Origin of the sequence: Pseudonocardia spirodelae (genome assembly GCF_037727765.1) — a bacterium.
Taxonomy (GTDB): Bacteria; Actinomycetota; Actinomycetes; order Mycobacteriales; family Pseudonocardiaceae; genus Pseudonocardia; species Pseudonocardia spirodelae.
On the sequence record NZ_JBBJUP010000017.1, the window covers coordinates 1 to 114,421 of the forward strand.

At 74.9% G+C, this 114,421-nt stretch carries 104 protein-coding genes and 3 tRNA genes (1 of these 107 cut by a window edge); 53 read left to right on the top strand and 54 right to left on the bottom strand.

The window, feature by feature from the left end:
- Positions 1-136: 136 nt before the first annotated feature.
- From WJX68_RS19315 to WJX68_RS19325, 3 genes are read right to left on the bottom strand one after another with little or no spacing between them, the layout of a single operon-like run.
- Positions 137-1,240, bottom strand: coding sequence for a quinone-dependent dihydroorotate dehydrogenase (locus WJX68_RS19315; RefSeq protein WP_340292994.1), 1,104 nt, complete (start codon positions 1,238-1,240; stop codon positions 137-139).
- 20 nt (positions 1,241-1,260) lie between these two features.
- A complete protein-coding gene (locus WJX68_RS19320; protein WP_340292996.1) occupies positions 1,261-1,635 on the bottom strand; it encodes an RNA-binding S4 domain-containing protein in 375 nt (124 codons plus the stop codon).
- Positions 1,636-1,671: 36 nt separating this feature from the next.
- Complete coding sequence (locus WJX68_RS19325) at positions 1,672-2,472, bottom strand: SDR family NAD(P)-dependent oxidoreductase (protein WP_340292998.1); 801 nt, start codon at positions 2,470-2,472, stop codon at positions 1,672-1,674.
- A 53-nt stretch (positions 2,473-2,525) separates the two neighbouring features.
- On the opposite strand from WJX68_RS19325, the gene WJX68_RS19330 reads away from it, so the two are divergent.
- Positions 2,526-3,404 (top strand): diacylglycerol/lipid kinase family protein, encoded by an 879-nt coding sequence (locus WJX68_RS19330; protein ID WP_340293000.1) that lies wholly within the window; start codon positions 2,526-2,528, stop codon positions 3,402-3,404.
- A gap of 8 nt (positions 3,405-3,412) precedes the next feature.
- Here the strand turns inward: WJX68_RS19330 and WJX68_RS19335 are convergent, their stop codons facing one another.
- Positions 3,413-4,228 carry a 2-keto-4-pentenoate hydratase gene (locus WJX68_RS19335; RefSeq protein ID WP_340293002.1) on the bottom strand — a complete coding sequence of 272 codons (816 nt, stop codon included), beginning with the start codon at positions 4,226-4,228 and terminating at the stop codon, positions 3,413-3,415.
- 26 nt (positions 4,229-4,254) lie between these two features.
- Complete coding sequence (gene malQ / locus WJX68_RS19340) at positions 4,255-6,255, bottom strand: 4-alpha-glucanotransferase (protein WP_340293004.1); 2,001 nt, start codon at positions 6,253-6,255, stop codon at positions 4,255-4,257.
- 214 nt (positions 6,256-6,469) lie between these two features.
- Between malQ and WJX68_RS19345 the strand changes: the two genes are divergently transcribed.
- The 5 genes from WJX68_RS19345 (at position 6,470) to WJX68_RS19365 (ending at position 16,604) form a co-directional block, all read left to right on the top strand.
- Complete coding sequence (locus tag WJX68_RS19345) at positions 6,470-8,701, top strand: carboxypeptidase regulatory-like domain-containing protein (protein WP_340293006.1); 2,232 nt, start codon at positions 6,470-6,472, stop codon at positions 8,699-8,701.
- Positions 8,702-8,874: 173 nt separating this feature from the next.
- Positions 8,875-9,735 (top strand): alpha/beta hydrolase, encoded by an 861-nt coding sequence (locus WJX68_RS19350; protein ID WP_340293008.1) that lies wholly within the window; start codon positions 8,875-8,877, stop codon positions 9,733-9,735.
- A gap of 87 nt (positions 9,736-9,822) precedes the next feature.
- A complete protein-coding gene (locus WJX68_RS19355; RefSeq protein ID WP_340293010.1) occupies positions 9,823-15,405 on the top strand; it encodes a SpoIIE family protein phosphatase in 5,583 nt (1,860 codons plus the stop codon).
- A gap of 210 nt (positions 15,406-15,615) precedes the next feature.
- Positions 15,616-16,173: a cysteine dioxygenase gene (locus WJX68_RS19360; protein WP_340293012.1), complete on the top strand. Its 558-nt coding sequence runs from the start codon at positions 15,616-15,618 to the stop codon at positions 16,171-16,173.
- Entirely contained in the window at positions 16,170-16,604 is a 435-nt protein-coding gene (locus WJX68_RS19365) for a rhodanese-like domain-containing protein (RefSeq protein ID WP_340293014.1), read from the top strand. Before WJX68_RS19360 ends, WJX68_RS19365 begins: the two co-directional genes overlap by 4 nt.
- Here the strand turns inward: WJX68_RS19365 and WJX68_RS19370 are convergent.
- Complete coding sequence (locus WJX68_RS19370) at positions 16,550-17,203, bottom strand: TetR/AcrR family transcriptional regulator (protein WP_340293016.1); 654 nt, start codon at positions 17,201-17,203, stop codon at positions 16,550-16,552. The two genes, WJX68_RS19365 and WJX68_RS19370, sit on opposite strands and share 55 nt — an antisense overlap.
- A gap of 56 nt (positions 17,204-17,259) precedes the next feature.
- Here WJX68_RS19370 and WJX68_RS19375 point away from each other — a divergent pair, with 56 nt between their 5' ends.
- On the top strand, positions 17,260-18,483 hold the full coding sequence (locus tag WJX68_RS19375; protein ID WP_340293018.1) for an oxygenase MpaB family protein: 1,224 nt from the start codon (positions 17,260-17,262) through the stop codon (positions 18,481-18,483).
- Positions 18,484-18,499: 16 nt separating this feature from the next.
- On the opposite strand, the gene WJX68_RS19380 is transcribed toward WJX68_RS19375, so the two are convergent.
- From WJX68_RS19380 to WJX68_RS19400, 5 genes are all read right to left on the bottom strand, one after another.
- On the bottom strand, positions 18,500-19,225 hold the full coding sequence (locus WJX68_RS19380; protein ID WP_340293020.1) for a dienelactone hydrolase family protein: 726 nt from the start codon (positions 19,223-19,225) through the stop codon (positions 18,500-18,502).
- Between the two features lie 189 nt (positions 19,226-19,414).
- On the bottom strand, positions 19,415-20,626 hold the full coding sequence (locus WJX68_RS19385) for an acyl-CoA dehydrogenase family protein (RefSeq protein WP_340293022.1): 1,212 nt from the start codon (positions 20,624-20,626) through the stop codon (positions 19,415-19,417).
- Positions 20,627-20,741: 115 nt separating this feature from the next.
- A complete protein-coding gene (locus WJX68_RS19390) occupies positions 20,742-21,125 on the bottom strand; it encodes a VOC family protein (protein ID WP_340293024.1) in 384 nt (127 codons plus the stop codon).
- 31 nt (positions 21,126-21,156) lie between these two features.
- Entirely contained in the window at positions 21,157-25,488 is a 4,332-nt protein-coding gene (hrpA, locus tag WJX68_RS19395; RefSeq protein WP_340293026.1) for an ATP-dependent RNA helicase HrpA, read from the bottom strand.
- A gap of 296 nt (positions 25,489-25,784) precedes the next feature.
- Complete coding sequence (locus tag WJX68_RS19400; RefSeq protein ID WP_340293028.1) at positions 25,785-26,615, bottom strand: serine hydrolase domain-containing protein; 831 nt, start codon at positions 26,613-26,615, stop codon at positions 25,785-25,787.
- A gap of 77 nt (positions 26,616-26,692) precedes the next feature.
- Here WJX68_RS19400 and WJX68_RS19405 point away from each other — a divergent pair, with 77 nt between their 5' ends.
- Both WJX68_RS19405 and WJX68_RS19410 read left to right on the top strand, forming a co-directional pair.
- Complete coding sequence (locus WJX68_RS19405; protein ID WP_340293030.1) at positions 26,693-27,478, top strand: alpha/beta fold hydrolase; 786 nt, start codon at positions 26,693-26,695, stop codon at positions 27,476-27,478.
- Between the two features lie 105 nt (positions 27,479-27,583).
- Entirely contained in the window at positions 27,584-28,588 is a 1,005-nt protein-coding gene (locus WJX68_RS19410) for an MmpS family transport accessory protein (protein ID WP_340293032.1), read from the top strand.
- A gap of 140 nt (positions 28,589-28,728) precedes the next feature.
- Here WJX68_RS19410 and WJX68_RS19415 read toward each other — a convergent pair whose 3' ends face one another.
- The 7 genes from WJX68_RS19415 to WJX68_RS19445 all read right to left on the bottom strand — a co-directional run bounded on the left by WJX68_RS19415 (position 28,729) and on the right by WJX68_RS19445 (position 36,138).
- Positions 28,729-29,547 (bottom strand): ABC transporter permease, encoded by an 819-nt coding sequence (locus WJX68_RS19415; protein ID WP_422785735.1) that lies wholly within the window; start codon positions 29,545-29,547, stop codon positions 28,729-28,731.
- Entirely contained in the window at positions 29,544-30,503 is a 960-nt protein-coding gene (locus WJX68_RS19420; RefSeq protein WP_340293034.1) for an ATP-binding cassette domain-containing protein, read from the bottom strand. The genes WJX68_RS19415 and WJX68_RS19420 overlap by 4 nt, the downstream gene beginning before the upstream one ends.
- Before the next feature lie 73 nt (positions 30,504-30,576).
- Positions 30,577-31,761 (bottom strand): MFS transporter, encoded by a 1,185-nt coding sequence (locus tag WJX68_RS19425; protein WP_340293036.1) that lies wholly within the window; start codon positions 31,759-31,761, stop codon positions 30,577-30,579.
- A 25-nt stretch (positions 31,762-31,786) separates the two neighbouring features.
- Positions 31,787-33,412 (bottom strand): acyl--CoA ligase family protein, encoded by a 1,626-nt coding sequence (locus tag WJX68_RS19430; protein WP_340293038.1) that lies wholly within the window; start codon positions 33,410-33,412, stop codon positions 31,787-31,789.
- Positions 33,413-33,522: 110 nt separating this feature from the next.
- The gene (locus WJX68_RS19435; protein WP_340293040.1) at positions 33,523-33,714 is read right to left on the bottom strand and encodes a ferredoxin; all 192 of its coding nucleotides are present in this window, start codon (positions 33,712-33,714) and stop codon (positions 33,523-33,525) included.
- 94 nt (positions 33,715-33,808) lie between these two features.
- A complete protein-coding gene (locus tag WJX68_RS19440) occupies positions 33,809-34,063 on the bottom strand; it encodes a hypothetical protein (protein ID WP_340293042.1) in 255 nt (84 codons plus the stop codon).
- A 185-nt stretch (positions 34,064-34,248) separates the two neighbouring features.
- A complete protein-coding gene (locus WJX68_RS19445) occupies positions 34,249-36,138 on the bottom strand; it encodes a propionyl-CoA synthetase (protein WP_340293044.1) in 1,890 nt (629 codons plus the stop codon).
- A gap of 253 nt (positions 36,139-36,391) precedes the next feature.
- Here WJX68_RS19445 and WJX68_RS19450 point away from each other — a divergent pair, with 253 nt between their 5' ends.
- From WJX68_RS19450 to WJX68_RS19470, 5 genes are all read left to right on the top strand, one after another.
- On the top strand, positions 36,392-37,663 hold the full coding sequence (locus WJX68_RS19450; protein ID WP_340293046.1) for a GDSL-type esterase/lipase family protein: 1,272 nt from the start codon (positions 36,392-36,394) through the stop codon (positions 37,661-37,663).
- A 206-nt stretch (positions 37,664-37,869) separates the two neighbouring features.
- Positions 37,870-38,088, top strand: coding sequence for a hypothetical protein (locus WJX68_RS19455; RefSeq protein WP_340293048.1), 219 nt, complete (start codon positions 37,870-37,872; stop codon positions 38,086-38,088).
- A gap of 120 nt (positions 38,089-38,208) precedes the next feature.
- A tRNA-Glu gene (locus WJX68_RS19460) sits at positions 38,209-38,281 on the top strand.
- 40 nt (positions 38,282-38,321) lie between these two features.
- A tRNA-Asp gene (locus tag WJX68_RS19465) sits at positions 38,322-38,395 on the top strand.
- 36 nt (positions 38,396-38,431) lie between these two features.
- Positions 38,432-38,505, top strand: a tRNA-Phe gene (locus WJX68_RS19470).
- A gap of 7 nt (positions 38,506-38,512) precedes the next feature.
- On the opposite strand, the gene WJX68_RS19475 is transcribed toward WJX68_RS19470, so the two are convergent.
- Complete coding sequence (locus WJX68_RS19475; protein WP_340293050.1) at positions 38,513-38,872, bottom strand: winged helix-turn-helix transcriptional regulator; 360 nt, start codon at positions 38,870-38,872, stop codon at positions 38,513-38,515.
- A 66-nt stretch (positions 38,873-38,938) separates the two neighbouring features.
- On the opposite strand from WJX68_RS19475, the gene WJX68_RS19480 reads away from it, so the two are divergent.
- Together WJX68_RS19480 and WJX68_RS19485 are read left to right on the top strand one after the other, a co-directional pair.
- Positions 38,939-39,715, top strand: coding sequence for an NAD(P)H-dependent oxidoreductase (locus tag WJX68_RS19480; protein ID WP_340293052.1), 777 nt, complete (start codon positions 38,939-38,941; stop codon positions 39,713-39,715).
- Positions 39,716-39,769: 54 nt separating this feature from the next.
- Positions 39,770-40,714: an MBL fold metallo-hydrolase gene (locus tag WJX68_RS19485; RefSeq protein WP_340293053.1), complete on the top strand. Its 945-nt coding sequence runs from the start codon at positions 39,770-39,772 to the stop codon at positions 40,712-40,714.
- On the opposite strand, the gene WJX68_RS19490 is transcribed toward WJX68_RS19485, so the two are convergent.
- Positions 40,698-41,642, bottom strand: a complete 945-nt coding sequence (locus WJX68_RS19490) for a hypothetical protein (RefSeq protein ID WP_340293055.1) — start codon at positions 41,640-41,642, stop codon at positions 40,698-40,700. The two genes, WJX68_RS19485 and WJX68_RS19490, sit on opposite strands and share 17 nt — an antisense overlap.
- Positions 41,643-41,721: 79 nt before the next feature.
- On the opposite strand from WJX68_RS19490, the gene WJX68_RS19495 reads away from it, so the two are divergent.
- Positions 41,722-42,657 carry an endonuclease/exonuclease/phosphatase family protein gene (locus WJX68_RS19495; RefSeq protein WP_340293057.1) on the top strand — a complete coding sequence of 312 codons (936 nt, stop codon included), beginning with the start codon at positions 41,722-41,724 and terminating at the stop codon, positions 42,655-42,657.
- On the opposite strand, the gene WJX68_RS19500 is transcribed toward WJX68_RS19495, so the two are convergent.
- The 3 genes from WJX68_RS19500 to WJX68_RS19510 all read right to left on the bottom strand — a co-directional run bounded on the left by WJX68_RS19500 (position 42,645) and on the right by WJX68_RS19510 (position 44,957).
- Positions 42,645-43,271, bottom strand: a complete 627-nt coding sequence (locus WJX68_RS19500; RefSeq protein ID WP_340293059.1) for a MerR family transcriptional regulator — start codon at positions 43,269-43,271, stop codon at positions 42,645-42,647. The two genes, WJX68_RS19495 and WJX68_RS19500, sit on opposite strands and share 13 nt — an antisense overlap.
- Before the next feature lie 14 nt (positions 43,272-43,285).
- Positions 43,286-43,816, bottom strand: coding sequence for an ATP-dependent Clp protease proteolytic subunit (locus WJX68_RS19505; protein WP_340293061.1), 531 nt, complete (start codon positions 43,814-43,816; stop codon positions 43,286-43,288).
- A gap of 100 nt (positions 43,817-43,916) precedes the next feature.
- Positions 43,917-44,957, bottom strand: a complete 1,041-nt coding sequence (locus WJX68_RS19510) for a sigma-70 family RNA polymerase sigma factor (RefSeq protein ID WP_340293063.1) — start codon at positions 44,955-44,957, stop codon at positions 43,917-43,919.
- A gap of 235 nt (positions 44,958-45,192) precedes the next feature.
- On the opposite strand from WJX68_RS19510, the gene mftR reads away from it, so the two are divergent.
- Positions 45,193-45,831, top strand: coding sequence for a mycofactocin system transcriptional regulator (mftR, locus tag WJX68_RS19515; protein WP_422785736.1), 639 nt, complete (start codon positions 45,193-45,195; stop codon positions 45,829-45,831).
- Positions 45,832-45,908: 77 nt separating this feature from the next.
- Here mftR and WJX68_RS19520 read toward each other — a convergent pair whose 3' ends face one another.
- Positions 45,909-46,934, bottom strand: coding sequence for a hypothetical protein (locus WJX68_RS19520; protein ID WP_340293067.1), 1,026 nt, complete (start codon positions 46,932-46,934; stop codon positions 45,909-45,911).
- A gap of 617 nt (positions 46,935-47,551) precedes the next feature.
- Between WJX68_RS19520 and WJX68_RS19525 the strand changes: the two genes are divergently transcribed.
- On the top strand, positions 47,552-47,755 hold the full coding sequence (locus WJX68_RS19525; RefSeq protein WP_340293069.1) for a cold-shock protein: 204 nt from the start codon (positions 47,552-47,554) through the stop codon (positions 47,753-47,755).
- Positions 47,756-47,832: 77 nt separating this feature from the next.
- Here WJX68_RS19525 and WJX68_RS19530 read toward each other — a convergent pair whose 3' ends face one another.
- Positions 47,833-48,633, bottom strand: a complete 801-nt coding sequence (locus tag WJX68_RS19530) for a tryptophan-rich sensory protein (RefSeq protein ID WP_340293071.1) — start codon at positions 48,631-48,633, stop codon at positions 47,833-47,835.
- Positions 48,634-48,950: 317 nt separating this feature from the next.
- On the opposite strand from WJX68_RS19530, the gene WJX68_RS19535 reads away from it, so the two are divergent.
- The 7 genes from WJX68_RS19535 (at position 48,951) to lon (ending at position 55,818) form a co-directional block, all read left to right on the top strand.
- Positions 48,951-49,466 (top strand): bifunctional DNA primase/polymerase, encoded by a 516-nt coding sequence (locus WJX68_RS19535; protein WP_340293073.1) that lies wholly within the window; start codon positions 48,951-48,953, stop codon positions 49,464-49,466.
- A gap of 276 nt (positions 49,467-49,742) precedes the next feature.
- A complete protein-coding gene (locus WJX68_RS19540; protein ID WP_422785737.1) occupies positions 49,743-51,086 on the top strand; it encodes a DUF445 domain-containing protein in 1,344 nt (447 codons plus the stop codon).
- Between the two features lie 149 nt (positions 51,087-51,235).
- On the top strand, positions 51,236-51,700 hold the full coding sequence (locus WJX68_RS19545) for a helix-turn-helix domain-containing protein (RefSeq protein ID WP_340293075.1): 465 nt from the start codon (positions 51,236-51,238) through the stop codon (positions 51,698-51,700).
- A gap of 5 nt (positions 51,701-51,705) precedes the next feature.
- Positions 51,706-52,431, top strand: a complete 726-nt coding sequence (locus WJX68_RS19550) for a hypothetical protein (protein WP_340293077.1) — start codon at positions 51,706-51,708, stop codon at positions 52,429-52,431.
- Positions 52,432-52,561: 130 nt separating this feature from the next.
- Complete coding sequence (locus tag WJX68_RS19555) at positions 52,562-52,873, top strand: DUF2516 family protein (RefSeq protein WP_422785738.1); 312 nt, start codon at positions 52,562-52,564, stop codon at positions 52,871-52,873.
- A complete protein-coding gene (locus WJX68_RS19560) occupies positions 52,867-53,409 on the top strand; it encodes a YbaK/EbsC family protein (RefSeq protein WP_340293225.1) in 543 nt (180 codons plus the stop codon). Before WJX68_RS19555 ends, WJX68_RS19560 begins: the two co-directional genes overlap by 7 nt.
- Positions 53,410-53,481: 72 nt before the next feature.
- Positions 53,482-55,818 (top strand): endopeptidase La, encoded by a 2,337-nt coding sequence (gene lon / locus WJX68_RS19565; protein WP_340293079.1) that lies wholly within the window; start codon positions 53,482-53,484, stop codon positions 55,816-55,818.
- Positions 55,819-55,874: 56 nt separating this feature from the next.
- Here lon and purU read toward each other — a convergent pair whose 3' ends face one another.
- Positions 55,875-56,747 (bottom strand): formyltetrahydrofolate deformylase, encoded by an 873-nt coding sequence (gene purU / locus WJX68_RS19570; RefSeq protein ID WP_340293081.1) that lies wholly within the window; start codon positions 56,745-56,747, stop codon positions 55,875-55,877.
- Position 56,748: 1 nt separating this feature from the next.
- Entirely contained in the window at positions 56,749-57,246 is a 498-nt protein-coding gene (locus WJX68_RS19575; protein WP_340293083.1) for a DUF2505 domain-containing protein, read from the bottom strand.
- A gap of 56 nt (positions 57,247-57,302) precedes the next feature.
- Between WJX68_RS19575 and WJX68_RS19580 the strand changes: the two genes are divergently transcribed.
- The 3 genes from WJX68_RS19580 (at position 57,303) to WJX68_RS19590 (ending at position 59,805) form a co-directional block, all read left to right on the top strand.
- Positions 57,303-58,319, top strand: a complete 1,017-nt coding sequence (locus WJX68_RS19580) for a UDP-N-acetylmuramate dehydrogenase (protein WP_422785741.1) — start codon at positions 57,303-57,305, stop codon at positions 58,317-58,319.
- Positions 58,320-58,439: 120 nt separating this feature from the next.
- On the top strand, positions 58,440-59,609 hold the full coding sequence (locus tag WJX68_RS19585; RefSeq protein ID WP_340293087.1) for a L,D-transpeptidase: 1,170 nt from the start codon (positions 58,440-58,442) through the stop codon (positions 59,607-59,609).
- 16 nt (positions 59,610-59,625) lie between these two features.
- Complete coding sequence (locus WJX68_RS19590) at positions 59,626-59,805, top strand: hypothetical protein (RefSeq protein ID WP_340293089.1); 180 nt, start codon at positions 59,626-59,628, stop codon at positions 59,803-59,805.
- On the opposite strand, the gene WJX68_RS19595 is transcribed toward WJX68_RS19590, so the two are convergent.
- Positions 59,802-60,548, bottom strand: a complete 747-nt coding sequence (locus WJX68_RS19595; protein ID WP_340293091.1) for an SDR family NAD(P)-dependent oxidoreductase — start codon at positions 60,546-60,548, stop codon at positions 59,802-59,804. The two genes, WJX68_RS19590 and WJX68_RS19595, sit on opposite strands and share 4 nt — an antisense overlap.
- Positions 60,549-60,565: 17 nt before the next feature.
- Complete coding sequence (locus tag WJX68_RS19600; RefSeq protein ID WP_340293093.1) at positions 60,566-60,874, bottom strand: DUF2530 domain-containing protein; 309 nt, start codon at positions 60,872-60,874, stop codon at positions 60,566-60,568.
- 65 nt (positions 60,875-60,939) lie between these two features.
- On the opposite strand from WJX68_RS19600, the gene WJX68_RS19605 reads away from it, so the two are divergent.
- On the top strand, positions 60,940-62,373 hold the full coding sequence (locus WJX68_RS19605) for an NCS2 family permease (protein ID WP_340293095.1): 1,434 nt from the start codon (positions 60,940-60,942) through the stop codon (positions 62,371-62,373).
- Between the two features lie 143 nt (positions 62,374-62,516).
- Here WJX68_RS19605 and WJX68_RS19610 read toward each other — a convergent pair whose 3' ends face one another.
- From WJX68_RS19610 to WJX68_RS19640, 7 genes are all read right to left on the bottom strand, one after another.
- Entirely contained in the window at positions 62,517-63,428 is a 912-nt protein-coding gene (locus WJX68_RS19610; RefSeq protein WP_340293097.1) for a glycoside hydrolase family 16 protein, read from the bottom strand.
- Between the two features lie 146 nt (positions 63,429-63,574).
- Positions 63,575-65,014, bottom strand: coding sequence for a glycoside hydrolase family 16 protein (locus tag WJX68_RS19615; RefSeq protein WP_340293099.1), 1,440 nt, complete (start codon positions 65,012-65,014; stop codon positions 63,575-63,577).
- Between the two features lie 24 nt (positions 65,015-65,038).
- Complete coding sequence (locus WJX68_RS19620) at positions 65,039-65,599, bottom strand: hypothetical protein (RefSeq protein ID WP_340293101.1); 561 nt, start codon at positions 65,597-65,599, stop codon at positions 65,039-65,041.
- A 4-nt stretch (positions 65,600-65,603) separates the two neighbouring features.
- The gene (locus WJX68_RS19625) at positions 65,604-66,728 is read right to left on the bottom strand and encodes a VldE C-terminal domain-containing protein (protein ID WP_340293103.1); all 1,125 of its coding nucleotides are present in this window, start codon (positions 66,726-66,728) and stop codon (positions 65,604-65,606) included.
- Positions 66,729-66,731: 3 nt separating this feature from the next.
- Entirely contained in the window at positions 66,732-67,244 is a 513-nt protein-coding gene (locus WJX68_RS19630; RefSeq protein ID WP_340293105.1) for a hypothetical protein, read from the bottom strand.
- Positions 67,241-68,116 carry a hypothetical protein gene (locus WJX68_RS19635; RefSeq protein ID WP_340293107.1) on the bottom strand — a complete coding sequence of 292 codons (876 nt, stop codon included), beginning with the start codon at positions 68,114-68,116 and terminating at the stop codon, positions 67,241-67,243. Before WJX68_RS19635 ends, WJX68_RS19630 begins: the two co-directional genes overlap by 4 nt.
- A gap of 422 nt (positions 68,117-68,538) precedes the next feature.
- Positions 68,539-70,026 carry a glutamate-cysteine ligase family protein gene (locus tag WJX68_RS19640; RefSeq protein ID WP_340293109.1) on the bottom strand — a complete coding sequence of 496 codons (1,488 nt, stop codon included), beginning with the start codon at positions 70,024-70,026 and terminating at the stop codon, positions 68,539-68,541.
- 167 nt (positions 70,027-70,193) lie between these two features.
- On the opposite strand from WJX68_RS19640, the gene WJX68_RS19645 reads away from it, so the two are divergent.
- Entirely contained in the window at positions 70,194-71,003 is an 810-nt protein-coding gene (locus tag WJX68_RS19645; RefSeq protein ID WP_340293111.1) for a TrmH family RNA methyltransferase, read from the top strand.
- A gap of 27 nt (positions 71,004-71,030) precedes the next feature.
- On the opposite strand, the gene sepH is transcribed toward WJX68_RS19645, so the two are convergent.
- From sepH to WJX68_RS19665, 4 genes are all read right to left on the bottom strand, one after another.
- Positions 71,031-72,662 (bottom strand): septation protein SepH, encoded by a 1,632-nt coding sequence (gene sepH, locus WJX68_RS19650; protein WP_340293113.1) that lies wholly within the window; start codon positions 72,660-72,662, stop codon positions 71,031-71,033.
- A gap of 221 nt (positions 72,663-72,883) precedes the next feature.
- The gene (locus WJX68_RS19655; RefSeq protein WP_340293115.1) at positions 72,884-73,315 is read right to left on the bottom strand and encodes a hypothetical protein; all 432 of its coding nucleotides are present in this window, start codon (positions 73,313-73,315) and stop codon (positions 72,884-72,886) included.
- 43 nt (positions 73,316-73,358) lie between these two features.
- Positions 73,359-74,492 (bottom strand): phosphoserine transaminase, encoded by a 1,134-nt coding sequence (serC, locus tag WJX68_RS19660; protein ID WP_340293117.1) that lies wholly within the window; start codon positions 74,490-74,492, stop codon positions 73,359-73,361.
- A complete protein-coding gene (locus WJX68_RS19665; RefSeq protein ID WP_340293119.1) occupies positions 74,489-75,538 on the bottom strand; it encodes a GlxA family transcriptional regulator in 1,050 nt (349 codons plus the stop codon). Before WJX68_RS19665 ends, serC begins: the two co-directional genes overlap by 4 nt.
- A 71-nt stretch (positions 75,539-75,609) precedes the next feature.
- Here WJX68_RS19665 and WJX68_RS19670 point away from each other — a divergent pair, with 71 nt between their 5' ends.
- Positions 75,610-76,890, top strand: coding sequence for an MFS transporter (locus tag WJX68_RS19670; protein ID WP_340293121.1), 1,281 nt, complete (start codon positions 75,610-75,612; stop codon positions 76,888-76,890).
- 89 nt (positions 76,891-76,979) lie between these two features.
- Here the strand turns inward: WJX68_RS19670 and WJX68_RS19675 are convergent, their stop codons facing one another.
- Positions 76,980-78,119, bottom strand: a complete 1,140-nt coding sequence (locus WJX68_RS19675) for a citrate synthase 2 (RefSeq protein ID WP_340293123.1) — start codon at positions 78,117-78,119, stop codon at positions 76,980-76,982.
- 205 nt (positions 78,120-78,324) lie between these two features.
- Between WJX68_RS19675 and pdxH the strand changes: the two genes are divergently transcribed.
- The 4 genes from pdxH to WJX68_RS19695 all read left to right on the top strand — a co-directional run bounded on the left by pdxH (position 78,325) and on the right by WJX68_RS19695 (position 83,387).
- Positions 78,325-78,978, top strand: coding sequence for a pyridoxamine 5'-phosphate oxidase (gene pdxH / locus WJX68_RS19680; RefSeq protein ID WP_422785739.1), 654 nt, complete (start codon positions 78,325-78,327; stop codon positions 78,976-78,978).
- Between the two features lie 162 nt (positions 78,979-79,140).
- Positions 79,141-80,400 (top strand): MFS transporter, encoded by a 1,260-nt coding sequence (locus WJX68_RS19685; protein ID WP_340293229.1) that lies wholly within the window; start codon positions 79,141-79,143, stop codon positions 80,398-80,400.
- A 90-nt stretch (positions 80,401-80,490) separates the two neighbouring features.
- The gene (locus WJX68_RS19690; protein ID WP_340293125.1) at positions 80,491-81,801 is read left to right on the top strand and encodes a citrate synthase; all 1,311 of its coding nucleotides are present in this window, start codon (positions 80,491-80,493) and stop codon (positions 81,799-81,801) included.
- A 194-nt stretch (positions 81,802-81,995) separates the two neighbouring features.
- Entirely contained in the window at positions 81,996-83,387 is a 1,392-nt protein-coding gene (locus tag WJX68_RS19695; protein WP_340293127.1) for a cryptochrome/photolyase family protein, read from the top strand.
- On the opposite strand, the gene WJX68_RS19700 is transcribed toward WJX68_RS19695, so the two are convergent.
- Entirely contained in the window at positions 83,368-84,549 is a 1,182-nt protein-coding gene (locus tag WJX68_RS19700; RefSeq protein ID WP_340293129.1) for an ABC transporter permease, read from the bottom strand. The genes WJX68_RS19695 and WJX68_RS19700 overlap by 20 nt on opposite strands.
- Complete coding sequence (locus tag WJX68_RS19705; protein WP_340293131.1) at positions 84,546-85,460, bottom strand: ABC transporter ATP-binding protein; 915 nt, start codon at positions 85,458-85,460, stop codon at positions 84,546-84,548. Before WJX68_RS19705 ends, WJX68_RS19700 begins: the two co-directional genes overlap by 4 nt.
- Positions 85,461-85,637: 177 nt before the next feature.
- Here WJX68_RS19705 and WJX68_RS19710 point away from each other — a divergent pair, with 177 nt between their 5' ends.
- A complete protein-coding gene (locus tag WJX68_RS19710; protein WP_340293133.1) occupies positions 85,638-87,011 on the top strand; it encodes an MFS transporter in 1,374 nt (457 codons plus the stop codon).
- A gap of 61 nt (positions 87,012-87,072) precedes the next feature.
- On the opposite strand, the gene WJX68_RS19715 is transcribed toward WJX68_RS19710, so the two are convergent.
- From WJX68_RS19715 to WJX68_RS19725, 3 genes are read right to left on the bottom strand one after another with little or no spacing between them, the layout of a single operon-like run.
- Entirely contained in the window at positions 87,073-88,170 is a 1,098-nt protein-coding gene (locus tag WJX68_RS19715) for a gamma-glutamylcyclotransferase family protein (protein WP_340293135.1), read from the bottom strand.
- A gap of 43 nt (positions 88,171-88,213) precedes the next feature.
- Positions 88,214-88,462, bottom strand: a complete 249-nt coding sequence (locus tag WJX68_RS19720; RefSeq protein WP_340293137.1) for a hypothetical protein — start codon at positions 88,460-88,462, stop codon at positions 88,214-88,216.
- A 10-nt stretch (positions 88,463-88,472) separates the two neighbouring features.
- Positions 88,473-90,335 (bottom strand): sigma-54-dependent Fis family transcriptional regulator, encoded by a 1,863-nt coding sequence (locus WJX68_RS19725; RefSeq protein ID WP_340293139.1) that lies wholly within the window; start codon positions 90,333-90,335, stop codon positions 88,473-88,475.
- A 347-nt stretch (positions 90,336-90,682) separates the two neighbouring features.
- On the opposite strand from WJX68_RS19725, the gene WJX68_RS19730 reads away from it, so the two are divergent.
- From WJX68_RS19730 to WJX68_RS19765, 8 genes are all read left to right on the top strand, one after another.
- Complete coding sequence (locus tag WJX68_RS19730; RefSeq protein ID WP_340293231.1) at positions 90,683-92,320, top strand: ferritin family protein; 1,638 nt, start codon at positions 90,683-90,685, stop codon at positions 92,318-92,320.
- Positions 92,321-92,527: 207 nt separating this feature from the next.
- Positions 92,528-93,583 carry an FAD-binding oxidoreductase gene (locus WJX68_RS19735; protein WP_340293141.1) on the top strand — a complete coding sequence of 352 codons (1,056 nt, stop codon included), beginning with the start codon at positions 92,528-92,530 and terminating at the stop codon, positions 93,581-93,583.
- Positions 93,580-94,779 carry a ferritin family protein gene (locus WJX68_RS19740; RefSeq protein ID WP_340293143.1) on the top strand — a complete coding sequence of 400 codons (1,200 nt, stop codon included), beginning with the start codon at positions 93,580-93,582 and terminating at the stop codon, positions 94,777-94,779. The genes WJX68_RS19735 and WJX68_RS19740 overlap by 4 nt, the downstream gene beginning before the upstream one ends.
- The gene (gene mimD, locus WJX68_RS19745; RefSeq protein WP_422785740.1) at positions 94,776-95,138 is read left to right on the top strand and encodes a propane 2-monooxygenase effector subunit MimD; all 363 of its coding nucleotides are present in this window, start codon (positions 94,776-94,778) and stop codon (positions 95,136-95,138) included. The genes WJX68_RS19740 and mimD overlap by 4 nt, the downstream gene beginning before the upstream one ends.
- A 145-nt stretch (positions 95,139-95,283) precedes the next feature.
- Entirely contained in the window at positions 95,284-96,972 is a 1,689-nt protein-coding gene (gene groL, locus WJX68_RS19750; protein ID WP_340293145.1) for a chaperonin GroEL, read from the top strand.
- Positions 96,973-97,057: 85 nt separating this feature from the next.
- Positions 97,058-98,209: an amidohydrolase family protein gene (locus WJX68_RS19755; RefSeq protein WP_340293147.1), complete on the top strand. Its 1,152-nt coding sequence runs from the start codon at positions 97,058-97,060 to the stop codon at positions 98,207-98,209.
- Between the two features lie 65 nt (positions 98,210-98,274).
- A complete protein-coding gene (locus WJX68_RS19760) occupies positions 98,275-99,291 on the top strand; it encodes an iron-siderophore ABC transporter substrate-binding protein (protein WP_340293149.1) in 1,017 nt (338 codons plus the stop codon).
- Positions 99,292-99,325: 34 nt separating this feature from the next.
- Positions 99,326-100,471 (top strand): MFS transporter, encoded by a 1,146-nt coding sequence (locus WJX68_RS19765; protein ID WP_340293151.1) that lies wholly within the window; start codon positions 99,326-99,328, stop codon positions 100,469-100,471.
- A gap of 18 nt (positions 100,472-100,489) precedes the next feature.
- Here WJX68_RS19765 and WJX68_RS19770 read toward each other — a convergent pair whose 3' ends face one another.
- The 3 genes from WJX68_RS19770 to WJX68_RS19780 form a co-directional block, all read right to left on the bottom strand.
- Positions 100,490-101,131 (bottom strand): MBL fold metallo-hydrolase, encoded by a 642-nt coding sequence (locus tag WJX68_RS19770; protein ID WP_340293153.1) that lies wholly within the window; start codon positions 101,129-101,131, stop codon positions 100,490-100,492.
- Positions 101,131-102,219: an S-(hydroxymethyl)mycothiol dehydrogenase gene (locus tag WJX68_RS19775; protein WP_340293155.1), complete on the bottom strand. Its 1,089-nt coding sequence runs from the start codon at positions 102,217-102,219 to the stop codon at positions 101,131-101,133. The genes WJX68_RS19770 and WJX68_RS19775 overlap by 1 nt, the downstream gene beginning before the upstream one ends.
- A 191-nt stretch (positions 102,220-102,410) precedes the next feature.
- Positions 102,411-102,995, bottom strand: coding sequence for a hypothetical protein (locus tag WJX68_RS19780; protein ID WP_340293157.1), 585 nt, complete (start codon positions 102,993-102,995; stop codon positions 102,411-102,413).
- 135 nt (positions 102,996-103,130) lie between these two features.
- Between WJX68_RS19780 and WJX68_RS19785 the strand changes: the two genes are divergently transcribed.
- Positions 103,131-104,306 (top strand): fumarylacetoacetate hydrolase family protein, encoded by a 1,176-nt coding sequence (locus tag WJX68_RS19785; protein ID WP_340293159.1) that lies wholly within the window; start codon positions 103,131-103,133, stop codon positions 104,304-104,306.
- Between the two features lies 1 nt (position 104,307).
- Here WJX68_RS19785 and WJX68_RS19790 read toward each other — a convergent pair whose 3' ends face one another.
- Positions 104,308-104,742 carry an acyl-CoA thioesterase gene (locus WJX68_RS19790; protein WP_340293161.1) on the bottom strand — a complete coding sequence of 145 codons (435 nt, stop codon included), beginning with the start codon at positions 104,740-104,742 and terminating at the stop codon, positions 104,308-104,310.
- Between the two features lie 29 nt (positions 104,743-104,771).
- Positions 104,772-105,548: a MerR family transcriptional regulator gene (locus WJX68_RS19795; RefSeq protein ID WP_340293163.1), complete on the bottom strand. Its 777-nt coding sequence runs from the start codon at positions 105,546-105,548 to the stop codon at positions 104,772-104,774.
- A 178-nt stretch (positions 105,549-105,726) separates the two neighbouring features.
- Here WJX68_RS19795 and WJX68_RS19800 point away from each other — a divergent pair, with 178 nt between their 5' ends.
- Positions 105,727-106,947 (top strand): acetyl-CoA C-acetyltransferase, encoded by a 1,221-nt coding sequence (locus WJX68_RS19800; RefSeq protein WP_340293165.1) that lies wholly within the window; start codon positions 105,727-105,729, stop codon positions 106,945-106,947.
- A gap of 14 nt (positions 106,948-106,961) precedes the next feature.
- Positions 106,962-109,139, top strand: coding sequence for a 3-hydroxyacyl-CoA dehydrogenase NAD-binding domain-containing protein (locus tag WJX68_RS19805; RefSeq protein ID WP_340293167.1), 2,178 nt, complete (start codon positions 106,962-106,964; stop codon positions 109,137-109,139).
- Between the two features lie 69 nt (positions 109,140-109,208).
- On the opposite strand, the gene WJX68_RS19810 is transcribed toward WJX68_RS19805, so the two are convergent.
- On the bottom strand, positions 109,209-109,568 hold the full coding sequence (locus WJX68_RS19810; protein WP_340293169.1) for a DUF1330 domain-containing protein: 360 nt from the start codon (positions 109,566-109,568) through the stop codon (positions 109,209-109,211).
- Positions 109,569-109,624: 56 nt separating this feature from the next.
- On the opposite strand from WJX68_RS19810, the gene WJX68_RS19815 reads away from it, so the two are divergent.
- From WJX68_RS19815 to WJX68_RS19830, 4 genes are all read left to right on the top strand, one after another.
- Positions 109,625-109,918, top strand: coding sequence for an antibiotic biosynthesis monooxygenase family protein (locus tag WJX68_RS19815; RefSeq protein WP_340293171.1), 294 nt, complete (start codon positions 109,625-109,627; stop codon positions 109,916-109,918).
- Between the two features lie 58 nt (positions 109,919-109,976).
- A complete protein-coding gene (locus WJX68_RS19820; RefSeq protein WP_340293173.1) occupies positions 109,977-110,618 on the top strand; it encodes a DedA family protein in 642 nt (213 codons plus the stop codon).
- A 164-nt stretch (positions 110,619-110,782) separates the two neighbouring features.
- Entirely contained in the window at positions 110,783-111,643 is an 861-nt protein-coding gene (locus WJX68_RS19825; protein ID WP_340293175.1) for an ATP-binding cassette domain-containing protein, read from the top strand.
- On the top strand, positions 111,640-112,353 hold the full coding sequence (locus tag WJX68_RS19830) for a hypothetical protein (RefSeq protein WP_340293177.1): 714 nt from the start codon (positions 111,640-111,642) through the stop codon (positions 112,351-112,353). Before WJX68_RS19825 ends, WJX68_RS19830 begins: the two co-directional genes overlap by 4 nt.
- Positions 112,354-112,377: 24 nt before the next feature.
- Here WJX68_RS19830 and WJX68_RS19835 read toward each other — a convergent pair whose 3' ends face one another.
- The gene (locus WJX68_RS19835; protein ID WP_340293179.1) at positions 112,378-113,070 is read right to left on the bottom strand and encodes a TetR/AcrR family transcriptional regulator; all 693 of its coding nucleotides are present in this window, start codon (positions 113,068-113,070) and stop codon (positions 112,378-112,380) included.
- A 165-nt stretch (positions 113,071-113,235) separates the two neighbouring features.
- On the opposite strand from WJX68_RS19835, the gene WJX68_RS19840 reads away from it, so the two are divergent.
- Positions 113,236-113,817, top strand: a complete 582-nt coding sequence (locus tag WJX68_RS19840) for a hypothetical protein (protein WP_340293181.1) — start codon at positions 113,236-113,238, stop codon at positions 113,815-113,817.
- A 10-nt stretch (positions 113,818-113,827) separates the two neighbouring features.
- Here WJX68_RS19840 and WJX68_RS19845 read toward each other — a convergent pair whose 3' ends face one another.
- A protein-coding gene (locus tag WJX68_RS19845) for an ArsR/SmtB family transcription factor (RefSeq protein WP_340293183.1) crosses the window boundary here: on the bottom strand, positions 113,828-114,421 show its 3' portion. Its footprint extends 105 nt past the window's final position; the window shows 594 of its 699 coding nt (coding positions 106-699); the start codon falls outside the window, past its right edge; the stop codon is at positions 113,828-113,830.

Here is a 114,421-nt window from a genome sequence, read left to right on the forward strand (position 1 = left end):
GATGATCGGCAGGACGCTCCGCAGATCACCGATCATGGTCCCCTCGCTGCGAGGGGGTCGTGCCGTCGTCGCCCGGAGCCCCCGAGGTCCCTGACGGCATCCGGGTGCGGGCGGCGGGTACCGGTGGGAGCGGCGCTCAGAGATCGGCGCCGACGGCGTCGTCGACGCTCGTGAAGCCGTCGGCGCGCAGGAGCGCCGCGAGCTCGCGGTGGAGGCGCGCGGGCCAGAGCAGCCCGCCGTACACGAATCCGGTGTAGGCCTGTACGAGCGCGGCACCGGCGCGGATGCGGCGGTAGGCCTCGGCGGCGTCCTCGATCCCGCCGACGGAGACGACGACCTGGTCGTCGTCCAGGCGGGTCCGCAGCTGCCCGACGACGGCGCGGGCGCGCTCGGTCAGCGGCCGTCCGGACAGGCCACCGGCGCCCGCGGCGGCCACGACGTCGTCGGGGGTGCGCAGGCCGTCGCGGGAGACCGTCGTGTTCGTGGCGACGACGCCGTCGAGGTGCAGGCGGCGTGCGAGGTCGGCGACGGCGTCGACGTCCTCCGGCGCCAGGTCCACGGTGATCTTCACCAGCAGCGGCACCCGGCGGTCCCCGGTGACGCGGTCGAGCTCCTCGCGGACGGCGACGAGCAGCGGCTCCAGGACGTCGGCCTGCTGCAGGTCACGCAACCCCGGGGTGTTCGGCGAGCTGACGTTGACCACCACGTAGTCGGCGTAGGGACCCAGGGCCGCGGCGCTCGCGCGGTAGTCCGACACGGCGTCGTCGGCGGGCACGGCCTTGCTCTTGCCGATGTTCACCCCCAGCACCGGCATCCCCGCGCCCGGCCGGGCCCGCAGCGCCGCGAGCCGGGGGGCGACGGCCCCCGCGCCGGAGTTGTTGAACCCCATGCGGTTGACCAGGGCGCCGTCGTCGACGAAGCGGAACAGCCGCGGCCTCGGGTTGCCGGGCTGGGCCCGCCCGGTCACGGTGCCGATCTCGACCGCGCCGAAGCCGAGCCGGCCCAGCGCGAGCACGCCCTCGGCGTCCTTGTCGAACCCCGCCGCGAGACCGAGCGGGCCGGCGAACTCCAGCCCCAGCGCACGGGTGCGCAGCACCGGGTCGTCCGCGACGAACCGGCCCGCGACCCGGTCCCCGACGACGGGGGCACCGCCGAGCGCGCGGACCACCCCGAAGCCCATCCGGTGCGCGGGCTCGGACGGGACGTGGCGCAGCACGTGGCGCATGAGGGCGTCGTACATGCCCCCATCCTCACACCGGCTCAGGAGGTGCGGCGGGACAGCCCCAGCTGGTCGAGCATCCGGCGGTCGCGCTTCGTCGGCCGCCCCGCCCCGCGGTCACGCCGCGCGAACACCGGCTGACCCGCCGCGCTCGGCTCGGGCGGTGTGTGGTCGATGTAGCACTCCTGCGCGATCGGTGCCCCGACCCGCTTCTCGATCACCCGCACGACCTCGACGATCCGGTTCCGGTCGTACACCCGCGCGCGGACCCGGTCGCCGACGTGCACGGACGCGGCCGGCTTGGCGGGGCGGTCGTTGATCCGGACGTGCCCGCCGCGGCAGGCCGTCGCGGCGTCCGCCCGGGTCTTCGCCAGGCGCACCGACCACAGCCACCGGTCCACGCGGGTGCCCTCCATCCCGTCATCGTGCCATCGACGGCGCCGCGGGGGCGGTCAGTAGTGCACGACCCCCGGGGTCCCGCCACCCGCGGCGACCGCGTCGCCGGTGATCGCGACCGACCGCGGCGAGCACAGGAAGGTGATGACGTCGGCGACCTCGGCGGCCGTGGTGATGCGGCCGATCGTCGTCGTCGCGTCCAGCTCGGCGCGGGCCCTGGCCTCGGAGATCCCGGCGGACTCCGCGCGGGCCGCGAGCACGCCGGGCGTCCGCTCGGTCTCGGTGACGCCCGGGTGGACCACGGTCACGTTGATCCCGTGCGGTCCCAGCTCCTGCGCGAGCGCCGCCGTCATCGACGCCACCGCCACGTTGCGCACCGACCCGACCAGCGACGACGACCGGCGCGCATTCAGCCCGCTGACGTTGACGATCCGGCCCCACCCCTGCGCGCGCATGTACGGCGCCACCGCCCGCGCGCAGCGCAGGTAGCCCAGCAGCTTCGTCTCCAGCTCGACCCGCACCGCGTCGTCGGTGATCGAGGCCAGGTCGCTCGGCGGGCCCGCGCTCGCGGGCCGTGCGGCCGCGTTCACCAGCACGTCCACCCCGCCGAACCGCTCGGCGACCGCGGCGACCCCGGCGCGGACCGCGTCGTCGTCGGTGGTGTCGACGGCGACCGGCAGCACCTCGGCCGCGCCGCCGTCGCGCAGGCCGGCCGCCGCGGACTCCAACGCCCCGGCGTCACGGGCGAACAGGGCGACCCGCGCGCCCTCCGCCGCCAGCGCCCGCGCCGTCGCGAAGCCGATGCCGCGGCTGCCCCCGGTGACGATCGCGCGCCGCCCGTCCAGTTCCAGATCCATGACGACCACCGTGCCGCAACGGGATCCGGCGCGCCCACGTCTACGGTGTGCGCGTGGCCGAGCCGATCGACTCCGTACTGGTGGTCTACAACCCGGGCAGCACCGGTGACGCCGACGTGCTCGCGGAAGGGCTGCGCGACGAGCTCGCCGCCGCCCGACCCGAGCTGGCGGTCACGCTGCGCCCGACCGAGTACGCCGGGCACGCCCGCGACATCGCGCGCGAGGCCGCGTCCGGGCCGGGGCGCACGCTGATCGTGTCCGCGTCCGGCGACGGCGGCTACAACGAGGTCGTCAACGGGATCATGGACGTCCCCGGCACCGACGCCGCGGCCGCCGTGCTGGCCGCGGGCAACGCCAACGACCACGAGCGCGTCACCGCCCGCCGCCCGCTGGCCGAGGCGATCCTCGACGGCCGCCCCGAGCCGATGGACCTGCTCGAGATGCACCGCGGCGACGGGCCGCCGCACTACGCGCACTCCTACATCGGGTTCGGGCTGACCCCGGTCGTCGCGCTGCAGCTGGAGAAGGGCGGCAAGGGCAGCATCCGCGAGGTCGTCACGACCGTGCGGGCGTTCTGGCGGTTCACCCCGTTCGAGGTCGAGTTCTCCCGCGGGGACCGGCGACGCATCGACAACCTGGTGTTCGCCAACATCGGCGAGATGGCCAAGATCGCGGACCTGTCGGAGACCAGCCGCCCCGACGACGGCCGGTTCGAGGTCGTGCTGCTCGAGCACCGGGCGAAGTGGCGGCAGCTCCGGACCGCGGTCCGGGCGGCCCTGTACGGGCTGGGCCGCCAGCCCGCGACCGCGGAGTTCCGGTTCACCGCGTGCGGGCCGATGCCGGTGCAGATCGACGGCGAGGTCGACGACGTCGCCGCCGGCACCGCGGTCCGGGTGCGGTGCGCCGCGGGGGCGCTGCGCGTCGTCCGCTGACCGGGCCCTCAGGGCGCGAGGGAGAACTCCACCGCGCCCAGGGCGCCGCCGTCGCCGAACGAGGCCCGGACCCGCGCGCCGCGGTGCACCGGGGCCGGGACGGTCGTCGTGCCCGTCGTGACCAGCGCGCCCGCCTCGAGCCGCAACCCGTACTGCGGCAGGACGTCGGCGAGCCACGCCAGCGCCGTCCACGGGTCGCCCAGCACGGCGGCGCCGGACCCGGTGCGGGTCTCGTCGTCCACCGTCAGCGCGGTCGGGGTGGCGGCGAGGTCCAGGTCGAGCGCCCCCGGGATCTCGGGGCCGAGCACGAACCGGCCGGCACAGGCCGCGTCGGCCATGAGCGACGGGGCGCCCGCGGCGACGAAGTCGTCGAACCGCGACTCCGGCAGCTCCACCGCGCAGTGCACGGCCGCGACGGCGTCGCGCAGCTGCGCGCGGGTCGCGTCCGCCCCGACCGGTGCGCCCATCACGAACGCGAACTCGGCCTCCGCGACCGCCATGTGCAGCCCGTCCGAGGGGACGACGTCGCCGGGGGCGTGCCGGAACCGCTCGAACAGCGCGCCGGGCAGCGGCGCGTCCACGCCGATGTGGGCCTGCCCGGCGGGGGCGGTCGCGGCGAGCTTCCAACCGTAGGACGCGCCGGCCCGCTCCGACAGGCGGCACTGCGCGGCGAAGCCCTCGGCCAGGCTGCGCGGGCGCAGCAGCTCGGGCAGCGCGGCGATGCGTCCCCCGGTGGTCCACGCCTGCCACAGCGCGCCGGCGGTGCCGTCGGCGCGGACGAGGTCGACGGCGGTCGGGTCCATCGCGGAACGATCGGTCGTCATCGTGGCGATCCTGCCAAACGTGCGGGTCAGCCGCCGTCGCCGGTACGGGCGGCCAGCACGGCGGCGACCCGGCGGACACGCTCGTCGGCGAGCGCGTCCTCCAGCGGCACCGGCAGCGGGATACGCCAGTTCGGGTACTCGTCGACGGTGCCGGGCAGGTTCGGCTGTCGCGTCTCGCCCAGCACGTCGTAGAGCGAGGCCAGGACCAGCCGCGACGGCGCCGACGCCAGCAGCGCGTGCAGCGCGACGACGATCTCGTCGGTGTCGGTGACGTCCGGGGAGTCGAGCAGGCCCTCCGCGGTCAGCAGCGCGAGCAGTTCGTCGCGCTCCGCACCGGCCTTCGCCTGTTCGGTCACCGGGTCGTCGAGCAGCCCCAGCTCGGCGCGGACGCGTACCTGCTCGCCGGCCAGGAAGCCGGGCGCGGTCGGCAGGTCGTGGGTGGAGATCGTCGCGACGGCGCGCTCGGGCCAGCGGCGCGGCGGGCGCAGCGGGCCGTCGTCGCCGCCGGTGACGGGGTCGGGGTCACGGGAGAACCAGAGCACCGTGGAACCGAGCAGGTTGCGCTCGGCCATGTCCTCGCGGATGCGCGGGATCACCGTCCCCAGGTCCTCGCCGACGACCAGCGCCCGCGCCCGGTGCGCCTCCAGCAGCAGGACGGCGAGCATCGCGTCGGCGTCGTAGTGGACGTAGGTGCCGCGGTCGGCGCTGCACCCCGACGGCACCCACCACAGCCGCCACAGCCCCATGACGTGGTCGATGCGCAGCCCGTCGGCGTGGGCGAGCAGGGCGCGGACCATGTCGCCGAACGCCGCGTAGCCGGTGTCGGCGAGGCGGTCCGGGCGCCACGGCGGCAGGCCCCACGTCTGGCCGCGCTGGTTGAACGCGTCCGGCGGGGCACCGACGGTCGCCCCGAGCGCGAGGACGTCCTGCAGCATCCACGCGTCGGCGCCCTCGGGGTCGCAGCCGACGGCCAGGTCGTGGACGACCCCGACCGGCATGCCCGCGTCCCGCGCGGCGGCCCGGACCGCGGCGAGCTGGGACTCGGCCTGGCGCTGCACCCACGCGTGGAACGCGATCCGGGGTGCCAGCGCGTCGCGGGCCGCGGCGATGCCGGCGCCGTCGGGGCGGCGCAGGTCCTGCGGCCACAGCGACCACCGGCCGCCGTACCGCTCGGCGAGCGCGCAGTAGGTGGCGAAGGCGGTGAGGTCGGCGTCGGGCGCGCCGTCGGGCCGTCCGGCGCCGCGCCACAGCGCCTCCAGGGCCGCGCGCTTCGCCGCCCAGACGCGGTCGTGCGCGAGGCGGTCGCCGGTCGTCTCCGGGCGCAGCGCGTCGACCTCGGCGCGGGTGGCCGCGTCGGCGTCGGCGTAGGCGGGCAGGTCGGCGATCCGCAGCGCCAGCGGGGTGGCGTAGCGCCGCGACGACGGCGTGTACGGCGACGGCTGCACCGGGGGCACCGGGGTGATCGCGTGCAGCGGGTTGAGCAGGACCGCGCCCGCGCCGTGCCCGCCGCGGATCAGCGTGGTCAGGTCGCCGAGGTCGCCGATGCCCCACGAGTCGCGCGAGTGCAGGGCGTAGAGCTGCAGCATCCAGCCCCAGGTGCGGGGCGGGTCGGGCAGCGCGGGCGGGGCGACGACGACGTGCGCGCGCCCGGCCGCCGTCTCGTAGGTGTAGCGGCCCGGCTCGAGACCGGCGGGGAGCTCGCCGTCGACGTCGGCGGCCCAGCCGTCGGCGCCGCGCTCGCCGTCGACGGCGGTGAGCCGGCCGGGCCCGGGCACCGCCCGCGGCCGGTCGGTACGCATCCCGATCGTCGGCGGGAGCGCGCCCTCGCCGGCCCGCTCGCGGGCCCCGGCCAGCGCGGCCCGCTCCGCGTCGGGGGAGGTCACGTCGACCTCCAGCAGGCCGAGTACGGACCGCACCACCTCCGCGTCGATCCGCTGCTCGGTGCGGGTGCCGTCGAGGTACGAGGTCGCGACGCCGTACGCGTCGGCGATCTCGGCGAGCTCGGGGGTCACCGGGTCGCTGCTCATGGCCCCGATCCTGGCCGATCGCAGCCCGCGCGGCCCGGCCGCACCGGTGTGAGTCGCGCCCCGGCCGGCGACACGCGTGTCGGCTCCGATCACCCCCGGTCAGAGGGCCCGCGGTGCTACGGTGCGTCGCCGGATGCGCCGACCGGGTCACCGTGGCCGGCCGGGCAGCGGGGCCCGGTGCCGGGCGCGGCGATCCTCCCGGGCTGCACCATGGGTGCGCACGTCCGCGCAGCTCCGGCAGGAGGACTTCCAGATGTCGACGTGGGCCCTGCTCGGGCTGGTTGTGGTGGTGGTGCTGGTGGCCGTCGGGATCACCGGGTTCCTGCGGTGGGGTCGCAACCGGGAGGACGGGGGCGCGCCGTCCGACGTGGACCGCCCGCGCACCGTCGCCGACCTGGTGGACCGCCGTGCCCGAGGCCTGGACGACGGGCTCCGGCGTCCCCTGCCGGACGACGACGACCTGCCCGGGGCGGACCCGGCCGCCGGGCGGGACCCCGTGCCCCGCGACCCCGCCGACCCGCGCGACGACCGCCCGGCCGATCGCGACGCCGATCAGGCCGCCGACCGCGCGCACGCCGACCCCGAGGACACGGACGCCGACCCCGAGGACACGGACGCCGACGACGCGGTCGCCGCGGACGACACCGGCCCGGACGACACCGTCGCGGCCACCGCCCCGGTCCGGGCGGTCACCCCGCGCCCCGCGACCGCCCGCCCCGCGACGCCCGCCGAGCAGGGGCCGTCGTCGTCGGCGCCGGACATCACCGAGGCCGCGGGTGACACCGGGTCGACCGAGGAGTCGACCGAGGAGATGCCGCACGTCCCGCGGATCACCCCCGACGTCAGTGCGGGCCCGGTGGGACCGCCCTGGTCGCGCGGGTTCAAGGACGGCAAGCCGCTGGAGCCGGTCGAGCCGGTCCGGCGCCGTCCCGCGCCGACGCCGTTCGTGCGGCGCACCCCGGCCGTCGTCGACGAGGGACCGTCGTCGGTGAGCACGGGACCGGACAGCTCGGCCCCGGACATCAGCACGCCCGGGGGCGGGATGCCGCCGGCGGCGCTGTCCGCGGTCGCCGACGCCGAGGAGGCCGGGGGCGCCGGCACCCCGTCCACCGGCACCCCGTCCACCGGCACCCCGTCCACCGGGGCGACCGCCACCGGTGCCGGCACGGTCGCCGCCGGGGCCGGGCTCGCGGGCGCGATCGCCGCCCGGCACGCCGCCGCCGACCCGGCCGGGGGGGCCGACGCCGCACCCGCCGCGCCCGCCGCGCCCGCCGCCGACAGGCAGCCGGGCACCGCGCCCGACGGGCAGCCGGCCGACGCGCAGCCGACGGCCACGACCGCAGCCGATACGACCGACGCGACCGCCACCGAGGCCGCGCCCGGGACCGCCACCGAGGCCGCGCCCGCGACCGACGTTCCGGCGACCGACGTTCCGGCGACCGACGTGCCGGTGACCGCTGAGACCGAGACCGCGACCGAGACCGCGACCGACGCCGACGAACAGCCCGGCACCGCGACCGACGAGCGGCCGGACGCCCCGGCCGGCACCGAGGCCGGACACGGGTCCACCGAGGACACCGAGTCCCCCGAGGCCGGTGCGGACGAGGTGCAGGCCGACGAGCCCGTTCCCGGTGCCGCCGCCCGCGGCGAGTCCCGCTCGCCCGTCGACCCCGACCTGGTCCGCCGCGTCACGGCCGTGCCGTCCGAGCGCACCGCGGTGCGCGCCGTCGCCAGCCCCGACACCGAGCGCGAGTTCCGCGAGGCCCGCGACCGCATCTCCACCCAGCACGGCTGGACCGGACGCGTGCCCGAGCAGGCCGGTGCGTCCGAACCGGCCGCCGCGACCCGCATCCCGTCGATCGGGCTCGCCCGCCCGGCGCGGGAGCCGGACAACCCCGAGCCGCCGCCGCGCCCCGCGCCCCGCGTGCTGCGCTCGGTGCGCCCCCCGGGCGGCCCGCGGGCCGTGGACACCACCGACCTCCCGGACGAGGACGCGGCCGCGCCGTCGCCGGAACCCACCGCACCGGAGCAGGCCGAGGAGACCACCACCGTGCACGCCGGCCCGACCGCCACCGTCCCCGACCGAGCCGAGGAGGTCGCACTCCTCGTGCCGCGCACCGGCCCCGCCCCGGACGCCGTCGTCCCGGGCACCGCCCCGCGTGACGTGGAGGTCCGCGTCCTGGACGCCGCCGACTCCGTCCTGACCGGTGCGCAGGTCGCGCTGCGCGACCGGGCAGGCGGGCCGATCGGCTCCGCGGCCACCGGCGCCGACGGCGTCGCCCGGGTCGCGGTGCCGGGGGAGGGCGAGTTCGTCGTCGTCGCCCGGCTCGACGGGTACCGCCCCGGCGTCGCGACCGTCACCGCGGGTGACGGCGCCGCCGCCACCCTGCGGCTCGCCGCGGCCGCCGCCCTGCACGGCACGGTCGCCGGGGGCGCCGGCGCCTAGGTCGCCCTGACCCAGGACGGCGAGCCCGTCGCGTCGGCGACGGCCGCCGCCGACGGCACCTACCGCCTCACCGACCTCGACCCCGGCCGCTACCGCCTCGCCGCGGGCGACGGCCCGGCCGTCGACGTCGAGCTGGGCGCGGGCGCCGACGTGGCGCAGGACCTGGCGGGCTCGTGACCGGCACCGGGGACGTCCACGGCCGGCTGCCCGGGGTCGGCGGCGTCGAGCTGTTCTGGCAGGGCTGGCTCCCCGAGGGCGAGCCGCGCGGGATCCTGCTCGTCAGCCACGGCATCGGCGAGCACTCCGGCCGCTACGGCTCGGTCGTCGACGCACTGCGACCCGACGGCTGGGCGGTGTACGGCCTCGACCACCGCGGGCACGGCCGCTCCGGCGGGACGCGCGTGCACGTCCGCCGCTACGACGACCTGCTCACCGACTTCGAGACGTTCCGCCGCGAGACCGTCGCGCGGCACGCCGGGGTGCCGGTGTTCCTGCTCGGGCACAGCCTGGGCGGGCAGATCGCGCTGGCCTACGCGCTGCGTCACCAGGACCGCCTCGACGGGCTCGCGCTGTCCGCGCCCGCACTGGCCTCCGACGCCGTCCCGGCCGCGCTCGTCCCGCTGCTGTCAGTCGCCGCGCGGGTGCTGCCCACGGTCCGCCCGGTCGGCATCGACACCGCCGCGATCAGCTCCGACCCGGCCGTCGTCGCCGACTACGACGGCGACCCGCTCGTCCACCACGGCCGCCCCACGCTGGCCCTGGGCGCCGAGATCTACCGCCAGATGGCGGTCCTGCCGGCGCGGTCGGCGGAGCTGCGGCTGCCGCTGCTGGTCCAGCACGGCACCGCGGACCGGCTCACCGACCCGTCCGGCACCCGGCTGCTCGACGAGCACTCGGGGTCCGCCGACACCACCGTGCGCTGGTACGAGGGCTTCTGGCACGAGATCTACCACGAGCCGGGCCGCGCGACCCCGCTGGCGGACCTGCGGGAGTGGCTGGGTCGCCACCGCGACGCGGCCCGCCGCGAGGGCTGAGCGCCCCCGCGGCACCTCCGGCGCGCCGGAGGTGCCCCTGAGGTGGAATCCTGGGGCCGGGCACGGCGGAACGGGGTGGCGCGCGCGGTGGAGCAGATCGACCGGCGGACGGACGGCGAGGTCGTCGGCGTCCGCGACCTGCTGGAGACGATCGACTGGTCGGCGACCTCGCTGGGACCGCGCTCCGGCTGGGACCGCGAGCTCGAGGACACCGTCCGGTTCATGCTGGAGAGCCGCCAGCCGCTGGTCGCCTGGTGGGGCCCCGAGCTGGTCCTGTTCTACAACGACGAGTTCGTCCGCTCCTCCGGGCAGCGCCACCCCGGGGCCTTCGGGCGACCGCTGCGCGAGGGCTGGCCGGAGGTCGTCGACCGCCTCGGCACCGAGCTGACCGACCTGCTCGCCGGGTCGCACGAGGGCATCTTCCGCAACGACGACCGCCTGGTCACCCTGCGCTGGGGCACCCCGGAGGCCAGCTGGTGGACCTACTCCGCGACGCCCGTGCGCGGCCCCACCGGCCGCGTCCTCGGCCTGATCACCTTCATCACCGAGACGACCGCGGCCGTCGTCGGGGGGCGTCGGATGGCGATGCTCGCCGCGCTCGGCGAGGTCGCCCGGGACGCACCGACGCTGGACATCGCCGTCGAGCGGCTCGCCGCCGTGCTCACCGAGCCCGCCGACGACATCGGCTGCGCCGTCGTCGCCGCGCTCGGCGCCGGTGCCGGCCCGCTCACCACGGTCCGCCTCGGCTCCGCGCCGGACGGCTGGGTCCCGGCCGAGCACGACGACGACGGTGGCACCGAGGTCGAGTTCGCCACCGTCGCCCCCGTCGTCCCGGCCGGGGGCGGGCCGCCGGTCACCGAGGTCGTACGGACCGTCGTGCACACCCCCGACGCCAGCACCGGCATCGCCGTGGTCCTCGGGGTGCCGCCGCTGCTCCCGCTCGACGACGACCACCGCGCGTTCCTGCGGCTCGTCGCGGGCACCGTCGGCGGCCTGCTCACCACCGCGCTGGCCCGCGACCGCGAGCGGGACCGCCGCGACGACGCCGGCCTGATCGAGCAGGCCCGCGCCGAGTACTACGCGGGCCTCGGCGACGAGTTCCGCGACCCGCTGACCCTGGTGCTCGGGCCGCTGGAGCGGCTGCGCTCCCACGACGACGCCGCCGTGCGCACCGAGGTCGAGCTCGCCCAGCGCAACGCCCAGCGGATGCTCAAGCTCGTCGACGGTCTGCTCGACGTCTCCGCGCTGCAGAGCGGCAAGCACGAGGGGCACTTCGCCCCGACCGAGCTCGGCGCGACCACCGCGGCGCTCGTCGAGGCGTTCGCCCCGGTCGTCGCACGCGCCGGGCTGGAGCTGTCGGTCTCCTGCCCGCCGCAGCCTCGCCCGGTCTGGGTCGACCGCGACGCCTGGGAGAAGGTCGTCCTCAACCTGCTCAGCAACGCGGTCAAGTACACCGTGCGCGGGTCGGTCGCCGTCGACCTCGCGCACGACGGCGAGCAGGTCGTGCTGCGGGTCGCCGACACCGGCGCCGGGATCGCCGCCGACGAGCTCGACGCCGTGTTCGACCGCTTCCACCGGCCCTCGCGCCGGCACGGGCGCAGCGGCGAGGGCAGCGGCCTCGGGCTGCCCCTGATCCGGCAGCTGGTCCGGCTGCACGGCGGCACCATCGGGGTCACCAGCACCCCCGGCGACGGCAGCACCTTCACCGTGCGGCTGCCGCTCGGGTTCGCGCACCTGCCCGCCGAACGCCTCGTCCGCGCCCGGGTCGGGGCGCGCACCACCCCGCACCTCGCCGCCCCCTACCTGGCCGAGGCGCTGCGCTGGCTGCCCGACACCCCGGAGCCGGCCGGCACCGGGCGGTCCCCGGCGCGGGCCCGCTCCCTGGACGGCTCCGTCCTCGACGGGCTGGACCTCGACCACCGCGACCGCGTCCTGGTCGTCGACGACGACCGTGAGATGCGCGGCTACCTGCGCGACCTGCTCACCGAGCGCTGGACGGTGCAGGTCGTCGCCGACGGCGCGGCCGCGCTGGAGGCCGCCCGCACCGACCCGCCGGACCTCGTCGTCGCCGACGCCGCGCTGCCCGGCGACGGCGGCATCGAGCTGCTGCGCGCGCTGCGCTCGGACCCCCGCACGGTCGGCGTGCCGGTCGTGCTGCTGTCCTCCCGGGCCGGGGAGGAGGCCGCCGTCGAGGGCTTCGCCGCCGGCGCCGACGACTACCTGGTCCGCCCGTTCTCGGCCCGCGAGCTGCTGGCGCGGGTCGCGAACCACCTGCAGCTCGGCCGCGTCCGCCGGGCCGCGGAGCTGCAGTTCCGGGCGATGGCCGACTCCACGCCCGCGCTGATCTGGGTGGACGACCCGGGCGGGCACCGGCTGTTCGTCAACCGGGGCTGGCTGGACTTCACCGGCGTCGAGGACCCGGCCTCGGAGCTCGGGCAGGACTGGCGCCGGCGCATCCACCCCGACGACCGCGACCGCTACCGCTCGGTGACCTCGGCCGCCGCCCGGGCGCACGCGCCGTTCGAGGTGGAGTACCGGCTGCTCGACCGCGCCGGCCGCTACCGCTGGGTGCTCGACCGCGGCGCGCCCGTCCGCGACGGCGAGCGGTCCGCCGGCTACGTCGGCGGCTGCCTCGACATCGACGTCCAGCACCGCGAGCAGCGCCGGCACCGCATCTACTCCGAGGTCGCGGAGTCCCTGGAACGCGAGATCACCCGGACCGGGCGGACCGACCAGCTGGTGCGCGCGGTCGTCGAGGACCGGCTCGCCGACATCGCCGTCGTGCACGACGCCGACGCCGGCCCCGGCGGCGGCATGCTCGCCGTCGCCGCGGAGCGGGCGGCGCTGGAGCCGTCGCTGTGGCGGCTGGACCCGATCGTCCCCACCGAGGACGACGGCCGCGCCGAGATCCTGGACGCGGCCCGGCTCGACGACGTCCTCGGCCGGCTCGCGCCCGCCCAGCGCCGCGCCTGGTCACGGCTGCGGATGGGCTCGGTGATGGTCGTGCCGCTGCCGGCCCGTGGCCGCACCAGCGCCGTGCTCACCGTCGCGCGCACCGTCCCCGGCGACCCCTACACCGACGACGACCTCGACCTGCTCTCCGAGATCGGTCGCCGCGCCGGGCTCGCCGTCGACAACGCCCGGCTGCTGGAGCAGGAGCGCGCCTCGGCCCAGCGGCTGGGCCTGCTGCACCGCGCGACCGCGAAGATGTCGGCGGCCGCCACCCCCGGCGAGGTCGCCGCGATCGCCGCCGACCACATCGTCGACCTCCTCGACGCCGACCACGCCGGGCTCTGGGAGGTCCGCGGGGAGTGGCTGCAGGCACTGACCGGGCACGGCTGGGACGGCGACATGTGGCAGCGCGCGTCCCGCATCCGGGTCGACGCGCCGCTGGCCCTCACCGAGGTGCTCACCGACCACGAGCCGCAGTGGTTCGCCGGCGCGCAGGAGTGGGCGACCCGTCACCCCGCCACCATCGGCATCGCGCCCGCCCACGCCGAGACCATGGGCTACCTGCCGCTGGTCGCGGGCGGTCGCACGCTCGGGGTGCTCGCCGTCGCGATGCTCACCCGGCGGCACCTCTCCGACGCGGACAAGGAGGCGGCCGTCGCCGTCGCCGAGCTCGCGGCGCAGGCACTGGACCGGGCCTCGATGCTGGACGCCGAGACCGAGGCCCGCCGGCTCGCCGAGCGCCTGGGTGCGGTCGCGACCGGGCTGGCCCGGGCCACCGACCTCGAGTCGGTGGCCGAGGTCGTCGTCGAGCACGGGCGGTCCTCGATCGGCGCCGAGGCGGTCGCGGTGCTCGTCGTCGACGAGAGCGGTGCGCTGACCCTGCTGCGCGAGGCGGGCTGGCCCGAGGACGGCCCCCCGATGCGCACCCCCGGCCGGTCGCACCCGCTGACCCGCGCCGTCACCGGTGGGGAACCCATCTGGGACGCCGGCGACACGGACGCGGCCGCGGTGCGGCGCTACCCGGTCCACACCGCCGTGCCGCTGATGGTGGCGGCGCGCCCGATCGGCGTCATCGGGCTGCGGTTCCCGCGCGAGCCGGTGTTCTCCGCCGAGCAGCGCAGCTTCGTGCTGACCCTGGCCAACCAGTGCGCGCAGGCCATCGTGCGCGCGCAGCTGCACCAGGCCGAGCACGAGGTCGCGGTCACCCTGCAGCGCAGCCTGCTGCCGCAGCGCCTGCCCGACATCGAACGCCTCTCCCTCGCCACCCGCTACCGTCCCGGCACGCAGGGCACCGAGGCCGGCGGCGACTGGTTCGACGTGCTCGACCTCGGCGACGACCTGGTCGCCCTCGTCGTCGGTGACGTCGTCGGCCGCGGCCCGGCCGCGGCGGCGGTGATGGGCCAGCTGCGCTCGGCCGTCGCGTCGAATCTGGTCAACGGCCAGCCCCCGGCCCGCGCGCTCGAACAGCTCGACCAGTACGCGCTGCGCGTGCGCGGCGCGATGGCCAGCACCGTCGCGATCGCGACGATCGACACCGGGTCGGGCGAGATGCGCTACGCCAGCGCGGGCCACCCGCCGCCGCTGGTCGCCGGCCCGGACGGCGTGCGGACCCTGTCCGACGGGCGCGGCGTGCCGCTGGGCATCACCGGCCGTCCCCCGTTCACCGAGGCCGGCGACCGGATGGAGCCCGGCGAGACGATCCTGCTGTGCTCCGACGGGCTGTTCGAGCGCCGCGACGAGGTCATCGACGACGGCCTGGCGCGCCTGGCCGGGGCGTTCGGCGAGCTGTCCGCCGCGCAGCCCCGCGACATGGCCGACACGCTGCTGCACCGCATGTCGGAGGGCATGTCGATCCCGGACGACACGGTCGTCGTCGTCGCCCGGCTGATGCCGCCGCCGCTGCGGATCGCGATCGAGGCCGACCCGAAGCGGCTCGCCCCGCTGCGGCGCGCCGTCGCGGGCTGGGCGGCGCAGTGCGGGATGGGCCCGGACGCGGTCAGCGACCTGCAGCTGACCGTCGGCGAGGCCGTCACCAACGCCATCGAGCACGCGTACCTGCCCGCCGACACCGACCGGTGTGCCGGGGTCGACCTCGACCTGGCGCTGACCGCGGACGGGTCGGTCGCCGTCCGCGTCACCGACTGCGGCCGGTGGCGCCCGCCGCCGCCCGACCCCGGCTACCGCGGCCGGGGCATCGCGCTGATCCGCGAGCTGGCCGGCGACGTCCACATCGAGCCGTCCGACACCGGGACGACCGTGCGCTTCCTGCTCCCGGCGACGCCCGTCGAGGTCGGGACGCCGGGCGCGGGACCGCCGGTCGAGTTCGTCGCGGGGGAGCCCGAGCCGGACCGCGACCCCGTCGACCCGGCACCCGACGACGGCGGGGACCGGCCCGCCCGGACCCGGCTGCGGTCCGCACCCGACCCGCGCGGCGTGCGGATCACCGTGCTCGGCGACCTCGACCTCGGCGGGGTCTCGGCCATCCGGACCCCGCTGATGGAGCACGTCGACCGCGGCCTGCCGATCACCCTGACCCTGCCCGACGACGCGTTCGTCAGCAGCGCGGGGATCGCGCTGCTGTCGGAGGTGTCGCGCCGGATGCGGACCGCCGGGACCGCCCTGACCCTGGTCGCGCCGGCCGGCAGCCAGGCGCGGCGGTCGCTGGTGCTCTCCGGGCTGGACACGGTGATCGGGATGTCCGACGACGACGGCGCCTGAGCGGGGTGTCCGGACACCCGGCGGCCCGCTCCCGCGGACCGGACGGGGAGTTGAATCCGGCGCCCCGCCGTGATGGCATTCCGGGCATGAGTCAGGCAGCGACCCTCGGCCCCCTGTGGGGCACGCGTCGCGCCGACCACTTCGACCAGGGCTGTCGCCCGAGCTGAGCCCCCGGCCCCGCTCGCCCGCACGACCCCCTGGAGCACCACCGTGTCCGCACCCCTGACCTCGCCGCGCCCTGCCCGTGCGCGGATCCCGCACGCCCGGCCGGTCACCGCGCCCACCCCGTACGGCCTCGAGGACCTGCAGGAGCTGACCCGCACGATCGCGGCCGAGGTCCGCGCGGGCCGGCACGAGGTGGTCGTCGACCCGCTGCGCCGCTGGTACCGGCTGCTGCACAGCGACGGACTCGTCGACGTCTGGCTGATCAGCTGGGCGACCGAGCAGATCGCCGAGCTGCACGACCACGCCGGCTCGCTCGGGGCGCTCACCGTGGTGTCCGGGGCGCTGACCGAGCGCCGCTGGAGCGGGCCGTCCGGGCTGCGCACCCGCACCCTGCGCCACGGCCGTGGCGCAGGGTTCCCGCTGGGGCACGTGCACGACGTCGCCAACACCGCCGACGAGGCCGCGGTCAGCGTGCACGCCTACTCCCCGCCGCTGTCGGCGATGTCCTACTACGACGTGGAGGAGGTCCCCGGCACCGCCGGGCACCGGCGGCTGCGCCGCACCCGCACCGAGCTCGTGGAGCCGGGGCAGGGCGTCGGATGAGCCGCACCGTCGCCGACCTGCTCGCCGCCGCCCGCGCCCGGCTCGACCGGCCCGATCCGCGGCGGGCCGCGGAGCTCGCGGCCGCCGGCGCCCACCTCGTCGACACCCGGCCGGGCTGGCAGCGCCGCGAGGAGGGCCAGGTCCCGGGGGCGCTGGTCATCGAGCGCAACCACCTGGAGTGGCGCCTCGACCCGACGTCGGCGGCCCGGATCCCGGAGGCCGTCGACCACGACGTCACCTGGGTGCTGTTCTGCTCGGAGGGCTACAGCTCCAGCCTGGCCGCGGCGTCGCTGCAGGACATCGGCCTGCACCGGGCCACCGACATCGACGGCGGGTTCCGCGCGTGGGCGGCGGCCGGGCTGCCGGTCGAGCCCGGTCAGGACGGCCCGTCCGACGCCACCCGTCCGCCGGACAGGCGCGCGTCGAGATAGCCCGCGACCAGCGCGGTCAGCTCGTCGACGACGACCTCGCGGGGGAAGCCGGGCCGCTCCAGGACGTAGCCGGTCGTCAGGTGCTCGACGGTGCGCACGACCGTCCAGGCCATCGCCCGCGCCGGCTCGGTGCCCGGCGCGCCCCGGGTGAGCAGCACCGTGGTGACCAGGTCGTCGATCCGCCCCGCGAACGCGGCGCGCCGCCCGCCGGGGGAGCGCGGGAGCTGCTCGACGATGACCCGCAGCAGGTCGGGCTCGGCGGCGAAGGTGTCGAGCAGCGCCTGCAGGGTCCCCCGTACGGCCGCGGCGGTGCCCGGCCCGGGCGCCGCCGTCGCGACGGAGTCGAGGAACGCGCGCGAGACGCGAGCCTCCATCGCGTCGAGGTAGCGGTCGAGGACCTCGGTCAGCACCGCGTCCTTGTCCGGGAAGTACTGGTAGAGCGACCCGGGCGACACCCCGGCCGCGGCCGCGATCCGGTTGGTCGAGGTCCCGTCGTAGCCGCGGGCCACCAGCACCTCCCGGGCGGCGGCGACGATCCGCTCGACCATCGCGCGGGACCGTTCCTGACGCGGCTCGCGGCGCCGCGCCCGGCCGGTCACGCCGGGCCACCGAACGCGCGTTGAACGCGAGTGATCGCTCGTGTCAGCATCGGTCCATGCTGGCAGACACGCCCGTCGCCCCGCGACGCTTCCGCAGCGCGCCGCAGCGCGCGGCCCGGATCGCCCGTCCGCTCGCCCGGGTCGCCGGGGTGGGGGAGCCCGACGAGGCGCTGCTCGCCGAGATCGGGCGCCGGATGCTGCTGCGCGACGAGACCGGGGCCGCGCTGGCCCGCGCGATGGGCCGCGACCGCGACGACCCGCAGCGGGTGTCGATGCGCGCCCTGCACGGCGCGCTGGCCGCCGGCGCGGCGCCCGCCGACGCCCCGCCCGCCCTGCGGGAGTTCCTCGGCGCCGTCACCCCGGACCCGCGCTGGCTCGACCGCGGCCTGCTCGAACGCGGGGCGCGCGCCTACCGCCGGCTCGGGCGCAGCCGCGACGACGTGCTGCTCGGGCTGTCGCTCATCGGCGGCTACCGCTACGGCGGCCCCACCGAGCTGCTGGTCCGCACCGGCGGGCTGACCGGCGCCGGGGCGATGCGCCGGCTCGGCGAGACGCAGGCGTGGGCGCACGCCGTCAGCCGCCCCGGCGGGATGGAGCCGGGGGCGGAGGGCTGGCGGGCGACGCTGCACGTGCGCGCGATGCACGCACTGGTCGCGGACCGGTTCGAGCGCGGCGACCGCTTCGACGTCGCGGCCCACGGGCTGCCGATCAACCGCGCCGACTCCGCGGCCACGCTGGGCCTGTTCAACAGCACCGCGATCCTCGGCTGCCGGCTGCTCGGGCGCCACGTCCCGCGCGCCGACGGCGCCGCGATCATGCACCTCTGGCGCTACGTCGGGTGGCTCATGGGCGTCGACGACGACTGGCTGTTCGACGACGAGCGCGCGCAGAACGCGTTCAACGTCCACATCGTGCTCGCCCAGGGCGACGTCACCCCGTCCGGCCCGCTGCTGGCCGGTGCCCTGGTCGAGGGGCTGCGCTCCGAGCGCACCGGGGGGCGGCTCGACCGGATGCGCGGCGCGTGGGAGCGACGGCGGCTGCTGTCGTTGCTGCGGGTCTTCCTGCGCGCGGAGGGGATGCGCGACCTCGGGCTGCCGGTGACGGCGCCCTGGCTGTGGCCCTCGCAGGTCGTGCGCAACCTCGTCGAGTCCCTGGTCGTGGCCCGCGGCGAGCGCGGGCGGCGGTGGCTCGAACTCCGGTCGGACCGGCGGATCGAGGCCGACCTGGCCCGGCGCTTCGGCCGGGAGACCCCCGGGCCCCGGGACCTCGCGGGGTCCTGACGCCCGGGGCCGCCGGTCAGCGCAGGTGCCGCTCGAGGAAGCGGGCGACGGCCTCGCCCTCGTGCGCCGGGATGCCCGCGTGCCCGCCGAGGTTGGCGTGCAGGGACTTCTCGGCCGAGCCGAGCGCGTCGAACATCTCCAGGGCGCGCCACCGGTCGTTGCCGGCGTCGTCCCACTGGAGCATGACGTGCACCGGCACGGTGACGCGGCGGGCCTCGTCGTCCATCACGCGCGGCACGACGCTGCCGGCGAACAGCACGACGGCGCCCAGGCGCGGCTCGACCCGGGCCAGCCGGAGCCCGATGGCCGTCGGGCCGCCGGTGAACCCGGCCGGTCCGGTGACGTCCGGCCGCTCGAGCAGCGCGCCGAGCGCGGCCCGCCACTCCGGGACGGCCCGCTCGACCAGCGGGAGGACGAGACGCTCGGCGATCGCGTCGACCGGGCGTCCGGCCGCGATCGCGGGCCGCAGGTCGGTCCGGGCGGCCTCGAGGTCGTCGGAGCGGGGCCGGTCCCCGCTGCCGGGCAGCTCGATCGTGGCGGCGGTGAAGCCCGCCGCGACGGCGCTGCGCGCCCGGCCCAGCAGCCGTGGGTACATGCGGTCCAGCCCGCCCGGGTGCCCGAGCAGGACCAGCGGTGCGGGTGCTGCGTCCCCGGCGGTCCAGAACAGGCCGGGGACGCCGTCGAGGGACAGGTCGTGTTCGAGCAGGCCGTCGGCGGGACGGCGGGGTGCGGTGAGATGCATGGTCGTGCCTTCCGGAAGGACGCGTCGGCGCTCCCGGACGACCAGCCGTCCTACCGTGTCGGGAGGGGGAGCACCCATGTCGTGGTGGTCACGGGCCTCACCCCCTCGGTCTCGTTCACGGCGACCGAACCGTAGCCGCACCCCGCCGCGGCCGGCGAACGGATTTCTCCCCGCGCGACGCGCCGGTGCTCAGGTGAAGGCGCTGACGCCGGTGACGTCGCGACCCACGATGAGGGTCTGGATCGTCTCGGTGCCCTCGAAGGTGTGGATCGCCTCGATGTCGGCCCAGTGCCGCACGACGTGGTGCTCCAGCAGGATCCCGTTGCCGCCCAGCAGGTCGCGTGCCTCGGAGAGGATCTTCCGGGCGGTGCGGGTGTTGTGCATCTTCGCCAGCCCGGCCACGGTCGGCGACAGCTTGCCGACCTCGGCCAGCCGGGCCGCCTGCATGCAGTAGAGCTGCATCCCGGTCAGGTCGGCGAGCATGGCGACCAGCCGCTGCTGCACGATCTGGAAGCTCGCGAGCGGCTTGCCGAACTGCTCGCGCGCCGTGGCGTAGCGCAGCGCGGCGTCGTAGCCGGCGGTGGCGTGGCCCAGCGCCATCCACGCGCAGGTGCCGCGGGTGGTGGCGAGGACGGCGGCGCAGTCGGCGAAGGTGGTCGCGTTCGCCAGGCGGTTCTCGTCGGGCACCCGGACGCCGTCGAGGGTGATGTCGGCCTGCCACAGCGCGCGCAGCGACACCTTCCCGGGGATGACCGTCGCGGAGTAGCCCTCCGCCGGGGTCTCGACGACGAACCCCAGCACGTCGCCGGAGCCGGTGTCGCGGGCCCAGACGACGACGAGGTCGGCCACGCTGCCGTTGCCGATCCAGCGCTTCTCCCCGCGCAGCACCCAGTGGTCGCCGTCGCGGGTGGCGGTGGTCTCCAGCGCCACCGAGTCCGAGCCGTGCATCGGCTCGGTGAGCGCGAACGCCCCGAGCTTGTCCAGCGTCGACATCGCCGGGAGCCAGCGCTGGCGCTGCTCCTCCGAGCCGCACATGTGGATGGCCTTCATCGCGAGACCGGCGTGCACGCCCAGGAACGTGCCCAGCGAGCCGTCGCCGCGGTGCAGCTCCATGTGCACCAGGCCCAGCGCCAGCGGGCTCATCGCGGACGCGCCGTAGCCGGAGATGTCCTCGCCGACCACGCCCAGCTCCGGCAGCCGCCGGAACAGGTGCCACGGCAGCTCCGCGCGCTCCCAGTAGTCGTTGATGTCGGGGAGGACCTCGGTGTCGACGAACGTGCGGGTGTCGGCGAAGCGCTGCCACTGCTCGTCGGTGAACTGGTCGCGGACCGAGAAGAAGTCGGTGCCCAGTGCCTCACCGAGCTCGGTGTACGGAGTCGTCGGCGCGGTCGGTGCGGTCATGCTGGGGCCCCCTCGTCGTCGGATGTCGATCGTCACACCTCCGGGCGCGATCCGCCGGATCCGTGCCGTCACGAACGGTTCACGCACCCGTGACGACCGCGGCCCGCGGCCGGGCTCAGCCGCGGACCAGACAGAACGGGTGCCCGATCGGGTCCAGGTAGACGCGGAAGTTGTCCGGCGCGGGCTGCACGTCGTGCCGGCGGGCGCCGAGGGCGAGCACCGCGGCCTCCCCGGCGTCGAGGTCGGGGACGGCGAAGTCGGCGTGCCCACGCTGCGGCCGGACCTGGCCGGGCCACGCGGGCGGGGTGAACTCTCCCTCGGAGATCTGCTGGAACGCCAGGGTGGCGCCGGCCCCGCCCGGGTCGAGCTCGACCCAGTCGTCGTCGGTGGGCGGGGCGACGGGCCACCCGGTCAGCGCCGAGTAGAACTCCGCCAGCGCGGACGGGTCCGGGCAGTCGAGGGCGAAGACGGAGAACCGGGCGATCGGTGCATCGGTCATGGCCGCAGTGTGCACCCGGCCCCCGACAACCTCAGAGCTCGTCGATCGCCCGCTCGATCCGCGGCACCGACACCGGGTGGCGGGTCCGCATCGGGTGCGCGTAGAGCGAGATGCGCAGCTCCTCGATCATCCAGCCGATCTCGCGCAGCGCCGGTGACGCCTCGGTGTGCTCGGGCAGCGCGGCCAGCAGCCCGCGGTACTCCGCCTCGACCGGGGCCATCCCGGCGGTCCAGCGGGCGTCGCGGTCCGGGTCGGTCCGCAGCTTGTCCAGCCGCAGCTCGCAGCCCTGCAGGTAGCGCCGCACGTCCCCGAGCCGGTTCGCGCCGGACGCGGTGACGAAACCGGGCGCGGTCAGCCGCCCGACGATCGCGGAGACGTCGGCGACGCCGTCGCGGGTGGCGGGGCCGCGCAGGTCCGACAGCGCGGCCCCGACGCGGTGCCACACCTCCAGCACGCCGCGCACGGCGTCGAGGACCTGCAGGGTCGTGGCGGGCAGCCGCATCCGCAGCAGCTCGGCGAGCCGGGCGTACTGCGCAGCGTCGTACGGGTCGCCCCCGCCGCGGGCCATCAGGTGGTCCGCGGCGGCGGTGGTGCAGTCGTCGAGCAGGGCGTCGAGCGAGCCGTGCGGGTTGCGCGACAGTGCGAGCCGGGCCCGGTTGTCCAGGCCGCGCGCGACCTGCTTGCCCGGGTTCGGCGTGCCGAGCATCAGCAGCCGGCGCGCCCCGCGGTGGTGCGCGGGGTCGCGCTCGGCGACCGTCGCGAACACCCGCACGTCGGCGTGCCGCCCGCGGTCGCGCAGCCCCGGGTAGCCGGTGACGACGTGCGCGCCGCGGCGGATCGGCAGCTCGCGGGGAAGGTCACCGATGGTCCAGGCGGTCAGCCCGGTCGCCTCGACGTCGCTGCCCGCGGCGGCGAGCTCCTCGCGCACCTTCGGGGCCAGATCGCGGCGCAGCCGGTCCAGGTCGGTGTCGCGGGCCAGCTCGGCGCCGTTCTCGTCGAGCACCCGGAACGTGACGGTCAGGTGCTCGGGCAGCCGTTCCAGCTCCCAGTCCTCGCGCCGGATCTCCACGTCGCGCATCCGCCCCAGCTCGCGCTCCAGCCCGTCGAGCAGGGGCCGGCCGGTGTCGCCGCGCAGGCGCGCCAGCACCGCCCTGGCGTGGTCGGGCGCGGGGGAGAAGTTGCGGCGCAGGGTCCGCGGGAGCGTACGGATGAGCGCGGTGACGAGCTCCTCGCGCAGCCCGGGCACCTGCCAGGTGAACGGTGTCGGGTCCACCTGGTTCAGCGCGGCCACCGGCACGTCGACGGTCACGCCGTCGGTGTGGTGGCCGGGCTCGAACGCGTAGGACAGCGGCAGTGTCAGCCCGCCGGCCTCGACGTGGTCGGGGTAGTGCCCGCGGTCGACCTGCCTGGCGGCCTCGGTCGCCAGCATCTCCTCGGTGTAGGTCAGCCGGTCCGGGGACCGCCTCGACTCCTTCTTCCACCAGCGGTCGAAGTGCGCACCGGAGACGACGTCGGCGGGGACCCGCTCGTCGTAGAAGGCGAACAGGGTGTCCTCGTCGACGACCAGGTCGCGCCGGCGCGCGCGGTGCTCCAGCTCCTCGGCGTCGTCGAGCAGCTCGCGGTTGGCGTGGAAGAACCGGTGCCGGGTGTCCCAGTCGCCCTCGACCAGCGCGTGCCGCAGGAACAGGTCGCGGCTCACCTCGGCGTCGATCCGCCCGAAGGCGACGCTGCGGTCGGCGACCAGCGGCAGGCCGTGCAGGGTGACCCGCTCGGTCGCGACGGCGGACGCGCGCTTTCGTGACCAGCGCGGTTCCGAATATGTCTTCTTGACGAGATGTCCGGCGAGGGCCTCGATCCACTCCGGCTGCACCGGGGCGACGGTGCGCGCCCACAGCCTCGTGGTCTCGACGAGCTCGGCGGCCATCACCCAGCGCGGCGGCTTCCTCGCCAGGCCCGAGCCGGGCCAGATCGCGAACTTCGCGCCCCGGGCGCCGAGGTAGTCCTTCGGGCCCTTCCGCTCCTTCTTGCCGGCTCTACCGTCCCCCGTGCCCTTCCCGGTGATCTTCTCGGAGAGCGGGTCCTGCATGCCGACCTGCGACAGCAGCCCGGCGAGGACGGACTGGTGGATCCGGTCGGCGTGCCGCGGCCACTCGGGGTCGTGGTCGTTCACATCCATGCCGGAGCTGCGGGCGGCCTGGCGGAGCTGGCCGTGCAGGTCCCACCACTCGCGCACCCGCAGGTAGTGCAGGAAGTCCTCGCGCAGCTCGCGGCGGAACCGGCTGCCCGACAGCTCGTCGCGGCGGGCGTTCAGGTGGTCCCACAGCCGCAGGTGGGCGAGGAAGTCCGAGCCGTCCCCGGCGAAGCGGCGGTGCCGCTCGTCGGCGGCCTGGCGCTGCTCGGTGGGCCGCTCGCGCGGGTCCTGCACGCTCAGCGCCGCGGCGATGACGAGGACCTCGCGCAGGCAGCCGTTGCGGTGCGCCTCGACCAGCATCCGGCCCAGCCGCGGGTCCACGGGCAGCCGGGACAGCGCGTGCCCGACGGAGGTGAGCGAGCGCCGGTCCGGACGCAGCGCACCCAGCTCGTGCAGCAGGTCCAGGCCGTCGGCGACGGCGCGCCGGTCCGGCGGCTCGACGAACGGGAACTCCGAGATCTCGCCCAGGTCGAGCGCGATCATCTGCAGCACGACCGAGGCCAGGTTGGTCCGCAGGATCTCCGGGTCGGTGAACTCGGGGCGGGCGTCGAAGTCGTCCTCGGGGTAGAGCCGGATCGCGATGCCGTCGGAGGTACGGCCGCAGCGGCCGGACCGCTGGTTCGCCGACGCCTGGGAGACCTTCTCGATCGGCAGCCGCTGCACCTTGAGCCGGCGCGAGTAGCGCGAGATGCGCGCCGTGCCGGTGTCGACGACGTAGCGGACGCCGGGGACGGTCAGCGAGGTCTCGGCGACGTTCGTGGCGAGCACGACCCGGTTGCCGGCGTGCGGCGCCCAGACGCGCTGCTGCTCGGCGGTGGAGAGCCGGGCGTAGAGCGGCAGGATCTCGGTGTTCCGCAGGTTGCGCCGCTCCAGGGCCTCGGTGGCCTCGCGGATCTCGCGCTCACCGGGCAGGAACACCAGCACGTCGCCGGGGCCCTCGCGCTGCAGCTCGACGACGGCGTCGCCGATCGCGTCGTCCAGCTGCCGGTCGGGGTCGGCGTCCGGGTCGTCCGGGTCGACGACGGGCCGGTAGCGCACCTCCACGGGGTAGGTGCGGCCGGAGACCTCGACGACCGGGGCGGGCGTGTCGTCGCCGCCGAAGTGCCGGGCGAAGCGCTCCGGGTCGATCGTGGCGGAGGTGATGACGACCTTGAGGTCGGGACGGCGGGGGAGCAGCCGGGTCAGGTAGCCGAGGATGAAGTCGATGTTGAGGCTGCGCTCGTGCGCCTCGTCGATGATCAGCGTGTCGTAGGCCAGCAGGTCCTTGTCGCCGGCCAGCTCGGCCAGCAGGATGCCGTCGGTCATCAGCTTGACCATCGTCGCGTCGCCGACCTGGTCGGTGAAGCGGACCTTCCAGCCGACCGCGCCGCCGAGCTCGACGCCCAGCTCGTCGGCGATGCGGGTCGCGACGGTGCGCGCGGCGAGCCGCCGCGGCTGGGTGTGGCCGATCATCCCGTGCACGCCGCGGCCCAGCTCGAGGCAGATCTTGGGCAGCTGCGTCGTCTTCCCGGAGCCCGTCTCCCCGGCGACGATGACGACCTGGTGGTCGCGGATCGCGTCGGCGATCTCCTCGCGGCGCGCGGAGACCGGCAGCGTCGCGGGGTAGGAGATCGCGGGCAGCGCGGCGCGGCGCCGGGCGACGCGGTTCTCCGCCGCGGCGACGGCCTCGGCGACCCGGTGCTGGGCACGCCCGTCGCGGGCCCGCTCCAGACGGCCGCGCAGCCGGTCGGCCACCGCGGGGCCGAGCCCGTCGAGCCGCTCGCGCAGCGTGGTCAGCGCGGCGTCGTCGAGCGGGGGCGGCGGCGGCCGGTCGTCGTCGCGGGGGGCGCGCTGCGGGGCGGCCGTGGGGTCCGGGCCGTCGCGGTCGGGGCCGCGACGGCCGGGCTGGTCGGGGCCGGGCGCCGTGACGGCAGCGCTCCGGCCCCGCGGCCCGCGGCGGCGCCGCGACGTGCGGCGCGGCTGCTCACGGGCCGGGACGCCGCGCGCGGCGCCCTCCGTCCCGGGGGCGGCCTGCGCTGCGGCGAGGTCGGACGTGGTGGTCGGTGTGGAGTCCTGCGGGGTACCGGAGGTCCCGCCGCGCTGCTGCTGGTCGGCCCGGGCGCCGGAGCGGCGACGGGGACGGCGCGGACGGTCGTGCGCGGACGTCGGGGACGGGGCGGATTCGCTGGACATCGTTCGTTCAGTCTGCCTGCTCGCCCGGGACCGGGCGTGTGCCGACCATGGTGACCGGCCTCGCAGGCGTCGTCGAATGGATTTCGGGAGGGGAGGAATGGGGTCCGAACCGGGCGCCGGTCGCCTCGCGGCGAGTGGCGCACCGCGGCTCCAGCCGAACGGTATTCCACGGTGGCGGTTGTCAATTGCGGCCCGGGGACTCGGTGTCGCCCGGCTCGGACAGTCGTTCCAACGGGCCGGGGGCCGGGATCATTCCCGGCCGGCCGGGATTTCTCCGCCCGCCCTCGCGTCGCAGGTCAGGGGCGGGGCAGCGCCGCGAGCACACCGTCCGTCCAGGGCGTCCACACCTCGATCGCCCACGGCCCGAAGTCCCGGTCGGTCAGCACGACGGCCGCCGCGCCCGCGTCCGGGTCGACCCACAGGAACGTGCCGGACTGGCCGAAGTGGCCGAACGTGCGCGGCGAGGAGCCCTCCCCGGTCCAGTGCGGGGACTTGCCGTCGCGGATCTCCATGCCGAGGCCCCAGTCGCACGGTCGTTGGCGGCCGTAGCCGGGGAGCAGCCCGTCGAGACCGGGGTAGGCGACCGTGGTCGCCTCGGCGACGGTCCGCGGGTCCAGCAGCCGGGGGGCCTGCAGCTCCGCGGCGAAGCGCGCCAGGTCGTCGACGGTCGACACGGCACCGGCGCCCGCGGAGCCCGTCAGCCGGGTGTGCGCCATCCCGAGCGGGGCGCAGACGGCCTCGTGCAGGTACTCGGCGAACCCGATGCCGGTCGCGTCGGCGACGGTCCCGGCGAGCACGGCGAAGCCGGTGTTGGAGTAGATCCGCTTCTCACCGGGGGCGGCCTTGACCTCGTCGGTGTCGAACGCCAGGCCCGAGGTGTGGGCGATCAGGTGGCGGACGGTCGCGCCGTCCGGGCCCGCCGCGTCGTCCCAGTCGAGCGCGCCCTCCTCGACCGCGACCAGCACCGCGTAGGCCGACAGCAGCTTGGTCACCGACGCCAGCCCGAACTCGCGGGCGGTGTCGCCCGCGGTCGCGAGGACCGTGCCGTCGGCGGCGACGACGGCCGCGCCCACGTGGTCGACCGGCCAGTCCAGGATCCGGCGCACCGCCGGGGCGAGCTCGGTCACGGCGCGGGGAGCGGTCGGGTACGCATGGCCCCATCCTGGCAAACGGGCGGCCGGTGGGCGGGCCGGGCGATGATCGGGTGACGACGACGAGGGGGCGCACGGTGACGCTGCACCACGAGGTGACCGGGACGGGGCCGCCGCTGCTGCTGATCCAGGGCGGTGCGGCCGAGGCCGGCGCGGCCCGGATGCTGGTGGACGAGCTCGCCGTCACCCACCGGGTGATCACCTACGACCGTCGCGGGATCGGGCGCAGCCCGGCCGGGGACGTGCCGCGCACGCTGGACGGGCACGCCGACGACGCCGCGTCCCTGCTGACGGACACCGGGCCCGCGGCCGTGGTCGGGGTGAGCATCGGCGCGGTGATCGGGCTGCGCCTGGCCGTCCGGCACCCGCAGCGGGTCGCGACGCTGATCGCGCACGAGCCCCCGCTGCCCGCCCTGGTCCGCGACGACGACCGCGCCGCCGCGCTGGACCGGGTCGAACGGCTCGTCGCGCGCGACGAGTTCCTCCCGGCCCTGCGGCTGATGGCCGAGCTCACCACCGGCGGCGACCCGGTCGAGCCCGGCTACCGGCCCGAGCCGCCGGAGACCGATCCGGAGGCCGGGCTGCGTCACTTCCTGCGCCACGACGTCCCCGCCGTCCGGTCGGCGCGGATCGACCCGGACGAGGTCACCGCGAGCGGTGTGCGGGTCGTCCCGACCGGCGGTCTGGAGTCGCGCGGGCGGTGGGAGCACCACTGTGCCGAGGTGCTCGCGGCCCGGATCGGGCGCGGTCTCGTCGAGCTCCCGGGCGGGCACGACGGGCCGGTCACCCATCCCGTCGCGGGGGCGGCGGCGCTGCGCGGGCTGGTCGGCGGCACCTGAGCCCCGCCGAACGGTCGTGCACGTCCGGCCGAACGTCGTACCCAACTGTGATGAGATGCCCCGGCGGGCTGATACACCGCCCCCGGGTGCGACGACAGGGCGGGCGTGACCACCTCGCAGAACCGCCACGGCGCCCCGGACCGCTCCGGCCCGCCGCAGCAGCACACCGGCCCCCACGCCCGCGGCCCGCAGACCGGCCCGCAGCCCTACGGGACGCCCGGCCCGCGGCACGCCGTCCCCGCCCACGCCCCGTACGGCGGCGCGCCGCAGGGCCGCCCGCCGTACCCGCCGCAGTACGCCCCCGGCCGGCACTACGACGGCAACCCGGACGTCCCGTTCGGCGGCCCGCCCTTCGGCCGCACCGACCCGGGCGGCCTGCCCCGCCAGTCCGCCGCGCCCCGGACCGCGCAGCCCTGGCCGACCGCGGCCCAGCGCCCGGGCGTCCCGCAGCAGCGCTCGGCCCCGCACGCCGTCGCGGCCGCCCCGCGCAACGGCTTCGGCGTCACCGCGCTGGTGCTCGGCATCCTGGGCCTGCTGTTCTCGCTGATCCCGATCGTCGGCGTGATCGCCTGGCCGCTGGTGATCCTCGGCCTGGTCTTCGGGGCGCTGGGGATCGTGCGGGCGGTCAGGGGACGCGCGACCAACCGCGGCGTCGCGATCGCGGGGACGGTGCTCTCGGCGCTCGGGCTGGTCGTCTGCGTCGTCTACGTCGCGGCCGTCGCCTCGGCGGTGTCGGACCTGCCGACCGGCGCGGTCGCCGCTCCGGCCGCCACCGCGCCGGAGTCCGACGCCGTCGCGACCGCTCCCGCCGCCACCGCCGGCGGCGACGTGATCACCTACGAGGTCACCGGCTCCGGGACCGCCGGGAACATCACGTACGTGAAGGACACCTCGATGGGCATGGAGCAGGTCAACGGCACCTCCCTGCCCTGGCGGAAGGAGGTCACCTTCGACGGCGGCGTCCTCACCTTCCAGCCGCTCTCGCTGGTGGCCCAGTCCGGCTCCGGTGGCAACGGTGAGATCACCTGCCGGATCCTGCGCAACGGCCAGGAGGTCACCTCCTCGACCAGCTCGGGTCCCTACGCCGTCGTGAGCTGCAGCGGCAGCTGACCCCCAGGACGTACGTCGGGACGCTCCACGGCGACGAGCCCCCTCGCCGTCGCCGGAGTGGTCACGCACGGCGAGCGTCCCGCGTACGACGAGGCCCTCCCCGGGGACGCCCGGGGAGGGCCTCGGTGCGTCCGGCCGGGTCAGCGGCTCGCGGCCCGCCGGTACTGCCGGCTCGCCAGCGGCGCGAACACCGCGACGATCACGACCGACCAGATCAGCACGTAGAGCACCGGGTGCTGCAGCGGCCAGGCGTCCGACGCGGACGCGGTGACCGGGATCGCGGCGTCGTTGCCGAACAGGGTGCGGGCCGCCGCCGTCACCGCCGAGACCGGGTTCCACTCCGCGAAGACCCGCAGCGGGCCGGGCAGCGAGTTCAGCGGCACGAAGGTGTTCGCCAGGAACGTCACCGGGAAGATGACGACGAACGACGCGTTGTTCACGACCTCCGGGCTCGGCACCAGCAGCCCGACGAACGCCATCACCCACGAGAAGGCGTAGGCGAACACCAGCAGCAGCGCGAACCCGGCGAGCGCCTCGGCGACCGAGGTGTGGATCCGCCAGCCGACGAGCAGCCCGGTCAGCGACATCACGACCAGTACGATCAGGTTGTTGACCACGTCGGACAGCGTCCGCCCGGTGAGCACGGCCGACGGCGTCATGGGCAGCGAGCGGAAGCGCTCGATGATGCCCTTCTTCACGTCGTCGGCGAGCCCGGCGCCGGTGTTCGTGGCGCCGAAGATCACCGTCTGGGCGAAGATGCCGGCCATGAGGAACTCGCGGTAGCCCGCGCCGCCGCCGGTCGGGTCGATCGCGCCGCCGAAGACGTAGGCGAACAGCAGCACGAACATGATCGGCGACAGCGTGGTGAAGACCAGCAGGTCCGGGACCCGCTTGATCTTGATCAGGTTGCGCTTCGCGACGACGGAGGCGTCGGCGAGCATGGTGGCCGCGGCGTTCACGCGCCCACCTCCTCGTCCTCGGTGGGGCGCCCGGTCAGGGTGAGGAAGACGTCGTCGAGCGTGGGGCGGCGCAGCCCCGCGTCGTCGACCTTGGTGCCGGAGTCGGCGAGCCGGTCCAGCGCCGCGCGGAGCACGTCGACCCCGCCGCTGACCGGCATCGTCAGCGAGCGGCGGTGCCGGTCCAGCACCGGGTCGCCCACCCCGAGCGGGGCGAGCAGCGCGGCCGTCGCGTCCAGGTCGGCGCCGGCGCTGGTCGTGACCTCCAGCCGCTCGCCGCCGACCTGCGACTTCAGCTGGTCGGCCGTGCCGCGGGCGATGACCCGGCCGTGGTCGATGACCACGATCTCGTCGGCGAGGGCGTCGGCCTCCTCCAGGTACTGGGTGGTGAGCAGCAGCGTGGTGCCGCGGGCGACGAGGCCGCGGATGACGTCCCACAGGTCGTTGCGGCTGCGCGGGTCCAGCCCGGTCGTCGGCTCGTCGAGCAGCAGCACCGGTGGGTCGGCGACCAGCGCCCCGGCCAGGTCGAGCCGTCGTCGCATGCCGCCGGAGTAGGTGCGGGCGGGCCGGTCGGCCGCGTCGGTGAGGCCGAACTCGGCCAGCAGCTCGCGGGCCCGCTCGCGGGCGCGGCGCCGGCCCAGGTGGTAGAGCCTGCCGACCATCTCGAGGTTCTCGAAGCCGGTCAGGTACTCGTCGACGGCGGCGTACTGGCCGGACAGGCCGATCCGGCGGCGCACCCCGGCCGGGTCGGACCGCACGTCGGCACCGGCGACCGTGGCCTCGCCCGAGTCCGGTGTGAGCAGCGTGGTCAGTACGCGGACGACCGTCGTCTTCCCGGCGCCGTTGGGGCCCAGCAGCCCCAGCACGGTGCCCTCGGGCACCGACAGGTCGACCCCGTCGAGTGCGCGGACCTGGCCGTAGGTCTTGACCAGTCCCGTCGCGCGGATCGCGTCCGGCATGTGTGTCCCCCTCGGAAGTGCCAGCGGGGGCCACTCTGCACCAGGACCCGGACGATCTCGGCCCGGTTTCGCCTCAGCGACGCGCGTGGGCGAGCAGCATCCGGCGTCCGAGCAGCATCGCCGCCGCGGCCACGAGCATCACGACGGCGTTCACCGACCACGCCACACCGAACCCGGCGTGGGTCGCGAGCCAGCCGAACACGATCGGTCCGGCGAACCCGCCGGCGTAGACGCCGACCTGCACGATCGACGTCGCGGCGGCCGGGGCGGACGGGTTGAGCCGCACCACCGCGAACTGCAGCAGACCCGGCCACGCCCAGCCCAGGCCGAAGGCGAGCACCACGCCGACGACGAGCGCGGGCGTCCCCGGCACGGCGAGCAGCCCGAACCCGATCGCGCCCGAGGCGAGGCTCCCCGCGACGACCGCGACGTGCCCGCCCTCGCGCCGGTCGGCCAGCCAGCCGTGCAGCATCCGCACCGTCAGCCCGACCACGCTGCCCAGCGTCAGCATCAGCCCGGCGACGCCGGGGTCGATCCCGCGGTCGACGGCGGAGGCGACGAGGAAGATGCCCAGCGCCGTCGCGGTGCCCGCGGCCAGCCCGGACGCCGCGCCGATCACCGCCAGCGCCGCCGTCGCCCGGTCGCCCGTCCCGCTGCGGGCCGGCGGACGGGCGTCGGTGCGCGGGCAGGCGGCCAGCGCGGCCAGCGCGAGCAGGGCGCCGATGCCGTAGGCCCACCGCCAGCCGACGGTCAGCGCGACGGCCGGCACCGCCAGGCCGGCGAGCAGCGTCGCCGCCGGGATCGCGGCCTGCTTCACCCCGAAGGACAGTCCCATCCGGTGCCCGGGCACCGAGCGCGCGAGCGTGAGGTTCGACGACAGCTGCCCCATCACGTTGCACCAGGCGCCGCAGAGCAGCAGCACGGTCAGCGACAGGTAGGACCGCGCGCCGAGCGCCAGCGCCCCCATCATCACCGCCGCCCCGGCCACCGCGATCCGGCTGGTCCACCGCGACCCGAGCCGTTCGACGACCATCCCCACCGGCAGCGAGCACGCCGCGCTCACACCGAAGTAGAGCGCGACGACGAGCCCGAGCCCCGCCGGGTCGAACGCGAGGTCGCGCGACAGCTGCACCGACAGGGCGCCGGTGAGGAACACCGGCAGCACCGACGCCGTCGTCACGATCACGGCCCCGGCGGCGGGACGGAACGCCGACGGCGCGGTGGCCGCGGCGCTGTCCGGTTCGGTTGCGATGCTCACGTTGAGCAACGCTAACCGATTTGCGTCATCCCTGGATGCGCGAGTCCCCGCGGCCGGCCCACTCCTTCTCCCGCAGCTCGAACTTCTGGACCTTGCCGGTGGAGGTCTTGGGCAGCTCGTCGACGACGTCGACGTACTTGGGGGCCTTGTACCGCGCGATCCTCGACTTCACGTGGTCGATGAGCTCCTGCGGCTCGGCGGACCGGCCGGGCTTGAGCACGGCGAAGGCCTTGCAGACCTCGCCCCACTTCTCGTCCGGGACGCCGACGACGGCCGCCTCCAGCACCGCGTCGTGGGACACGATCGCCTGCTCCACCTCGACGGTGGAGATGTTCTCGCCGCCGGAGATGACGACGTCCTTGGCGCGGTCGCGCAGCTCGACGTAGCCGTCGGGGTGCACGACGCCGAGGTCGCCGGAGTGGAACCAGCCGCCGCGGAAGGCCTCGGCGGTCTTCTCCTCGTCGCGGTGGTAGCCCTTCATGACGTTGTTGCCGCGCATGACGATCTCGCCCATCGTGGCGCCGTCGCGCGGGACGTCGCGCATCTGCTCGTCGACGACGCGGACCCGGTCCGCGCAGACCATCCCGACGCCCTGGCGGGCCTGCAGCCGGGCGCGCTCCTCGCCGTCCAGGTCGTCCCAGGCGTGCTGGTACTGGTTGACCGAGTACGGCCCGTAGGTCTCGGTGAGCCCGTAGACGTGCACGATCCGGAACCCCATCCGCTCCATCTGCAGGATGGTCGTCGGCGACGGCGGCGCCCCGGCCGTGGTGATGACGAGCTGGTAGTCCAGGGTGACGGCCTCGGCCGCGTTCATGATCGTCGTGACGACGGTGGGCGCGCCGTTGAGATGGGTCACGCCGTGCTCGCCGATCAGCGCCCAGATCCGGTCGCCGCGCACCTCGCGCAGGCAGACGTGGGTGCCGCCGATCGCGGTCACCGCCCACGGCGTGCACCAGCCGTTGCAGTGGAACATCGGCAGCGTCCACAGGTAGACGCTGTCCGCGGTGTGCCCGGAGTGGACGATCTCGCCGAAGGAGTTCAGGTACGCGCCGCGGTGGTGGTACTCCACGCCCTTCGGGTTGCCGGTGGTGCCCGAGGTGTAGTTGATCGTGATGGTGGCGCGCTCGTCGTCGACGGCCCACGGGCGCGGGTCGTCGGTGCCGCGGGCGAGCAGGTCGGCGTAGGACGTGCCGGACCCGACGCCGTCGCCGGGGGCGGCCGGGTCGGTGACGGTGACGATCTCGCGCACGGTCCTCAGCTCGTCGGCGACCGGGCGGACCGTCTCGTAGAGCACGTTGTCCACGACCAGCACCGTCGCGGCCGAGTGGTCGAGGATGTAGCGGACCTCCTCGGTCGACAGGCGCGTGTTGATCGCGACCAGGACCGCGCCGGCCAGCGGGACCGCGAAGTGCGCGACGAGCATCTCCGGCACGTTGGGCAGCAGGTACGCCACCCGGTCGCCGGGCCCGACGCCGGACGCGGCCAGCGCGTTCGCGACCCGGGTCGCCTCGGCGGCGAACTCGGCGTAGGTGAGACGGCGGTCGTCGTAGACGATCGCCGTCGAGTCCGCGAACACCTCCGCCGACCGGCCGAGGAAGGCCAGCGGGGTCAGGGGAGTGGTCCAGACGTCGGGGGTCGCGGCGGGGGTCACGGTCGGCTCCTTCGCAGGCGGTGCACGTCGCCGCGATCCTCGCCGCCCGGCCGCGGCCGGGCAACCGCCGGACGTCCCGCGACGTCCGGCGGCCACCGGGGTCCGCCCGGTCAGCCCTCGATGGTGATGGCGGCCTTGGGGCAGCTGCGTGCGGCCTCCTCGACCTTCGGCCGCAGCGACTCGGCCGGGTTCTCGTCGAGGATGTAGAGGTAGTCGTCGTCACGCACCTCGAAGACCTCCGGTGCGATGCCCATGCAGACCGCGTTGCTCTCGCAGCGGTCGAAATCCACGATGACCTTCATGTCCCCATGGTGCCCCCGCCCGGGCGTCCGCGCAGGACTGAGGGCGCCCTGACCTGCAGTTATGCTGCCCTTCATCGTGGGGCGACGGTGCTGGTCAGCGGGCCTCGGCGGTCCCCGCGGCACTCGGAACCGGCATCGGGACGACGCCCGGGCGGGCCTGCACGGGCGTGGGCGGCGGGGTCGTGTGCGGGAAGCCGGTGAGCGAGGCCGTCGTCGCGCGGGCCGTCACCGGTGCGGCGCCGGAGGGCAGGTGCACCCCGTCCGGTTCGAGGGCCGCGGCCACTCCGAGGACAGCGCCGAGCGCCACCGGTGCGGCCAGCGCCGCGAGTCGGAGTCGCGCCTGGTCCACGACACACCTCCACGTCGGTCGACGACCACGCGGGGGATGCCGGGGAGCGGCTGCGGCCGTCGACCCACCATCGGACGACGACGGCGCGGCGTTACCGCCGGCGGGTGATCCGGGTCAAGCCGTGGCGACCCGGACCACCCGAAGGTGCGCCCCGGTCGCCCGTGCGGCACCGGGTGCGGGGTGGGTCACTGCCTGCGCAGCACCGGACGCAGGGTGTCGAGCACCGTCGCGTCGTCGATCGTGGAGGGCACCGGCTCCTCGGCGCCGTCGGCGATCCCGCGCATCGTCTTGCGCAGGATCTTCCCGGACCGTGTCTTGGGCAGTGCCGGGACGACCGCGACGTCCTTGAGGGAGGCGACGGCCCCGATCTGGTCGCGCACCATCTGCACCAGCTCGGCGCGCAGCCCGTCCTCGTAGCCCTCGGCGTCGGCGTCGACGCCGGACTTCAGCACGACGAACCCGCGCGGGATCTGGCCCTTCATGGTGTCCGCGACGCCGATCACCGCGCACTCGGCGACGTCCGGGTGCGAGGCCAGGACCTCCTCCATCCCGCCGGTGGACAGGCGGTGCCCGGCGACGTTGATGACGTCGTCGGTGCGGCCCATGACGAACACGTAGCCGTCCTCGTCGAGGTGGCCGCCGTCGCCGGTGAGGTAGTAGCCGTCGAACGCGGACATGTAGGAGCCGACGTAGCGCTCGTCGTCGTTCCACAGGGTGGGGAAGGCGCCGGGCGGCAGCGGGAGCTTCGCGACGATCGCGCCGTCGACGCCGGGCTCCGCGGGCTTCCCGGTCTCGTCGAGCACCTGCACGTCCCAGCCCGGCATCGCGCGGGTGGGCGAGCCGGGCTTGATCTCCAGCAGCTCGATGCCGGCCGGGTTGGCCGCGATCGGCCAGCCGGTCTCGGTCTGCCACCAGTGGTCGATGACCGGGATGCCGAGCAGGTCCGAGGCCCAGCGGTGGGTCTCGGGGTCGAGCCGCTCGCCGGCGAGGAAGAGGTACTCCAGCGACGAGACGTCGTACTGCGCCAGGAACTCGCCCTTCGGGTCCTCCTTCTTGATCGCGCGGAACGCGGTGGGCGCGGTGAACACCGACTTCACCGCGTTCTCCTGGACGACCCGCCAGAACTGGCCCGCGTCCGGCGTGCCGACGGGCTTGCCCTCGTAGAGCACGCTCGTCGCCCCGGCGAGCAGCGGCGCGTAGACGATGTAGGAGTGGCCGACGACCCAGCCCACGTCGGACGCGGTGAAGATCGTCTCGCCGGGGCCGACGGCGTAGATGTGGGGCATCGACCAGGCCAGGGCCACGGCGTAGCCGCCGGAGTCGCGCACGACGCCCTTGGGCTTTCCGGTGGTGCCCGAGGTGTACAGGACGTAGAGCGGGTCGGTGGCCTTCACCGGCACCGGGTTGGCCGGAGTGGCCCGGCCCACCGCCTCGGCCCAGTCGACGTCGCGCTCGCCCATCGCCGCCGTCGCCTGCTCGCGCTGCAGGATCACGGTGGAGTCCGGCTTGCGCTCGGAGAGCTCGATGGCCTTGTCGAGCAGCGGCTTGTACTCGATGACCCGCGTGCCCTCGATGCCGCAGGAGGCGGAGACGACGACCTTGGGGCCCGCGTCGTCGATCCGGACGGCGAGCTCCTTGGCCGCGAACCCGCCGAAGACGACCGAGTGGATCGCACCCAGGCGGGCGCAGGCGAGCATCGCGACCGCCGCCTCGGGGACCATCGGCATGTAGATCACGACCCGGTCGCCGTGCCCGACGCCCTGCTCGCGCAGCACGCCCGCGAACAGCGCGACCTCGTCGCGCAGCTGCGCGTAGGTGTAGGAGCGCTTCGTGCCGGTGACGGGGGAGTCGTACACGAGCGCGGTCCGGTCGCCGTGACCGGCGTCGACGTGGCGGTCCAGCGCGTTGTACGCGACGTTCAGCTCCCCGTCGGGGAACCAGCGGTAGAAGGGCGGGTTCGACTCGTCCAGCGCCCGGGTGGGCGCCACGTGCCAGTCGATCTCGCCGGCCGCGCCGAGCCAGAAGCCCTCGCGGTCGTCCACACTGGAACGGAAGATCTCCTCGTAGGCGGTCACCGTCGTCCTCCCCTGGCGATCCCGGCGGCCCGCGTCGGCCACCCGCTGTGTCGCCGACGACAGTAGGAGGTGGCACCGACAGTTCGCAGCCTCCGGCACGCGGGACCCTCCCTACGGTCGGGCCGTTCGCCGCGCACCGGCCGCCGATCGTCGCAGCGTGACCGGGTGCCTGCGTAACGTGATCGGGTGACGGGCCGACACAGCGCGTGGGAGACCCGTCCGATCCGCGTGCGGGCCCGTGTGGACGGAGGCGGTGCCCGTGCGGGGTGGCGACCGGTCGGTGCACCGGCGCGGCGCGGTGGTGCTGGGCGCCCTGCTGCTCGGGTTCGCGACGGCCTGCGGCTCGGCGCCCGCGGTCGTCCCCGCCGCCGCGGCCGTGAGCTGCGCACCGGGCTGGACCGCCGCCTGGCACGCCGCGCAGCAGGCCGTCCCCGGCGACAGCCTGGCCGGGCGGACCCTGCGGATGGTCGTCCGCCCCGGCGCCACGGGCGGGCAGCTGCGGCTGCGGCTGTCCAACCGGCACGGCGACGGGCCGCTGCGCGTCGGTGCCGTGACGGTCGGCACCGCCGGGCCCGGTGCCGCGGTGGACCGTCCGGTCCCGCTGAGCGTCGGCGGGCGGCCCGGCGTCGAGCTCGCCCCCGGCGAGGAGGTCCTGACCGACCCCGCGCCCGTCGCGGCCACGTCCGGGGTGCCGCTGACGGTCAGCCTGTTCCTGGCCGCGGTGCCCCGCACGATCGGCTCGCACCCGGTCGCGATGCGCACCGCGTGGCTCTCCGGGCCGGGGGACCGCACCGCGGCCCCGGACCCGGCGGGCTTCGACACCACCCTGCAGTCCTGGCCGCTGCTGGCCGGGCTCGAGGTGCTCGCCCCCCGTCCCGACGGCGCGGTGCTCGTGATCGGCGACTCGCTCGTCGACGGGGTCGGCAGCACCCCCGGCGGCGACGACCGCTTCCCCGACCAGCTCGCCGCCCGGCTCGCCGCCGCGGGCGGGGACCGGCCGATGACCGTCCTGAACGCGGGGCTCTCGCGCAACCGGCTCCTGCAGGACGACCCGCCCGCCGGTGGCGACGCGCCCCTCACCCGCTGGGACGACGACGTCGCGGCCGTCCCGGGGGTGCGCGACGTGATCCTGCTCGTCGGCACCAACGACCTCGCCGCCGGAGCCGGGGCCGACGAGGTCGTCGCCGGCCTGCGGGCCTTCGCCGCGCGGGCCCGCGACACCGGCCTGCGCGTGTTCCTCAGCACGATCCCGCCCTCGGCGAGCGGCGGGCGCGACCGCCCGGAGGTCGTCGCCGTCCGGGACGCGGTCAACGAGCAGGTCCGGACGGACGGCCGCGACTGGGCCGACGGGGTGATCGACGCCGCCGTAGCACTGGGCGATCCGGGTGATCCGCGACGCCTGCGCGCCGACCTCGACTCCGGTGACGGCTTGCACCCCTCGCCCGCCGGCTACCGCGCGCTCGCCGCATCGGTGCCGGTCGGAGACCTGTCGGGCAGCCCCTGCCGGACCTCCGGCGACCGCTGACCCGGGCCGCGTCGGCGGCCGTCCGGGCCCCGCCGTGCGCCGCTGCGTGACCGCCCGTCACCCGGGAAGGGGCGTGCAGGGCCCCCGCACGATGGGTAACGTTTCGGTCACCGCCACAACACGTGGCGGTACCGACGGACACCGGCACCGCGGCGCGTCCCACGGACGGGTCCGGCGCAGGTCCTGACGGCCTACGGGGAGGCCTCGTGACGATCGGCGCGAAGCGCGGAATCGACGACGACACCAGTTCCATCCCGGCGCCGCGGAACGCCGCCGACGCCTTCAAGGTCTCCGACGAGCAGGTGCAGCGCGCCCGGCTCGTCGTCGCCCGGAACTCGGCCGACTCCGGGGATCTGCGCGAGCTGCTCGACATGCTGGGGCTGATCTCCCCCAACCCGGAACAGCCCCCGCCCGTGGCCCGCTGACCTGCGGCGACACCGCAACCGGGGGGTGGCTGCAGGCGCCCCCGCGGTCGTGTCGTAAGGTTTAACCACTCCCAACGGACAGCCGTTGAGGGAAGGTCGAGGCCCACGGGCCTGGTTCCAGCCCCCATCGTCTAGCGGCCTAGGACTCCGCCCTTTCAAGGCGGCAGCGCGGGTTCGAATCCCGTTGGGGGTACCGCGAGAGGCGTCGGTTACGATGTCGCTCGCGAGAGCAAGGCCCAGTGGCGCAGTTGGTTAGCGCGTCGCCCTGTCACGGCGAAGGTCGCGGGTTCGAGTCCCGTCTGGGTCGCTCCACTCTCTGGATCTCCGGTTCACCGGAGGCCGGGGCCAGGTAGCTCAGTTGGTACGAGCGTCCGCCTGAAAAGCGGAAGGTCGGCGGTTCGACCCCGCCCCTGGCCACACTCTCTCACCGCCGTCCGTCCGTGGCCGTCCCCCGGATGTAGCGCTCGGCGAAACCGGCACCCCACCGGTCCATCACCGCGACCACCGGTTCCAGGCTCCGCCCCAGGTCGGTCAGCCGGTACTCCACCCGCGGCGGCACCTGCGCGAACACCGTGCGGTGCACGATCCCGTCGCTCTCCAGCTCCCGCAGCTGCCGGGTCAGGGTCTTGGTGTTCGCCGACGGCACCAGCCTGCCAAGCTCGTTGAACCGGCGCGGCCCGTCGAGCAGGTACTTCACCAGCGTCAGCTTCCACGTCCCGCCGAGGACCGAGACGGCGACCTCGACCGGGCACACCTCCAGCGCACGGAGCACGGGCAGGCGCACGGCGACCTCCAGACGACAGAATTGTCCGTACTGGCCGGGGCGGACCCGGCCGTCGACGATCGCAGTATGCCGACGATCCTCTGGTTGAGCGCCCACCCCGAGCCCCGGTCGCTGAACGGCGACCTGCGGCGGGCCGGCATCGGACGGCTGCGGTCGTGCGGTCACGACGTCGTCGAGTCCGACCTGTACGCGATGGGGTGGGACCCGGTCCTGCGCCCGCGCGACGGCGCGCACGACGGGTCCGGTCCGTTCCGGGTCGGCGCGGACACCCGGGCCGCGTACCTCTGCGGCCTGCTCCCGGACGACGTCGTCGGGGAGCAGGACAAGCTGCGCCGGGCCGATGCGCTCGTCGTCCAGTTCCCGCTCTGGTGGTACGGGCCGCCCGCGATCCTCAAGGGCTGGTTCGACCGCGTCCTCGTCAGCGGGTTCGCGTTCGGGACCGACGCCGTCACCGGGCGGCGGCTGCGGTTCGAGCAGGGCCGGTTCGCCGGGAAGCGGGCGTTCGCGGTGACGACGCTCGGCGACCGCCCGGCCGCGATCGGGCCGCGCGGCATGTCCGGCGAGCTGCACCAGCTGATGTTCGGGCTGCTGCACGGCACCTTCGCCTACACCGGGATGGACGTCCTCCCGCCCTGGGCGCTGCCGGGCGCCGACCACCTCACCGACGTCGGCGCCGTCCGCGACGACCTGCTCGGCCGGCTCGACGGCCTCTTCCACGACGACCCGATCCCGTACCGGCCGCAGTTCACCGGCGACTACACCGACGGCTGGGAGCTGGCCCCGCACGTGCGCCCCGGCGAGACCGGCCTGGACCTGCACATCGCGGACCGGGCCGCGCCCTGACGTCGCGGCACGGGTTCCGGAGCGGGCCCCGCCCGTGCGGGCCAGAATCCGGCCATGAGCGTCCACCCGCACGACATCACCGTCCCCGGCACGCCGCGGCTGGAGGAGATCTCCGACGGCCTCTTCGCCTACGTCCAGCCCGACGGCACCTGGTGGATCAACAACGCCGGCCTGCTCGTCGGTCCGCAGGGCGCCGTCGCCGTCGACTCGTGCTCGACCGAGCGCCGCACCCGCGCCTTCGCGGCGGCCATCGCCGAGGCCACCGACCGCCCGGTCCGCACCCTGGTCAACACCCACCACCACGGCGACCACACCTGGGGCAACGCCCTGTTCGCCGGGGCGACCGTCGTCGCCCACGAGCGGGCGCGCGCGGAGATGATCGCGTTCGGGCCGCCGCGCGAGCTGCCGTTCTGGGACCACGGCGACTGGGGTTCGCTGCCGCTGGACCCGCCGTTCCTCACCTTCACCGACCGCGTCGCGCTGCACCTGGGGGACCTGCGGGCGGACGTCGTGCACGTGGGGACGCCCGCGCACACCACCAACGACGTGCTCGTGCACGTCCCGGAGCGGTCGGTCCTCTACTGCGGGGACCTCGTGTTCCACGGCGGCACGCCGTTCCTCCTGATGGGGTCGGTGACCGGCGCGATCGACGTCCTGGAGACGGTCGTGCTGCCCCTCGGCGCGGCGACGACGGTGCCCGGCCACGGGCCGGTGTTCCACGGGGACGGCCCCGTGCGGGACACGCTCGAGTACCTGCGGTTCGTGGCCGACCTCGCCGAGCGCGCCCGCGACGCCGGCATCGGGCCGTTGCAGGCCGCCCGCGACACCGATCTCGGGCGGTTCGCCGACTGGCCCGACTCCGAGCGGATCGTCGGCAACCTGCACCGCGCCTGTGCCGAGCTCGACGGGGCCGAGCGCGGCGCGCCGATCGACGTCATGGGAGCCCTCGCGGAGATGGTCGAGTACAACGGCGGGCGGCCGCTCACCTGCCTGGCGTGAGCGCCGGTCCCCGGGAGCGCAGGGACACGGCCGCCCCGGCGACGACGACGGCGAGCAGCACCGCGCCCGCGACGCCGGTCGCGGCGTCCGGGGCGAGCAGCGGCTGCCCCCGCAGGGCCTGCCAGGTCAGCAGGGCGAGCAGGCCCGCGTAGGCCGCGGCCGCCGTCACCACCAGGTCGCGTCGCACCCGCGGGTCGGCGAGACGGGGCACCCGTCGCGCCGCGAGCTCCAGCGCGACGAGGAGCAGCGGCAGCAGCTGCAGGGCGTGCATGCCGGCGAAGTGCGGTATCCGCAGGTCGCCGCCGAGCGTGCTCCAGCCGACGAGCGGGAGCCCGGGACCGCCGTCGGGGACGCCGACGGTGTGCGCCCCGGCGATCCCGCGGAAGTCCGCGAGCTGGTCCGGCGTCGGAGTGGTCATGAGGAAGCCCAGCGCCATCCCGGTCAGGGACAGCACCGTCCCCGCCCGGATCGCGACGGAGCGGGCCGGATCGAGGTCCCGCACGGCGAACAGCCCGGCCGCGACCCACAGCGTCGCCAGCCAGGCCAGCACGATCGACACCCCCATCGTGGTCCACAGCGACGCGTCGAGGACCGAGGTGTTGTTGAAGTGGCTCGTCGTGCCGCGCCCGGCCTGCACGGAGATGACCACCTGCTCGACGGCGAGCGCGACCGCGGCGACCGTCCCGGCGAGGTGGGCGGTGCGGAGGCGGCCGCGCCGGACGCGCAGCTGCGCGTACAGCCAGGCCCAGCTCAGGCAGTAGATCGCGATGGACAGGGCGAACTTGGTCGGCTTGAGCCACACCGGGGCGCCGAGGACGACGCGCGGGTCGAGCAGCACGCCGGCGGCCCCGAGCGGCACCAGCGCGGCGCAGGAGAGGCCGACCACGGCGAGCGGGCGGTGCCAGGCCACGACCTCTCGGATCCCCATGTGGATACTGTAGCTATCCGATAGCCGGAGTGTCCATCCGGAACCCGCCCCGGGCGCCGGCCGTTGACCGCGCGTGCCCGTGATCGTCGATCGTGTCCTGCGCAGCGCCGTGTCCGTCCTGCCCCGCCGGCTGCGGGTCGACCGCCGCTCCGCGCTGGTCGGGCTCGTCGCCCTGCGTCCGCACCTCGGGCTCGCCGGGCTCGGGACGGCCACGGCGCTGCTGCTCGCCCGCCGCCGTCGCGCGGCCGCGGTGGCGGGCGGGCTCGGTGCGCTGGCCGCCGGCCCCGCGCTGCGACGGCTCGTCCCGCACACCCCGGCGGCGCGCCCGCAGGGCCCGGAGCTGACGGTGCTGGTCGCGAACGTGCTGCTCGGGCGGGCCGACCCCGTCGCGCTCGCCGCGACGATCGTGGACCGGCGGCCCGACGTCGTCGTGCTGCCGGAGGCGGGCGCGGCGTTCCTCGGTGCGGTCCTGCCCCGGAGCACCGGGTACCGCGGCTGGTCGTCCGTGCCGCCCGGCGTCGAGGACCGGCACGGCACCGTGGTCCTGGTCTCGCCGCGGGCCGGCGACGTCGACGTCCGGCCGGGCCGGGGGACCCGCCTGCCGCACCTGGAGGTCACCGGCGGGCTGCTCGGGCTGCGCACGCTCTACGCGGTGCACACCTCGGCGCCGACGAACCCGCGGTGGACCCGGATGTGGGCCGACGAGCTGGCCCTGCTCGGGCGCTGGACGCGGACCCGCCCGGCACCCCTCGTGGCGGGCGACCTCAACGCCGTCGCCGACCACCGCCGGCTGCGCGACGCGCTCGGCGGCTGCGTCGACGCCGCCGACGGCACCGGTGACGACCTCGTCGGCACCTACCCGTCGTCGCTGCCGAGGTGGGCCGGCATCCGGATCGACCACGTCCTGGTGCCGCGGGGCTCGGCGACCCGCCGCCACGAGGTGCTCGACATCGCCGGCAGCGACCACCGTGCCGTTCTGGTCACGGTGCGCCTGCCCGAGGATCAGCCGCGGTAGAGCTGCGCGGACCGGCTCTCCTGGGCCACCCGGCGCAGCGACGCGAGCAGCGCGTCGCCGAGGACCGTCCCGACCAGCGCGGTCTCGGCGGCCTCCTCGCGCCCGGAGCTGCGCCGCACGGCCAGCAGGTCGCCCTCGGCGGCGCGGTCGGCGGCGTCGGCCCAGGCGCGCAGGGTGTCCTCGCCGGGCGCCTGCCCCAGCTCGTGCATCCGGGCCAGCACCGACCGTGCCCCGGCCAGGGCGGGGGCGCCGTCGTGGACCCGCCAGCCGGTGTGCGACGTGATCGTCGCCAGGTCGGTGTCGGCGTCGCCGACCGCGCGCTCGTCGGCCGCCCCGGGGTCGCGGGTGATCGCGGAGACGGTGCGCCCCAGGACCGAGTGCAGGTCGACGCCCGGGTCGTCGACGGCGGCGAGGACGTCGCGGACCGTGGCGACGGGCAGCCCGCCGACCTCGACGAGCGCACGGACCAGCCGCAGCCGGCGCAGGTGCGTGTCGTCGTAGCGGGCCTGGTTCGGCGACGTCGTCTCGCCGCGGTGCAGCAGGTTCTCGCGCAGGTAGTACTTGATCGTCGCGACGGGGACGCCGGACGACCGGGACAGCTCCGAGACTCGCACAGCGGAGACTCTAGCTATCCGTTCCGGTCGACGATCCCCAGCGTCACCGCCTCGGTCGCGGACACCCACCGGTCCCGGACGCTCTCGGGCAGCGCGGCCCCGCAGTACGCCTCGGTGAGTGCGGCGATCTCCGCCCGGCGCGCGGCCAAGTGGTCGGCACGGACCCGGACGTCGCCGGGGTGCGACCCGCGCACGGGGCCGTCGTCGGTGGGCCGGAACGCCGCGTGCGGGCGGGCCAGCCGCTTGCCCGGGGTGCCCGAGGCGACGACGAACGGGACCGGCCCCGCGAGCGACCCGGCCGCGACCGTCGCGACGTCGGTGCCGAGCCCGCGGATCGTGTCGTGCAGGGCCAGCGCGGCCACGGGCGAGCCGCCGGGGGACAGCACGTGCAGCGTGATGTCGCGGCGGGCGTCCTCGGCGGCGAGCAGCAGCAGCCGCGCGGACGTCTCGGCGGCGGCGTCGTCGTCGAGCTCGCGGGCGAGCACGACGATCCGTTCGCCGAGCAGCCGGTCGGCGAGCTCGGACGGGGTGGACAGGACGGGCATCGGGCCTCCTCGGGGTGCGTCGCCGACGCTAGGCCCCGAGGAGGTGCCCTGACCTGCGGTTACGCCGTGGGAGGACGGGGTTCGCCGAGGGTGGAGCGGATCACGCCGTCTTCGGCTCCCACAGCTCCGGCCGGTCCGCCAGCTTCAGCGGCAGGCCGAAGTAGCCGAACAGCTCGGTGTTCAGGAAGATGCTCAGCCCGGTGACCGCGCCGTCCTCGACGCGCAGCGCCGTGATGCCCCACGCCTCGAACTCGCCGGCCGGCCCGGTCGGCTTCCACTGTGCGAAGCCGACCGTCCCGTTGATCTCCACCGGGGCGACGCGCGAGCCGCGGCAGCTCTGCCCGGGGCCGGTCGCCATCCAGGCGATGACGTCCTCGCGCCCGCGGAACCACAGCTCCAGCGGCGGCATGTTCTGCTCCACGTCCTCGTGCAGCAGCGCGGTCAGCGCCTCCATGTCGAACGCCTCGAACGCCGCCATGTAGCGCATGAGCAGCTCGGTCTGTGCCGGGTCCATCGTCGGCGAGGTCTTCGGCGCGGTCTCGGAGATGCCCTGCTCGGCGAGCGTCGCGCGGGCCCGCTGCAGGGCGCTGTTGACCGACGCGACGGTGGTGTCGAGCAGCGTCGCGACCTCGGCGGCCTTCCAGCACAGGACCTCGCGCAGGATCAGCACCGCGCGCTGCCGGGCCGGCAGGTGCTGCAGGGCCGCGATGAACGCGAGCCGGATGGTCTCCTTCGCGACGGCCTTCTCGGCCGGGTCGCCGGCCGGGGTCGACACCCGCGCGTCGGGCATCGGCTCGAGCCAGTCGGCGTCGGGCAGCGGCTCGCGCAGCGACTCCGCGACCGGCGCGCCGGGCCCGCCGATGTCCATCGGGACGGCGCGGCGCTTGCGGCCGTTGAGCGCGTCGATGCAGACGTTGGTGGCGATCCGGTACAGCCAGGACCGCAGCGAGGACCGGCCGTCGAACTTCGCGACGCCCCGCCAGGCCCGCACCATGGTGTCCTGCACCGCGTCCTCGGCCTCGAACGCGGAGCCGAGCATCCGGTAGCAGTAGCCGGTCAGCTCACGGCGGTAGTCCTCGAGCCGTTCCTCGGGAGGCCGCTCGTCCACGATCGTGTCGGCGGCTCGTGCGGGTGCGCTCATGGTTTCCCCCCTCGGCGGGCCCGTCGGTGTGGGACCCGGTCCGTATGGCGCGAGTGTGCCGTGACACACCGACAGAATGGGAGGGCAGCTCGGCGAACGGCGGCCGCCCGGGGCCGACGTGCGGCTGCGGCCGGGCCCGGACGTGGGATGATCGGGCGCGACGGCGTACCGATCGGCCCTCCCGGTCCGCCGGTCGGGACATGACCGGACGGCCGGGGAGCACGGCGGGGCGACGATGTCGGCGGTGACCGAGAACGACGAGGACGGGGGAGCCGACGGCCACGGGGCGCGGCGGGCGGGCAGGCGGCCGGTCACCTCGCGCTCGGAGATCGAGCACATCGCGCTGGAGATGTTCAGCGACCAGGGGTTCGAGCACACGACCGTCGACGACGTCGCGCACGCCGCCGGCATCGGGCGGCGCACCTTCTTCCGCTACTTCGCCTCGAAGAACGACGTCGCCTGGGGCGCCTTCGACGAGCAGCTCGTCCGCATGCGTGCGGTGCTCGCGGCCCAGCCGCCGGACCTGCCGGTGCTCGAGGGCGTGCGGCGCGCGGTGCTGGAGTTCAACCACGTCGAGCCGGCCGAGCAGCCGTGGCACCGGCGACGGCTGCGGCTGATCCTGCAGACACCCGCGCTGCAGGCGCACTCGACGCTGCGCTACGCCTCCTGGCGGGAGGTCGTGGCCGACCACGTCGCCGGACGCCGGGGCGAGGACCCGTCGGGTCTGGTGCCGCAGAGCATCGGGCACGCCTGCCTGGGCGTGTGCATCGCCGCCTACGAGCGGTGGCTGGCCGACGACGGTGCCGAGCTCGCCGACCTGCTCGACGAGGTGCTGGGCGCGCTGCAGCGCGGCTGGTCCACCGAGCTGGCCTGACCCGACCCGACCCGCACGGGTCCGGACGCGCCGCGACGGCGCCCCGGTCCCGGGACGCCGTCGCGTGGCGGTGCGGATCAGCGGGTCGTACCGAACAGCCGCTCCCAGAGGCTCGGCTTCGCCGGCGCGGTGCCGGTCGCGCCGGCCGGGGCCTGCGCCGTCGCGTCCTGACCGGTGGTGGTGGAACCCGGGTCCGCGACGGTCCCGTTCGGGGCGGCGGCACCGGGGACGGCGGGGACCTGCGGCGCGGCCGGTGCGCCCGGGACGGCGGGAGCCTGCGGCACGGCAGGCGCACCCGGTACGGACGGCGCGCCGGGGACGGCAGGGGCACCCGGGACGGCCGGCGCCGCGGGCGCGCCCGGCACGGCGGGGGCCTGCGGGAGGGCCGGGGCCGGCGGGACGGCGGGCGCCTGCGGCGCGCCCGGCACCGCCGGGGCCTGCGGGACACCCGGGGCACCCGGGACGGGCGGGGCGGGCGGCGGCTCGGGCAGCTGTGCGGCGCCCCGGTCCGCGGCGACCTCCTGGGCGACCGCCGGAGTGACCGAGACCGCCGGGGCGGGCTGCGCGACCGGTGCGGCGGGGACGGCCGGGACCGCGGGCGCCGGCGGGACCGCGGGCGCGCCCGGGACCTGCGGAGCCGCCGGTGCGGCCGGGGCGCCGGGCAGCGCGGGCGCGCCCGGGACGGCCGGTGCGGCGGGGGCCGAGGGCAGGGCCGGAGCCCCCGGGACGGCCGGCGCGGCCGGGACCTGCGGTGCCCCCGGCAGGGCCGGAGCGGCGGGCGCGCCGGGGACCGTGGGTGCGCCCGGCACGGGCGGGGTGGGCACGGGCGGGGTGGGCACCGCCTGCCCCGGGGCTGCCGGGAGCGCCGCCTGGGCGGGCGCGGCGGGGACCGTCGGGACGGTGGCCGTCGAGCCGCCGAACAGGGAGTCGAACAGGCGGTCCAGCGGACCGTCGTCGCCGGCCTGCGCCGGTGCGGGGCCGGTGTGGACGACCGGGACGGAGGCACGGGCGGGCTCCGCGGCGCCGGCCACACCGGCGCCGGACACACCCAGGGTGCCGATCATGAGGGTCAGGGCGACGGATGTGGTGACTCGGGATCGCACGGTGGCTCCAGTTCGCTGTGCTGCGGCCGGTGGTGACGGACGGCGCAGAGCTTGCGGCCACGGGCGGTCGTCCACCAGTGCCCTGATCGTGGTCACAGGGGTCACAGGGGCCTCAGCGGTCACGCAGCGACCGTGTCGGACCGCACCGCCCCCGGACCGGGCGACCCCGTACGGGTGCGCGCGCCCCGCCGGAGCCGCCGCGGACCGGCCCGGCCACCCGGACCGGTGAGAGGTGCCGCCGCGCGCTCACCCGTCGGCGTGGAACCGCGTCCGCGCTCACCCGTTCGGGATCGTGGTGACCGCCCGTACCGGAAGCGACGGGCCGATCTCACGCCCCGTGACGACCGTGACGGCCATGGCGCGCGGGGTTCGCGGCGTCACCGGTGCGGGAGGGGGTCCCGACCCGTCGTCGCACGAGGTCGGCCGCGGTGTCGCCGGGGCGTGGTAGCGTGCTCGCCGGTTGCAGTCGTTCTTCCCTCGATCGTTGAGAAGCGTCCGTGTGAAGTTGTGACGGTGGGCTTCGACGGTCGGCGCTGAGGTGTCCCGACGGTGCCTGCGCGACCTCCGGCCCTCGCCGTGAGGGTCCGGAACCGCTCCATCTGAGAAGGACACAAGTTATGCCGCAGGGCACCGTCAAGTGGTTCAACGCCGAGAAGGGCTTCGGCTTCATCGCCACCGACGACGAGGGACCGGACGTCTTCGTCCACTACTCCGCCATCGAGTCGAACGGCTTCCGCACGCTCGAGGAGAACCAGCGCGTCGACTTCCAGTCGAGCCAGGGCAAGAAGGGCCCGCAGGCCGACTCGGTCCGCGTGATCTGACTTCGGCGCGGGCACGTCCCGCGCAGCGCGACGGCGCCGGTACCCGCTGGGTACCGGCGCCGTCGTCGTGCCCGGGGTCAGCCGAAGGCCGGGCGCAGTCCCTCGCGCGCCCGCAGCACCGCCGCGACCACGACCGCGACGACGCCGGCCGCCGCGACCACGGCCACCGGCACCGTGCCGGCCGACCCGGACTCCACCGCCACCCAGAACAGCGCCCAGGCGGCCGTCGCCGCGTAGGGCAGCGCCGCCGTCGTGCGGCGGGTGGCCAGCCCGGCCGCCACGACGCCGACGAGCAGGAGCACCGCCGCCGTCACCGGGCCGAGGGGCAGGCCCCAGTAGGTCAGCGTCACCGAGAACCCGGCGACCGTCGCCAGCGACACCCAGCCCGCGTAGAACGCGAGCGGCCCGTGCAGCAGCGCCCGGTCCGCGACCCCGTCGGCCGGGAACGCGGCCAGCCGGCGCAGCGTGAGCGCCAGCGTCACGAGCAGGGCCACGATCAGCAGCTGCGCCGTGCCCAGGAACTCCTGGGAGAACACGACGATCCAGCCCGCGTTGCACGCCGCGCTCACCACGAACAGCCACCCCGTGGCGCGGTGCACCGGGCGCGAGCGCTGCCCGGGCAGCGACTGGTACACCGCGTACACCAGCAGGGCCACGTAGATGAGCCCCCAGATCGAGAACGCGACCGTCGCCGGGGTGATGAGCGACGGGTAGCGGTCGCTCAGCACCCGCTGGTCCTCCCCGAACACCCCGCTGCCCCCGAGCGACCCCGCGACCGCCTGCAGCACCGCGGCCGCCAGCACCACCCAGGTCCGGGCCGTGTCCGCCGCGGTCGCCGGTCCCACCGGCCGGCCCGCCCTCGCCGTCGTCGACGCCATGTCCGTCCCTCCGCTCGATCCAACTGTCTCGATCGTAAAGACAGTTGACGCGGAAGGCATGTCGAGCGGTGCGACGACCGGCGACGCGGCGGGGCGCCCGGGGGTTGCCACCGGTCGTCGGCCCGCTGCGCCCGGTCACCTGCCGTTCACCGGCGGTCGCGACGCCGTGCGGTAGGTCCTCCCCGCTCGTCTCGCCGCCGTGCGTCCTCGCCGCGTACCCCTCGCGAAGTCGTGACCCGGCACCCCATCCTGGTGTTGCACTTCACAGGAAGGCGGCACCGCAGGGGTTGCCGCGCAAGCGGAAGGAAGTGGACTGCATGTCCTGGTGGGACAGCTACCGAGCCGTCTACGGCGCGGAGCTGCGGGCGGCCGCACGCGAGTACGTGGACCACGGCTGGCCGCTCGTGCCGGGGCCGGGCGCGGAGGTGATGCTCGCGACGGGTGACGCGCTCGACGTCGTCGAGGTCCCCGCCGACCTCGGTCGCCAGGTCTGCCGGACGCTGCGCGAGGCCGGTGAGGTCGTGCCGGTCGCGGCCACGCCCGAGGGCACCTGGTGGTTCCCGATGACTCCGCGCCACGCCCTGCCGGCCGAGCTGAGCCTGCACGCCGACGTCGTGCTGCACACCGACGGCATCGGCGTCGTGGCGCCGCCGACCGAGCGCCCCGACGGCTGGGTGCAGTGGCGCGTCGCGCCGGGCCGCATCGGCTACCGGGTGCCGGAGGCGGCCCTGGTCGTCGACGCGATCTGCGACGCCGTCCGCCGCCGTGGTGCCGAGCAGGCCGGTCTCGCGGCCGAGCCGTCGCGCGACTCCGCGGACACCGCGCGCCGCTGATCCACCCCGGGCGGGGCGGCCGGAAGCCGCCGGCCCGCACGGTCCGTCGTACCGCCCGCCCGGGCTCGTCCCGCTGCCGCCCCCGCCGTCCGGGGGTGCCGGGACCGGCCGGGCGGTACGCCCGGAAGCGGCGCCCGAGGGGGCACTTCTCCCTCGCCGCGCAGCCGCTCCACCGGCCTCGGCCGGGTCCGGCGGGACAGCCCCCGGACCCGGCCGGCCCCCGGTCCGCACCGCCCCCGGCGCCCGATGTCGTCCCCCACGGGCACTATGGAACGCGTGCAGACCTCCCGCGCGCCGGAGCGCCCGGCCCCCGCCCCGCACCGGGACCGGACCGTCGGAACCGTCCCCAGCGTCCCTCTCGGCGGCTTCGGCCCCGGCGACGAACAGAAGCGCCGCGACCTGCGCCGCATGAAGGCCGTCGCGACCGGGTTCCTCCTCGGCGCGACCGTCGTGTTCTTCGTGGCGAAGTACCTCGAGGTCGTCCGGGGGGTCCCGGGGGCCGACTACGTCCGTGCGGCCGCCGAGGCCGGCATGGTCGGCGCGCTGGCCGACTGGTTCGCCGTCACCGCGCTGTTCCGGCACCCGCTGCGGCTGCCGATCCCGCACACCGCGATCATCCCGCGCAAGAAGGACATGATCGGCGACAGCCTCGGCGACTTCGTCGGCGAGAACTTCCTGTCCGAGGCCGTCGTGCGCGACAAGCTGGAGCGCGTCGGGGTCAGCGAGGCCGTCGGGCGCTGGATCGCCCGCGAGGAGAACGCCGGGCGGGTCACCACCGAGCTCGTGACCGCCGCGCGGGCCGTCGTGACCGTGCTGCGCGACGAGGACGTGCAGCGCGTCGTCGAGACCGTCGCCGTCCGCAAGCTGATGGAGATCCCGGTGGGGCCCCCGCTGGGCAAGGCCCTGGAGGGCGTCCTCGCCGACGGCGCGCACCGCCGTCTGGTCGACCTGGTCTGCGACCGGGCCTACGACTGGGTCGCCGACAACCAGGAGATGGTGCTGCGCGTGGTCCACGACCGGGCGCCGTCCTGGACGCCGCGCTTCGTCGACGACCTGGTGGCGGACAAGCTGTTCGCCGAGATCCGCGGCTACGCCTGGGCGGTCAAGACCGACACCGAGCACCCGCTGCGCCACGCCGTCGACCGCTACCTCGCCGAGTTCGCCCGCGACCTGCAGTTCGACGCGACGACGATGGAGCGCGCCGAGCAGGTCAAGCGCCAGGTCGTCGAGCACCCCGAGGTGCAGCACTTCATCGGACGCGCGTGGACCGTCGTCAAGGCGATGGTGCTCGACGCGGCCGACGACCCGTCCAACGAGCTGCGCCTGCGCGTGCGCGACGGGCTCATGGCGTTCGGGCGCCGGCTCGGCCGCGACGACGAGCTGCGCGCCAAGCTCGACGGCTGGCTGGCCGACGCCGCGGCGTACGTCGTGCGCCACTACCGCCACCAGATCACCACGCTCATCACCGAGACCGTCGCCAGGTGGGACGCCGAGGAGACCTCGCGCAAGATCGAGCTGCAGGTCGGGCGCGACCTGCAGTGGATCCGCATCAACGGCACCGTCGTCGGGGCCCTGGCCGGGCTGGTGATCCACGCCGTCGGTGAGCTGGTGATCGGCTGACCCGGCGGACACCCCGCCGTCACCGGGCCGTCATGAACGTGGCGAAGGCCACGTGACCAGCGCTAGCACTGTGCTTGCAGGAGCTAGCGGCAGCGCGTACGGTCGATCTCGTCAGTCAGTCAGGGACGGATCGACCGGAGGTGAGACGGATGGCCACCGAGCGCAAGCACGGAGAGCGCGAGTCCGTCGAGCCGGTCGAGCGCGTCGCGCAGGCCGTCGAGTCGGTCGGCCAGACCGTCGGGCACGCGGTGGAGGACATCGGTTCCTACATCCGGGCCCAGCGGGAGGCCGCGCAGGTCTCGATGCGCCAGCTCGCACGGACCGCGGGTGTCAGCAACCCGTACCTGAGCCAGGTCGAGCGCGGACTGCGCAAGCCGTCGGCGGAGATCCTCCAGCAGATCGCCAAGGGTCTGCGGATCTCGGCCGAGGCGCTCTACGTCCGCGCCGGCATCCTCGAGGAGCGGCCCGCCGGTCAGGTGACCGACGCGGTGCTCACCGATCCGACCCTCAACGAGCGGCAGAAGCGCGTGCTGCTCGACGTCTACGAATCCTTCCGCCGGGAGAACGGTCTCACCGCCGACCCCGCGGACACAGCCACCGAAACGAGGAAGTGATCACCATGGCCGTGAACCTCCCCACCAGCGCCGACGTCCAGAAGCTGCGTGAGCGCACCGCCGAGCAGTCCGAGGTCGTCCGCACCCCGCTGCTCGCCGTCCTCGGCGCCGGCGACCTGGCCTACTCGACCGTGACCAAGGCCGTCACCGACGCGCGGTCCACCGCGACCAAGCGCGCCGAGGAGGTCCAGACCCGCGTCCAGGAGCTCCCCGACGAGCTGAAGGAGCTCCGCGGCAAGCTGTCCTCGGACAACCTGCGCAAGCAGGTCGAGGAGTTCCGCTCCGAGGTCGAGGGCGTCTACGTCGGCTTCGCCCAGCGCGGCGAGAAGGCCTGGGGCCGCATCCGCAAGCAGCCGCAGGTCAAGCAGGCCATCGCGACCGTCGAGGACCTGACCGAGAAGTTCGACACCCGTGTCGACGAGTTCGTGGACGACACCCACGACGTCGCGGTCAAGGCCCTGGGCACCGTCACCACGCAGACCCGCTCGGTCGGCGAGAAGGTCGCCCGCCGCGCCCAGACCGTCGCGTCCGAGGCCGCCGAGGCCGTCACCGAGGTCTCGAAGGATGCCGCCGAGGCCATCGAGGAGGCCGGCGACGAGGTCGCCAGCACCACCCGGTCGGCCGCGCGCCGCACCGCCGCCAAGACCGACCCGAAGACCGCCACCGGCGCCAAGGTCCCGGCCCGCAAGCCGACCGCCCGCCGCGGCACCTCCACCGCGTCGAAGAAGTGACACCCGCCGGGCGTACCGCCTGAGCGAGCACGACCCGCGCCCCCGGCCGATCCGTGATCGGCCGGGGCGCCGTCGTGTGCGATGGCGCTCCGGACGTGACCGGCGCCCGGCTTGTCCGTACTCTGGCCGCGTGTTCGCGTTGCCGGGTGCCCCCGATGAGCTCATCATCTTCGTCATCAAGTGGATCATGGTGGCGGTCGGTGGGTTCTCATTCGTGCACGCGATCAGGCAGCGGGCCGACGCCTTCACCGCCGCCGGCAAGCTGACCAAGAACGCCTGGCTGGGCATCACCGGCGTCGCGTTCCTGCTGCTGCTGATCACGAACGGCCCGATGTTCGGCGGCGCCATGTTCTGGCTGGCCGCGACGGTGGCGACGCTGGTCTACATCGTCGACGTCAAGCCGGCCGTGATGGAGGTCCAGGGCGGCGGCCCGCGCTGGTGACCTGGCCCGTCCTGGGGTCGCTGCACGCCGTACCCGCCCTCGAGCGGCCCGACCTGCTCGCCCCGCCCGTCGCCGACGCGCTCGCGGGGCTCGACGCCGCCCGCGCCGGCGTGGCCGAGATCGACCCGGAGCTGGCCGACACCGCCGCGTTCTGCGCGGCCTACGGCTCGCCGGTCGGGCGCGCCGCCAACTGCGTGGTCGTCGCGGGGAGGCGGGGCGGGGAGACCCGGTACGTGGCCTGCGTCGTCCTGGCGACGACCCGGGTCGACGTCAACGGCGCGGTCAAGCGCCGCCTCGACGTGCGCAAGGTCTCGTTCGCGCCGATGGACGACGCCGTCGCCCTCACCGGGATGGCCTACGGCGGCATCACCCCGATCGGGCTGCCGGCGGGCTGGCCGGTCTGGCTCTCGCCCGGGGTCGCCGAGGCCGACGCGGTCGTCGTCGGCAGCGGGACACGGGAGGGCGAGCTCGCGGTGCCCGGCGACCTGCTGGCGTCGCTGCCCGGCGCCGAGGTCGTGCCGGACCTCGCCCGCTGACGCCGCGTTCGCCCTGAGCGGACACGGCTCAACTCCGGGAAGCGGAGGGCCCTCCGCACGGTTGAGCGGGACATGAGTGACGTGCTGACGCTCCCGGTCCTGCCCCTCGACGACGCCGTGGTCCTGCCCGGCATGGTCATCCCCCTCCGTCTCGACGCCCCCGACACCCGTGCCGCGGTCGACGCGGCGACCACCGGCGAACGCGACGACGACGACGGCAGACGCGTCCTGGTCGTCCCCCGGATCGACGGCCGCTACGGCGCCATCGGCGTCGTCGCCGTGCTGGAGCAGATCGGCAGGCTCCCCAACGGCGACCAGGCCGCCGTCGTGCGCGGTGAGCGCCGCGCCCGGATCGGGTCCGGCGTGTCCGGCCCCGGTGCCGCGCTGTGGGTGGAGGCCGAGCCCGTCCCGGCCGGCGAGCCCACCGGGCGCACCCACGAGCTGGCCCGCGAGTACAAGGCCCTGGTCGTCGGCATCCTGCAGCAGCGGGGCGCCTGGCAGGTCATCGACTCGGTCCAGCAGACCACCGACCCCGGCGCGCTCGCGGACCTCGCGGGCTGGGCGTCCTGGCTCGACGTCGCGCACAAGGCCGAGCTGCTCGCCGAGACCGACCTGACCGCGCGGCTGGAGAAGCTCCTGGAGTGGACCAGGGAGCACGTCGCCGAGCAGGAGGTCACCGACAAGATCTCCCACGACGTCCGCGAGGGCATGGAGAAGCAGCAGCGCGAGTTCCTGCTCCGCCAGCAGCTCGCCGCGATCCGCAAGGAGCTCGGCGAGGACGACCCGGAGGGCACCGAGGACTACCGTGCCCGCGTCGAGGCCGCGGACCTGCCCGAGCACGTGCGCAAGGCCGCGCTGACCGAGGTCGGCAAGCTGGAGCGCGCCTCGGACCAGAGCCCGGAGTCCGGCTGGATCCGCACCTGGCTCGACACCGTCCTCGACATCCCGTGGACGACCACCACCGACGACTCGTCGGACCTGGTCGAGGCGCGTCGCGTCCTCGACGCCGACCACGCGGGTCTCGACGACGTCAAGGAGCGGCTCGTCGAGTTCCTCGCCGTGCGGGCCCGCCGCGGGCGCAAGGGCCTCGACACCGTCGGCGGACGCGGCTCCGGCGCCGTGCTGTCGCTGGTCGGGCCGCCCGGCGTCGGCAAGACGTCGCTGGGGGAGTCGGTCGCCCGCGCGCTCGGCCGCAACTTCGTGCGCGTCGCACTGGGCGGTGTGCGGGACGAGGCCGAGATCCGCGGGCACCGGCGCACCTACGTCGGCGCACTGCCCGGCCGCATCGTCCGCGCGATCCGCGAGGCGGGCTCGATGAACCCGGTCGTGCTGCTCGACGAGATCGACAAGGTCGGCAGCGACTTCCGGGGCGACCCGACCGCGGCGCTGCTGGAGGTGCTCGACCCGGCCCAGAACCACACCTTCCGCGACCACTACCTGGAGGTCGACCTCGACCTGTCGAACGTGCTGTTCCTCGCGACGGCCAACGACGGGTCCGCGATCCCCGGGCCGCTCGCCGACCGCATGGAGATCGTGACGCTGGACGGCTACACCGAGCCGGAGAAGGTCGCGATCGCCCGCGACCACCTGCTCCCGCGCCAGGTCACGAAGGCGGGCCTCGACGACGGCGACGTCGAGTTCACCGACGTCGCGCTGTCGATGATCGCCGCCGAGTACACCCGCGAGGCGGGCGTGCGGCAGCTGGAGCGGGGCCTGGCGAAGGTCCTGCGCAAGGTCGCCGTGCAGCTGGACGCGGCGGACGCCGAGCGTCCGGTGCACGTCGACGCCGACGCCCTGGTCACCTACCTCGGGCGACCCCGGTTCACCCCGGAGTCGGCCGAGCGGACCTCGGTGCCCGGTGTCGCGACCGGACTGGCCGTGACCGGCACCGGCGGGGACGTGCTGTTCATCGAGGCCACCTCGATGGAGGGCGAGCCGGGCCTGCAGGTCACCGGGCAGCTGGGCGAGGTGATGACCGAGTCCGTCTCGATCGCGCTGTCCTACCTGCGCTCGCGCGGGCAGGCCGGGGACCTCGCGTCGCGCAAGCTGCACGTCCACGTGCCGGCCGGTGCGGTGCCGAAGGACGGCCCGTCCGCCGGGGTCACGATGACGACGGCCCTCGCCTCGCTCGCCTCCGGGCGGCCGGTCCGGTCGAGCGTCGGCATGACCGGTGAGGTGACGCTGCAGGGCAAGGTCCTGCCCATCGGCGGGGTGAAGCAGAAGCTGCTCGCCGCACACCGGGCCGGGCTCACCGACGTGATCATCCCGAAGCGCAACGAGCCCGACCTGGACGACGTCCCGGAGCCGGTCCGGAACGAGCTGCGGGTGCACCCGGTCGCCGACGTCGCCGAGGTGCTGGAGATCGCCCTCGAGCCCGCCGACGCCGTCGCGGACCGTCCCGTCGCCTGACCCGTACGCCCCGGCGCCCGTCCCGCACCGCGGGGCGGGCGCCGCCGCGTGGCGCGTCAGCGGAAGACGACGGTGCGGTTCCCCTGCACCAGGACCCGGTCCTCCAGGTGCCACCGCAGCCCGCGGGCCAGCACGAGGCGCTCGATGTCGCGGCCGCGCCGGACCATGTCGCCCGCGGTGTCGCCGTGGTCGACCCGGGTCACGTCCTGCTCGATGATCGGGCCGGCGTCGAGGTCGGCGGTCGCGTAGTGGCAGGTCGCGCCGATCAGCTTCACCCCGCGCCGGTGCGCCTGGTGGTACGGCCGCGCCCCGGCGAACGACGGCAGGAAGCTGTGGTGGATGTTGATCGCCCGTCCGGCCCAGGCCTCGCAGAGGTGCGCGGGCAGGATCTGCATGAAGCGGGCGAGGACGATCGCGTCGGGGTCGTCGGCGTCGACGAGCTTGCGGATCTCCTCGAACGCGACGACCTTGCCCTGCTCGCGGGCCGGGTCACCGGCCGCCGGGAACGGCACGTGGTGGAAGGGCACCCCGTGCGCGGCCACGACCGGCTCCAGCGACGGGTGGTTGCCGATCACCCGGGTGATCTCCACCGGCAGCTCGCCGGCCCACACGCGTCCCAGCAGGTCGTGCAGGCAGTGCTGGTCGCGGGTGACCAGCAGCACCGCGCGCTTGCGGACGCCGGTGTCGGAGATGCGGTGCTCCCCGCCCAGCTCCGCGGCGACGGGGGCGAACCGCTCGCGCAGCTCGTCGACGTCGCAGGGGACCGAGGCGGCGTCGACGACCTGGCGGGTGCAGAACACACCGGCCTCGACGTCGGCGTGGTAGGCGGCCTCGGTGATCGAGGCGCCGAGGTCGGCGAGGAACGACGCGATGCGCGCGACGATGCCGGTGCGGTCCGGGCAGGACAGCGTGATGACGTAGTGGGACATCTCAGGAGATCCGGGAGAGGGTGAACTCGGTCTCGGCGGCCAGCAGCTGCTCGATCTGCCCGGCCACCGCCTGCTCGATCCTCCCACCCACGAGCGGCACCTTCACCGTGACCTCGGCCCGGATCCGGACCTCGCTGCCGCCCTCGACGTCGGCGATGCGCATGACCGAGCGCGCGGTCGCCGGGGTGCCGATGACCTGCACCGACCCGGTGCCGTCGTAGACACCGCCGCTGCCCGCGCGCCACTGCTCGGTCCGGTCGATCTGCAGGTCCCCGCCGGGCACGAACGACGTGACGACCGAGGGCAGGTGCTCGCCCGGGATCCCGTGCCGCAGCGTGTAGCGGACGCCGTCGGGGGTGCTCTCGTAGGCCGTCACCCCGGCCCCGGGGCCGCCGATGTGGCGCAGCTGCTCCTCGAGCAGATCGCGGTCGACCATCGCCGCGTAGACCTTGTCGGCGGGGTGCGCGGACGTGGCGCGGTAGTCGATCGAGCGCGGCATGGGCGAAGGCTACCGTTGCGGTCGTGAGTTCCCCCGCTGCGACGACCGTCGACCCGATGCTCAGCGCGCACACCACGCTGCGCCTGGGCGGCCCGGCCGCCCGCGTCGTGCGCGCCGAGGGCGCCGCGGAGGTCGCCGACGCCGTCGGCGCGGCCGACCGGGCCGGGGAGCCCGTGCTGCTCGTGGGCGGCGGGTCGAACCTCGTCGTCGCCGACGCCGGGTTCGAGGGCACCGCCGTCCTGCTCGCCGGGCGCGGCACCGCGTTCGCACGGGACGGGGACCGGGTCCTGGTCACGGTCGAGGCGGGCGAGGACTGGGACGAGCTCGTCGCGGCCACCGTCGCCGAGGGGCTCGGCGGCCTGGAGTGCCTGTCGGGGATCCCCGGGCGGACCGGCGCCACCCCCGTGCAGAACGTCGGCGCCTACGGCGTCGAGGTCGCCGACCTGCTCGTCGACGTCGACCTCTACGACCGGCGCACCGGCTCCGTCCGCGAGCACGTGCCCGCGGCCGAGCTGGGCCTGGCCTACCGCACGAGCGTGCTCAAGGGCACCGACGACGCCGTCGTCCTGCGGGTGCGGTTCGCGCTGCGCGCCGACGGCCGCTCCGCCCCGATCCGCTACGGCGAGCTGGCCCGCACCCTCGGCGTCGAGCCGGAGACGCGCACCGACCCGGTCGCGGTGCGCGAGGCCGTGCTCGGGCTGCGCCGCGGCAAGGGCATGGTGCTCGACGCCGCCGACCACGACACCTGGTCGGCCGGCTCGTTCTTCACCAACCCCGTCCTACCCACCGCGGACGCCCCGCAGGTCGACGGCCTGGCGGCCTGGCCTGCGGGGGAGGGCCGGGTCAAGCTCAGCGCGGCCGGGCTGATCCAGAACGCCGGGTTCGGCCGCGGCCACGCCGGCCCCGGCGGGCGGGTGTCGCTGTCGTCGCGGCACGTCCTCGCGCTGACCCACCGCGGCGGGGGCTCCACCGAGGACCTGCTCGCGCTGGCGCGCGAGGTGCGCGACGGCGTCGCCGACCGCTTCGGGGTGACCCTGCACCCGGAACCGGTCCTGGTGAACTGCACCCTCTGAGCACGCGCGTCCGGTTCGCGTTCGGCCATGTGGGGGAGCCCGTCCTCCTGCTGATCACGGCGCCGCGCTCCCGGCGTACGGTCGGTTGCGCAACGCAAGTCGATCGTTCCGGGGGACGGTGTGCGGCGGGTCCTGATCGTGGTGGTGGCGCTGGTCGCAGCGCTGGGTGTCGCGGGCGCGGTGGCGCTCGCCGCGTCGCCGGGCGACACCGGTCCGGCGGCCGCCCCGGCGCCGGTGGGCCCGCAGGTGAGCTACCAGCCGGCCGCGTCGGCGACCGCGGCGAACCCGTCCCAGCCGGTGTCGGTGCGCGCCGCCGGCGGGACCCTGGACGGAGTGTCGCTCACCGGCCCGGACGGCGACGCCGTCGACGGCACGCTGTCGCCGGACCGGACCACCTGGACCAGCACCGGTGACCTCGACTTCGCGACCACCTACACCTGGCACGGCCGCGCCCTCGGCCCCGCCGGCACCGCCACCCCGCTGCAGGGCACCGTCGCGACGCTGACGCCGGCGCACACCGTGCGCGGCACGCTCAACATCGGCGACGGCCGCACCGTCGGCATCGCCGCGCCGATCGAGATCCAGTTCGACCGCCACGTCGACGACCGCGCCGCCGTCGAGAAGGTCCTGAAGGTCACCACCTCCACGGACGTCTTGGGCGCCTGGGGCTGGCTGCCCGACGAGAACGGCGGCTCCCGCGTGCACTGGCGGCCGAAGGCGTACTGGCCGGCCGGCACGAAGGTGACCGTGGACGCGCCGCTCGAGGGCGTCGACTACGGCGGCGGCAGCTACGGCGCCGAGGACCTGACCACGTCGTTCGCCATCGGCCGGGCGCAGATCGTGAAGGCCGACGCGCGCTCGTTCCGGATGGTCGTGATCCGCGACGGGAAGCAGATCGCGGACTACCCGGCGTCCTACGGCCTGGCCGGCGACCCGAACCGCAACACCCGCTCGGGGATCCACGTCGTCACCGAGAAGTTCACCGACAAGCGGATGGTCTCGCAGCAGTACGGCTACGACGTCGTCGAGAAATGGGCCGTGCGCATGAGCAACAACGGCGAGTTCATCCACGCCAACCCGGTCTCGGCCGCCGCGCAGGGCACCGCGAACGTGACCCACGGCTGCGTCAACCTGTCGGTCGACAACGCGAAGGCGTACTACGACAGCGTCCTCTACGGCGACCCGGTCGAGGTCACCGGCACTCCGGTGCAGCTCTCGGCGCGCGACGGCGACCTGTGGGACTGGACGCTGTCCTGGGACCGCTGGAAGGCGTTGTCGGCGCTGCCGTAGCGGGTACCCGGGGCGCATGAGCGTTCCCGAGAACCGTGCCGCGTCCCGCGCCACCCCGCTGCCCGAGGAGCGGGGCACCGCGCCGGATGCGGAGGAGATCCTGCGCGAGTCCGAGGAGCGGGTCGCCGGCGCCGCGCGGGGCGAGCGCCCCGCCGACGACGCCGACGAGCACCGCCGGTCGGAGGAGACGCTCTAGGAGCGGCGGTGCCGCCGCGTGCCCGACGCCTGGTCGCGCGGCTTGAGCACGATCTGGTCGAGGTTCACGTGCGACGGCCGGGTCGCGGCGAAGACGATCGTGTCGGCGACGTCGTCGGCGGTGAGCGGCGTCAGACCCTCGTAGACCTTGGCGGCCTTCTCGGCGTCGCCGTCGAAGCGGACCTCGGAGAACTCGGTCTCGACCATGCCCGGGCAGATCTCGGTGATCCGGATCGGCTCGCCGAGCAGCTCGCCGCGCAGGGTGCGGTGCAGCATCGCCTGGGCGTGCTTGGCGCCGGTGTAGCCGGCGCCGTTGTCGTAGAAGTCCAGCGCGGCGATCGAGGTGACGGTGACGACGTGGCCGTCGCCGGAGGCGCGCAGCTTCGGCAGGAAGGCCTTCGTCAGGCGCAGCGTGCCGAGGACGTTGGTCTCCCACATCCAGCGCCACTGCTCCTCGTCGGCGCTCTCGACCGGGTCGAGCCCCTTCGCGCCGCCGGCGTTGTTGACCAGCAGTCTCGCCTCGGGCACGGCCTCGGCGAACGCGCGGACGGACTCCGCGTCGGTCACGTCGAGGGGCAGCGCGGTGCCGTCGACCTCCTTCGCGACCTCCTCGCAGCGCTCGACCCGGCGGGCGCCGAGGACGACGTGGAAACCCGCCCCGCCGAGCCGGCGGGCGGTGGCGGCGCCGATCCCGGAGGAGGCCCCGGTGACGACGGCGGTCGGACGGTCGTTCGCGACGGACATGACCACGACCCTATGACCTAGCGGGGCTCCACGCCGTGCTGCGCCGACCGGTCGCCCCGGCGGGCGGCGGCGCGCTGCGCGGAGAACACCGTGGCCCCGAACAGACCCACCCCGACCCCGGCGATGCAGGTCCAGAACCAGGCCCCGGCCCCGTGGGCCGGGTCGAAGCCCGAACCGGTCAGCAGCGCGACGGCCGCCGCGACCCCGGCGCCGAGCGCCCACAGCAGCATCCCGCCCAGGATCACCGGCGGGGACTCGTAGAACCGCGCCGGCAGCGGGGGCGGGGGCGGGGGCTCGCTCGCGCGCTCGCTCTCGTCGGCCGTCACGGGGCCGTAGCCTAAACGGTGCACGTGCGGAACCTGCAGCGTTGCACCGCGTCTAGGGTGTCGCCGTGATCGAGCGCCTGTTCCGCGTCTCCGAGCGCGGCTCCACCGTCCCCCGCGAGCTGCGCGGGGGTCTCGTCACGTTCATGGCGATGGCCTACATCATCGTCCTGAACCCGCTGATCCTGGGGAGCATCACCCCCGGTGACCCGTCGGCGAAGGCCGACGCGCTGGGCGGCATCCTGCCGGTCGCGCAGGTCGCCGCGGTGACCGCGCTGGTCGCGGGCGTGATGACCATCATCTTCGGTGTCGTCGCCAACTACCCGTTCGCGATCGCCACCGGGCTGGGCATCAACACGCTGCTCGCGGTGACCATCGCCCCGCTGATGACCTGGCCCGAGGCGATGGGGCTGGTCGTGATCAACGGCCTCATCATCGTCGTGCTGGCGCTGACCGGGTTCCGGACGGCGGTGTTCAACGCCGTGCCCTCGGAGCTCAAGACGGCCATCGCGGTCGGCATCGGCGCGTTCATCGCGCTGATCGGGCTGGTCGACTCCGGGTTCGTGCGCCGGCTGCCCGACGCCGCGAACACCACGGTGCCGGTCGGGCTGGGCACCGGCGGCTCGATCGCCTCGTGGCCGACGTTCGTGTTCGTCGTCGGCCTGCTCGTCGTCGGCGTGCTGGTCGCGCGCGGCGTCCGCGCGGGCATCCTCATCGGCGTCGTGGTCAACACGGTCATCGCGATCGTCGTCGAGGCGATCGTCCGGGTCGGTCCGGGCGGCCCGACCAACCCCGGCGGCTGGTCGCTCGCGGTGCCCGCCATCCCGGACCGGATCGTCGGGCTGCCGGACCTGTCGCTGGTCGGGCAGGTGTCGTTCGGGGCGTTCACCCGGCTCGACGTCATCACCGTCGTGCTGCTGGTGTTCACCCTGGTGCTGGCCAACTTCTTCGACGCGATGGGCACCCTGACCGGCCTGGGCCGCCAGGCGGGCCTGACCGACGCCGACGACAAGCTCCCCGACGTCGGCAAGGCGCTGGTCGTCGAGGGTGCGGGCGCGGTCGCCGGCGGTGTCGGGTCGGCGTCGTCGAACACGATCTTCGTGGAGTCCGCCGCGGGCATCGCCGAGGGCGCGCGGACCGGCCTGGCCAACGTGCTGACCGGCGCGCTGTTCCTGCTCGCGATGTTCTTCACGCCGCTGTACTCGATCGTGCCGGTCGAGGCGGCCGCCCCGGCGCTGGTCGTCGTCGGCGCGCTGATGTTCCGGCAGATCACCGCCGTCTCGCTCGACGACCTGCGCACCGCGATCCCGGTGTTCCTGACGATCACCGTCATGCCGTTCACGTACTCGATCGCCAACGGCATCGGCGCCGGGTTCATCAGCTACGTCGCGCTCGCGGCGGCCACCGGCCGCGCGAGGCAGGTGCACCCGCTGATGTGGGTCGTGGCGGTGCTGTTCGTCGCCTACTTCGGCGTGGGACCGTTGCGGGAGCTGCTCGGCTGAGCATCCGCTCTTGCGCCGCCCGCGAAGGTTAGGCTAACCTCATCCACGTCGCTTCGTGGTGGGAGCGGCGCGTCAGTTCGGGACAGGAGAGGGCCCCGGACCCCACAGGGTCCGGGGCCCTCTTCGTCGCCCGGTCGCGCCGGTCAGGGTGCGTAGATGCGGACCCAGTCGACCTGGAAGTCCAGCGTCTCCGGCGAGGTCTCGTCCAGGGCGGGGATCCAGTCGTCGCCGTAGGGGCCGATGTCCTGCTGCATCGCCAGGTGCATCGAGCGCGGCGGGATCTGCTCCGGGTCGGTGGTGCGGAACACCTCGGCGCCGTCGATGTAGAACACGACGCGGTCGGGCAGCCACTCGACGGCGTAGGTGTGCCACTGCGTGAAGTCCCCGCGGACGGTCTTGCCGACCTGGCTGTTGTCCTCGCCGTAGTGGACGATCGTGTGCGTCTCGTTCCGCTGCGGCTTCGGGATCTCCATGAAGTTGAGCTCGCCGCCCTCGGGCCAGTCCTCGGCGTCGGGCCAGAGCAGCGCGACGTCGCCGTAGCCGACGCCCGGGTTGGTCTTCGCCCGGATCTCCCACCGGCCGTACTGCTGCCCGCCGCGCCAGGCGAGCCCGGCGCTGGTCCGGCCGCGGCTGGTGAGGACGAGCTGCCCGTCGCGCACCGAGATGTTCTCCGCCCGGTGCCGGCCGTTGCCGCCGGTGGTCTCCCCGGTGTACGGGCTCCAGCGGGTGCGGTCGAGCGCGGCGCCGTCGAACTCGTCGTGGTCGGTGAGGCGCCAGCCGTTGCGCACGGCCGCCTCGGTGTCCGAGCGGGCCGCCGGGTCCAGCGCGCCGACCTCGGCGGGGTGCTCCTGGTCGTGCATCCCGCCCGGCGCCGGGGGCGCGGCCGGCGCCGGGGACGGGCCGGGCGAGCCGGTGAGCAGCGACGGGTCGGTGGCGACGGTGACGACACCGGCCAGCACGGCCAGACCCGCCACGATGCCGACGACGGCAGGCCAGCGACGACGCGACGGGGCCTCGGGGTCGTGCTCGGGCTCCTGCTCCGTCAGTTCCGGCACGACCCTCTCCTCACTCGTCGACGGCGGGTCGGCGGCAGCCTAGGAGGGGACGGCTGTGGGGGAACTGAGAGGGCCCGGCACGCGAAGATCGACCGTTGTGGAGGATCCGGCCCCGCTGAGCGGCCGCTTCGCTCCACCACCGGTGATCATGAGCCGCTGGGCGCCTGCCCTGCCCCTGCGGCGCCCCCGTCGAGGGTGTACTGACGGACCCAGTCGACCTGCATCTGCGTCTCCTGCCCCGAGCCGCCCTTGGGGAACCAGTCGAGCTGGATGCACAGGTGCATCGGCCCCGGCGGCTGCACCTTCTGCTCGGTGGTCTCGAACCACTTCTCGCCGTCGACGTAGGCGGTGATCCGCTCCGGGGTCCACTCCAGGGCCCAGTTGTGCCACTGCGTCGCGTCGATCTCGACGGAGCCCTCGACCTGGGAGTTGTCCGCGCCGTAGTGGAAGAACGCGTTGGTCTTCTGCCGCGCGGGGTCCATCATCTCCATGAAGTCGAGCTCGCCGCCCTCGGGCCAGTTCTCCGCGGTGGGCCAGAGCAGCAGCAGGGCGTTGTACGACGGGTCCCCGACCGGCGCGCGCACCCGGCCCTCCCAGCGGCCGTACTGCTGCGAGCCCTCCTTCCACGCCATGCCCGCGGTGTTGCCCTGGCTGTCGCCGGTGATGGTCAGGACGCCGTCGGCCACCGCAGCCGCGTCCGGGGTGCGACGGCCGTTGCCCGCGTGCCCGGGACCGTCGTAGATGCTCCAGCCGTCGGTGCCGCCGTCGAACTCGTCGGTGCGGACCGGCTGCCCCCAGCCCAGGGACGCGGCCGCGGTGGTGCCGTCCGCCGCGCCGCCCCCGGTGGACGGTGCGGCCGGAGCCGTCCCGCCGGACGGGGCCGGGCTCGTGGTGCCGGTGGGGCAGGGGTCGGTCGACCCGGACCCGGACCCGGACCCGCCGGAGCTGCCGTCGAGGAGGCCTGCGGCGGCGTCGTCGCTGGTGCCGTAGGCGGTCGCGCCGGACTCGTCGGGGGCGGTGCCGGTCGAGCCGGCGCCCGGGGTGCTCGGACCGTCGGTCCCGTCCGCGCCGCCCGATGCGTCCGGACCGGAACCGTCGCCCGAGCCGTCACCGGAGCGGGACTCGGAGCCGGAGCCGCCGTCCGAGCCGGAGTCACGCGAGCCGGAGCCGTCGTCGGAGCCGGAACCGGACCCGTTGTCGGAGCCGGCGCCGGAGCTGCCGTCAGATCCGCCGTCGGAGCTGCCGTCCGAACCCGACCCGGAGCTGCCGCCCGAACCAGACCCGGAGCCGTCGTCCGAACCCGACCCGGAGCCGTCGCCCGAACCCGACCCGGATCCCGGGTCCGGGCCGGACCCGCCGGCCCCGGCGGACAGGCCGTTGTCGCCGGCGCACACCTCACCGCTGCCCAGCTCCAGGCCGGGCCGCGGGAGACCGCCTGCATCCTGCCCCGAGCTGACCGACGGCGTCGTCGTTCCGCCGGGTTCGACGCCCACCAGCTCCCCGGCGGGCCCCAGCGCCAGCAGTACGACCGTCACCCCCTTCGCCAGCAGCGACTTCAGCAGTTGCTCGAGCTCGTCGGCGGTCATCGCCCACTCCTGTGATGCGTCATGTCAGTCGTCCACGTCGGGGGTGTCGGTGGTGATCGGGGTGTCGGCGACGACGAGCCAGCGGCCCGCCGGGTCGAGCTGCAGCACCACGCGGGTGCGCCAGCGGCGGACGTCGGATCCCGCCCCGGGCCCGGTCGTCGTGGTGCGGACGGTCGCGACCAGCGCGGTGCGGCCGCGGGCCCAGTCGGTGGCGCTCTCGTCGAGGGACTCGACCCCGGCCACCCGGTGCGTCCCGGGTGGCGGCGGGTCGAGGACGGGCGCGCCCACCTCGGCGGGGCTGCCCGCCAGCGCGTAGGGGGCGCCGGCGCGCGCGGTGCGCCCGTCCGCTCCGGTGCCGTGCGCGGCGACGAGGTAGGCCCGCGCGACGGCGGCGGGCGCGGACGGCCGCGTCGCCGGGACCGCGGGGTCCGCGCCGCGCTCGGGCCCGGGGTCGCCGAGTGCGTCGCGGTCGGCCGAGGTCAGCACGGCCTGCGACGGCGGCGCGGGCAGGAACGCGGGCACCAGCACCGCCAGCGGCAGCGCGAGGACCGCGGCGAGCACGAGCAGCGGGACGGAACGTCGCACGGGGTCACTCCGCGAAGCTGATGTGGACATGGTCGTAGTGGCCGCCGGTCGGGTCGGAGGTGTCGTAGACCCCGCCGCCGGTGTAGCGGCGGCCCCAGCCGGAGCCGTCGGGGCGCACCGAGGGGTCCCAGTAGCGGCCCTGCCAGATCAGGTACTCGACCTTCAGGGCGTCGGCGTTGTGTTCCAGCCAGTGCGCGACGGCCCAGCCCTCGTCGAGGTCGGCGCCCTGCGCGAACTCCCCGGCCGGGCCGGTGAAGACGTCGCAGGCCTTGCCCTTCGGATGGTCGGACCGCGGGTTCTGCAGGTGCTCGTCCCAGCAGCCGACGGTCTCGATCGTCGGGCCGAACACGTCCTGGACGGCGTCCAGGCCGTGCCGGGTGGCCCCGGTCAGGCAGCCGTCGGAGCGCACCGGGTCGGGCTCGTGGCAGCCGGTCGCCCCGCCGGTCCAGGCCGGTGCGGGCGCGGCGGCCGGGTCCGCCGGGGCCGCCGCCTTCCGCGGGGGACGCGGGGCCGGTGCGCGGTCGTCGACGGCCGGCGCACCCGAGTAGGCCGCGACGAAGCCGTGCACCGCGTCGAGGTAGCGCCGGACCGCCGCGGCGCAGGCCTGTGAGCACCCCGCCTCGCCCGCCTGCGGCACCCCGCTCGCCGAGCCCGTCACCCGGCTGCAGCCCGCGATGTGGCAGACCAGCATCGCGTCGAGCACCGGGACGTCCTTCGGCGTGGTCGCGAGGTAGCCGGCGGCGGCCCGCAGCGTCGAGCAGAGCCACGGCACGACGACGCGCAGGTGCCCGGCCGGGTCGGTCAGCGCCGCGTCCGGCCAGGGCGCGCCGCCGGCCGCGACCCAGGTCCGCTCCGAGACCTGCAGCAGTCCGGCCGCGGTGCCGGTGCGCAGGTCCGGGTCCCAGCCCGACTCGGCCTGCACCTGCGCCACCACCCAGGCCGGCGGCAGCTCCGGGCAGCCCTGCGCGGTCAGTTCGGTCACCAGCGCCAGGTGCGGCCGGGCCGCCTCCGGGACGGCCGCGGTGTCGACCCCCGACGGACCCGGATCCGCGGCCGGTGCGGCCGTCGCCGCCGCGGGATTCCCCAGCAGGACGGCGACGACGGCGGTCACGATCAGCAGCGCGCGCACGGCTCACCGGGCCGGTCCGGACAGCGCCCGGACCCCGCGCACGGGACGCAGCCCCCCGGTGTGCACCGCGGTGAGCGGCCGGTCCAGCCGCCCCGACGCCGTCAGCGCGGCGACGATCCGGCCCAGCGCCTCGGCGTAGCGGCGCACCGCGGCCGACGGACCCGGGGCGGCCAGGACGCCGGCCGCGTCGGACCACGGGTCGGCCGAGCGGGCCCACCCGGGCACCGCGGGCAGCGCGACGACGGCGGCCCACCCCGCCCCGGCGGCCGCGGCGTCGATGCCGTCGGGACCGGTGCCGCCCGGGTGCAGCGCCAGCACCGGGGCACCGGCGCCCGCGGCGGGCGCGACCCGTGCGGCGGCCGCCAGCCCGGCGACGGTGTCGCGGGTGAGGACGACGTCGGGCAGCAGGTCCGCCCCGCCGACCCGGCCGAGGTCGCGGGCGTGCAGGGCACGGGCGACCGTCGTCGTCCCGACCCCGCCGCACAGCCCGCCGACCACCGGCGCCCGGGCGCTCACCGCGGCCCCCGTGCCAGGTCCGCGGGCGACGGCGGCCGCTGCGGCCCCGCCGCCGGTCCGGCGTCGACGACGAGCCCGTCCCCGTCGAGCACGACGCCGACCTCCAGGCGCACCCAGCGGGCGGCGAGCCCGCGCCACCCGCGCGCGGCCGGGGCGGGGGCGGCGGCGGGCCCGCCGAGCGGGTCGTCGGACTCGGGCTCCGGCGCGGCCGCGCCCCGGGCGTCGACGCGCCGGTAGGGCACGACCCGTACCCGCACCTCGACGACGGCGCGCACCCCGTCCACCCGCACGCGGCCGGGCAGCACCAGGTCGGCCCGCTGGCGGCCGGAGCCGGTCCAGCCGAGCAGACCGTCCGCGGGGCCCGCGAGGTGCGCGGACAGGGCGAGGCCGCGGCGGGCCGGGTCGTCCTCGTCCCAGGACAGGAGGTCGGCGGCGAAGGCCCCGGCCAGGGCGGACGCCGCGGCCGGGTCCGGCACGGCCGGGTCGGTCCCCGTCGCCGGAGCGGGTGCGGCCTCGGCCGGCACGGGGGCGTCGACCGCGGTCGCGGGCAGGGCCCCGGCGGCCGCCGGGCCCACCGTGGGCCCGGTGTCCCCGGCCGGGACGGGCGCGGTCGCGCCGCCGGCGTCCGGGGACGGCGCGGTCGTACCGCCCGTACCCGGCGAGGGTGCGGTCGTACCGGCCGCGCCCGGCGAGGGTGCACTCGTACCGGCCGCGTCCGGCGAGGGTGCGGCCGCACCGCCCGGGTCCGCCGCGGGCGTGGTCGTACCCGCGTCCGGGGCGGGCGCCCACGCCGCCCAGGCCGCGACGACGTCGTCGGACACCGGCGCCGGCCGCGCGGGCGGCACCGGAGGGAAACCGAACGGGTCGGTCACCGGTTCCGGCTCCGCCACCGGCTCGGGCACCGGACGGTGCGGAGTCCAGGCGGAGGGCCGGGCGGCCGCGGTGGCCGGACCGTCGGCACCGGTCCGCCGGATGGGCGCCGGCGGTGCGGCGGGCCCGGGGGCCACGACGGATGCGGGCGGCGGCGGGTCGTCGAGCCAGGGGTCGACGCCGCCGTCGGGGACGGGGCCGGGAGCGGGACGACCGAAGATCCGGAACGGGGACATCGTCGACGCCCGGGTCATCGACGGCGGCCGGCCGTGCGGCCGGGGTGGTGCTGGGTGGACATGTCCCTCCGTCCCGTTCCGCACACCCGGAGCGGGCGTGCGGAGGGCGACGGTAGGAACGGCGGGCGGCGAGCGGGCCCGGTCGGCGGGAACCCTTCGCGATGGCGAACCGCGGGCGGCTCAGGAGGTCAGGACGGGATCTCCCAGGTGTGCACGGGCTGGTTCGCGCCGGAGTGGGCCAGGTAGCGCTCGAGCATGCCGCGCAGCGCGCCCATCCGGTCCGCGCCGCGCGCCTCCAGCGCGGCCACGGTGTCGATCTGCCACGACGACCCCGTCTGGCGGGTGACGCACCGCCGTTCCAGAACGGTCAGGTAGCGGTCGCAGACGGCGCCGGACACGCCCCAGCGGGCGAGGCCCTCGTGGGCCAGGGGGAGCAGCTTGCGCAGGGCGAGCTCGTCGGGGAGCACCCAGCCGGTGCCGGGCCAGTAGAGCGGGGCGTGCATGCCGTGCTTCGCGGCGGTCTGGAAGTTCTCCCGGGCGGCCTCGAACGACACCGACCGCCACAGCTGCTGGTCGGCCTCGACGAGGGTGCGCAGCAGGCCGTAGAAGAACAGGGCGTTGGCGACCATGTCGACGGTGGTCGGACCCGCGGGCAGCACCCGGTTCTCCAGCCGGACGTGCGGGGTCCGGCCGGTACTGTCGTAGATCGGCCGGTTCCAGCGCCAGATCGTGCCGTTGTGCAGGGTCAGCTCGGGCAGGTCGGGAAAGCCCTTGTCGCGCATCTGCGCCGCGGGGTCCACATCGGAGGTCAGCGGCATCAGCGCCGGGAAGTAGCGGGCGTTCTCGGAGAACAGGTCGAGCACCGAGTCGATCCAGCGCTCACCGAACCAGACGCGCGGCCGTACCCCCTGGTTGTGGAACTCGGGGGTCCGTACGTCGCAGGACTGCTCGAACAACGGGATCCGCGTCTCGGACCACAGCTGGGACCCGAGCAGGAACGGCGAGTTCGAGCCCAGGCCCAGCTGCACGCCGGCCAGGCACTGCGCGGCGTTCCAGTACCGCCCGAAGTCCGACGGCGCGACCTGCAGGTGCAGCTGCATCGACGTGCAGGCGGCCTCGGGGATGATCGTGTCGAAGTCGGCGTTGACCCGCTCCTCCGGCGAGCAGCCCGCGATGTCGATCCGGATCGGCTCGCCGCGCGCGTTGAGCATCTGGTCGTTGAGCGCCTCGTAGCGGTCCTCGGGGGAGATCGCGTCGGCGGTCATGTGGCCGGGGTCCAGCGTCGGCAGGATCCCGATCATGACGAGCTGGGTGCGCAGGTCACCGGCCTTCGCGCCCGCGCCGGCGAGCAGGTCGAGCAGCTCGTGCTCCAGCTGGCGCCACTGGTCGCCGGGCAGCGGCCGCGGCGGCAGGTTCAGCTCGAGGTTCCATCGGCCGAGCTCGGTCTGCCACTCGCCGGAGCTGATCGTGTCCAGCACGTCCCCGCCGTTGAGCGACGGCGCCAGCTCCGGACCGACCAGGTTGAACTCGATCTCCACCCCGGTCATCGGTTCGGTGTCGGAGAACGGGTAGCTGCTCAACAGGTCCCCGAGCGAGTCCAGGCAGCGCTGCACCTTGATCCGGTACCGCTGGCGGTCGCGCCGGCTGAACGTCGTCCGGTCGACCACCTGACCCATGCGCGAACCGACCTCCATCGAACGGGGAGCGCCTCCTCACCCGCACGGCGGAGGACCGTGCCGAGGGAGGCGGCACTACACCGTGTCATATCGCCGGACCGGGCGGTACCGGCTGACCGGGCGACCAGGCGCGGCGAACGGTCAGTGACGTGGGACGATCGGACGTCGTGGCCATACTCACCACGGTCGAGCACCCCGACGACCCCCGGATCGACGACTACCGTGACCTCACGACCGCCGATCGGCGCCCCGATCGCCCCGGCGGGCGCGGGCTGGTGATCGCGGAGGGTGTCGTCGTCGTGCGACGGCTGCTCGACTCCCCGTACCCCGTCCGGTCCCTGCTGGGGGTGCCGCGACGCCTCGACGAGCTCGCCGGTGACCTCGCCGGCGTCGACGTCCCGGCCTACGCCACCGACGCCGACACCATGGCCCGCGCCGTCGGGTTCCACCTCAACCGCGGGGTGCTCGCCGTCGCCGACCGGGCGCCCGCGCCGGCCCTGGACGACGTGCTGGCCCGCGCCCGCACGCTCGCCGTCTGCGAGGGGGTGGGTGACCACGAGAACCTGGGGTCGCTGTTCCGCAATGCGGCCGCGCTCGGCGTCGACGCGATCCTGCTGGGCCCCGGCTGCTCGGACCCGCTGTACCGGCGCAGCGTCCGGGTCTCGATGGGGCACGTGCTGCGGGTGCCGTTCACCACGCTGGACGGCGCGTGGCCCGCGTCGCTGGACCGGCTGCGTGCCGCGGGGTTCACCGTCGCGGCGCTGACCCCGGACGCCGGCGCCGAGCCGCTCGCCCGTGCGGGCCTCGCCGGTGGGCGGGTCGCGCTGCTGCTGGGGGCCGAGGGCCCGGGACTGACCGACGAGGCGCTCGCCGCCGCGGACCGCCGGGTGCGCATCCCGATGGCGAGCGGCGTCGACTCGCTGAACGTCGCGACCGCGGCCGCGGTCGCCTTCCACGCCGTCACCGGCGGGGGGTGACGGCCCGGGTGTCCGGGCCGTGCCGGGTCAGCGCTGGCCGCGGACGCCGAGCAGGACCTCGTCCCACGACGGCATGACCGGCTTGCCCTTCTTCGTCCGGCGGGACGCGGCGGTGCCGGTGCGGCGCGGGGCCGCGGCCTCGCCGGACGCGGCGTCGGTCTCGTCCTGGTCGGGAGCGGTGGGCCCGGCGTCGGGCGTGGCCGGGTCGGTCGCGGTGGGCCCGGCGTCGGGCGCGGCCGGGTCGGTCGCGGGGGATGCGGCGTCGGCCGCCCCGCCGCGGGGTGCGGTGTCGGTGGGACCGGCGGCCGCGGGAGCCGTGGTCGCGGGGGTGGGCGCGGCGTCGGTCCGCGGGTCGGACGCGGCGTCGGCCGGGCCGGACGGGGTGACCGCCGTCGCGGTCGTCGCGGTCGCGGTGCCCGCCGCCGGGGCGGCCGGCTCTGCGCCGGTCGTCGCCGGAGCGGAGGGCTCCGCCGCGGTGGTCTCCGGGGCGGTCGTCGACGGGGCGCTCGTCGCCTGCGTGCTCGTCGGGGCCGCGGCCGGGGCCGGGGCCGGCGTGGTGTCGTCGTGCCCGGTTGCTCCCGGCGCGGCGCCCCGGTGCGCGGTGCCGGTGCGGTCGTCGGTCGCGGTGGTGCCCGCGGCCGCGGGGGCTGCCGTGGCTGCGGTGGCCGGCGGACGGTCCGCCCCGGTGCCGTCGGCGGACGGGGTGCCGTCGGCGACCGTGTCGTCGGCAACCGTGGAGCCGGCGGCGGTCTCGGCGGAGGCGGCGGTGCCGTCGGCGGCCGGAGCGGGCGCCGGGACGGGCTCGGCCCGCTCGTCGACCTTCGGGGTCACCGGCGCGGCCGCGGCCGGGGCCCGGGTGTCGTCGGGGCGGACCGCGGGGCGGGCCGGCGTCTCCACCCGGGGACGCGCGGGCGCGGCGGCGCGGCGCTGCTCCGGGGCGATCCCGCGCCCGGCCCAGGCCTCGGGCTGCCCACCGGCACCCGCGACGGCGCGGGCGGGCGCCTCGGTCGTCGGGACGTGCGGGGCGTGGTCGTCGTCGCGGGCCATGTCGACCACCGCGCCGAGCGGGCGCAGCGGACGAGCGGGCAGCCCCTCGACCAGGTCGGAGGCGTGCTCGTCGAGCGCGACGACGGTGCCGCCGTGCGCGCCGGGCTGGAAGGCCCAGTGGGCGGCGTTGTCCGAACGGCCGGTCTGCCAGGTCAGGACGACGACCCACTTGCCGTCCTCGCCCTTCCACGAGTCCCAGCCGGCTCCGCCGTAGTCCTGGCCGCGCAGGCCGAAGGTGTGCGCGACGGTCTCGCCGAGCGTGCGCGAGTCGGGGCCGTCGGCGCGCTGCGGGTGCGCGCTCTGGGCGAGCTCGGCGGTGCGCGAGCGCTCGAGCAGCACCGGGTAGGCGAAGCGCTCGATCTTCTGGGTCGGGACGCCGGCCGCGGCCGCGACCTCGTCGACCGACGCGCCGCCCCGGATGCGGGCCTGGATCTCCCGTGGGCGCAACTGGCTCTCCAACTCGATCGCGATCTGGCCGAGCCGGGTCACGTCACCGCGCGCCGCAGCACGCAGCTGCTCGTCGGCCGGCACCGTGTAGCGCTCGCGGCGCCCCGGGTCCTCGAGGACGACCGAGCCGTCCCCGGTCACCCCCACGACCCGCAACGCGCGCATCGACTGACCTCCTGCTGTCGTCCCCGTCCGGGTGACGGTAGATGGCGACGGGCTCGCGCCGGGTGAGGCGCGCCGGGTGAGTTCTGCCTGGTGGACAACACCTACCTGCCCGGGGGACCGGGCAGCGTGTCTCACTCACCGTGTCCAGCGTCGCACGTCTTGTGACACACGAGACAAGTGGGGTTCATGTTGCGGATGTGACTACAACGAGTCGCTATCGATCACGCAACGACGGCGCGTGGCGAGGCAACCGGGACCCCCGCGGCGGGGTCGTCCAGCCCCTGTCCGGGCCCCGGTCCGGTGCCTCGCCGGGGTGCCCGTTGAGGCTCGTCCCGGGCCTGCACGGGGCGTCCCGCCGCCAGGTCCCGGAGCACGGCGTCCGGCAGGAGGCCGGCGGGGCGTCGCGGTGTCCCGCGCAGCGACAGCCGCCGCGCGACGAGGAAGAAGGCCGCGTAGCAGCCGGAGGCCACCGCGGTGAGTCCGGCGGCCGCGGCGACCCGCCACGGCTCGGAGGTGACCGTCGTGCCGGTGAGCAGCGCCGACACCCCCGTGACGACGGCGAGGCTGCCGCACACGAACCCCGCCGCGCCCCCCACGACGACGGACGGGTGGGCCGAGCGCAGTCGCCCGGCCCACCCGCCCGCGATGGTCATGTCCGGATGATGCCCGCTCGGACATCACCTCGGACGGTCCTGGTCAGGACTCCAGGCGCTCGACGACCCAGTCGATGCACGCGGTCAGCGCCGACACGTCCGACGGCTCCACGGCCGGGAACATCCCGATCCGCAGCTGGTTGCGCCCCAGCTTGCGGTACGGCTCGGTGTCCACGATCCCGTTCGCACGCAGCGCCTTCGCCACGGCGGCCGCGTCGACGGCGTCGTCGAAGTCGATCGTGCCGACGACGAGGCTGCGGTGCGCCGGGTCGGTGACGAACGGCGTCGCGAAGCTGCTCTTCTCCGCCCAGGAGTAGAGCCGCTCGGAGGAGTCGCGGGTGCGTGCGACGCAGCCGTCGAGCCCGCCGAGCCCGTTCATCCAGCGGATCTGGTCCTCGAGCAGGAACAGCGTCGCCAGCGATGGGGTGTTGTAGGTCTGGTCCTTGCCGGAGTTGTCGACGGCCGTGGCCAGCGACAGGAACGGCGGGATCCAGCGGTCCGAGGCGGCGATCTCGGCGACCCGCTCCAGCGCCTTCGGGCTCATCAGCGCGAGGAACAGCCCGCCGTCGGAGGCGAAGCCCTTCTGCGGGGCGAAGTAGTAGACGTCGGACTGGGTGAGGTCCACCGGCAGCCCGCCGGCGCCGGAGGTGGCGTCGATCAGCACGAGCTGGTCGTCCGTCGCGCCGGCCGGGCGGTTGACCGGGACGGCGACGCCGGTCGAGGTCTCGTTGTGCGCCCAGGCGATGACGTCCACCGACGGGTCGCTCACCGGTTCCGGCGCGCTGCCCGGGGCGGCCGTGACGACGACCGGGTCGACCAGGAACGGCGCGCCGGTGGTGGTGTCGGCGAACTTCTGGGAGAACTCGCCGTAGGTCAGGTGCAGCGACCGCTCGCGGACCAGGCCGAACGCGGCGGCGTCCCAGAAGGCGGTGGACCCGCCGTTGCCGAGCACGACCTCGTAGCCCTCGGGCAGGGAGAACAGCTCGGCCAGCCCGGACCGCACGCGCCCGACCAGGTCCTTCACCGGCTTCTGGCGGTGCGAGGTGCCCATCAGCGAGTCGCCGGTCGCGGCGAGTGCGGACAGCTGCTCGGGGCGCACCTTGGACGGACCGCATCCGAAGCGGCCGTCCTGCGGCAGGAGGTCGCCGGGGATCGTCAGATCGGCAGGAGAGGTCACGGGGTCAGTGTCGCAGCCGGGCCGCAACGACGTGCGTCGAGTGGCCGTGCACCGGTGGTGGGCGCCCGGTGCGCGCGGCGGTAGGCCAGCGGGGCCATCCCGATCTCGGCGTGCAGGCGCTGGCGCAGCGCGGCGGTCGTGCCGAACCCGGTGCGGGCCGCGACCTGCTCGACGGGCAGGTCGGTGGTCTCCAGCAGTCGGCGCACCAGCTCCAGGCGGCGCGCGGCGAGCCAGCGTCCGGGACTGGTGCCGGTCTCGGCGCGGAAGCGGCGGGTGAAGGTCCGCACGCTCATCGACGCCCGTTCCGCCAGGTCCTCGACGGCGAGCGGGCGGTCCAGGTGCGCCAGCGCCCACTCCTGGACGGCGGAGGTGTCCGGTCCGCCGTCGACGTGCGGGCGGGCCTCGACGAACTGGGCCTGGCCCCCCTCGCGCCACGGGGCGACGACGTTGCGCCGCGCGGTGGCGCTCGCGATCTCGGCACCGTGGTCGCGGCGCACCAGGTACAGGCAGAGATCGATGCCCGCCGCGACACCGGCGGAGGTGAGCACGTCGCCGTCGTCGACGAACAGCACGTCCGGATCCAGCTCGACCTGCGGGAACCGCCGCCCGAACCGGCGTGCGTGCGCCCAGTGCGTGGTCGCGCGCCGGCCGTCGAGGACCCCGGCCGCGGCGAGCGTGTAGGCGCCGGTGCAGATCGCCACGATCCGTGCGCCCCGGGCGGCGGCCCGCCGCACGACGTCGAGCACCGCACCGCCCGGGTCCGGCGCGGGCGGCACCGCGCCGCCGGGGAGCGGGGTCCCGGTGGTCGCGACCGCGGGGACGACCAGGGTCGACGCCTCCTCCAGCGCCTCGGGCCCGTACTCGGGCAGCACCCGGTACCCGGCGCTCGTGCGGACGGCGCCGCCGTCGACGGAGGCGACGCGGACGTCGTAGAGCGGCACGCCGTCGGCGGTCGTCGTGGTGCCGAGGATGCGCTCGGGGATGGCCAGCTCGAACGCGATGACGCCGTCGGAGGCGAGCACCCCGACACGGTGCGGACCCGTCATGGCCGAATTCTTTCACATGTCGTCCGTCCGGCCACTGTTCCGGCGCGACACGGTTGCGCAGGATGTCGTCCATGAGTGCAGCGCCCGCGGTGGCGGCAGGACGCGGACGCCGGGTGCACCCGGCCTGGTGGGCGGCCGGGGCCACGTTCCTCGCGCTGCTCGGCGCCGCCGGGTTCCGGTCGACGCCGGGCGTGCTCGTCGAGCCGCTGCACGCCGAGTTCGGCTGGGGGATCGGCGCGATCTCCTTCGCCCTCGCCGTCAACCTCGCGCTGTTCGGCATGACCGCGCCGTTCGCGGCGGCGCTGATGGAACGCTTCGGCGTCCGCCGGGTGGTGGCGACCGCACTCGTCCTCGTGGCGGTCGGCGCGGGCTGCACGGTGTTCATGACCGCGGTGTGGCAGCTGGTCCTGCTGTGGGGCGTGGTCGTGGGGCTCGGCACCGGGTCGATGGCGATGGCCCTGGTCGCGACCGTGGTCAACCGCTGGTTCGTGGCGCGCCGCGGCCTCGTCTCCGGCGTGCTGACCGCCGCCACCGCGACCGGGCAGCTGGTGTTCCTGCCGCTGGTGGCCGGCGTCGTCGAGTCGGCCGGGTGGCGCCCCGCGGCGCTGCTCACCGCGGCCGCGGCGCTCGCCGTCGTGCCGGTCGTGCTGCTGTTCCTCAAGGACACCCCCGCCGACGCCGGCGCGCTGCCCTACGGGGGCACCGCGGACGACGTCGTCGCACCGCAGCGGACCGGCGCGGCCCGGCTGGCTCTGCGCGCGCTGACCGACGCCTCGCGCACCGGCACGTTCTGGCTGCTCGTCGGTGGGTTCTTCATCTGCGGCGCGACGACCGCAGGGCTCGTGCAGTCGCACTTCGTGCCGGCCGCCCACGACCACGGCATGCCCGCGACGACGGCGGCGTCGCTGCTCGCGCTCGTCGGCATCTTCGACCTGGCCGGCACGATCTGCTCCGGCTGGCTGACCGACCGGATCGACCCGCGCATGCTGCTGGGGGCCTACTACGCGCTGCGCGGGCTGTCGCTGTTCCTGCTCCCACCGCTGTTCGGGACCGACCTGAACGCCAGCATGCTGGCCTTCGTCGTGTTCTACGGCCTGGACTGGGTCGCGACCGTGCCGCCGACGATGGCGCTGGCGCGGGAGGCCTTCGGCGCCCGCTCGGCGGTGGTGTTCGGCTGGGTCTTCGCCTCGCACCAGGTCGGGGCGGCCTGCGCCGCGCTCGTCGCGGGGCTGGTGCGTGACGCGCTGGGGAGCTACGACGTGGCCTGGTACGGCGGCGCCGTCCTCTGCGTCGTCGCGACCGGGCTGTCGCTCGCGATCCGGCGCCCACGGCTGCCCGCACCCCTGGTGTGACCCGGCGCCCGCTCCCCCCGGCTGCTCCGAGGGGAACCCACGTGGCTCCGGTAGCCCCGAGGGGTCCCCTCGGAGCACCGCCGGGGCGGTCAGCTCGCGCCGACCGACCCCCAGCCCTCGACGTCCTGCGGCCGACGCGCTCCCGGCCCGATGTACTGCGCGCTCGGGCGCACCAGCTTGCCCTCGCGCTTCTGCTCCATGACGTGCGCCGACCAGCCCGCCGTCCGGGCCGAGGTGAACATCGCGGGCATCATGTGCGGCGGGACCTCGGCGAAGTCGAGGATCACCGCCGCCCAGAACTCCACGTTCGTCTCGATCGGCCGGTCCGGACGCCGCTCGCGCAGCACCGCGAGCGCCGTGCGCTCCAGCTCCGCGGCCACCTCGTAGCGCGGGGCGTTCAGCTCCCGGCAGGTGCGGCGCAGCACGCGGGCCCGCGGGTCCTCGGCCCGGTAGACCCGGTGCCCGAACCCCATGAGCTTCTCCTTGCGGTCCAGCAGGCCCTTCACCAGGCTCTCGGCGTCGCCGGTGCGCTCGACCTCGTCGATCATCGGCAGCACGCGGGCGGGCGCCCCGCCGTGCAGCGGCCCGGACATGGCGCCGATCGCGCCGGACAGCGACGCGGCCGCGTCGGCGCCGGTCGAGGCGATGACGCGTGCGGTGAACGTCGAGGCGTTCATGCCGTGCTCGGCGGCGGAGACCCAGTACGCGTCGACGGCGGCGACGTGGCGCGGGTCCGGCTCGCCCCGCCAGCGGGTCATGAACCGCTCGGTGATCGTCGAGCACTCGTCGATGCGCGACTGCGGCACCGCGGGGACGCCGATCCCGCGCGCGGACTGCGCGACGTAGGACAGCGCCATCACCGACGCGCGGGCCAGGTTGTCGCGGGCCTCGGCGTCGTCGATGTCGAGCAGCGGGCGGTAGCCCCAGTAGGGGGCGAGCATCGCCAGCGCGGCCTGCACGTCGACCCGGACGTCACCGGTGTGCACCGGGATCGGGAACGGCTCGGCGGGCGGCAGGCCCTGGCCGAATCGGCCGTCGACGAGCAGCGCCCAGACGTCGCCGAAGGTCACCGACCCGGCGAGGTCCTCCAGGTCGACGCCGCGGTAGCGCAGCGACCCGCCGTCCTTGTCGGGCTCGGCGATCTCGGTCCGGAACGCGACGTGGCCCTCCAGGCCGGACCGGAATCCGGGCGGCGGCGGGGGGACCTCGTGCGCGGTCGTCTGGGTCACCGGGTCTCCTTCGACACGACTCGATCCGTCGCGGGCACTCTGCTCCGAACGGGTCTCCGCGGGCAACGCGACCGGCCGGTGGCGTCGATCACGAAGCGGACACCCCCGCGTGAACGGTGGTGACGGCCACTCCGAACGGCGGGTGCACACGCACGCCGGTCCCGCTTACGGTCGGAGCGGCACCACCTGCTCGGAAGGGGAACCGATGACGGACGCGCCCGCGCTGGAGACGATGCGGACGGACTACACCAGCCGTCCGTTCGACGTCGGCGACCTCGCCCCGACCTGGCACGAGCAGCTGGCCTCCTGGCTGGAACAGGCCCGCGACGCCGGCCTGGCCGAGCCGAACGCGATGGTGCTGGCGACCGCCGACCCGGACGGGCTGCCGTCGTCGCGCACGGTGCTGTGCAAGGGCCTCGACGCCGGCGGCGTCGTGTTCTACACCAACTACACCTCGGCCAAGAGCCACGACCTGAACCGCACGCGCGTCGCGTCGGTGACCTTCCCCTGGTACGACCTGCACCGCCAGGTCCAGATCGCCGGACGGGTCGAGCGTTGCTCCGAGGCCCAGTCCGACGCCTACTGGGCGCTGCGCCCGCGCGGCTCGCAGCTCGGCGCGTGGGCGTCGGCGCAGTCGACGATCGTCGCCGGTCGCACCGTGCTCGACCAGGCACTGGCCGGGGTGACCCGGCGCTTCGACGGCGTCGAGCAGATCCCGCGGCCTCCGCACTGGGGCGGCTGGCGGGTCCTGCCGTGGCAGGTCGAGTTCTGGCAGGGCCGGGCCGACCGGATGCACGACCGGCTGCGCTTCGAGGTCGGCCGCGACGACTCGTGGTCGGTCCGGCGGCTGGCCCCGTAGGGGAAACCCCGGAGCCGGTCGTCGGGGGCGGGGTGTAGACCTGACGTCGTGAGCAAGCGCAACGACCCCGCCGAGGGGCCGACGCAGCCCGTGTCCGGGGCCGACCGGGAGAGCCCGACGCGTCCGGTCCCGGCGGCCGAGCGCCCCACCGCACGCACCCGGATGGCCGGTGTGCTGCGGTCCACCTTCGCCGACACCACCCCGCTGCGCACCCCCGCCTACCGGCGGCTGTGGGTCGCGGGGATCGTGACGGTCATCGGCGCCCAGCTCTCGGTCGTCGCCGTCCCGATCCAGATCTTCCAGCTGACCGGATCGTCCGCCTACGTCGGCCTGACCGGCCTGTTCGGGCTGGTCCCGCTGGTCGTGTTCGGGCTGTGGGGCGGCGCGATCGCCGACGCCGTCGACCGCCGGGTCATGCTGCTGTTCACCGGCTCGGGCATCGCGCTGAGCTCGCTGGCGCTGTGGGTGGTCTCGGCCAGCGGCGCGGGCGGCGTGTGGGTCGTGCTGGTGCTGTTCGCGTTCCAGTCGGCGATGCTCGCGATGAACCAGCCCACCCGCAGTGCGGTCATCCCGCGCCTGCTGCCCGCCGAGCAGCTGCCCGCGGCGAACGCGCTGAACATGACGGTCGTGCAGGTCGGCGCGGTCCTCGGGCCGCTGCTGGCCGGGGTGCTGATCCCGTTCATCGGGCTGTCCACGCTCTATCTCATCGACGCCGTCGCGCTGCTCGCGACGCTGTGGGCCACCTGGCGGCTGCCCCCGCTGCCCAGCACCGCGACGGCCGACGGCAGCCGCCCGCAGGTCGGGTTCCGCGCCGTCGTCGACGGCTTCCGCTACGTCGGCACCCAGCGCATCCTGCTCGTCTCGTTCCTGGTCGACGTCATCGCGATGGGGCTCGGCATGCCCCGCGTGCTGTTCCCGCAGATGGCGGTGGACACCTTCGGCGGCACGGCCGACGGCGGCATCCAGCAGGGCCTGCTGTTCGCGGCGATCCCGCTCGGGATGGTCGCGGGCGGGACCCTGTCGGGCTGGCTGCAGAAGGTGCGACGCCAGGGGGTCGCCGTCGTCGTCGCCGTGTGCGTGTGGGGCGGCGGGGTGCTGGTGTTCGGGCTGACCGGCTCGCTGTTCCTGGCCGTGCTCGCGCTCGCCGTCGCCGGTGCCGGGGACCTCGTGAGCTCGGTCTACCGGTCCTCGATGCTGCAGACCGTCGCGACCGACGAGATGCGCGGGCGGATGCAGGGGGTGTTCATCGTCGTCGTCGCGGGCGGCCCGCGGATCGCGGACATGTGGCACGGCTCCGCGGCGTCGCTGATCGGCCCGGGCGTCAGCGCGACGCTCGGCGGCCTCGCCGTGATCGTCGGCGTGCTGGTCTGCGTCTGGCGCTTCCCGGAGTTCCTCCGCTACCGCGCGCCCCGGGGGGCGTGAGAATCGTCGCCGCGTTCTGCGGATTCCGCGCCGCGGGCTAGCGTGTGCACAGAGACCCGACATATCCCAGCTGTGAGAGGGAACCTCCACATGTCCGACGAGACCGCCGCCAAGTCCGACACCGCCGTACTCCGGTACTCGGGCGGCGAGTTCGAGACCGCGGTGCACACCCCGACGGAGGGGTCGCAGGCCGTCGACGTCAGCAAGCTGCTCGGCAAGACCGGCCTGGTCACCTTCGACCCGGGCTTCACCAGCACCGCGGCCTGCTCCTCGGCGATCACCTACATCGACGGTGACGCCGGCATCCTCCGCTACCGCGGCTACCCGATCGACCAGCTGGCGGGGAACTCGACGTTCCTCGAGGTCAGCTACCTGCTCATCTACGGCGAGCTGCCGACCCAGCAGCAGCTGGACGGGTTCACCAACCGCATCAGCCGCCACACCCTGCTGCACGAGGACCTGAAGCGCTTCTTCGAGGGCTTCCCGCGCGACGCGCACCCGATGCCGGTGCTGTCCTCCGCGGTCAGCGCGCTGTCGACCTTCTACCAGGACTCCCTGGACCCGCACGACGAGGAGGCCGTCGAGCTCTCCACCGTGCGGCTCATGGCGAAGGTCTTCACGATCGCCGCCTACGCCTATAAGAAGTCGGTCGGCCAGCCGTTCCTGTACCCGGACAACTCGCTCGGCCTCGTCGAGAACTTCCTGCGGATGACCTTCGGCTTCCCGGCCGAGCCCTACGAGCTCGACCCGGACATGGTCCGCGCACTGGACACCCTGCTGATCCTGCACGCCGACCACGAGCAGAACTGCTCGACCTCGACCGTGCGGCTCGTCGGCTCCAGCCAGGCGAACCTGTTCGCGTCGATCTCGGCCGGCATCAACGCGCTGTTCGGCCCGCTGCACGGCGGCGCCAACCAGGCGGTGCTGGAGATGCTGACCCGGATCAAGGACGTCGAGGGCGGCAACGTCGACGACTTCGTCAACCGGGTCAAGAACAAGGAGCAGGGCGCGAAGCTGATGGGCTTCGGGCACCGGGTCTACAAGAACTACGACCCGCGCGCCAAGATCGTCAAGGAGCAGGCCGAGACGATCCTGAAGAAGCTCGGCGTCAACGACCCGCTGCTCGACATCGCGATGACGCTCGAGGAGAAGGCGCTGGCCGACGACTACTTCGTCGAGCGCAAGCTCTACCCGAACGTCGACTTCTACACCGGCGTCATCTACCGGGCGATGGGCTTCCCGGTGAAGATGTTCACCGTGCTGTTCGCGCTCGGCCGGCTCCCGGGCTGGATCGCGCACTGGCGCGAGATGATGAACGACCCGCAGAACAAGATCGGCCGCCCGCGCCAGCTGTACACCGGCTCCGCCGAGCGGCTCTACGTCCCGGTCGGCCGGCGCTGACCGCGTAGCCCGGATCCGGCACCGACGGCCCCGCCCACCCGGCGGGGCCGTCGGCGTCTGCGGGCACCGCACACCCCGGCGGCTGCTCCGAGGGGAACCCTCGGGGCTTAGAGCGCTACGAGGGTGCCCCTCGGAGCGCCCCGGTGGGGCGTCGCCGACGGGCGCGCGCCGGGGAGCGCCGATAGCGTCGGACCATGGCCGACTCGACCGCCGTCGTCTGGTTCCGACGTGACCTGCGGGTCGCCGACCAGCCCACCTTCCTCGCCGCGGCCGACGCCGCCGACCGCGCGCTCGCGCTGTTCGTGCTGGACCCGGCCCTGCTGGCGCCGTCCGGCGCCGCCCGGGCGAACTTCCTCTACGGCTGCCTGCGCGGGCTCGACGACGCGCTCGGCGGGAGGCTGCTCGTGGTGAAGGGCGACCCGGCCGACGTCGTCCCGCGGGTCGCGAAGGCCGTCTCCGCGCAGACCGTGCACGTCGCGGCCGACTTCGGCCCCTACGGCCGCGAACGCGACGAGCAGGTCGAGAAGGCCCTGTCCGACGACGGCGTGCAGCTCGTCCGCTCCGGCTCGCCCTACGCCGTCGCGCCCGGCCGGGTCGAGAAGGGCTCGGGCGGCCCGTTCAAGGTGTTCACCCCGTTCAGCCGGGCCTGGGCCGACCACGGCTGGCGCGCCCCGGCCGACACCGACGCGTCGACGTGCACCTGGATGGACCCCGCGGACAAGGACGGCGGGCCGCGCGCGGTGAAGGTCCCCGACGACGCGGCCGTCGAGGCCGAGCTGCCCGAGCCGGGGGAGTCCGCGGCCCTGGCCCGCTGGCGCGACTTCCTCGACGAGGCCGTCGGCGACTACGAGTCCGACCGCGACCTGCCGGCGAAGAAGGGCACCTCGGGGATGTCGCCGTACCTCAAGTACGGCTGCGTGCACCCGCGCACGCTGCTCGCCGACCTCGCGAAGCGCCAGGGCGACTCGGTGAAGGCGTACCGCACCGAGATCGCCTGGCGCGAGTTCTACGCCGACGTCCTGTACCGGCGTCCCGACTCCGCCCGGGAGAACTACGACAAGGGCTTCGACCACCTCCCGCTGCGCACGGGCAAGGCCGCCGACGCCGACTTCGAGCGCTGGTGCGAGGGCCGGACCGGCTTCCCGATCGTCGACGCCGGGATGCGCCAGCTGCGCGGCGAGGCGTGGATGCACAACCGGGTGCGGATGATCGTCGCGTCGTTCCTGGTCAAGGACCTGCACATCCCGTGGTGGCGCGGGGCGCGGCACTTCATGCAGCTGCTCGTCGACGGCGACCTGGCCTCCAACCAGCACGGCTGGCAGTGGACGGCCGGGTCGGGGACGGACGCGTCGCCGTACTTCCGGATCTTCAACCCGATCACCCAGGGGGAGCGCTTCGACCCCGACGGGGACTACGTGCGCCGCTGGGTGCCCGAGCTCGCCGGGGTGCAGGGCAAGGCCGTGCACCAGCCGTGGAAGCTGCGCGACGGCATCCCCGACGGCTACCCGGAGCCGATGGTCGACCACAAGGCCGAGCGTCAGGACGCGCTCGCGCGCTACGACGAGGTCAAGGCCGCCCGGTCCTGAGCGCGTCCCGCCAGCGGATCCGTGCGCCGGTGCGCAGCACCGAGTTCCGGTACACCCGCGCCGACAGCGCGACCATCCCGGCCAGCGCGAGCAGGGCCAGCGCGTAGGCCAGCACCGGCTCCCACCAGGCGGTGACGCCGAGCGCCGTCCGGGCGGGCATGAGCGTCTGCGACAGGTAGGGCACGAAGGACAGCACGGTGGTCACCGTGTTGCGCGGATCGGCCGGCAGCACGGCGACCGACAGCAGGAACGGCACCAGCAGCACGATCGCGATCGGCGCGGTGACCGACTGCAGCTCCTCCTGCCGCGACACGAGCGCACCCGCCGCGGCGTAGAGCGTCGCGAACAGGAAGAACCCGAGCAGGTACCAGGCCAGGGCCGACACCAGCGTCGGGAGCAGCAGCGCCGGGACGGCCAGTGCGCCGGTCCCGAGCGAGACGGCGGCGCCCACCCCGCCCAGGATCAGCAGCTGCAGCAGCCCGACCGCGCCCAGCCCGAGCACCTTCCCGGCGAGCAGCCGCCCGGCCGGCACGGTCGACAGCAGCAGCTCGACCACCCGCCCGGCCTTCTCCTCGACCACCCCCTGGGCGACCGCGGCGCCGTAGGCGGTGACGGAGAAGAACAGCAGGAACGTCACGACGAACGCGGTGCCGACCCGCTGGCCCAGCTCGGTGTCCACCGGTTCGAGCGTGCGCACCCCGACCCCGGACAGCGTGCTGACCTGCTCGGGGTCGGCGCCCGCGGCGAGCAGCGTGGTGCGCACCGCCTGCTGCTCGACGACGTCGGTCACCAGGGAGCGCAGGCCCGGTCCGACGTCGTCGAGGCCGACGAGCTGGTAGCTGCCGGGCCCGCCGGTCAGCATCGCGTCGGCCTCGCCGGTGCGCACCATCGACTCCGCGGTGTCGCGGTTGCCCGTCGCGGTGAGCCGCAGCGGCGTGCCGACCCGGTCCGCGCCGGCCTGCAGCTCGCCGCGCAGCTCGCGCGCCGGCCCCTCCAGCACCAGCGACGACGACGTGTCCTGCGAGCCGACGAACGCGAACACCGCGCCGTAGCCGCCGAACACCACCAGCATCAGCAGGATCCCGACGACGAAGGTCCGCGACCGCAGCTGGGTGGTGATCTCGCGCCGGGCGACCAGCCCGACGGTGGCGAGTGCGGTCACGACGCCCCCTCCGCGTCCGCGGGCCGGGCCCGGTCGGCGACGGCGTCGCGGTACAGCTCGGTCAGCGGCGGCCGGTACGGTCCGAACGCGTGCACCGGCCCGGCGGCCAGCGCGGCGGCGAGCAGCGCCTGGTCGTCGGTGCCGGGCGCGAGCTCCACCCGGGTGCGGTCGCCGTCGGTGCCGAGCACCCGCACGCCCGGCACGGCGTCGGCCCAGCCCGGCGGCGGGCCGGTCACGTCCCACCGGTCGGCGGCCCCGGCGCGCAGCTGCGCGACCGTGCCGACGGCGACCATCCGGCCGTCGGAGATGATCCCGACCCGGTCGCACAGGCGTTCCACCAGCTCGAGCTGGTGGGAGGAGAACACCACCGGCACCCCGGCGCCGGCGCGCTCGCGCAGTACCTCGGCCATCGTGTCGACGGCGGCCGGGTCGAGCCCGGAGAACGGCTCGTCGAGCACGAGCAGCTCGGGGTCGTGCACGAGCGCCGCGCACAGCTGCACCCGCTGCTGGTTGCCCAGCGAGAGCTTCTGCACCTCGTCGCCGCGCCGCCCGGCGAGCCCGGTGCGGGCGGTCCAGCCGGTGACCGCGGCCGTCGCCTCCGCGCGGGACAGCCCGTGCAGCCGGGCCAGGTAGACGAGCTGCTCGGCGACCCGCATCCGCGGGTAGAGGCCGCGCTCCTCGGGCAGGTAGCCGATCCGCCGCCGCCCGGCGGGCCCGAGCGGGGCACCACGCCAGGACACCGTCCCGGCGTCGGCGTCGAGGACGCCCAGCACGATGCGCATCGTCGTCGTCTTGCCCGCCCCGTTGCCGCCGACGAAGCCGAACACCTCGCCCGGGCCGACGGTGAAGCCGACCCCGTCGAGCGCGGTGGCGGTGCCGAATCGCTTGGTGAGGCCGTCGATCGCCAGCACCCCGGCGACGCTACACGGGACCCGTGTCGCGCACCGGTATCGATCGTCCCGTGTGGGTGGCAGGGGCACTTTTCGCTCTGTAAGCTCCCCCCACCGCAATGAAGCTGGATATGTCGATCGTGTAACGAAATGTGATTCCGGTGGCGGTCTTGCATTGCGCTGTGGGGGTGTTCGGAAATGACATCGGTTCCGGCAGATGCTGGTCAGCAGGGTGAGGAACGGGAGGTCGAGCCGTCCGTCCTGCGGAGGGCGGTCGCCGCGTCGGCGATCGGAAACGCGACAGAATGGTTCGACTACGGCATCTACGCCTATCTGACCGTCGAGCTGACGCAGGCGTTCTTCCCGGGTGAGCTCGGCTATCTGGGCACCCTGCTCGGCTTCGCGATCTCGTTCGTCCTGCGCCCGCTGGGCGGTTTCGTCTGGGGTCCGCTGGGTGACCGCATCGGCAGGCAGAAGGTCCTGTCGATGACGATCATCCTGATGGGCGTCGCGACGTTCCTGATCGGCGTCATCCCGTCCTACGAGACGATCGGCTGGGCCGCTCCGGCGCTGCTGTTCCTGCTCCGCATCGTGCAGGGCTTCTCCACCGGCGGCGAGTACGGCGGCGCCGCGACGTTCATGGCCGAGTACGCCCCCGACAAGAAGCGCGGCTTCTGGGGCAGCTTCCTGGAGTTCGGCACGCTGGCCGGCTTCACCCTCGCCGTGCTCGTGGTGTTCGGGCTGGAGACCGCGATCGGCGAGCAGGCCATGCTCGACTACGGCTGGCGCATCCCGTTCATGATCGCGCTGCCGCTGGCGATGATCGGTCTCTACATCCGGACCAAGCTCGAGGACACCCCGGTCTTCCGCGACCTGGAGGCCGCCGGCGAGTCCGAGAGCGCCGCGACCGGCGCGCTCAGGGACCTCCTCGCCCGGTACTGGCAGCCGATCCTGGCGCTGTTCGGGCTGGTCATCGCGCTGAACGTCATCAACTACACGCTGCTGACCTACATGCCGACCTACCTGCAGACGACGCTGTCGATGGACTCGGCGAGCGCGGACACCGTGGCGGTGGTCGGCCAGGTCGTGATGATGCTGCTCATCCCGTTCGCGGGTGCGCTGTCCGACCGGATCGGGCGCAAGCCCTGCTGGTGGATCTCGCTGGTCGGCATCTTCGTGCTGGCGATCCCGATGTACATGCTGATGGCCGTCAGCCTGCCACTGGCGATCCTCGGCTTCACCGTGCTCGGCCTGATCTACCTGCTGCAGCTCGGCACGATCTCCGCGACGTTCCCCGCGATGTTCCCGACCCACGTGCGGTTCGCCGGCATGGCGATCTCCTACAACGTCGCGACGGCGGCGTTCGGCGGCACCGCTCCACTGATCAACGAGTCGGCCATCGAGTCCACCGGGAACGTGCTGTTCCCGGCGTACTACATGATGGGCGCCTGTGTGATCGGCATGATCGCGCTGTACTTCGTCATCGAGACGAAGGGCGTGTCGATCAGCGGCCGCGAGGTCCCCGGGCTCGCCGAGCACCGGGCGAAGCAGGCCGCGAAGGCCGGCGCCTGACGACCGCCCGCGCGAGCAGGCCGGGCCCGTCCCCTCACCGGGGGGCGGGCCCGGTCCGCGTTCAGCGCCCGGCCCACCCCCGCGGCAGCGCCACGTGCCCGTCCCGCGCCGCCGTCCACACCCACGCCCAGCAGACCGTCCCGTCCTCGACGACGACCCGGACGCGCGCGTACTCCGGACCTTCGTAGACGTCGAGGGCGGCCGCTGCCGCCCCCGGGGCGGCCAGCTCCACCACCCAGCCCGGGACGCCGTCGCCGGTGTCGAGGGTGAGCGCCGGGTAGCCGTGCCCGGTGTCGGCGATCCCGCCGACCGGCAGCACCGCAGGCTGCGGCAGGACCCCCGACGCGTGCTCGCGCAGCAGGCCGAACGCCCGCTGCCCCGGCATCAGCGAGCCGTACACGAACACCCGCGACGGCCACTGGTCCGGTGCGGGGACGCCGTCGACGGTGGCGGCGTCGAGCCCGTCCGGACCCGGAGCGCCGACGAGCGCGGCGGCACCGGCCTGGTCCACGTCCGCGCAGGCGACCGGGGCACCGTCGACGAGCAGCGGGCGCCGGTCGGTGCGGGCGTCACCCGTCGGGGTCTCCGGGGCGACGTAGGCCCACGGCCGGTCGAGCACCCCGCCGCCGTCGAGCAGGGTGACGGTCCCGGTCGCGACCCGGGCGAGCCGGTAGCGGGGCGGGTCGGCGTCGCGCCCCTCGACGGCGTCGAGCGCGGCGAACTGCTCCGGCGCCACGAGCCAGACGGCGTGCTCCTCGACCGCCCCGCCGGCCGCGGCGAGGGTGGCGGGGCGCTGGTCGTCGACCACCCGGCGGCCCGCCGACCACACCGCCGCCAGCCCCGCGGTGCGCACCCGCAGCACGACGACCGGGCCGGTCAGCCCGCGCTCGGCGCGCATCCAGGTGATCTTCGAGGGGCAGGCGTTCGAGCCGTAGGCCAGCAGCGGGACGCGCCCGGCCAGGGGGACGGCGTCGTGCCGGGCGAGCCAGGTGTCCAGGCAGTCCGCGCCGGCGCGCAGGCCGGACGGCGTGGCCGGGTCCGCCGTGAGCGGGTGCGCGGCGCCGTCGAGGTGCACGAACGACGACGGCGGCCGGGCCCCGGGGTAGGGGGTCGCGGGGAACGCGGAGTCCGGCCACGGTGCGGGTGCGTCCGGTCCCATGCGCAGGGACCGTAGGTCACCGGGTGCGGGGTCGCTGCGCCGGTCAGCCCTCCCGGTGCCGCCGGCCCCGCTCCACGGCCCGGCGCAGCAGGGCCGCGGTGAGCGCCATCAGCCCGAGCACCGCCACCGCGGACAGGACCACCCGCAGCCAGCCCGGGGCGGCGGCCGGCAGCAGCAGCGGCACGGTGAACACCCCGACCAGCGAGCTGCTGAGCAGGATCAGCACCAGCAGCGGGGCCGGGGTGCCCTCGGGGAAGGCGAACGCGCGGACGAGCCGGCTGCGGGGACGCACGCCGGGCACGCTACCGGGCCACCCCCGCCCCCTCCGGCGTCGCGATGCCGTAGCCGCGGATCTTGCGGTAGATCGTCGCCCGGCTCATGCCGAGCCGCCGCGCGGCCTCGGCCTTGTTGCCGTCGGCGTCGAGCAGGGCGTCGACGATCGCGTCGCACTCGATGGACTCCAGCGGCGTCAGCACCCGGCGGGTCAGCGCCCGCGTCTCCGGCGGCAGGTCCTCGACCCGGATCACCCCGGCCCGGCGGCGGCTGACGACCTTGCGCAGCACCTGGTAGAGCTGCTCGACGTTGCCCGGCCAGCGGTGGCGCATCAGCACCCGCAGCGCCTCCGGCGAGCAGGTCAGGTCGGCGCCGCGGGTGAGCCGGGCGAGCAGGTAGGGCACCAGTTCGGTGACGTCCTCGACGTGGTGGCGCAGCGGCGGCACCTCGATCGTGCGCGGGAACGCCCGCAGCAGCTGCCCCAGCTCGGGGCCGTCGACGGCGCCGGACACGCTGCGGGTCGCGACCACCCAGGCCCGCTCGGGGTCGGTGGACTCGCGGTACGGCTCGAGGACGTCGCCCAGCGCCGCCGCCGCGGCGGGCGGGAGCCGGTCGACCTCGCGCAGCACCAGCGTCCCGCCGCCGCCGCTGAGCTCGTCGGTGACGTCGGTGAGCCAGCGCGGCCCGACGTCGGCGGCGTCGAGCACGCGGACGTGCCCGGCGGGGGAGTGCAGGTGGTGGGTGGCCCGGGCCAGCGTCGTGCGGCCGGAGCCGGGCTCGCCCTGCAGGACCACCCACTCGTTGGTGCGGAAGTGCCGGTCCACGGCCTGCGCGCACTTCGTCCACAGCGCGCCCGACCCGACGGCGGTGGGCAGGGCGGTCGTGATGGTGGGCGTCGAGCTGCCCCGCCCGACGGTCTCGCGGTGGGTCAGCGTCACCTGCAGGACGCCGCCCGCCGAGCCCGCCTCGTTCCAGCTGGGCCGGCACTGCACCCGGGCGGTCGCGCCGCTGGGCAGGTCCACGACGAGCTGGCGGTTGCGGCCCGCGCGCAGGGCGTCGGTCGCGCCGGCGAGCAGCGGCACCTGGTCGGCGGGGGCGATCAGCTCGCGCGCCCGGTCGTTCATCATCACCAGGTCGTCGCCGACGGCGAGCACCGCGGTGTTGCCCGCCCGTGCGACGGCGGCCAGGTAGTCGTGGAGCAGGGTCAGCTCGTGGCGCCCGGACGCGGCGAGCAGCGCCTCCTCGATCCGCCGCGCGGTCGTCGCGGCGGTGGCGACCATCAGCGCGTTCGCCTCGCGCCGCCAGCACGTCAGGTCGACGACGCCGAGGATCTTGCCGGTGACCGGGTGCCGGATGGGTGCGCCGGCGCAGGCCAGGTCCTCCAGGTGCTCGACGAAGTGCTCGTGGCCGAACACCTCGGTCGGGCGCCTGCCCTCCAGGGCGGTGCCGATCCCGTTGGTGCCGACGTGCTGCTCGGCGTAGGAGAAGCCCGGCGCGAGCCAGACCCGGTCCAGGTGCTGGCCCAGCGCGGAGTCGCCGGTGCGCCGGTCGAGGACGACGCCGTCGCCGTCGCACAGGATCAGGCTGACCGGCTCGGTGGCGAACTGGTCGCACAGCTCGGACACGATCGGCGCGGCCGCACGGACCAGCGGGCTGTCGGTCTCGCGGTCGACCTCGGGCAGGTCGATGGAGTCGGGGGCCACGTCGTTGTCCCGGGACCGGATCCAGGACGCCAGGATCGGCGCCCGGACCGCGTCCTCCCGCACCTGTTCGTGGTGCAGGAACGCCTCGCGGGCCATCGCGACGCGTTCGGCGGTGGCCGTGGAGTGGACGGGGGTGGGCGACCGGTCGGCCCCGGTGGCGCCCTGCACGCCGTCGGGCAGGGGTGTCACGCGCGGCCTCCTCGCCTGTGTCGAGCTCGAGACGGACCTCGACGCCCCGTGCTGCGGCAGCGGTGGACTGCGGCGGGAACACCGTGGTCACGGCGACGGTACGCGCCGTGAGAGCAAGATCACCACAGGTGGCGGGCGGGCAGCGTCTCATATTGAGACCTCGGATGCCTGTCGAAGCATGTGTGATTCGCAGCACGGAAGGACCGGCACCGTGGCCGCGGGATCCACCCACGTCACGCGGGCCGCCGGCTCTCCCGCGTTCGACCTCGACATCGGGCAACCCGCGCTCGCCCGCTGATTCCGACCACAACCCACCACCGTGAGGAGACGACGTGAGTCGGCAGAGTTTGGCGAAGGCTCACCAGAAGATCCAGGAGCTGTCCTGGGAGCCGCAGTACCACGAGCCGTACATGAAGTACGGAACCGACTACACCTTCAAGAAGGCGGCGAAGAAGGACCCGCTCAAGCAGGTCCTGCGCTCGTACTTCCCGATGGAGGAGGAGAAGGACCACCGCGTCTACGGCGCCCAGGACGGTGCCATCCGCGGCAACATGTTCCGCCAGGTGCAGGAGCGCTGGCTGGAGTGGCAGAAGCTCTTCCTGTCGATCATCCCGTTGCCGGAGATCTCGGCGGCGCGCTCGATGCCGATGCTGTTCCACGTGGTCCCGAACCCGGAGCTGCACAACGGCCAGGCGATCCAGATGATCGACGAGGTTCGGCACAGCACGATCCAGCAGAACCTCAAGCGCCTGTACATGAACAACTACATCGACCCGGCGGGCTTCAACAACTCGCTGCGGAACTTCCACTCGGACTACTGCGGCACCATCGGCCGACAGTTCGCGGAGGGGTTCATCACCGGTGACGCCATCACCGCCGCGTCGATCTACCTGACCATCGTCGCGGAGACCGCGTTCACGAACACCCTGTTCGTGGCGATGCCGGCGGAGGCCGCCGCGAACGGCGACTACCTGTTGCCGACGGTCTTCCACTCGGTGCAGTCCGACGAGTCGCGGCACATCTCCAACGGCTACGCCACGCTGCTGATGGCGCTGTCGGACGAGGACAACCGCCAGCTGCTCGAGCGCGACCTGCGCTACGCGTGGTGGAACAACCACCGCGTCGTCGACGCCGCGATCGGCACGTTCATCGAGTACGGCACGAAGGACCGCCGCAAGGACCGCGAGTCCTACGCCGAGATGTGGCGCCGCTGGATCTACGACGACTACTACCGCAGCTACCTGCTGCCGCTGGAGAAGTACGGTCTGGTCATCCCGCACGACCTGGTCGAGGAGTCCTGGAACCAGATCTGGAACAAGGGCTACGTCCACGAGGTCGCGCAGTTCTTCGCCACCGGCTGGTGCGCCAACTACTGGCGGATCGACGGCATGACCGACACCGACTTCGAGTGGTTCGAGCACAAGTACCCGGGCTGGTACGACCGGTACGGCAAGTGGTGGGAGAACTACAACCGCCTCGCCAAGCCGAACGGGCACCACGCGATCGTCGCCGAGGACGTCGACTACGTGTACCCGCACCGCTGCTGGACCTGCATGGTCCCGTGCCTGGTGCGCGAGGACATGGTCGTCGACAAGGTGGACGGCCAGTGGCGCACGTACTGCCACGAGGTCTGCCGCTGGACCGACGCCGAGGCGTTCCGGCCCGTGTACCAGGGTCGCGAGACCCCGAACATGGGCAAGCTCGTCGGCCACCGCGAGTGGGAGACGCTGTACCACGGCTGGAACTGGGCCGACGTCATCCAGGACATGGGCTTCGTCCGTGACGACGGCAAGACGCTGACCGCTCAGCCGCACCTCGATCTCGACCCGAAGAAGATGTGGACGCTGGACCACATGCGGCGGATGCCGCACCTGGCCAGCCCCAACGTCATCCTCAACGAGATGAGCGACGCCGATCGCGAGGCGTTCGTGGCGGACTACAACCGCCAGGGGCCGGGAGGCCGGCCCGCGCCCACCGACGCCTGAGCGCGGGTCAGGCGAGGGGAGGGGGTTCCCGTCACGCCATGACGGGGCCCTCTTCCCGCGGCCCGGCCGGGGGGTCGTCTTCCCCGGCCGGGTCACCCCGGGCCGCCGCCTCCTGGGCGGGGCCCGGGGACACGCCTGCCCGTCACTGTCCGATTGGTCTTTTTTCTCACTCCAGTCTCCCGAACACGAGAGAGGTGGTCCGCGGTCGTGGGCGACAAACACGTCGTGCGCTTCGAGCCCGTCGGCATCGAGATCGAGGTCGACGAGGACCAGAACATCCTCCGCGCCGCCGCCGAGCAGGGCGTCCAGCTCATGCACGGCTGCAAGGAGGGTCAGTGCTCGGCCTGCAAGTCCTTCGTCCTGGAGGGCGAGGACATCGAGTACGACAGCTACTCGACCTTCGCGCTGCCGGACTACGAGAAGGAGGAGGGCCAGACCCTCCTCTGCCGGGCGCACGCCTACGAGGACCTGGTGATCGAGCTCCTCAACTACGACGAGGAGATCATCCGCTCCGGCCTGCCCCTCACCAAGGGCGTGGTCGAGGTGGTGTCGGTCGAGGCCGTCACCCACGACATGCGGCACCTCACCGTCAAGCTGGTCGAGCCGTCGGAGATCAAGTTCTTCCCCGGGCAGTACATGGACCTGGTCTGCCCGGGCACCGAGGAGAGCCGCTCGTTCTCCATGGCCAACACGCCCAACCGGGACGGGCTCTACGAGTTCGTCATCAAGGTCTACCCGGGCGGGCTGTTCGGCACCTGGCTCGACGAGAAGGCCGCCCCCGGTGACCGGCTCGAGGTCGAGGCGCCCTTCGGCACCTTCACCCTCCGCCAGAACCGCAGCTCGCCGATCGTCTTCGTCGGCGGCGGCGCCGGCATGGCGCCGGTGCTCGGCCTGCTGCGGGCGATGGCCGAGGGCGGCGTCGAACGGCGGGCCACCTTCTACTACGGCGCCCGCACCGCGGCCGATCTCTGCTTCGAGAAGGAGATCGCCGAGCTGGCGCCCCAGCTGAACGGCTTCCGGTACGTCCCCGCCCTGTCCGACGGCGACGGCGGCGCGGAGTGGGCCGGGGAGACGGGCCTGATCACCGAGGTGGTCCGGCGCAACGAAACCGATCTGAAGGGAGTCGATGCCTACGTCTGCGGTCCCCCGCCGATGGTCGACGCGGCGATCGCGACGCTGACCCAGCTGGGTGTGAGTGAGACCAACATCTTCTACGACAAGTTCACCACGACCGGTGAACAAGAAGGCGAGGACGGACAGTGACCACCACGGAGAACAGCACGTCCGGTTCGCAGCGCAGCGTTCCCAGGCCCGTCTTCACCGACGCCGAGGCCGGGGCTCGGGAGTTCCCGGACTCCAGTTCGAACGCGCGCCGCTACAACTACTACACCCCCGCCAAGCGCAAGCAGACCCTCTACGAGGACACCACCGTCGAGGTCCAGCCGGACCCGCGGCACTACCTGTCCCAGGGCTGGATCTACGGCTTCGCCAACGGTGAGGGCGGCTACCCGCTGCACTGGACCAAGCTCAAGGCCTGGGGTGTGGACGAGCCCGAGCCGCAGCGCGGCGTGGGCACCGGCGGCCTGCCCGTCAAGAACTGGCCGGCCCACGGCTGGCACGAGTTCCGCGACCCCAACGAGGAGTGGGAGCAGAGCCTCTACCGGTACAACGCCAACGTCGTCCGGCAGCTCACCCAGAACATCGACAACGCCCGCACCGCCAAGGCGTTCGAGCTCTGGAACCCCAACTGGATCCGCTTCGTCGAGCGCAACGTCGGCGCCTGGATGCACATCGAGCACATCCTCGGGCTGTACGTCTTCGCCTCCAACGAGCGGTCCGCGCCGACGAACATGCACAACACGGCGCTGGCGGCCAACTCCACCCGCAAGATCCGGTTCGCCCAGGACCTCGCGCTCTACAACCTGACGCTGTCGGAGGAGATCGACGGCTTCGACGGCACCGCCCACCTCGACGCGTGGGACAACGCGCCGGAGTGGCAGGGCGCGCGCAGGCTCACCGAGGCCCTCACCGCGGTCCAGGACGACTGGGGCGAGGCCATCTTCGCGACGAACTGCGTGTTCGAGCCGCTGGTCGGGGAGCTGTTCCGGTCGAACCTGGTGATGCAGTCCGCCGCCCAGAACGGCGACTACGTGACCCCGACGGTCATGGGTGCGGGCGAGTACGACTACGCCCAGCGCGACCTGCGCTGGACGATCGCGTGCTTCGCCCCGCTGAACCAGGACCGGGAGTTCGCCGAGCACAACCGGTCGCTGATGAGCGGCTGGCTGCGGACCTACGTGCCGCAGGCGCTCGAGGCCGCCCGCCAGATGCAGCCGATGTGGTCGCAGTCGGACTCCAAGCCGCCGACCTTCGAGGACTCCCTCGACCGCGCCAAGAACCGCTTCGCCGGGATCTGCAGCGATCTCGGTCTCGACGTCCCCGAGGAGCTGAAGCAGTGACCAGCACGGACAGCCCTTTCAAGCAGGACAGCACCGCGTCGAACATGTGCGGCTTCACGCTGATGAACAACCAGATCGGCGCGGTGATCGCGACCGTCCTGGACCGTCAGGACAACGTGACCGTGCAGCACCTGCCGTCGATGATCCGCGTCGACGGCCGGGGCAGGTTCGAGGTCGACTACGCCCAGATGGACGAGGAGGCCGGCCGTGAGGACGGCTGGTTCGACGCGGCGGAGTTCGAGGAGAACATGTCCACCCACTACGGGCGCATGGTCCACCTCGACGACAAGACGATCATGTTCGCCAACCCCGAGGACGCCGCGGAGTACATCGACTTCGACCTGAAGCCGGTGACCTGACCCGCTCCTCACACGGATCGCACCGCCCGGGACGACGACCCGCCGCGCCCGGGGCACCACCCCCGGCCGGCGGCCCGGGCGGTGCGGCCCACCCGTTGATCCACACCCGCGCAACCTGGACCGACTACCTCCGGGAGGACCCACCATGGCCAAGGAACTCCGCTTCGGCGCCGAGGGCCGCCACCTGCTGCAGGCCGGCGTCGACCAGCTCGCCGAAGCCGTCAAGAGCACACTCGGACCCAAGGGCCGCAACGTCATCCTGGAGAAGATCACGGGGTCGCCCGAGGTCACGAACGACGGCGTGACGATCGCCCGCGAGATCCACCTGCGCGACCCCTTCGAGAACATGGGCGCGCAGCTGGTCAAGGAAGCGGCGGTCAAGACCAACGACACCGTCGGCGACGGCACCACCACCGCCACCGTGATCGCGCAGGCCATCGTCCGCGAGGGCATGGGCGCCATCGAGCGCGGCGGCAACCCGGTGCTGGTGAAGCGGGGCATCGACCTCGCGGTGCACGCGCTGGTCGAGCGGCTGCAGACGGTGTCGCACCCGGTCAGCTCCGAGGAGGACTACGCCCGGGTCGCGTCCATCTCGGCCAACGACGACTACGCCATCGGCAGCGTGGTGGCCAAGGCCCTGCACACCGTCGGCGACGACGGCGTGGTCACCGTCGACGACGCGCCGGTCCCGGGGGTCTCGGTCGCCTTCGTCGAGGACTTCGAGTTCGACAACGGCTACGTCTCGCCCTACATGGTGACCAACCCGGGCACGCTCGAGGCGATCGTCGACGACCCCTACATCCTGTTCTCCGCGGAGAAGATCAAGGACGTCCAGCAGGTCATGCCGGTGCTGGACCGGATCATGCGCAACGAGCGCCGCCCGCTGGTCATCGTGGCCGAGACCGTCGAGGGCACCGCCCTGCAGATGCTGGTCCACAACCACGTCAACGGGCACTTCCAGGCCGTCGCGATCAAGGCGCCGGGGTTCGGCGAGAAGCGCATCCACCTGCTCGAGGACATGGCCGCGCTCTGCGGCGGCAAGGTGCACTCGAAGAGCTCGTCGTTCTCGCTCGACCAGATCGACATCGAGCACCTGGGCCGCGCCTCGCAGGTGCAGGTGACCAGCGAGAGCACCACGATCATCGGTGGGCACGGCGACAAGCAGAAGCTGGAGTACCGGCTCTCCCAGCTGCGTGCCGAGCTGGCCCGGGCCACCATCGGCACCGACGAGGACTTCTTCTCCGACCGCATCGCCCGGCTGTCGGGCAAGGCCGCGATCATCTCCGTGGGCGCCCCGACCAACGCCGAGGCCCGCGAGATCCGCCACCGCGTGGACGACTCGCTGCAGGCGACCCGGGCCGCGGTCGCGGAGGGCATCGTCGCGGGTGGCGGTGCGGCGCTGCTGCACGCCGAGCCCGCCCTGGACGCCCTCGACGTGTCCGGGGACTACCGGATCGGGGTCGAGATCGTGCGGCACGCGCTGACCGAGCCGGTGCACCTGATCGCCTCCAACGCCGGCTACGACGGCGACGACGTCGTCAAGCAGGTCACGACGATGGGGGTCGACGACGGGTTCGACGCCCTGGAGGGCCGCTTCGGGGACATGGTCGGGATGGGCATCATCGACCCGCTGCGGGTCGTCCGCTCCGCCCTGCAGAACGGCGCGTCGGTCGCCGGGCTGATCCTCACCACCAACTCGCTGGTGGCCGAGGAGGTCACGCCCTGGAACAAGTCGCTGATGACCGAGTTCGGCCAGCTCGACGAGGGCATCCCGCAGCCCAGCCCGGACTCCAGCACCCCCCAGTCGCTGGGGCTGGGCCCGTCGGTCGGCTAGGTACGCACTCGTCCGATCACGTGGATCATGTCGGAGCGGCCCGGCACGCGCTGCGCGTGCCGGGCCGCTCCGCGACAGTGGAGAGGTGGTCGTGGTGGACCGGTGCTGCAGCGACGTGGCGGGGCGTGCGGGGCTCCCGCCCGTCGTCGACGCCCAGGTGCACGGCTGGGACGGCCGCCCGCACAACCAGGCGGGCCCGGCCGGTGAACAGTTCGTCGCCGACCTGCTGCACCGCCACCGGATGGTCGACCCGTCGCCGCGGCCGCTGTCGGCGGACGCGTTCGAGCTGGTCACCCCGGAGGCGCTGGCCGCGCACGTCCTGTCGGCGGTCGACCGGGCCGTGCTCGTCCCGGCGGTGTTCTCCGACCTGTTCGTGCTCGGGTTCGCCGCCACCGCGTGGCACGCCGAGCTGGCCGCCGAGCACCCCGAGCGGCTCGTGCTGGCCGGGGAGCTGGACCCCGCCGACCGCATCCGCGCCCGCGGCATCGGTGCCCGGGTCTCCCGCGACGGGCTGCGCGCGCTGACCGTGCTGCCGGCCCGGCGTCCGGAGACGGCGCTGTCGCTGCGCGCGCCGTGGCTGCGCCGCACGCTCATCCGGGCCGAGCAGGCCGGGGCCGGGGTCGTGCACGTCGGTGTCGCGCCGACCGCGCGGCCGTCGCGGGCGGCGCCGGAGTGGGCGCACGCCGGCGTCGCGGAGGTGGCCGGGCCGCGTCCGCGCTGGCCGGAGTGGGCCGAGCCGGTGCGGGCCGGGTCCGCGCTGCCGGTCCGGGTCCCCAGCGCCGGGCCCCTGCCCGCCGGTGCCCTGGACGTCGACGAGGTCGCAGCGCTCGCCGCCGCGCTGCCGAAGGTCCGGTTCGTGCTCGGGGCGGCCTGCGCCCCGACCGCGTCCCTGACCCGGCTGGCCCGGCTGCCGAACGTCTCGGTCCTGCTGACCGACCTGCTCATCGCCCTGCGCCGCCACCGCGTGCCCGCCGCGCAGGCGCTCGGCGAGCTGCTGGCCGCCTTCGGGCCGGACCGGCTGATGTTCGGCAGCGGCTACCCGCTGGTCCGCCCGGCCCGGCTCATCCGCGACCTGATGACCTTCCGCTATCCCGAGGAGCTGCGCGGACGCTTCCCCGAGCTCGACGACGACGTGCGCGCCGCCCTGCTCGGCGGCACCGCCGCGCGCCTGTACGGGCTCGACGTGGTCCGCCGGGCCGCCGCCCCGCGCCGTCTCGGTGTGCTCAGCCCCACCTGAACGTAGTAGAGGCTCACCTAAGCTCCATGTCCTAGCATTCCGCCGGACGAGCGGAAGGAACGGACATGGAACTCACGCGGCGGCAGATGCTGCTCGGATCGCTGGCCGCGGCCGGCGGCGCGGTACTGGCCGGATGCGGCGCGGGCGGCGGGAGCGCGGCCGGCGGCGGGGCCGGGACCACGGCGGCGGCCGGGTTCCCGGTGACGATCGAGGGCAAGCTCGGCACGGCCACGGTCCCGCAGGCGCCCCGGCGCGTGGCCTCGGTCGGCTACACCGACCACGACGCGATCCTCGCGCTCGGCGTCGCCCCGGTCGCCGCCCGCTACTGGTACGGCGCGGAGAACACCGTCGTCCAGCCGTGGGCGAGCGCGGCGGCCCGGGCGCTGGACGCGGCCCCGGCCGTGCTGACCATGTCCTCGATCGAGCCGGAGAAGATCGCCGCCCAGCGCCCCGACCTTGTGGTCGGCGTCTACTCCGACCTCGACGCGCAGAACTACCCGGTCGTCAGCGCCATCGCGCCGACCGTCGGCCCGGCGAAGGGCTTCCACGACTACGGCGCCCCCTGGCAGGAGCAGACCCGGCTGGTCGGCCGCGCCCTCGGCCGCACCGACGAGGCGGACCGGCTCGTCGGGGAGCTGGAGGCCCGCTTCGCCGCGGTCCGCGACGCCAACCCGCAGTGGGCGGGCAAGCAGGTCGCCGTCGCCACCCGCGGTGCCGACTCGCTGAGCGTGTTCGCCTCCCAGGACCCGCGCTCGCGCTTCTTCACCTCGCTCGGGTTCGTCGTCCCGCCGCGCTACGACGAGCTGGCCGGGCAGAGCTTCTACGCCGAGCTGTCCTTCGAGCAGTACGCCGAGCTCGACCACGACCTCGTCGTGTGGGACCAGCTGTCGTTCACCCCCGGCGGCCGCGCCACGGTCGAGCGCGACCCGCTGCTGTCGCGCCTGCCCGCGATGCGCGAGGGACGGGCCGTGTTCCTGGAGGGCGGGACCGAGCTCGCGTTCGCCTGGCAGACGGTCCTGAGCCTGCCCGCGGTGCTCGACGCCGTCGTCCCCGCACTGGAGCGGGCGATCCCCCGGGCCTGAGCGGCGCCGGCCCGGGCGTCTGACACGGTGGGGTGTGCCCCGTTCGCTGTCGTCGCTGCCGTTCCGCCTGCTCCTCGCCTCGACGGCGCTGGCCTTCGGCGGGTACGCGCTGCTGCTGCCGGTCGTGCCGCTGTGGGTCGCGCGCGGCGGCTCCGGCGAGTTCGGCGCCGGGCTGACGACGGGCGTGCTGATGGCGGTCACCGTCGGCACCCAGCTGCTGGTGCCGGCGCTGCTGCGCCGGGTCGGGCACCGGCCGGTGCTCGTCGCGGGCTCGCTGCTGCTCGGCCTGCCGACGCCGCTGCTCGCACTGACCGCCGACCTCGGGCCGGTGCTCGGGATCTCGGCACTGCGCGGGATCGGGTTCGGGATGGCGACCGTCGCGGGCAGTGCACTGGTCGCCGAGCTGGTCGAGCCGTCCGCGCACGGGCGCGCCTCGGCCCGCTACGGCTACGCCGTCGGCCTGCCGCAGCTGCTGTTCCTGCCCGCCGGCGTCGCGGTCGTCGACGCACTCGGGTTCACCGGAGTGTTCCTGCTCGCCGGGGTCACCCCGGTCGCGGGGGCGCTGGTCGTCGCCTTCGTGCGCGGCCCGCGCCGGGCGGTCCCGCCGCCCGGCGCCGGCGGTGCCGGGCACCCCCGCGAGCGCCGTCGCCGGCTGCCCGCCGCACCGGTGCTAGCGATGCTCGGCTGCTCCACCGCCCAGGGCGGGGTCATCACGTTCGCGCCGCTCGCGGTGCCCGGCGCGACCGTCGCGGTGCCGGCGGCGCTGTTCGCGACCGCGCTCGGCGCGCTGCTCGGGCGCGGGGTCGCCGGGACCCTCACCGACCGCACCGGACGCCCGGGCACCCTGCTGCCGGTCGGCACGCTCTGCGCCGCCGTCGGGCTGCTCGGGGTGCTCGCGGCCCCGTGGGCGTCCGGGCTGCTCGTGGCCGGGGCGCTCGTGGTCGGCGCGGGTTTCGGGCTGGTCCAGAACGACGCGATGGTCGCCCTGTTCGCCGCCGCCGGACCGCTGCACTACGGCGCGGCGAGCGCCGCCTGGAACATCGCCTACGACGCCGGCACGGGTCTCGGCGCGACCGGGCTCGGCGCGATCGCCGAGCCCTTCGGCTTCGCCGCCGCCTTCGGCGCGACGGCGGCGGTGCTGCTCCTGCTCACCCCCGCCGTCCGCCGTCGCTCCGCGTGAGCCCCCGCCGGGGGCGGGTCAGGACCCGCCCGAGATCCACTCCTCCAGGTGCGGGGCCTCGTCGCCGATCCTCGTCGAGTCGCCGTGGCCGGTGCGGACCTGCGTGTCGCCGGGCAGGGTCAGCAGGGTGGTCCGGATCGACTCGATGATCGTGTCGAAGTCCGAGTAGGACCGCCCGGTCGCGCCGGGTCCGCCCTGGAACAGGGTGTCGCCGGTGAAGACGACGCCCAGTTCGGGGGCGTAGAGGCAGGACGAGCCGGGGGAGTGGCCCGGGGTCTGCAGCACGCGCAGGTCGATCCCGCCGGCGGACAGGGTCTGGCCGTCGGCGAGCTCGGCGTCGGGCTTGCGGTCGGGCCAGGTCATGTCCCACAGGACCATCTCGGCCGGGTTGAGCAGGATCGGCGCGGAGAACCGGTCGGCCAGGGCGGGGGCCTGGTTGACGTGGTCGTCGTGGGCGTGGGTGCACACGATCGCCTTGACCCGGCGGTCGCCGACGGCGGCGGCGATGGCGTCGGCGTCGTGGGCGGCGTCGATGACGAACACCTCGCGGTCGTCGCCGACGATCCACACGTTGTTGTCGACGTCGAAGGAGCCGCCGTCGAGGTTGAAGGTCCCCGACGTCACGACGTGGTCGACGGCGGAGTCGATCGGGCCGGCCATCAGAGGACCACGACCGAGCGCAGGACCTCACCGGCGTGCATCTTCTCGAAGGCGGTCTCGATGTCGTCGAGACCGATGGTCTCGGTGACGAACTTGTCCAGCGGGAAGCGACCCTGCAGGTACAGGTCGACGTACATGGGGAAGTCGCGGCTGGGCAGGCAGTCGCCGTACCAGCTGGACTTGAGGGCCCCGCCGCGGCCGAAGTAGTCGATCAGCGGGATCGCCGGTGCCTGCAGGTCCGGGGTCGGCACCCCGACCAGGACGACGGTGCCGGCGAGGTCGCGGGCGTAGAAGGCCTGCTCGTAGGTCTCCGGGCGCCCGACGGCCTCGATGACGACGTCGGCGCCGTTGCCGTCGGTCACGGACCGGATGAACTCGACCGGGTCGGTGTCCTTGGCGTTCACGGTGTGGGTGGCGCCGAACCCGCGGGCCCACTCCAGCTTCCGCGGGTCGGTGTCGACGGCGATGATCGTCGTCGCGCCGGCCAGCGTGGCGCCGGCGACGGCGGCGTCTCCGACCCCGCCGCAGCCGATGACGGCGACGGAGTCGCCGCGCCCGACCCCGCCGGTGTTGATCGCCGCACCCAGGCCGGCCATGACGCCGCAGCCCAGCAGGCCGGCGGCCTTCGGGTCGGCGTCGGGGTCGACCTTGGTGCACTGTCCGGCGTGGACGAGGGTCTTCTCGATGAACGCGCCGATGCCCAGTGCGGGGGACAGCTCGGTGCCGTCGGAGAGGGTCATCTTCTGGGCCGCGTTGTGGGTGTCGAAGCAGTACTGGGGCTTGCCCTTCTTGCAGGCCCGGCAGACCCCGCAGACCGCGCGCCAGTTCAGCACGACGTAGTCGCCGGGTTCGACGTCGGTGACCCCCTCGCCGACGGACTCGACGACCCCCGCGGCCTCGTGGCCGAGCAGGAAGGGGAACTCGTCGTTGATGCCGCCCAGCTTGTAGTGCAGGTCGGTGTGGCAGACCCCGCAGGCCTGGATCTTCACGACGGCCTCACCCGGGCCGGGGTCCGGGACGGTGATCGTCTCGACCGTCACCGGCTCGCCCTTGGCGCGGGCCACGACGCCACGTACCTGCTGTGCCATTGCTCGTACTCCACTCGTCCTCGACGACGTCCGGTAGGGACGGATGCTCGGATGGCGACTCTGGCATGTGACGCCGGACGGTGCCACGCCGGAGGCGGTGGAAACAGGTGTTTCCGCGAACCGGTCGCGATGTGTCTCGGAATGAGACGGTCCCGGCCCGCGCGCGGCGGGCCGGGACCGGGCACGGCGGGTCAGAAGCCGAGGTCGCCCATGTCCCCGCCCATGTCCCCGCCCATGTCCCCGCCGTCGTCGAAGCCGGGGTCCTCGGCCGGGGGCTCCTCCGGCGCGGCCACGTCCTCGCCGGCTCCCGCGTCGTCGAACAGCGCGCCCGCGATCGCGGTGCCGATGACGGCGCCGGCGACACCGGCCAGCAGCGATCCGGCGATCATCCCGCCCGTGCCGGGCCCGCGGCCGCCGCCGAGCGACCGCTCCATGGTGCCGGGGTCGCGCATCTCGGCGCGGGTCGCCATGCGTGCCAGCACCTGCGGGTCGGTCGAGCGGGCCCGCTCGGCCTCGGGCACCTCGGCGCCGACGTCGTTCAGCACCTTCCGCCGCTGCTCGGGCGTCAGCTTCGCGAACGCCTCCGCGTGCGCCTGCTCCACCTGCTCGGGCGGTGCGGTGCGGAGCAGGTAGCGGTAGCGCTCGATCGCCTGCCGGTCGGGGTCCTGCTGCGGCGCCGGTCCGGGCGCCTGCGGGGCCGCGCCCCCGGAGCCCTGCTGCGGCCGTGCCTGCGCGCGTCCGGCGAGACGCTCCCTGAGCATGTCGAGCAGACCCATCTGCGGGTGTCCTCCTGGCTGTCCGGGTCATTCCCGGTCGTCCGCCCGATCCGGACGGACCGGGCACATCGGACGAACGCCCGGCGCCCGGTTCCGGTTCCCGCGGGCGGGTCCGGATCGCCTACGGTCGGGTCCGTGACGACCCCGCCGAGCTCGACCGCCCCACCCGCCGGACTCGCGCTCGGCGCCGTCGCCGGGAAGGGGCGGCCGGGGAGCTCCCGCATCGCCTGCCCGCTGCCCGACGGCGGGCTGCTCGACGTCGGCTCGCTGGCGACCGCCCAGCGCGGGCCCCACTCCGACCTGCTCACCGCGCCCGACCTCACCCGGCTGCTCGACGCCGGCGCCCCGGCCTGGCGCGAGGTCGTCGAGTGGCTGCGCGGGTGGCGCGCGGACCACGAGCGCGCGGCCGCGCACCGGCTGCCCGCCGAGGGGCTGGAGCCGGTGCTGCCGTTCGCCGTGGCCGACTACGTGGACTTCTACGCGTGCGAGCAGCACGCCCGCAACGCCGGGCTCATCTTCCGGCCGGACGCCGAGCCGCTGACGCCGAACTGGCGGCGGATGCCCGTCGGCTACCACGGCCGCGCCGGGACGGTGCGGGTGAGCGGCACCCCGGTCGTCCGGCCCTCGGGGCAGCGCGGGCCCGAGGACTTCGGCGCCTGCGCGAAGCTGGACTTCGAGGCCGAGCTCGGCTTCGTCCTCGGCGGACCGGTGCCGGGCCCGGTCGCCGTCGACGACGCCGCCGAGCACGTCTTCGGTGTCGTGCTCCTCAACGACTGGTCCGCCCGCGACATCCAGTTCTTCGAGTCCCGCCCGCTCGGGCCGCACCTCGGCAAGTCCTTCGCGACGTCGATCTCGGCCTGGGTGACCCCGCTCGACGAGCTGTCCGCGGCCCGGGTCCCGCTGCCCCCGCACGACCCGGCGCCGCTGCCGTACCTGAGCCCGAGCGAGGCCGCGCAGGGTCTCGACATCGACCTCGCCGTGCACGTCAACGGCGAGCGGATCGCCACGCCGCCCGCGGCGGACCTCTACTGGTCGCCCGAGCAGATGGTGGCCCACCTGACCTCGGGCGGGGCGGGGCTGCGGTCCGGCGACCTGCTCGGGTCGGGCACCGTCTCGGGCCCCGAGCGCGCCCAGTTCGGCTCGATGCTGGAGCTGTCCTGGAACGGCCGCGACCCGGTCGCGCTCGCCGGCGGCGGCTCACGCACCTGGCTCGAGGACGGCGACGAGATCGCGATCACCGCCACCGCGCCCGCCCGCGACGGCGGCCGCCTGTCCCTCGGCGAGGTCCGCGGGCGCGTGCGCGGGGCCTGAGTCAGCGCAGCGGCAGCAGCGGGTCCGGCGCGCCCAGCGCGTCGCGGATCAGCGCCGGGACCTCCTGCTTGCCGCTGCCGTCGACGGCGATCACCACGTAGACGGTGCGGCAGTCGCAGGTCACGACGCGGTTGCCCGCGTCGTCGAGGGCGCGGACCTGGAAGTCGAGCGCGAAGCTGGTGCGGCCGATCCGGGCCGTGGAGACGGCGACGACGACGTCCTCGCCCCATCCGACCCCGGCCCGCCAGTCCAGCTCGGTGTGGACGAGCTGGACGTCGTAGCCCGCGTCGAGCATGGCGCGGTAGGTCAGCTCGCGGGACTCGAGGAACTCGGTCATCGCCTCGTCGAACCAGGCGAGGTACCAGGCGTTGAACACGACCCCTTGGGCGTCCACCTCGTGGTAGCGCACCCGGACCGGGAACTCGAAGGTCGCCATGCGCCGATGCTACGGGGCCCGGACGGCGCTCACGTGTCGTGACGGTCCGCCGGGGCCGGGTCGACGCGCTCGCGGATGGCGCGGTTGACCGCGCGGCCGAACGCGGTGACCACGCCCTGCAGGGTGACCGGCTTCAGCCGGGCGAACGCGGCCGCGAGCCGGCGCCGCTCCTCGGCCGGGCGCCCGCGGTCGCGGTAGGGCTGCAGGACCTCCTCCTGGAACAGCGTCATGAGGTCCTCGGCGAGCGCGGCGGTGTGCCGCTCGATGAGGTCGTGCGAGCGCTTCCACACGTCGGTGGGCAGGCCCGAGTCCAGCGTCTCCAGCGCCGAGCCGAGCGCCAGCGCGCCGTGCAGCCGGAAGGCGCCTGGGCCGTCGCCGGGCAGCCGGGTCAGCGCGCCCAGCCGCTCCAGGACGGTGACCTCGTCGTCGGTCAGGCGGCGGCCTGCCCGGCGGTCGAGGCCGGCGCGGTCGAGCTCCTCGCCCGCCTCGGGCAGCCACGGCGTGAGCAGCGCGCGCTGCAGGGCCAGCTCCTCCGGGGCGGTCGACGGCGGCACCCGCTCCAGCTGCCGCTCGATCGCGGCCAGGGTGAAGCCGAGGCCGGTCAGCTCGCCGATGAGCTCCAGGCGGGCGCGGTGCGCGGCGTCGTAGAGGCCGGTCCGCCCGCGCAGCCGCGGGGCCGGGATGAGGCCCTTGCCGGCGTAGAAGCGGATGGTGCGCACCGACATGCCCGTCCGCTCGGCGAGCTGGTCGACGGTGAGCAGCTCGGGGGAGCCGTCGTCGGTCGAGGCGTCGGGGGCGGCGGACATGGCGAGCAGGGTACGGGCCGCGCGTCGGATATGACAGCCACGATGTGACATTCTCGCTGTCACGTCATCGGTCGTGCGTCTTGACCCATGTGACAGTACTGCTGTAACAAAAGCTACCAGTAAGTAGGGGCAGTGCCGTCCGTACCGCCCCGGTGCCGACCACCCACGAGAGGTTCGGATGAGCGAGATCCCCGAGGCCTACATCTACGACGCGATCCGCACGCCGCGCGGCCGGGGCAAGGCCTCCGGTTCGCTGCACGAGGTCAAGCCGATCTCCCTGGTCACCGGGCTGATCGACGCGATCCGCGAGCGGAACCCCGAGCTCGACACGAACACGATCGACGACGTCGTGCTGGGCGTCGTCTCGCCGGTCGGCGACCAGGGCGGTGACATCGCCAAGACCGCCGCCATCGCCGCGGGGCTGCCCGACACCGTCGCCGGTGTGCAGCTCAACCGCTTCTGCGCCTCCGGCCTGGAGGCCGTGAACACCGCGACCCAGAAGGTCCGCTCCGGGATGGAGGAGCTCGTCCTCGCCGGTGGCGTCGAGGGCATGAGCCGCGTCCCGATGGGCTCCGACGGCGGCGCCTGGGCGATGGACCCCGACACCGCCTACGAGACCGGCTTCGTGCCGCAGGGCATCGGCGCCGACCTCATCGCGACCCTCGAGGGCTACAGCCGCGAGGACGTCGACACCTTCGCCGTGGAGTCCCAGACCCGCGCGGCCAAGGCGTGGGCCGACGGCCGCTTCGCGAACTCGATCATCCCGGTCAAGGACCGCAACGGCCTGACCGTGCTCGACCGCGACGAGCACATCCGCGCCGGCGCGACCGTCGAGGCGCTCGGCGGGCTCAAGCCGTCCTTCGAGATGATGGGCCGCGACGGCGGGTTCGACGCCGTGGCGCTGCAGAAGTACCACTGGGTCGAGAAGATCGACCACGTCCACCACGCCGGCAACTCCTCCGGCATCGTCGACGGCGCCGCGCTGACCCTGATCGGCACCGAGGCCGCCGGCACGGCCAACGGCCTCATCCCGCGCGCCCGCATCGTCGCCACCGCGCTGTCCGGTGCCGACCCGACGATCATGCTGACCGGCCCCGCGCCGGCCGCCCGCAAGGCGCTCGCGAAGGCCGGCCTGTCCGTCGAGGACATCGACCTGTTCGAGATCAACGAGGCGTTCGCCGCCGTCGCCCTGCGGTTCATGAAGGACATGGGCATCTCGCACGAGATCACCAACGTCAACGGCGGCGCCATCGCGATGGGCCACCCGCTCGGCGCCACCGGCGCGATGATCCTCGGCACGCTGATCGACGAGCTGGAGCGCCGCGACCTGCGCCGCGGGCTGGCCACGCTGTGCGTCGGCGGCGGCATGGGCATCGCCACCATCGTCGAGCGCGTCTGAAAGGGACTGGATCAGTGACTGAGCAGAAGGCCGTCCGCTGGGAGAAGGACGCCGACGGCATCGCCGTCGTCACCCTCGACGACCCGGCCAGCAGCGCCAACACGATGAACGACGCCTACCGCGAGGCCATGCGGGAGGTCGTCGACGACCTGGAGAAGAACAAGGACGACATCGTCGGTGTCGTCGTCACCTCGGCGAAGAAGACCTTCTTCGCCGGCGGGAACCTGGAGCAGCTCTCGGCCGCCGGCCCGGACGACGCCGGGAGGATCGTCGAGCTGGTCACCGAGGTCAAGGCCCAGCTGCGCAAGCTGGAGACCTTCGGCCGCCCGGTCGCCTCGGCGCTGGTCGGCACCGCGCTGGGCGGCGGGCTGGAGATCGCGCTCGCGACCCACCACCGGGTCGGCGTCGACGCCAAGGGTGTCGTCTACGGCCTGCCCGAGGTCAGCCTGGGCCTGCTGCCCGGCGGCGGCGGCGTCACCCGCGTCACCCGGATGCTGGGCATCGCGAACGGCTTCATGAACGTGCTCGCGCAGGGCCAGCGGCACAAGCCCGCCAAGGCGCTGGAGCTGGGCCTGGTCGACGAGCTCGCGGCCACCCGCGAGGAGGCGTTCGACAAGGCCCGGGCGTGGGTGCTCGCCAACCCCGAGCACACCACCCAGCCCTGGGACCGGCCGAAGTACCGGATCCCGGGCGGGACGCCGTCGAGCCCGTCGCTCGCCGCCATCCTCCCGGCGTTCCCGGCGAACCTGCGCAAGACGCTCAAGGGCGCCCCGATGCCCGCGCCGCGCAACATCCTCGCCGCCGCGGTCGAGGGTGCCCAGGTCGACTTCGACACCGCCTCGAAGATCGAGGGCCGCTACTTCGCGGAGCTCGTGACCGGCCAGGTCTCGAAGAACATGACCAAGGCGTTCTTCTTCGACCTCAACGCGATCAACGGCGGCAAGTCCCGCCCGGACGGCCCCGCGAAGTGGCAGCCCACCAAGGTCGCGGTGCTCGGCGCCGGGATGATGGGCGCGGGCATCGCCTACGTCTGCTCGCTCGCCGGCTGGGAGGTCGTCCTCAAGGACGTCTCGCGCGAGGCCGCCGACAAGGGCAAGGCCTACTCCGAGGGCCTGGTCGCCAAGGGTGTGCAGCGCGGGAAGACCACGCAGGAGAAGGGCGACGCCCTGCTCGGCCGGATCACCCCGACCGACGACTACGCCGACCTCGAGGGCTGCGACGTCGTCATCGAGGCCGTCTTCGAGTCCGTCGAGCTGAAGCAGGAGGTTTTCCGCGAGGCCGCCAAGCACATCAAGCCGGACGCGCTGCTGTGCTCGAACACCTCGACCCTGCCGATCACCGAGCTCGCGAAGGGCGTCGACCGCCCCGACGACTTCATCGGCCTGCACTTCTTCTCGCCGGTCGACAAGATGCCGCTGGTCGAGATCATCAAGGGCGAGCGCACGAACGACGAGGCCCTGGCCAAGGCGTTCGACCTGACCCTGGGGATCCGGAAGACCCCGATCGTCGTCAACGACTCGCGCGGGTTCTTCACCAGCCGGGTCATCGGCACCTTCATCAACGAGGGCGTCGCGATGATCGCCGAGGGCATCGACCCGCAGACGATCGAGCAGGCGTCGAGCCAGGCCGGCTACCCGGCCCCGGTGCTGCAGCTGATGGACGAGCTGACCCTCACGCTGCCGCGCAAGATCCGCGAGGAGACCCGCAAGGGCGTCGAGGCCGCGGGCGGCACCTGGACCCCGCACCCGTCCGACCCGGTGATCGACCGGCTCGTCGACGAGTTCGACCGCAAGGGCAAGAGCTCCGGCGCCGGGTTCTACGAGTACGAGAACGGCAAGCGCACCCGCCTCTGGCCGGGCCTGCGCGAGCAGTTCGGCGCGACGAACCACGACGTCGACCTGCACGAGCTGTCCGAGCGGATGCTGTTCATCGAGTCGATCGAGACGGTCCGGTGCGTCGACGAGGGCGTGCTGACCACCGTCGCCGACGCCAACATCGGCTCGATCTTCGGCATCGGCTTCCCGGCCTGGACCGGTGGCGTGCTGCAGTACATCGAGGGCTACCCCGGTGGTCCGGCCGGATTCGTGGCCCGCGCCGACGAGCTGAAGGCGACGTACGGCGAGCGCTTCGAGGTCCCGCAGTCGCTGCGCGACCGCGCGGCGAAGGGGGAGTCGGCCACCGCGGCCGCCTGATCCCACCCCCCGCACACGGGACCCCCGCCGGCACCCTGGCCGGCGGGGGTCCCGTGCGTCGGGGGCCGGTCAGCGGGGCACGGTGGGCTGCAGCGTCGCCTCGACCAGCGCCTCGGTCCGGATGTGGGTGCCCTCCTGGTACCCGGGGTCGCGGACCATGTCGGAGAACGCGCGCCGGCTCGGGTAGGAGACGAGCAGGACCGCGTCCCACTCCTGGCCGGGCTCGGCGACGACCGGGGCCAGCCCGCGGCCGAAGTAGACGACCTCGGCGCCGAACCGCGCGGCGGTGGCCCGGAAGTGCGCGATGTAGTCGTCGTAGCGCGCCTCGCCGCCCTCGGCGAAACGCAGCAGGTTCAGCATCGTGATCGGCTGGTCCGGGTCCTCGGCGAGGAAGGCCTTCATGTCCGCGCCGGTGGGGTTCACTGCCATCGCCCGAGTCTAGGGTCGGGTGCGGAGGGGCCCCGACGACGAGAGGAGATCCACCCGTGATCCGCAACGTGGTGGTCGGCCGGCTGGCCGACGGTGTCGAGCCCTCGGCGATCGAGCCCGGGCTGCAGGCCCTGCGCGAGCTGCGCGTCGCGGGGCTCGATCTCGAGCTCGAGGCCGGACTCGACCTCGGGCTGCGCGAGGGCAACGCCCACTACGTGCTCACCGTCGACCTCCCCGACGAGGAGTCCTACCGGGTGTACGACCGCGACGAGGAACACAACCGGATCCGCCGGGAGCTGTTCGCCCCGTTCAGCGCGGTGATCGAACGGATCCAGTTCCGGCTGAGCTGATCCGGTCGAACCGGACCAACCGGATGCGGGTGCCGCCCGATCAGGCACCATGGAACGCGTGACGCAGTGGGTGTTCGACATCGTGGACCGCCTGGGAGCGGCCGGGATCGGTCTCCTGATCTTCCTGGAGAACGTGGTCCCGCCGATCCCGTCCGAGGTCATCCTCCCGCTGGGCGGGTTCCGAGCCTCGACCGGCGCGATGGACCCGGTCGCGGTCTGGGCGGCGGCCACGATGGGGGCGGTCGCCGGGGCCCTGGTGCTCTACGCGCTCGGCCACTGGCTGGGCTACGAGCGCGTGCACCGGCTCGCCGGCAGCCGCTGGTTCGTGCTGTCCAGCCGCAAGGACCTGGAGAAGGGCCTGGCGCTGTTCGAGCGCTGGGGCAGCTGGTTCGTCCTCGCCGGCCGGTGCATCCCGATCGTGCGCAGCCTCATCTCGATCCCGGCGGGGATCGCCCGGATGCCGCTGGTGCGCTTCGTGGGCCTGTCCGCGCTGGGCAGCGGGGTGTGGAACGCCCTGTTCGTCTACCTCGGCTTCGCGCTCGGCGAGCGCTGGGAGCTCATCGAGGGCTACATGTCGCCGATCAGCAAGATCGTCGCCGTGCTCGGGGCGGCGGTGGTCGTCTGGCTGGTCGCGCGCAAGGTCCTGCAGCGCCGCGCCCGCGGCGGCGTCCAGGAGAAGGACGCCGCCGGCACCGGCTGACGGCGCCGAGCCGACCGCCCGCTGCGCCGGACGGATGATCACGAACGCCCTGCGTACCGCGCCCGCCACGGCGCGTATCCGCCGTCCGACCGCCGGGCCGCCCGGTGGTGGCGCTGTGCGAACCTGATCGCCCACGGGTGCGGACGAGCGGTGGAGGTGGTCGGGTGCGCCTGGTCGGGATCCACCACACGCACCCGTCGGGCACGGTCGCGCTGCGCGGTGCCGACCTGGACGTCGAGCCGGTCGTGCCCACGGTCGTCCGGGGGCCGAACGGGGCGGGCAAGTCGACGCTGCTGCGCATCGCGGCGGGTGCGCTCGTCCCGACCGCGGGCGAGGTCGAGGACGCCCCCGCGGTCGTCGGGTACCTGCCCGACCGTTTCCCGGCCGCCCGCAAGATGCCGCCGCGGCGCTGGCTCGACCACGTCGCCCGGGTGCACGGCGTCGACGTCGACGACGCCGCCGACCGAGCCGACGAGCTGCTCGAGGAGCTCGGCTACGACGGCGACGACGACGAGCCGATGGGCGAGCTGTCCACCGGCAACGCCCGCAAGGTCGGGCTGGTCCAGGCCCTGTCCTGCGATCCGGGCCTGCTCGTGCTCGACGAGCCGTGGAACGGCCTGGACGACGAGGCCGCCGACGCCCTGACCCGCCTGCTCGGCGCGCGCGCCGCGCCGACGCTGGTCACCGACCACACCGGCACCGCCGCCGGCCTGCCCGGGGCCCGCCTGCACCGGCTGCGCGAGGGCCGGATCGCCGCCACCACCGACCCGGACTCGGTGCCGCTGCCGGCGGCGCCCCCGCCCGGGGCGATGATGCGCCTGGACATGGCGTGCGCGGGGGACCCGCGTCCGCTGCTGGAGCGGGTCCTGCCGCCCGCCCGCGTCGAGGGCGCCGCGCCGGGCCGCTTCACCGTCCGCGTCCCCGCGCCGGACAGCGACGCCTGGCTCGCCGCCGCGTTGGCCGCGGGCTGCGCGGTCCGTTCCGTGCGCCCGGTGCGGTCCGCGCGCCCGGAGGACCGGCGGTGAGGCGCCGGGTGCGCGCGGCGCTCGCCGTCGCGATGCTGCTGGGTGAGGACGTCGGGCGCACCGAGAAGTTCGTCGCCCCCGCCGTGCTCTACGCCGGTGTGCTCGCCGTGCTGTTCGGCGGGGCGCCCGGCCCGCTGCCCGAGCCGTGGGCGGCCAGCGCGCTGCTGCTCTACCCGGTCGGGGCCTGGCTGGCGCACGCCCTGGCCGAGACCGAGGACGACGACGCCCGCACCGTCACGCTGTCCGCGGCCGGCGGGCCGTGGCCGGTCGCGGCCGGGGTGCTGCTCGCGGCGACGGCCGGCGTCGCCGTGCTCGGGCTCCTCGCCGTGGTGTGGGGGGTGATCGCGGCGTGGGGCACCGCGACGACCGGCAGCCTGCTCGACGGCCTGCTCGCCCACCTGGTCTGCGGGATGACCGGGGCCGCGGTGGGCGCGGTGTTCTCGCGGCCGGTCTTCCGCAACGAGGGGCCCGCCCTGATCGGCGCGCTCGTGGTCCTCGTCGTCACCGGGACGCAGTCCTGGCTGCCCCCGGTCGGGACGGCGGCCGCGGCGCTCGGCAGCGGCCGCCTCGGCGTGGGGCCGCTCGGGGACCTGGTGGTCGCACTGCTGGTGGCGGTGGCCGCGGTGACCCTGGTGGTGCGGGTCGAGCAGGGCGGGCTGCGGGCCGCCGGGCACCGGATCACCGGGCTGCTGGCGCGGCTGCGCCGCTGACCCCGGGCCCGCCAGGGCCCCGGGTCAGCGCACGAGCCCGGCGACCCGGCCGAGCCGTTCGACGGCACCCGCGAACAGCGCGTCGCGGTCGTCGACGGCGTTGTCGAACTGGCCGAACAGCTCGAACGACACGTGCCCGAACAGGCCGGACCACGCGGTCAGGGCCGCGAGCAGCGCACCGCCGGGCAGCTCCGGCGCCTCCAGCGCCCCGGCGATCCGGGCGGCGTCGGCCGCGAGCGGCCCGTCCGGGTCCGGGGCGCCGGCCAGCGTGCCGGCGGCGTGGGCGTCGCGCAGGGCCCGCCCGAACGGGGCGAGGACGCGGCCGGCGGCGGGCACGGTGTCGGCGGGCGCGCGGTAGCCGGGCACGGGGGAGCCGTAGATCAGGGCGTACTCGTGCGGGTGGGCCAGCGCCCAGCCGCGCACGGCGTGCGCGACGGCCCGCCACCGGTCGGCGGGGTCGTCACCCGCGGCCGCGGCCGCGGTGTCGACGGCGTCGGCCAGCGCGTCGTAGCTCTGCACGATGAGCGCGGTCAGCAGGTCGTCGCGGGTGGGGAAGTAGCGGTGCAGGGCGGAGGAGACCATCCCGATCTCGCGGGACACGGCCCGCATGGACAGCGCGGCCGCGCCGGTCTCGGCCAGCTGTCGACGGGCGGCGGCGGTGATCTCGGAGACGAGCTCGGCCCGGGCCCGCTCGCGGGCGGTGCGGGAGGCGTTCACCGCGTCACCGTAGACCACGACGTGAACATCGGTCGACGATGAGAGCAATGCTCTTGCCGGGGAGCGGTGATTCCGGAAACATCGCCGCCGACGGAGGGGGTTGCGATGTGGTGGTGGGTGGTGGCCGGGGCGGCGTTCGCGGCGTATCCGGCGTTGCGTCCGTGGGTGGACGGTCCGCCGGTGTGGGCCGACCCGTGGTGGGTGCCCGCGCACCTGCTGGGGGTGCTGGGGTTCGCCGCGTTCGTCGCGGGCGTGGCCGCGGTGCGGGAACGGGCCCGGGGCGGCCGGGCGGAGCCGACGGCCCGCGTCGCGCTCGGGGCGGCCGCCGCGGGGACGGCGCTGCTGCTGCCGTACTACGGCGCCGAGGCGTTCGGGCTGTCCGCCGTGGGGTCCGCCGTCGCCGACCCGGACGCGGCGGGCCGGCTGGCCGAGCTCGTCCGCACGGGCCCGTGGGCGGCGACGACGTTCGCCGCCGGCCTGGTCGCGCTCGCCGTGGCCGGGGTGGTGGTGGCGGCCGTGCGCCGCGGAGCCGGACCGGACGGGGCACACCGGGCGGGACCCGGCGCGTCGGCCGGCGCGGTGCTGGTCGCGGTGGCGATGGTCCTGTACCTGCCGCAGTTCTTCGCCACGCCCGAGCTGCGGATCACGCACGGCGTCGTGCTGGGGGTGGGCTGCGTGCTGGTGGGGCTCGCGCGGCGTCGTCCGGTGCGCGCCGCAGCCGCGGTCACGGGCGTCGCGGCCGGGTAGCCGCGCCGCCTCACCGGGCGGGCAGCGTCACGGTCAGCCGGGCGGGCAGGGCGTCGTGCCCGGCCGCCGTCACGCGGACCGAGCGCCGGTCGCGCCCGCGCTCGACCCACCCGCGGTCGAACAGCGCCCGGCACAGCGCGGCCCCCGCGGCACCGGCCAGGTGGTGGCGCCGCTCGGTCCAGTCCAGGCAGGCGCGGACCACCGGGCGCCCGGTGCGGGGCAGGCCGCCGGCGAGCCCGTCGAACCAGGCGCGACCGTCGGCGGTCAGGGCGAGCCCGTCGTCGACGGTGAGCAGGCCGTCGGCGACCAGGCCGTCGAACAGCGCGACGCCGAGGGCGCCCGCGAGATGGTCGTAGCAGGTCCGGGCGGCGGCGAGCCGCACGGCGGCGCGCGAGGCCCGCAGCGACGGCGGCCCGGGGGTCGGGGCGATCCCGGCCGCCAGCGTCTCGACGGTGCGGGCCACGTCGGGTCCGGCCAGGCGCACGTAGCGGTGCCGCCCCTGGCGCTCGGTGACCAGCAGCCCGGCCGCGACCAGCCGGTCGAGGTGCGCGCTCGCCGTCGACGGGGCGACGCCGGCGTGGCGGGCGAGCTCGCCCGCGGTCCA

What these genes read in the sequence shown, in the direction of transcription:
- WJX68_RS19315 (WP_340292994.1), bottom strand. Translation starts at nt 1,240, where the DNA reads ATGTACGACGCCCTCATGCGCCACGTGCTGCGCCACGTCCCGTCCGAG.
- WJX68_RS19320 (WP_340292996.1), bottom strand. Translation starts at nt 1,635, where the DNA reads ATGGAGGGCACCCGCGTGGACCGGTGGCTGTGGTCGGTGCGCCTGGCG.
- WJX68_RS19325 (WP_340292998.1), bottom strand. Translation starts at nt 2,472, where the DNA reads ATGGATCTGGAACTGGACGGGCGGCGCGCGATCGTCACCGGGGGCAGC.
- WJX68_RS19335 (WP_340293002.1), bottom strand. Translation starts at nt 4,228, where the DNA reads ATGACGACCGATCGTTCCGCGATGGACCCGACCGCCGTCGACCTCGTC.
- malQ (WP_340293004.1), bottom strand. Translation starts at nt 6,255, where the DNA reads ATGAGCAGCGACCCGGTGACCCCCGAGCTCGCCGAGATCGCCGACGCG.
- WJX68_RS19365 (WP_340293014.1), top strand. Translation starts at nt 16,170, where the DNA reads ATGAGCCGCACCGTCGCCGACCTGCTCGCCGCCGCCCGCGCCCGGCTC.
- WJX68_RS19375 (WP_340293018.1), top strand. Translation starts at nt 17,260, where the DNA reads ATGCTGGCAGACACGCCCGTCGCCCCGCGACGCTTCCGCAGCGCGCCG.
- WJX68_RS19380 (WP_340293020.1), bottom strand. Translation starts at nt 19,225, where the DNA reads ATGCATCTCACCGCACCCCGCCGTCCCGCCGACGGCCTGCTCGAACAC.
- WJX68_RS19385 (WP_340293022.1), bottom strand. Translation starts at nt 20,626, where the DNA reads ATGACCGCACCGACCGCGCCGACGACTCCGTACACCGAGCTCGGTGAG.
- WJX68_RS19390 (WP_340293024.1), bottom strand. Translation starts at nt 21,125, where the DNA reads ATGACCGATGCACCGATCGCCCGGTTCTCCGTCTTCGCCCTCGACTGC.
- hrpA (WP_340293026.1), bottom strand. Translation starts at nt 25,488, where the DNA reads ATGTCCAGCGAATCCGCCCCGTCCCCGACGTCCGCGCACGACCGTCCG.
- WJX68_RS19420 (WP_340293034.1), bottom strand. Translation starts at nt 30,503, where the DNA reads ATGCCGGACGCGATCCGCGCGACGGGACTGGTCAAGACCTACGGCCAG.
- WJX68_RS19435 (WP_340293040.1), bottom strand. Translation starts at nt 33,714, where the DNA reads ATGAAGGTCATCGTGGATTTCGACCGCTGCGAGAGCAACGCGGTCTGC.
- WJX68_RS19480 (WP_340293052.1), top strand. Translation starts at nt 38,939, where the DNA reads ATGCCGACGATCCTCTGGTTGAGCGCCCACCCCGAGCCCCGGTCGCTG.
- WJX68_RS19485 (WP_340293053.1), top strand. Translation starts at nt 39,770, where the DNA reads ATGAGCGTCCACCCGCACGACATCACCGTCCCCGGCACGCCGCGGCTG.
- WJX68_RS19490 (WP_340293055.1), bottom strand. Translation starts at nt 41,642, where the DNA reads ATGGGGATCCGAGAGGTCGTGGCCTGGCACCGCCCGCTCGCCGTGGTC.
- WJX68_RS19505 (WP_340293061.1), bottom strand. Translation starts at nt 43,816, where the DNA reads ATGCCCGTCCTGTCCACCCCGTCCGAGCTCGCCGACCGGCTGCTCGGC.
- WJX68_RS19510 (WP_340293063.1), bottom strand. Translation starts at nt 44,957, where the DNA reads ATGAGCGCACCCGCACGAGCCGCCGACACGATCGTGGACGAGCGGCCT.
- mftR (WP_422785736.1), top strand. Translation starts at nt 45,193, where the DNA reads ATGTCGGCGGTGACCGAGAACGACGAGGACGGGGGAGCCGACGGCCAC.
- WJX68_RS19525 (WP_340293069.1), top strand. Translation starts at nt 47,552, where the DNA reads ATGCCGCAGGGCACCGTCAAGTGGTTCAACGCCGAGAAGGGCTTCGGC.
- WJX68_RS19530 (WP_340293071.1), bottom strand. Translation starts at nt 48,633, where the DNA reads ATGGCGTCGACGACGGCGAGGGCGGGCCGGCCGGTGGGACCGGCGACC.
- WJX68_RS19535 (WP_340293073.1), top strand. Translation starts at nt 48,951, where the DNA reads ATGTCCTGGTGGGACAGCTACCGAGCCGTCTACGGCGCGGAGCTGCGG.
- WJX68_RS19545 (WP_340293075.1), top strand. Translation starts at nt 51,236, where the DNA reads ATGGCCACCGAGCGCAAGCACGGAGAGCGCGAGTCCGTCGAGCCGGTC.
- WJX68_RS19550 (WP_340293077.1), top strand. Translation starts at nt 51,706, where the DNA reads ATGGCCGTGAACCTCCCCACCAGCGCCGACGTCCAGAAGCTGCGTGAG.
- lon (WP_340293079.1), top strand. Translation starts at nt 53,482, where the DNA reads ATGAGTGACGTGCTGACGCTCCCGGTCCTGCCCCTCGACGACGCCGTG.
- purU (WP_340293081.1), bottom strand. Translation starts at nt 56,747, where the DNA reads ATGTCCCACTACGTCATCACGCTGTCCTGCCCGGACCGCACCGGCATC.
- WJX68_RS19575 (WP_340293083.1), bottom strand. Translation starts at nt 57,246, where the DNA reads ATGCCGCGCTCGATCGACTACCGCGCCACGTCCGCGCACCCCGCCGAC.
- WJX68_RS19580 (WP_422785741.1), top strand. Translation starts at nt 57,303, where the DNA reads ATGCTCAGCGCGCACACCACGCTGCGCCTGGGCGGCCCGGCCGCCCGC.
- WJX68_RS19590 (WP_340293089.1), top strand. Translation starts at nt 59,626, where the DNA reads ATGAGCGTTCCCGAGAACCGTGCCGCGTCCCGCGCCACCCCGCTGCCC.
- WJX68_RS19595 (WP_340293091.1), bottom strand. Translation starts at nt 60,548, where the DNA reads ATGTCCGTCGCGAACGACCGTCCGACCGCCGTCGTCACCGGGGCCTCC.
- WJX68_RS19615 (WP_340293099.1), bottom strand. Translation starts at nt 65,014, where the DNA reads ATGACCGCCGACGAGCTCGAGCAACTGCTGAAGTCGCTGCTGGCGAAG.
- WJX68_RS19640 (WP_340293109.1), bottom strand. Translation starts at nt 70,026, where the DNA reads ATGGGTCAGGTGGTCGACCGGACGACGTTCAGCCGGCGCGACCGCCAG.
- sepH (WP_340293113.1), bottom strand. Translation starts at nt 72,662, where the DNA reads ATGCGCGCGTTGCGGGTCGTGGGGGTGACCGGGGACGGCTCGGTCGTC.
- WJX68_RS19655 (WP_340293115.1), bottom strand. Translation starts at nt 73,315, where the DNA reads ATGACCATCGCGGGCGGGTGGGCCGGGCGACTGCGCTCGGCCCACCCG.
- WJX68_RS19665 (WP_340293119.1), bottom strand. Translation starts at nt 75,538, where the DNA reads ATGACGGGTCCGCACCGTGTCGGGGTGCTCGCCTCCGACGGCGTCATC.
- WJX68_RS19670 (WP_340293121.1), top strand. Translation starts at nt 75,610, where the DNA reads ATGAGTGCAGCGCCCGCGGTGGCGGCAGGACGCGGACGCCGGGTGCAC.
- pdxH (WP_422785739.1), top strand. Translation starts at nt 78,325, where the DNA reads ATGACGGACGCGCCCGCGCTGGAGACGATGCGGACGGACTACACCAGC.
- WJX68_RS19685 (WP_340293229.1), top strand. Translation starts at nt 79,141, where the DNA reads ATGGCCGGTGTGCTGCGGTCCACCTTCGCCGACACCACCCCGCTGCGC.
- WJX68_RS19690 (WP_340293125.1), top strand. Translation starts at nt 80,491, where the DNA reads ATGTCCGACGAGACCGCCGCCAAGTCCGACACCGCCGTACTCCGGTAC.
- WJX68_RS19695 (WP_340293127.1), top strand. Translation starts at nt 81,996, where the DNA reads ATGGCCGACTCGACCGCCGTCGTCTGGTTCCGACGTGACCTGCGGGTC.
- WJX68_RS19710 (WP_340293133.1), top strand. Translation starts at nt 85,638, where the DNA reads ATGACATCGGTTCCGGCAGATGCTGGTCAGCAGGGTGAGGAACGGGAG.
- WJX68_RS19715 (WP_340293135.1), bottom strand. Translation starts at nt 88,170, where the DNA reads ATGGGACCGGACGCACCCGCACCGTGGCCGGACTCCGCGTTCCCCGCG.
- groL (WP_340293145.1), top strand. Translation starts at nt 95,284, where the DNA reads ATGGCCAAGGAACTCCGCTTCGGCGCCGAGGGCCGCCACCTGCTGCAG.
- WJX68_RS19760 (WP_340293149.1), top strand. Translation starts at nt 98,275, where the DNA reads ATGGAACTCACGCGGCGGCAGATGCTGCTCGGATCGCTGGCCGCGGCC.
- WJX68_RS19770 (WP_340293153.1), bottom strand. Translation starts at nt 101,131, where the DNA reads ATGGCCGGCCCGATCGACTCCGCCGTCGACCACGTCGTGACGTCGGGG.
- WJX68_RS19775 (WP_340293155.1), bottom strand. Translation starts at nt 102,219, where the DNA reads ATGGCACAGCAGGTACGTGGCGTCGTGGCCCGCGCCAAGGGCGAGCCG.
- WJX68_RS19780 (WP_340293157.1), bottom strand. Translation starts at nt 102,995, where the DNA reads ATGGGTCTGCTCGACATGCTCAGGGAGCGTCTCGCCGGACGCGCGCAG.
- WJX68_RS19790 (WP_340293161.1), bottom strand. Translation starts at nt 104,742, where the DNA reads ATGGCGACCTTCGAGTTCCCGGTCCGGGTGCGCTACCACGAGGTGGAC.
- WJX68_RS19795 (WP_340293163.1), bottom strand. Translation starts at nt 105,548, where the DNA reads ATGTCCGCCGCCCCCGACGCCTCGACCGACGACGGCTCCCCCGAGCTG.
- WJX68_RS19800 (WP_340293165.1), top strand. Translation starts at nt 105,727, where the DNA reads ATGAGCGAGATCCCCGAGGCCTACATCTACGACGCGATCCGCACGCCG.
- WJX68_RS19810 (WP_340293169.1), bottom strand. Translation starts at nt 109,568, where the DNA reads ATGGCAGTGAACCCCACCGGCGCGGACATGAAGGCCTTCCTCGCCGAG.